The organism is Dyadobacter chenhuakuii, from assembly GCF_023821985.2.
GTDB classification, from domain to species: domain Bacteria; phylum Bacteroidota; class Bacteroidia; order Cytophagales; family Spirosomataceae; genus Dyadobacter; species Dyadobacter chenhuakuii.
This window is the reverse complement of the sequence record NZ_CP098805.1, coordinates 5,132,672-5,248,014: the sequence shown is the minus strand read 5'-3', so window position 1 is coordinate 5,248,014 and position 115,343 is coordinate 5,132,672. Positions and strand designations below refer to the sequence as shown.

Here is a 115,343-nt window from a genome sequence, read left to right as displayed (position 1 = left end):
TGATGGCGCTCATTGCGGCCATATGCAGGATACTCTTTACACTTTTGTCCGCATAAGCAGAGACCCTGGGCTGTCGCCTAACCGATGTTCCAGACTGGTGGTCAAAGGGTACGATTCCACAATAACATGCCATTTTCCTGGGCTCGGTAATCGTTTTGAAGCCTTCGGTTTTAGCTATCATTGTCCAGCAAGTTATCGGGCCAACGCCTGGCACAGACTGTATTTGTTTAGCCTGCTCTTTTAGCGATTCGTCAGACTTGATAATCTTTTCGATCTCGCACTCCAGCGCTTCGATCTGTTCTTGGATGGACTTGATCAAACCCTGGTTCATCTTAGCCAGTTGCTTTTCAAGACCAATTGTATTCATTAATTTATAATCAGCTTGCTGGGCAAGCAGCTGCCTTTTTATTTTAATGCGGCTGGTCCGTTCAGTGAGTAACACTTTCATTTTCTGAATGTTGGTTGCCACTGGCTTCCAGGTCGAACATTCGTCCTGGTTCTTTTGGATGAACTTGCAGATCCTTTCAGCATCTACCTTATCATTTTTTCCTCTGATCAGACCCATGCTCTTTTTTAAATGCAGAGCTGAGATCACATACACCTCAAAATTGAATTTGGGCAAAACTTCGTAGAGTTGCCAGTTGTAACGTCCAGTGTTTTCCATAGCTACAACTACTTCTTCCTTGGCCAGTTTCTTGAAAAAACCATTGATTGCTTTTACATCATTAGCAATCGTAACAAAACTGGTTTTCCCTTCTTTTTGCAGGCAGATATCAAGAGTTTTACTGCTGATATCAATGCCAATAATGATCTTTTTCATAAATTGGTCTTGGAAAAAGTGAAATGAGAAATTCATCAATTGACTCAACTCCTTGATAATGGGCTCTAAGCCCGAATTTCTATATGAGCAGTTGATGATGGGGAGGTAAAGTCTAAATCAGGCTGTGAGTTACGAGCTCAGAGCGTATGTCATAGTTTACTTTACTTCCCTTCTCATTTTATTAATTTACCTACACCAATCTTAATTCCCTAATACATTGCTAATCTAAAGGAGCGGAGTCGAAGGGCGGTACTGCTTGGTTGTACCGCCCTTCGGCTCCGCTCAGGGTGACAGGGGTGGAGGCTACCTTTGGGGTGACAGGGGCGGTGGCTTATAGGGATCAACTTGCCCTCAAATCACCTCCAACTCCGGGTCGTAGAAGCCTTTCCAAACCTCAATCGTCTCTTCTAATGTTTCCGGTGGGGCGGCCAGGTAGGCTTTGATCTTGGCGAGATTTTCGGAATGGGCGTCTTTGGCGGTGTATTTGATGAGGTCGACGAGCAGGGCGTCGATTTTGGATGTGTCGTTGCGCCAGTTTTTACTGTATTTGGTATACCATTCTTCATTTAAAAATACAACGCCCGAATAACGATAAACGTCAGAAAACCCGAATGCATCGATAACAACTGGTTCTGTCGGCCATTCTTCATCCAGAGCCTTGTCGCTGAAACGCTCACGCCCGTCGCCCAGCAATGCAATAAATCGATATGTTTTTACTGTCATAAGTTTCTTATTTGATGTTTTTTTAAAGCGTCCCAAATTTGCACAATTACTGAACACCACCGAAAATATTATTCCCGACCGAAGAAGCCCGAAAGAATTACATGTCCAATTTTAGCCAAAAAGTGGGCATAAGGTGATAATGTGTCCAGAAAATGAACAGATATTTACATTATGATACGCATCTCAACACTCCCTCTCATTGAAACTACCGCGCAATTTGATGCAGCGACGCTAATTTTGCTTGTTGATGTCCTTTTTGTGGGGGATACGCCACGGAAAATGCGAGAGCACATTAAGGCCAACCATGGTGGGTTTATTTATGATAAGAAAACATTCATTCCCATTACATTAACAGGCACGCCGGGAAGCCTTATAGCCAATGCCGGCACGCCTATTGTTTTCAAATTCGACCACGGTTTCCAGAATGACTATCATTTTAACGGCAACCTGGATGCGGCTATTTTTCACAAAAAACTATACGACATTTCGCATCTGGCCGGCGAGCCTTCGATTCAGTTTGTGAAAGAGGAAGATTTTATCATTGAGCGTTATTTATCCGGAGCACGTGAATATACTGAACCTGAAAAAGAGGCTAAACTCCTTGCGCCTGTCGCGAAAATGCCCGCTATCGGCCAGAAAGCGATGAAAGGTCTGACCCCGGTTAGGAAGTAACACAACCGTTACTTCACCAAAGCTTTCGTTAATTCAGAGAGACTTACCACGAAAGGAACGCTGGAAGCCCTGTTTGGTTTGTATCCGGCCAGTTTTGTAATATCCCATCTTTGGTTCTCGAATTCCGGTTCTACTTTCAAATCAATGCGATAAACGAGGTAGAGTATTCCTTTTGGCTTGGGATAATTCTTTTTGATTAAATCTTCTTTTGAAAAAATCCTGGGGCCGGCATCTTTGAGCTTGCATAAGCGGGCCGAAATGGTTTCGCCGGGGCCGTGCAGAAGCAAATATTTTGCATTGGCCTGCTTTGCGCCGAGTGGCAGCGAGCCGCTGTCGGTGCCCGTCCTGAAATTGTAAAGCTTATTTTTCCTGATCCAGCTGAGCTGCTCGGCACTTTTATAATAGCCAATGATCACAAATGTCTCGTCCGGAATAAGCCCGCGGTTTGCGCCAAGCGTTTCGGGCAAAGGTTCGGTGACAGTTTCTGTGCTTTGCGTTTTATGAATGTCATAATGATGGAAAGCCGCTTTTTCACGTTGCGATGCCCTGTTCAGGAAATGGCGCGTGACGTCTTTCAAAAAATTTCGCAACGCATTGATGCCATTATTTGTCCTGGATGGTCGCACAGCAAAAGCGCCCAGACCGGGAATAAGTTCGTTGAATCCTTTCCATTTGAACGGCTTCTCGCCATCGCCCGGATATAGCACATAAGCACCTGCGGATCTGCGGATTGCATCTTTGTATGAATGCATTTTCAAAAGATCATCGCGCTTATATTCCGTGAAAGACTCGACGCGATATTTTGCATCGAAATGAATGTGAACGATCAACTCCTCTTTTTCGGCTTGTGCCTGGCTTATCCCAACCGGCCAAACCGTCAATGTAAAATCCGGTCGCATCCCGGCTGTCCAGCTGCCAGGATTGGGATAGTCATTTTTGCCCGAGAATGACCTGTTATAGCTGAATTCCACATTTAACTTCCGGGAAGGGCCATTGAATATGCCCTGAACTGCGACGTGTTTTCCCTGTTTGAGCTGCAACCCCAGTCCGTCCGCAGTTGGCTTTATCAAGTCTTCAATGCTGGTAGGTGTAATTTCAAAAATCTCCCTTACCAGGTCCAGCAACTGGAAAAACAGCCAATACTCATAAAGCGTGGCAACATCTTTTTTACCGGCTTCATACACATCATCCCCACCGTGCCAAATCAGCTTCGCTGCCAGATCAAACATCAGCCAAACCCGCAAAACCTCTTTATAACCTGCTTTTCGCTGTAAAACCGGGCTGTTCAGCGAAAGCATAACAGGTTTACCGATGGCTTCGAAAAACGGATGTGTCAACAGCACATGCAGCTCATTTTCCAGCACAATGGCTTCTTCAAAAAGCCGGCTCCCAGCAATTGCATGTGTCCTGAAATCACTGACCAATGCTGAAAAAGCATTCAGCGCATGTTTCACAAAACGATTTTCCAGCGTATCCGCTGATTCAACTTTTGAAGTTGTGACGATGTGGATGGGAACAGAGCCAAGCCGCTTGTGCAGCGAATGCGTTTCAGGAAGCCCTACCCGATTGCCCGGGGCTGACAGTTGACGCAAGATTCCGCCGTTTAACTTTCCAATCCTTCTGATATCTATAACTTGCTCATAATCCGCCCACTTTAAAACCGGCACAGCCGTTATTTTATGGACTGCATTCAGGAAATCCTCGGATTGCAAAATAGATCTGATGAAAGCAAAACGCTGGTATAATGTCCGCGCATCCTGATGAAAATCCGTTGTAAAATTGTGGGTAACCGGCGAACGATATGCCAACAGCAACTCAGTGCACTTTTCCGTAATATCCTCCAACATTAACCTGTAATCCTGCCGGTAACTCGCCTTTTTCGAGCGAACTTCCAGTTTAATGTCCGCACATTTAAGCCTCGTTTTGGGTTCCAAAAGTTCCAGGGACGCAGTTCCTGTATAAATGTTGGGTGCCAGACGTCCCGCAGAAGCGCTTAATTTGGATGGAATAACAATTTCCGAAGCCTTTAAACTGTAACTGCCGGACAAGCTATATTCATAAAAATGACCTTCTATCAACTGTATCTGCGCTTCGCCATTTTCCTGCGCCTCCAATAAATCAATGTAAAAGATGGTCTCTTGTCCATTGTCTTCACCCACGATTTTCAGCTCCACATGCTCACTGCCCGCTTCGATGATGATTGTTAATCCGTTGTCCATCGCCTCCATTAAGCCTCAGCAAAGCTGGTGAACCCGTTGTCGACCAGGCTTCTGTACATTCTCCCGAGCTTTTCCAAGGTTACGGGATAATACACTTCTTCCAGATCGGAGAATGGAATTTTAGCATTGAAATAGTCATCCATTTTGCCCCCGTCTTTCGCACATAATGTTCCTATTGCACGCAATACAGGTTCCAATTTTCTCCGGGAACCGTGCACTTTGGGCAATAATTTTTGAATGATGGCAGCGTCAATGATTTCGTTGACAGGCCATTGCGGGGATATCTTACTGGCAATGGCTGCAAACCGTAAAATCTCCGCCGCACTGCGATATCCGAATTCCGCACCTGCATGCTGAAGCGACTCGAAGAATGACATCAATACATTGACAATGAAAGGCTTATGCTTGGATTCGGTCACATTCATCAGCGCGATCTCCATAAAATCACCCGCCATAACCGCGCCGGAGCCTGCCAGGGTATCCAGGCTTAATGTGCAATCCAGACTCAGAAAATGTTCCATTTCCTCTTTGATCACCCGAAACTCAATCACATTGGCACGGTCCAAAACCTTGGGACTGAACATGTAAGTGGTTTCATCAATGTTCACAGTGCCAATAATGAACAGGTTTTTCGGCAGCTTAATCTTCGCCGGAACGCCATCAAGCATGTCCGACTGCCCCGAATGCAGCCGAATGTGCTCGCCTGATTCCATAGCACTCAGAAAATCAGCAAAATAGCGCTCGACGTGACTCAGGTTCATTTCATCGAGAATGAGGAAATAAGGTTTCCTGGGATTTTTACCGGCCATCAATAGGAGGTCCAGCACACCGCTGTCGGGCTTCACATATTTACCCTGTTCCAGCGCATTGGGGTAACCCAGCAACGGCTCACGATTGGTCCAGTCTGCACCGACCGCCACCAGACAAATCTGATTTTCGCTTTCGCAAAGCCATTTGGAGAATGCCAGCGCCAGTTTTGTCTTCCCGGAACCAGACAGTCCCGTCAGTATCACGAACGGTTTGGCCAGCAAAGACGTAATAAAGCGTAATGTAAAGTTGGGGTTAATGTGCAGGTTGCAGCTGGTAATGCTTTTTTGGAATGCTTTATAATCGAATGCAACTTTCGTATTGATTTTCCTTTTTGTTGGAACAGGCTTTTGGCCAACGGCCTGCCTATAAATAAGGATGATCTCCGCCAGATCGCCTTCAACTTCTGTCCTATCCAGTTTCGCAGGGTCGTATACTTTAAACACCAGCGAAGCGCCGTAACGGGCGGGTTTGCCCAGATCTTTTTTCTTGAAATAGGTGCTAATTTTCACCTGATCCGCCGATTTCCAGCTTATCGCGGGCGGAATGGTTTCGCTTAATCCGTAAGCGAGAATAAGGATATTTTGCTTTTTGTAGTAAAGATAAAATGGATAAATGCCGTTGGTGATCGTTTGCCCTTCTGCCAGAAAAGCGATCCAGGTAACCCTTGCCGGATTGCCTTTTCCAAAGCTTAGCTTTACTTTCAGCCCCTCGAATTGATCGGCGAAATGCGCAGTTTTAAGACTGTCAGTCTGCGACTGTTCCAGAAACCTGGAAAGTTCATTGAAGTAATCCATCAAATAGTGTGTTCAGAGGTCTTTAAAATTCATCCCCGTTGAGGGTTTAAAGATGCTGAATTTTTATTTCTATTCAATCAAAACTTACAACGAAAACTCTTTTTGCGCTTACAATTCTTGTCCCAGAGCCAGCTTAATATGCGCCAAATGATGCTGTAAATGCCAAACCGACATAGCAAGCGCCGCTTTTTGATTAATCCATATTTGCCGGATACTATGGAAATAAGCCTTTGATAAAGCTTCCTCATCCAAGGCGGCGGCAAAAAAGACATAGCGCTGGTTCGTACCGTCCAGGATGTTGAGCGAATCCGCAATGGGCATTTGAAGCGAATCGGAAGTTGCTGCCCAGGCGTCCATATTTATCAACGTAGGCGCGTCGTAATCAGGCTCGGTAACGGCCTTTTTCATCCGAAAATAATGCAGAATAGCAATGTCACCCACATGGTGGATGAGCTGGCGAATGTTCCAGCTTCCTTCCCGGTAGGTTTTGGCCAGATCATCGTCTCCAAGGCCTTCTACCAACTTTCTATATTCAGATGCGCTGGTGGCTATGATCTGCAGAAACTGCGCGACGTCTTCTGTTGTATAATTTTCTTTCAGGACAAATGGCCCTATGGGATATTTGCGGTCTGTCATGGCTATGCGTTTTTCTCTTTTTTGGTTTGTACAAAAATGGCCCCGGCGATCAATGCGACCAATAATATCGAGCTAATCAGGTCAATTTTACTTCCAATAGCAACAGAAACGGGCTCGAAACTGAATTTGATCGTATGCTTTCCGGCAGGGACCCTTAACGCCCGCAGAATGTAATTTGCACGCAACATATCGGCCGGTTTGTCATCGATAGTAACCTTCCATTCGTCACGGACATTGTAATATATCTCTGAAAATACAGCTAAACCTTCTGCTTTTGAGTTGCTTTCGTAGGTCAGTTCATTGGGCTTGTAGCTGGTCAGGACGATCTTATCCGTCGAGTCGGGTTGTAAAGTAAGGCCCGCGAGCTTGGCAGCGAATTTTTGGTCAAGAACTGCTTCTTCTTTTGGTTTTAATGAATCCAATGCGGCCATTTCTGCATCTGCATTAGGCACAACCTTATAACTTTTCACAAACCACGCATTGCCAAGAGCATCGGGGTTAGTTTGGGCCACTTTATTGCCTTGCTGATCCGGGAAAAGGATGTACTTGGTGTTCAACATATTAATAATGTTGGCATTAGGCTTTTGCGTAGCGAGTTGCCGCTCAAACAATTCCTGATAGCGACGCAGTTTTGCGCCGTGATAACCACCCAGTGATTTGTGAAAATACGAAGCGTCAGCGCTGTTGGTTGGTCCTTGCCGCGATGAAAGATCGTAAACACGGTAATTCGGATCCGGATCGCGCAAAATTTGCTCGTCAGCCGGAGATGGCGTGGTTACGCTCTGAGCCGCATAACTGCTCAGAAAGTCTTCATCATTCAGATATCTTTTGTCAATACCAAAAAGGTCGAAAATCACAAGTATCAGCAGCGTTCCGTAGAACAGGACGGGTTTTACCTTATCCTTCATGGCAAACCAAACCAGCCCGGCGGCCAGCAAAAGGAATATCAGGCTTCGGATCGCATCGTTTTTCATCAAACTGGCACGATCCTGAACAATGGAATTCATGAATTGCTGGGCAAATGCCTTATCCTGCATCTGCGGCATTAGATATTGTTCAACATATTGCGGATCGCTTGCTGCCTGGAAATCGAAAAATACGCCCGGCATAAGCGCCAGAATAAGCGTAACACCCCCAGTTATGCCCAATGTCATGAGGAAAGATTTCTGAAATTCTTTCCATTCTACACGTTTTTGAACGATCTCGATCAACGCAAGCACGCCTACCAGCACCATTAAAAGCTGCGCAAGCGACACGACCATGGTCATCGCCCTGAACTTGTTGAACATAGGAAAATAGTCAAAAAACAGGTAATTGACCCCTGCAAAAGTTTTACCCAAAGCCCATATAATGTAGAGCAGGATAACGCCCCCAGCCCAGTATTTGATCGGATTTTTTACAATAAATAAACCTAAAACAAAAAGAAAGAAGACGATAATGCCAACATAGTTCGGCCCGCCCATAATCGGCTGATCGCCCCAGTAAAGCGGCATTTGCTGGATCACACTCAATGCAGACGCAGGATCTACTCCTCTTGCAACTAATGTCTTATAGGATTCGGAACTGTTGGTAAGCGGGCCGTAGGATGTGCCGCCATAAGCGTTGGGAATAACCAGCGTCAGCAATTCGCCGAAGCCATAACTATATGTAAAAGCATATTGTTTGTCCAGGCCGTTCCCGTTTGCCTCGGCCGTTGCCGCACCGCCCGGCGTTGCCCGCGGCGTAAGCTCGGATTTTCCGCGGATGGTTTCTTTTGTATAATCAAATGCATTCCAAAGGCGTGTCGTATGCGTACCCACAGCCACAACAGCGGCGAAAGCAAGACCAGCCAAAACCAATGTAAGATCTTTAACTAACCCCTTTTTGATATAGGAAACACTCTCTATAATAACCAATATAATGATCCCGATCCCAAGATAATAGGTGATCTGAACGTGGTTAGCGTAAAGCTCCAGGGATAGAAAAAGGCCTGTTAATGCGGCTCCCGCCAGCCAGTTTTTCCTGAAAGCCAGGATCACACCTGCCAGAACACCCGGCGCGTACATGATCGCGATCACCTGAGAAACGTGCCCCGCTTCGAGATTAATAACATTGAATGCTGAAAAAGCGAAAGCAACGCCACCGATTGCGGCCAGCCAGCTCCCGGCCCCCAGCACCAGAAAAAGAATATATGCACTCACCATGCCAATAAGGAAATAATTGGCTGGCGCGGGCAGAAGCCGGTTAATAGCCTGCCCGAGCTTGGTGGAAACGCTCGTGGGATAATCGGCGGCAACGAGGTAAGCAGGCATTCCTGAGAACATCCCGTTGGTCCAGCCAGACCATACGCCGGTTTGTTTTTTATAATCCAAAACTTCCCGTGCAGCTCCCTTGGCCTGGACATCATCCTGCGCAGTGAGTTTTTTGCCCTGTAAAACAGGAGAAACGTACGCGATGGAAAGAATCATAAATCCAACAACCGCTACAAGATGCGGCCAGGCACGCTGCCATGAAATCAAATTTTTCATTCGTTAATGCATATTAAATTTCTATTAACAGCCGCAAATATATAAGTAATGATATATGTTTGAGGTGTAAAATTCGAATCTTCATCCGGCATTTTTTTAACAGAATTCGGAATCAGGTCGTATATTTTAAGAAAATACCGGATAAATTTGCGGAAATTGTGCCTTTAAGATTTTAAAGGAGCTGAACAGAGAACGAAAGAAGTAACCCGAAATTAAATGAAAAGAATTGGAGTATTTACCTCAGGAGGAGATGCCCCGGGTATGAACGCCTGCATTAGGGCGGTGGTGCGCGGAGCTTGCTACCATGGGATCGAAGTTTATGGAATAAGACGAGGATATAGCGGAATGATTGCCGGTGATCTCTATAAAATGGAGTCCCACTCGGTTAGCAATATAGTACAAAGAGGAGGAACGATCCTCAAATCGGCGAGAAGCAAGGAGTTCATGACGCCGGAAGGACGGAAAACTGCATATGATAACCTTCAGGCAGCTGGCATCGAAGGACTGGTTGCGATCGGCGGAAACGGAACATTCACGGGTGCGATGATCTTTGGCAACGAATACGGCATTCCAACCGTGGGCGCGCCGGGAACGATCGACAACGACTTGTACGGAACCGACTATACGATTGGATTCGATACGGCTGTAAATACGGCATTAGACGCGATCGACAGGATACGCGACACAGCGAGCTCGCACGACCGGATATTTTTTATTGAAGTAATGGGCCGCGACTCAGGTTACATTGCCGTGCAGTCCGGAATTGCAGGCGGTGCGGAACTGGTAATGGTGCCGGAAGTCCTTACGCCGATCTCCGAAGTGGTCGAAACTTTAAAACAAGGTTGGAGCCGTTCTAAATCTTCTTCAATCATTATTGTAGCGGAAGGTGACGACGAAGGAAGCGCACAGGAAGTGGCAGAAAAGATCAAAGGCCAGGTGGATGAGAATGCGGATATCCGCGTAACCACATTGGGTCACACGCAACGCGGAGGTCCTCCATCTGCTTATGACCGTATTTTGGCGAGCCGTCTGGGCCTTGGCGCTCTGGAAGGTTTGATTGGCGGACAAAAGAATGTAATGGCAGGGATTATCAACAATGACCTGGTTTACACGCCTTTTGAAGACACAATCCGCCTTCCCAAGCCTATTAATGAAGATTTGTTGAGAATGGTAAAAATATTGAGTGTGTAACTGAGATGGCAGATCAGGTGTAACCCACCAATTTGTAAACAACATTCCCTATCCATTCATGCCAAAGCATGCTGAAAGCGGCGATCGCGCCGGGATCAGGGATCAGGAAATCCTGCAACCTTAGTTGATAATACACACCATAGAAGTCGGCCGGAAAAGTGGCAGCCTGAATGCCTACTTTATTAAAACATCCGGCCGACCGGCGCATATGGAATGCTGAGGTGATCAGCACATATTTACCGGAAGGAAATTTTTGTTTTAAAATTGAAGCTGAAAACTTCGCATTCTCTCGCGTATTTCGGGCCTTTTCTTCAAATATAATGTCTTCGACCGGCACGCCCCATTTCACCATTAATCTGGCAGCAAGCCTGGTTTCCCCTTTTCCTAAAAATATCCGCTGATCCGAGCTTGTTCCGGTGATCAGGATTTTTTTGATTTTACCTGTCTTATAAAGCAGAAAGGTCTGCAAAACCCGGTCGCCCCGCTTCCCCAGAACGGGATGGTCCTCATCCGGGTGATTGGAATCCATCAAACCGCCCGAAAGTAAAACCCCTACATCATAGACTTCATGGATATCGCGCAAGTTAACCTGCCTGGGTTCCCACCAGTTCAGCGCGGCGTTAACCAGAAAAGTATTTGAGATGAGATACAGCACCACAAAAGCAGATATAGCGGCTGTTTTTCTTGCCTTGCGTCGGCTGGTAAACAAGCTGTAAAGCAGCAAAAAGAACACAATGCTTAGCGGCATTGCCACAAAATCTATTGCTTTGGACAGAAAATAAAACATTTGGATAAGATGCTGATAGAAGTTATCGTTTTGAAGTTAATTTTGTGGCCTGCGCAGAATTTGATCCAGCCAAATATAACATTCATAAGCTAACAACTTTTACCTTGATGAAAAAATACAACCGCACTTTACTTCTTATCCTGGTGCTTTTTGCAGCTTCCCAAACGGCTTTTTCACAAGGCTATCGCATTCAGGCAACCATTAAAGGACTTGCGGATTCGTCACTGGTAATCGGGCATTACAGCCGGAACAACACCACTTTCGTCCCAAAAGACACAGCGAAGGCTGATGCGACGGGAAAAGTAGTTTTTGAAGGAAAAACAGATCTTCCGGGAGGCTTATACGTTATCCTTTTCCCCGGTAACCGCAGCTGGGTGGAACTGGTGTATTCCGGAAAGGAGCGCAATTTCTCAATCGAAACTGATACAGTTGACGCCATTGGCAATATGAAGGTGACAGGCTCAGCAGAAAACGAGCTTTTTTATACTTATCAAAAGAAATTAAAAGCTGGCGCGCTGGAAATTGAAGCATTGAAGAAAAGCGGCAGCGCGGATGCGGGAACCAAGATCAAGGCTTTACAAGACAGCTTTAATGCATCTCGTTTAATAATGCTGGCTGACAACGCAGACGCATTTACAGTAAAATTGCTTAAAATGTCTGCCGACCCGGAGATTCCTGCTGCGCCGAAACTGGCGAGCGGCAAACCGGATTCGATCTGGGTTTTTAATTATTACAAAGCACATTACTGGGACAACTTCGACTTCTCCGACGCCAGGATCATCAACACACCTTTTCTCGAACCAAAACTCGACCGCTATATCAAGAATCTGGTCGTTCAGAGACCGGATTCACTGATTAAGGATGCGGATATGCTGGCGAAAAAGGCATCGGCAAATAAGGATGTGAAGTCGCAGGTTGTTTTATACATTACCAACCAATACGAAAATCCCAAAACGGTTGGTACGGAGGCCGTTTGGGTGCATATGGCGCAGAAATACTATCTGTCCGGCGAAATGGGCACTTCGGAGGACGTCAAAAAACGCATTGCCGAAAAGGTAAATACATTGAAAGATCTGCTGGTCGATAAAACCTTCCCAGCGCTGACACTGACTGATCCGGCAGGCAAAAAGATCAGCGTTCAGGACCTGGACGCCAATTACAGCGTCATTTTCTTCTACTCGCCGACCTGCGGGCACTGCAAGGAAGCCACCCCGAAACTGAAAGCTTTTTATGACAAGAATAAGGCCAAGGGGATCAAGATCATGACCGTTTCCACCGACCATAACATGGAAGAATGGAAAACATTCATCAAGACATTCCACCTGGAAGAAGTCCCGAACGGCTTTGACGCATTGAACCAGATCGATTTCATCAAGAAATTCGACGTGGTAACAACGCCGATGATCTATATTCTGGATAAAAATAAAAAGATCATCGCCCGCAAAATGCCAGTGGAACAACTGGAAGACTTTCTGAATTATTACCAGAACAAACTGGCAAGAAAGTTATAAGAAAGCCACGCAAATTGGCGCCTTCACGCCAATGCTCTCCTGCCGGAAGCTGAATTTCCCGGTAGCAGCATCGACATCGTAAATTACCAGATTATCAGTAGATTGATTAGCAACGATCATAAACTTTCCGCTAGGATCAATGTTAAAATCGCGCGGAATAGCGATTGACTTCGTCTGCTGATCCACCATTTCCAACGCACCGTTAGCACCGATTTTAAATGCGCTGATGGAGTTGTGCCCACGATTGGACACATAGACAAACTTGCCGTTGGGATGCAAATGAATCGCCGAGCTGGTGTTGGTAGGCCCTGCATAATCTGCCGGGATCGTCGGATAGGTGTTTAGCGCTTTAATCACCCCATTTTTATCAATGGTGCACGAAGTGAGCGTTGCTTCCAGCTCATTCAGCAGGAAAAGTGATTTTCCCGAAGGATGAATGATCAAATGCCGCGGTCCTGCGCCTGGCTTGCCTGAGAAAAATGGCTGCGCCGCATTAGGTTTTAACGCTCCTTTGCTATCCGCCACGTAATTCATGATTTTGTCTGATCCCAGGTCCGTTACATACACATATTTCCCATCCGGCGACGCGGTTGCAAAATGCGCGTGTGCTTTATCCTGGCGCTTTTCGTTCGGGCCTGTTCCTGAATATTGTTCTTTAAGAACTGCCGCCGAAACCTTGCCATCAGGCTGCAAATCATAAGCGGAAAAGCTTCCACCTCCATAATTGGATACATATGCGGCCTTACCGGAAGGATGCACAGAAACGTGGCAAGGACCAGCACCAGCCGATGATTCGCTGTTCAGGTAAGTCAGTTTTTTATCTCCTCCGATTGCAAAAGCCACAATTTTATCGCCCCCCACGGCATACAGATTTTTCTTATTAGGTGAAATCGCCACATAGCCGGGACCGACGCAATTATTGAATGTATCGATCACGGTAACCTGTCCCGTAGACATGTTCAACTCGCAAAGGGAAACAGAAGAATTCGCACCTTTGTCCGCAGTTCCGATATAGAATGCCACCGTTTTATCCTGGAATGAAATGCTTACCAAACCGGCCAGCAACAAGGCAAAGACTGTGAATAGCTTTTTCATAATTTTTTGATTTTGTAAAGGCAACTTGAAAGGGAAAGCAGCGCAAAAGGCATTTTTAATGTTATTTTGAATAATATAAAAACAGATTGCTTCACAAAAACGCAGCATATGGACACGATCACCTGGCAGGATTTTGAAAATGTAGACCTCAGGGCAGGAACCATTATTCAGGTTGATGATTTCCCAAAAGCACGGAAACCAGCATTCAAACTCAAAATCGACCTTGGTCCGGAGATCGGGATCAAAAACAGTTCGGCCCAGATCACCAAACGTTACACCAAAGAGCAGCTTCTCGGCAAGCAGGTTTTGTGCGTCACAAACTTTCCCGTCAAACAAATAGCAGACTTCAAATCCGAAGTCCTGACCACCGGCTTCATCCTCCCCGACGGCGAAGTAATCCTATCCAGCCCCGACTTCGATGTCCCGAATGGTACAAGGCTGGCATAAAAAAGATCAAAGAAATAAATCCCGGAGGGATGAAATATCGGTAGCAAGAGGCAATCGCAAACAATGTAAAATCCCGGAGGGATGAAATATCGGTAACAAGAGGCAATCGCAAACAACATAAATCCCGGAGGGATGAAATATTGGTAACAAAAAACAATCGCAAACAATGTAAAATCCCGGAGGGATAAAATATCGGTAGCAAGAGCCAATCGCAAACAATGTAAAATCCCGGAGGGATGAAATATCGGTAACAAAAGGCGATCGCAAACAATGTAAAATCCCGGAGGGATGAAATATCGGTAGCAAGAGGCAATCGCAAACAATGTAAAATCCCGGAGGGATGAAATATCGGTAGCAAGAGGCAATCGAAAACAATGTAAAATCCCGGAGGGATGCAACAAGATGCATGATGTTTCATCCCTCCGGGATTTAAAACATTATCCGGGAATTTCGTGGCTACCAATATTTCATCCCTCCGGGATTTAAAAATCATCCGGCGCATTTCGTTGCTACCAATATTTCATCCCTCCGGGATTAAAAATTATCCGGCGCATTTCGTGGCTACCAACATTTCATCCCTCCGGGATTTAGAAATCATCCGGCGCATTTCGTTGCTACCTACGTCTCATCCCTCCGGGATTGTTTGCGATTGCCATTTAATCATTCATCCCGGCCTAAGGAACATTGGATTGGCCGATCCGGATGCTATTTCACTTTCTTCATTAACCCAACTTCCGCAAAACGCATCGGTCATTTAATCCCGACTTATGCTTCGTTGCGCCAAAAAAGTTGCCGTATTAGTCCACGCTTGTGACAGATATCAGTTTCTGTATAAAGGTTTTGAATATTTCTTTTCCAAATATTGGGACTTTGCTATTGAATGTAATTACTATTTCGCGACTGAGATTTTAACTGCCAATATTGACGGATTTCAGAACATTAAGTCCGGGGAAGGAGCTTGGTCAGACAGATTGGCCTACTTGCTGACGACTGAGATAGAAGAGGATTATATTCTTTATTTTCAGGAAGATATGTGGCTGGATAAAAAGGTTGACAAAGCGTTTTTCCATGAGTTATTTGAGCTTGCACCGAGTAAGGAATGGAAACAGGTTAAACTTCACAGCGCAAAAATTTACCATACCGAAGCGACCGGACATTATATTCAAAACCTGAATGTGGCGAGGGTGGACAAGACAGTGTCAGATTACCTGATGTCGCATCAGATCACGCTTTAACGGCTCCGCTGAAATAAATAGAAACAAGCCTCAGGCGGAGAGAAGTCGCTACTATACCGTTTCTATCAATGGCATATTGAATGCGCACATCGAAAGTTTCGCCTGTGAGCTGATGCAAGGCAACGTAGCGGAGAAGGTTTATGCAAAACGGCTTTTATTCAACTTTGCCAATCAATTGACTCATGACGGGCAACCCAAGCCCAGAAAAGTGGATTTTTTCAAAAAAATCAAATTATGGCTTAAACGGCAGGCCATTTTTGCAAAACCAAAAACTCTGTAATTCATTTTTGTAATTCTGTAACAACTTCGGAGCGGGTTGGGGCGATATTTGCAGGACAAAATTTGAAAAACACTGAATTGATTGATGATGGAGACGCTGAAATTTAAGACTAATATAAAATGCGGGGCTTGCGTGGCGACGGTTACGCCTTTTTTGAATGAGGATAACGCGGTTGAAAACTGGAATGTGGATTTACAAAGTCCCGAGCGGATTTTGAAGGTTGAAACCAGCAAATCTCCCCAGGAAATCGCCGAACTCATGAAAAAGGCGGGTTATAATGCAGAAGAAATAGCCTGATAATTAATATCTTTGAGTTATATGAAAAGCAACTTACACCGATCGATCACTGTTTTCATGGCCTTCCTGGTCCTGATGAGCAGTACGGGATTTGCCTTTATCGAGCATCAGTGCTTGGTCCGGGGCAAGTCGGTGCAGGTTGTGAAGGAGCTCAACACGGATTCTTCCGTGAGTATGGCCGGCTCTTCCTGCTGCGCCAAAAGCAAAAAATTAAAAGAAGCAAAAGGAATATTTTTCAAAAAAACCGATTGCTGTAAGGAAAGCCAGAAGTTCGAAAAGCTGCAAGTCACCACTTCCACAACTCACGAGCTGGCGAAATTGCTGAAATCCTGGAACGGAGAGCCGTTATTTCTAGTACAAACCGGCTTTTTATCCATCATTGAACAGGAAACAGGCGACAATGCGCCACCCATTCCTGATATATCCTTCTCCTCCCGGTTGCATGGGAAAAGTATGCGCTATGCAATCCAGTCCCTGCTGATTTGATACATTGATTTCAATAGTTTACGTGCCAAAATTCGCCTCGCGAAGGACCGCACCGCTTTTCTTTTGTTTCAATGAATTAAATGAACCATGCTTAAATATCTGACGGGAGGATTCTTCTTTCTTCTTTCTTCCGCGCTATTCGCGCAACGTATAACCGGCTCAGTCAATGAGCAGGTGCCCGGTAGCAAAGCGCTCAAACCTATTACCGGAGCGAATGTTTACTGGTCCGGAACAACCCAGGCCACGGCTACGGACACCATTGGCCATTTCAATATTCCGCGATCGGCGCAGTCCAACTTACTGGTGATCAGTTTCGTTGGATTCCGGAATGATACAGTTAAAATAGGCGCAGAAAACGATTTGCAGGTGGTTTTGCAAAACGACCAGACCTTGAATGAGGTTGTGGTTCGTGGCAACACGTCAACGATCGACAGGCTTTCGCCGCACCAGACCGAGATTATTACCACCCGTGCACTGGCCAAAGCGGCCTGCTGTAATTTGTCCGAAAGTTTTGAAACCAATGCTTCGGTTTCTGTTTCTTATGCCGACGCTGTTACCGGCTCCAAGCAAATCCAGATGCTGGGATTGAACGGAACTTACATTCAGACCAACATTGAAAACATTCCTTCTATCCGTGGGCTGGCTTCCACTTTCGGGCTCAATTTTGTGCCGGGAACCTGGATTCAGTCAATTGATGTGGGTAAAGGCGCGGGTTCTGTTGTGAATGGTTATGAATCCATGACGGGCCAGATCAATGTTGAAATGCAGAAACCGGACAGCCGCGAAAAGCTTTATTTAAACACTTATATCAATAACTTCGGTCGCGCGGAAGTGAACCTGAACCTGGCAACACAACTAAACGAAAAGTGGAGCACGGGACTGCTGACGCACGCCAGCACATTGCGCAACCGGGTGGATAATAATAAGGATGGATTCCTTGATATGCCGCTTTATACACAATATAATGTGGTAAACCGCTGGAAATATCAGAGCGAAAGAGTGATGGCGCAGTTCGGTGTAAAAGCTTTGCTTGAAGATCGTTTGGGTGGTGAGAATGGTTTTGAAAAAGAGATGAAAGGCTCCGGTAATGTTTACGGTTTTGGCGCCAAAGTGAACCGTTACGAGTTCTTTTCCAAAATCGCACGGTTGTTTCCCGATAAGCCTTACAAAGGATTGGGTTTCATCATGAATGCCTCTCTGCATGATTCAAAGTCATTTTTTGGAATGAATAATTATGACGGAACACAAAAAACGCTGTACGGAAATCTGATCTATCAATCGATCATTGGCAACACCAATCATTCTTATAAAACCGGTCTGAGTTATCTGCTGGATAACTACAACGAACTTTACAAGGACATCCGGCTAGCCAGAAACGAGTCGGTTCCAGGGGCGTTTTTCGAGTATACTTACAATAACCTGGATAAGTTTGTACTCGTTGCGGGCGGCCGAGTTGATTTCCATAACCTTTACGGCACGCAATGGACGCCGCGCATGCATTTGAAATACAACCTGACGGACCAAACCACGCTTCGGGCCTCGGCAGGAAAAGGGTTCAGGGTTGCCAATCCGCTGGCAGAATATTACGGCAACCTGGTGAGTTCGCGCACTGTACAGTTCCGCGAAAGCATTCGTCCCGAAGTTTCCTGGAATTACGGAGCAAGTGTTACGCAGGAGTTCAAGATGGGTAATATGAGCGGGAATTTTATCATGGATTTTTATAGGACAAACTTTGAAAACCAGCTTGTAGCCGATATGGAAGATCCGCGTTACATCCGGTTTTATAATCTGGAAGGCGATGCTTACGCCAATAGTTTCCAGGCAGAGGCGAACTTGACACCCATTAAACGCCTTGAATTCAAGCTTGCTTACCGGCTTTTTGATGTAAAACAAACCATTCGGAATGTATACGACGAAAATGTGTTGCTGCCGAGAATGATGGTAAGCCGCGATCGGGTGCTTTTCAATGCCGGATATGCGCTGCCTTATGACAAATGGAAGTTTGATGCAACTATGCAATGGAATGGAAAACGGCGGATCCCGTACATGGGCCACGTTGACGAGCACCACGTTCCCGACAACCTGACATCGACAATGTCGCCGTCATTTTACAACTTCAATGCACAGGTTACGCGTACATTTCCCAAATGGGACATTTACCTTGGCGGAGAAAACCTGGCCAATTTCCGTCAGAAAAACCCGATTATGGGCGCTAATGATCCCTTCGGACAGAATTTTGACGCGGGAATGGCCTGGGGGCCTGTGGTAGGACGAATGATTTATGCGGGAATACGTTATAAAATAGTGAGATAATTGAGCGCGTTATGAAACTGCATATAAAAAACATGGTTTGTGATCGTTGCAAACGGGTAGTCCGGGAAGATCTGGAAAATCTGGGCATTGCATTGCAATCCGTTGAGCTGGGCGAAGTTGAAACCGCCACGGACATTGATAATCAACTGCTTACTAAGGTAAAATCCACATTAGAAGCGAGCGGATTTGAATTACTCGACGACCGCAGGCTGGCCATTGTGGAGCACATTAAGACCCTGATCATTGAGGAAGTGCAGTATTTAAAAGGCCATAAACCTGAGCAGCAGAACTTTTCGGATTATTTGTCTGAAAAAATCGGTTATGAATATTCTTATCTGAGCAACCTTTTTTCCTCCGAAACCGGGCAGACCATTGAACAATACATTATCGCCCAGAAAACGGAAAAAGTGAAAGAATGGCTTTCTTATAATGAGCTGACATTGAGCGAAATGGCGTGGCGACTGTCATATAGCAGCCCGGCGCATTTAAGTAATCAGTTCAAAAAGGTGACCGGGATGACGCCCGGAGCGTTCAAGAAAAGCACTTTGGGGAGAATCACGCTGGACAAAGTAGGACATTAGAACAAACATTAAATAAACCTTCAATGATCATGAAAAATATCCTTTTTGCCTCGCTATTATTCCTTTTTGCCGCTTGCGGAGCAAACAACGAACAGACCGGGAAAGCGGAAACTGAGTCAATGGCCACAGCTGAGAAAAAATACGCATGCCCTATGCAATGCGAGGGAGAAAAAACCTACGCGGAAGCTGGAAAATGTCCGGTTTGCAAAATGGATTTACAAGAAGTAGCGATGGCAGAAACAGATTCTACTGAACACAATCATTGATCACTAAAACATTCAAAATCATGAAAACTACCATTCTATCCTTATTAATAGCACTTTTTGCCAATATAACATTGGCTCAGGCCGACGGCGATAAGCAGATCAAGATCAAGACTTCTGCGATTTGTGAAATGTGTAAAGAACGCATCGAGCGCAATCTGGGGCTTTCCAAAGGAGTAAAAGAGTCCAATCTGGACCTGAAAGACAAAGTGGTTACGGTGAAATACAACCCGAATAAAACCACCCCGGAAGCCATTAAAGCGACCATTATCAACACGGGTTATGACGCCGATACGCAGGTTGCAAACCAAAAAGCACACGATAAACTGCCAAGCTGCTGCCGAAAAACGGCTGCTGCACACTAATCAAAACCACTTCGTCATGAGCAATAACAAATTGAAAATGCTGGCAATAGCCGGCATAATGGGCACCGCCTTCCCTGTGCTCGCGCAGCACGAGCATCATCAGGAGCCCAAAAAAGATTCGGCGCAGCATGCCGGGCATGATATGAAGGGCATGGATCGCAAAACCATGAAGCACGACACTGTGGATCACAGTAAGATGGATCACAGCAAAATGGATCATGGCGATATGCAGCATAACTCCGGGCATATGACGCACAGTTTTTCACTCAGTCTTCCTATGACGCGGAATGGCTCGGGAACAGGCTGGCAACCCGATGCAACCCCGATGTACGCTTATATGAAGCACTCGGATAAGTGGAATTACATGTTGCATGGAAGTGTCTTTCTCCGCTACACGGCTCAGAATTTCAATAATGATGGCTTGAAAGGGTCAAAATCGAAGGTTAGCGTGCCAAACTGGTTCATGGGCATGGCGCAACGGCAGGTTGGCAAGAATGGCCTGCTAAATATCCGCGCGATGGTGTCACTGGACAGGTTGTTTGACGGAGCTGCTGGTTATCCGCTTTTGTTTCAATCCGGTGAGACCTGGAAAGGCGAGCCGCTGATCGACAAGCAACATCCGCACGACCTTATTTCCGAACTTTCCGTTGCTTACACGCAAAGGCTGAATGAAAACATTGACCTGACGCTTTACGCGGGCTATCCGGGCGAACCAGCATTGGGGCCAACCGCATTTATGCACAGAATGTCGGCTTTCAATAATCCTGATGCCGTTTTGGGGCACCACTGGCAGGATGCAACGCACATTACATTTGGAGTTGTAACGGCAGGAATCCGGCTCTGGAAATTCAAGCTGGAAGGCTCGTCCTTCACCGGTCGTGAGCCGAATGAGAACCGGTTTGACTTCGATAAGCCACGTTTTGATTCGTACAGTTACCGGTTAATGTTTAATCCTTCCGCAAACTGGGCCATGCAGGTGAGCAGGGGTTTTATCAAAAATCCTGAACCATTGCACGGCGGTGAAAACGTGGACCGGACAACGGCTTCGGTGCAGCATTCGACTAATTTGAGTGGAAAAAACAGATGGATTTCTACTTCCGCGGTTTGGGGGTTGAATGAAGCTGGCGGTCATCATAAGGAGCATGCTATTTTGCTGGAATCGAATCTGCAACTGGACAAATGGGCTGTTTATAGTCGTTATGAACGGGTTGAGAAGAACATTAGTGAACTGGGGATCACCAGATATGATGACATTGGAAAAGAGAAATTTCCAGTTTCCCTGTTTTCACTTGGAATTAACCGCCAGATTGCTTCCTTCCAAAATACCATTTTACAAGCAGGAGCACAAATGGGAATTTACTCCATTGAAAATTCGCTGAAATCCGTTTACGGCAACACGCCGCTGTCCGGACAAGTTTACCTGCGTATAACGCCAGGCCTCATGCGTATGTAATGTTCCGCGCTATCTATATTTTAGAAAGCTGTCAGTCATCCTGGCAGCTTTTCGTAGTTTTGCGCTTCAAAATTAAAGAACGCTCCCGTGGCTTGGTATCACAATTATTTCAAAGGACTTCCGCAACGCGCCTGGAAACTGCATCAGGATGAAGAATACACCGATTATGAAGTCGATTTTTTGCGGGATGTGCTTGAAATAACGAAAGGAAGCAAGGTTCTGGACATGCTAGCGGGTTACGGACGTCATGCTGTTCCCTTGGCTGAGGAAGGTTGCGCAATGACGTGCGTTGACATTTCCAGTGAATATTGCGATGAATTGAAGGCCGTGGCCAAAAAGCAAAAACTGCCTTTGACGGTTATTTGTGACGATGTGCTGCAATGTGATATTGAGGCAAATGCATTTGATGCAGCTTATTGCATTGGAAATAGTTTCAGTTTCTTCCCAAGGGCTGAAATGCAGCAATTTATTTCGAAAATGGCAAATGCTGTCATATCCGGCGGCCACATTGCCATTCACACCGAAAATCTCGCAGAAAGCATTCTGCCCAACTTCCAGACGCGTAACTGGATGCCCGTGAAAGAAGACATTATCTATCTGGCCGAAAACGATTACCGGCCCGAAGAAGGTTACATCGCCGCCGAGCAAACATTTATCTCCGGTTCCGAAAAAATAACGCACACAGTCCGTCAACACATTTTCACCCTGTCAGAAATCATCTACATGTTCGAAACCGCCGGTTTACAAGTCGTAGGAACATTCGGAAACCTGGAAGCCGATCCATTCACATTAGGCGACGAACAGCTCTATCTGGTTGCCAGGAAGCTTTGAGGGGAATTCGCTTAGGACAAAGCTGAGCGATTAAAGCTTTTTCGGATTAATTACTTTCAACTTTGTTATATGCTCAAAGTCCTTCTCGTTATCGGTAACGAGTGTTAGGTTATTGGCAATTGCAGTCGCTGCAATAATTGCATCAGGAGTTTTGATTTTCCTGCTTTTGCGAATACTTACGCAGATTGCTACAACTTCGGGAGTAATGTTGAAAATTAAACTGTCATTTATAAAATCACTAATCTGACTGCTTTTCAATGTTTTCCAAGAAAGGAGTTCGATTTGACTTATTACCGACAAGTTGGGAGTCGCATTGATGACGTCATCCATGAAATCGATGCCCGGTTGCGTCAGCATCGCTGATAAATAGTGTGAGACTGCGTTCGTATCAATTAAATATTGCTCCATTCATTACGCATTTGACTGATATGGCGGGTAAGGTCCTGGCTTTCTTCTTTGGAAAGAATGCCCTTGTATTTTTCAGATAATTTAGGCTTTGGGACGTCGGTATTATCGTGCAACTTAATGATTTCCATTGCTTCCAGATCCCTCAGCAACTGCAAAGCCCGCTTGTGCGTCAACTCAACGATCATTGTTTCCATAGTGCATCATTTTTGACCATAATATACAAATAACCAGCATCAAAAATTTAAACCCCTTGCAAAACCGGCACGTTTGTCTTTTCTACTGCGCCGAAGCCTCCTTCGATGTTGATGACGTGATCGATGCCGCGTGATTTTAGGATGGAGGCGGCTATCATGGAGCGGTAACCTCCTGCGCAATGTATGTAAAGCGTGTTGTTTTTGGGAAATTCGGCCATGAGGTCGTTAATGTAGTCTAACGGCAGATTTTTGGCCCCGTCTATGTGCCCGGCTTCGAATTCAGCTGGCTTTCGCACATCGATCACTTCGGGACTTTCATCATGATAAACCTTTTGGAAAGCATCAGCAGAAACATTTTCAACAGAATCAACCTCTTTTCCAGCCTGGACCCAGGTCTCAAAACCACCATTTAAAAAACCGATGGTATGATCATAACCAACTCTTGCCAGGCGTGTTACCACTTCCTCTTCCATTCCCGGCTCCGTTACGATCAATAGAATTTGCTTCAAATCCGGAATTAATGCGCCTACCCACGGAGCAAAACCGCCCTGAATACCAATGTTGATAGAATTTGGAATAAATCCTTTGGAGAAATCCTCCGGCTTCCGCGTATCCAGAATGAGCGCACCCGTGTTATTAGCCTTAGCTTCAAACGCTTCCGCAGATAATGCCTGATCGCCGCGTTCGAGCACGTCGTCAATGCTTTCGTAGCCGTCCCGGTTCATTTTTACATTCTCAGGGAAATACTTCGGAGGTTCGGGCAAACCTGCGGTCACTTCTGCGACGAACTCCTCTTTGGTCATGTCCGCCCTTAATGCATAATTGAACCGCTTTTGGTTGCCTAACGTGTCGGAAGTTTCCTTGCTCATATTCTTTCCACAAGCGGAACCTGCTCCATGTGCGGGATAAACGATGATATCATCAGGCAATGTCATGATCTTCGTTCGCAGACTTTCAAACAGCATTCCTGCAAGGTCGTCCATATTCAGGTCACCTTTTTGTACAAGATCCGGACGTCCGACATCGCCGATAAACAATGTATCGCCACTAAAAAGCGCAGTTGGCTTTTGATTTTCATCGAACAGCAGATAACTCGTCGATTCCAGCGTGTGACCCGGCGTATGCAATGCCTTGATAGTAATGTCACCTAATTTAAACTCTTCATTATCAGCGGCGATGTGTGCCTTAAATGCAGGATTTGCATTCGGTCCGTAAACGATTTCCGCTCCCGTCTTTTCAGCCAAATCCAGATGTCCCGAAACGAAATCGGCATGAAAATGCGTCTCAAATACATACTTGATTTTCGCACCGATTTTATTGGCCTTTTGAATGTAAGGCTCCACTTCGCGCAAAGGGTCAATAACCGCCGCTTCGCCGTTTGAAACAATAAAATAAGCGCCCTGAGCCAGGCATCCGGTATATATCTGTTCTATTTTCATGAAGGATAATTTCAGTTTATCGATACGAAGTTAACCAAAAGGCAGTTGTTTTCGTTTCTGAGCGGGGATCGAATGCACCATCCCCGCTCAGTATTTCAGACTTTAACCAACTTCCATTTACCCAGCCTGAACCGCCAGATCCCCAGCAATGCCAGAATGGATTCCGCAAATGGAACCGAGGCAAAAACGCCGATCGGACCGAAATTCATCATAACGGCAAGCACATACGCAACCGGAATTTCAATCGCCCAAAAACAGATCAGGTTCAGGACAGTCGGTGTTTTCGTATCCCCTGCCCCATTCAGCGACTGAATGACGACCATTCCATAAGCATAGGCAGCATAACCCAGGCATAACACGCGCAATGCCATTTTGCCTGTGGCAATAACCTGTGGATTAGGACTGAACAAACCAATAAGTTGCTCCGCGCCAATGAACATTAAAACGGCCAGGCCCAGCAGGAAAATAAAGTTATAAGACGCACACTTCCAGACCGATTTCTCCGCCCTATCCGGCTTCCCGGCCCCCAAATTCTGCCCCACAAGCGTCGCAGCAGCGTTAGAAAGCCCCCAGGCAGGCAATAATGTGAACATAATGACGCGAATGGCAATGGTGTAACCGGCCACCACGTCACTGCCGAATTCGGACAAGATACGCGTCAGGAAAATCCAGCTTGCGGAACCGATCAGAAACTGGACGGTGCCGCCCGTTGCCACTTTTACAATCGTCGCGATGGTCTTGGGATCAGGACGCAGATCGGCCCATAGCAAGCCGAGCGATTTTTGTGCTTTTGTTAACGAAAATAACTGATAACCAACGCCTATCGACCGTCCTAATGCCGTGGCGAGGGCCGCGCCTGTTACGCCGAGTTCAGGAAATGGCCCAAGTCCGAATATCAGCACCGGCCCCAGAATCATGTTAAAGCAATTGGCAACGATCAGTGACCGCATGGCGGTTGCTGCGGCACCGGCGCCACGCAATGCTCCGCTCAGAGAATAAAGCAAAATGACGACAGGGCTGCTCAGAAACTGAATTCTTGCAAAATCTGTCCCGAGCTCGATCACCTTTGCATCGGCACCCATGATCCGCAGAATATCGCCCGCAAACCATGTTCCGACCGTCGCAGTAACTGCCGAAATAGCCAAAGAGATCACAATAACCTGCCCCACCGCATGCCTGGCGCCATTTGTATTGCCTTCCCCAACGCGACGTGCAATGGTGGCCGTTGCAGCCGTACTCAAACCAATGGCCACAGAATAAACCAGCGTAATCACAGATTCAGTAAGCCCGACAACCGCCACGGCTTCTGTACTCACTTTTGAAACGAAAAAAATGTCAACAACGGCGAAAAGCGACTCCATGACCATTTCAAGGATCATTGGGACGGATAGTAGAAATATAGCACGGTTGATGCTTCCTTCGGTAAAACTTTCTTCGGAGCCACGAATAGCCTTACGAAGCAGTTGAAACCACTTTTTCATGGATGAAATAAGATTGAAATAAAATAAGAATTGAAAGTGACTAGCAAAAGTCACAGAGAACAGTCTGGCCGGCAGTCCGGCGGCCGGCGGTCCGGTGGGAGAATGTCCGCAGACGGACCAGGAAAAGACTTGTGGTTATTGTAAACCGGGGATGATCACCAACATATTTCGCAGAATTTGGGCAAATATACAAAAGTGCTTTTCTATTATTCATACAAAATAATGGATTAATTCAGATGTAAGTGTAATTTCACGGCCTGGACGGGGTGAACTTTTGCTTTCGCCAAACCGTTGCCTTTCTACTCTTTCCTGCAAATTTTGGTATAAAAATTGAAGCATCGGGCAGGAAAGGAAATACCATTAAACAACTCTTCATGATTGATAAAAAGAAGTTATACTCAACAGCCGAAAAGCCGGAAACCGCTGTGCTTGTGGCTGTTAGTACACAAAAACAACCGGCTGAAAAGACAAAGGAGTACCTGGACGAGCTTGCTTTTCTGGCGACAACATTGGGTGTGGAAACGGTTAAGACATTTACACAAAATCTGGAACGAGCTGATATCCGCACCTACACCGGAAAAGGAAAATTGGAAGAAATTCTGATTTATGTGACTGCGAACCCCGTGGACATGATCCTTTATGATGATGACCTTACGCCGTCGCAGGTGCGAAATCTGGAAGCTGTTTTCAAAGACATTAAAGTGATTGACAGGAGTTTACTGATCCTGGATATTTTCGCGATGCGGGCTCAAACTGCACAGTCGAAATTACAGGTTGAGCTGGCCCAGTATCAGTATATGTATCCGCGATTGACTCGCCTGTGGACTCACTTAAGCCGCCAGTCTGGGGTTGGTGTGGGTATGCGCGGGCCTGGTGAAACGGAATTGGAAACGGATAGACGTCTGGTGAAAGACCGGATCGCTTTCCTGAAAGAAAAACTGGAAAAGGTTGATCGTCAGAGCACTACGCGCCGGAAGGAAAGAGACCGGCTGGTGCGCGTTGCCATTGTGGGTTATACCAATGTTGGAAAATCAACATTGATGCGCGGGCTTTCGAAAGCAGATGTTTTTGCAGAAAATAAGCTGTTTGCAACCGTTGATTCGACTGTGAGAAAGGTGAATATGGAGAACATCCCATTTTTGCTGACTGACACCGTTGGTTTCATACGCAAATTGCCTACGCTGCTCATTGAATCATTTAAATCGACTTTGGATGAGGTTAGGGAAGCGGATATTTTGCTGCACGTGGTAGACATTTCGCACGCTTCATTCGAGGAACATTTGGATGTGGTAAACAAGACATTGGAAGATATTGGCGCTGCCAACAAGCCCACTATTCTTGTTTTCAATAAAATTGACCTTTATAACCCGACATTCAACGCGGATAATGATGAGGGCCAGGAAATTGAGCAGACAGAAAGTGTTCTGGACCAATTGAAAAAGAGCTATATAGCCGATAAGGCGGATCATGTTGTGTTTATTTCGGCTGAAAAGAAGGAAAATATTGACGAGTTGAGAAACACATTATTTTCCATGGTGAAGGAAAAACACTTCTCAATTTATCCAAACTGGCTCGATTTGGGATACACAGCAGTAAAAGCGGAGGAATAATCATTTGTAATTCAAATGATTTTTTGCCAGTTTTGCACCCCAATTCGACTGCGTAGTTCAACGGATAGAATAGGAGTTTGTCGAATGCGACTCCAACTAAACTCTAGATATGGCCGGGTTCGCGCTCGAATTCGATTCCCGTCGCGGTCACAACTAGTAGCAATGCAAGACTGCGTAGTTCAACGGATAGAATAGGAGTTTCCTAAACTCTAGATATGGGTTCGATTCCCGTCGCGGTCACTGAGGTCAGGCTAATGCCTGACCTTTTTTACGCCCGATAAGTCACCGCTTGTTGTTACTAAAATTCCCCAGGGTCCGAGTGGCCAATGCTATTTTGCGTAGAAAAACATAACTTAAATCTTCAAATCGTAGGACTTTTTAAAGTTCATGGAGATGTGAATTCTTAGCATGGCAATTGCATAGAAGCCTTTAACTAAATTACAACACAATGCAAATGCTCTCTGGCTTGGGCCGCACCCGTTATATCCCTCTATTGATTTTATTTACGCTTGCCATCCTGCAATCTTGCAAAAAGAATCCCAAGGAAATGTCCCGGGAGCAGCTGGAAAAGGAATTGAGCGACAAAAAACATTACGAAAAACTGCTGGAATTCGGCAAAAGTGCCGGAATCAATGTTGAAAAATTCGCTGCTACCGGTGAGCAAGCGCCTGTTTTTGCCTTGCTGGAAGAAGCCGGATTTGGGCATAAACCAAACCTGCGCTATACAGAAAAGAAAGTTAAGGCAGACACATCACTCCTTCGTGAAGCTGCGGAAGCACTGGTGAAAGGCGAGTCGGTGGACAAAGTGATGAAAGGATTAGAGCCGGTTTATCCTGTTTATAACAATCTTAAAATACACTACGCTAGGCTATTAAAGGAAAACAAGCAAGATAGCGCGGCCGTTGTTGCTGAGACGCTGAATGCTTATCGCTGGATAAAGCGGCAGTCCAAAGGCGCTCCGCGGTTCGTTATGGTGAACATTCGCGGTGCCTATCTGGCCGCCATGGATTCAGCCGGACAGAATGTGCTGCGTATGCGTACGGTGGTAGGTAAAAGCGACACGCCGACGCCTACGATGGACACTTATGCAACGAGCATCGTGACACACCCATACTGGAATGTGCCAAAAAGCATTGCTATCAAGGAAATGTTTCCCAAAGCGGCAAGTGATCCGGAATACTTGTCCCGAAATCGAATTCAAATAATTGATAATAAAGGCCAGGCGGTAAATCCGGAAGAGATTGATTGGGAAGAACTTACAGCTGAAAAATTCCCCTACCGCTTTCGTCAGGAAACCGGTGAAGACAATTCACTAGGTTTGCTGAAAGTGGAGATTAAAAATCCACTGGCGATTTATCTGCACGACACGAACGCAAGATATTTGTTCAAAAGTAATTCGAGATGGAGAAGCCATGGCTGTGTACGCGTGCAGCAACCGACCGATTTGGCCAACTATATGGCTGGCACCAAACTGCTTGACAACGATTTCATGACCGAGCCTGACACGGTGTCGACCCCGCCGAAGTGGCACAAATTAAAAGCAAGAATTCCAGTATTCCTGCTTTATCTGGGTGCCGATTGCAATGAAAAAGGGGATTTGCTTTACTTTGAAGACGTGTATAAAAGAGGATTGCCAAAGGTGTGATCCAGCTTATCCAATTTCAGGCCTGATAATAGAGGTGAAGCCTTAACATATTGCTGGTCAGCAGAATATATAAATAGTCCTGCGCCATTGCAAAGCATGCTGATTAGTTTTTTAGAATCCAGAATAGATACAGCAGGACATCCAAGGCTTCGGCCCAGGCGACCTGTGTTTTTGATAAAAGACTCACTTACATAATCTGCCCCGTGCATAACGATCGCCCTTTCCAATGCGCGGTCGTTAATGCCTTTTTCAACCCCTTCCAGCCTCAGCGAAAGCCCGTGCTTACCCGTGTAAGTCCCTAATGTTTTATAAAAACCCAGGCTGGATTGATATGATGAATTATCATTCGAAAAACGCTTTGCAAACTCATCACCGGAATTTCTGCCGTGCGCAACGTATGTGTTAAGCAACACTTTTCTCTTTATCAAATCAATTACATAAAGTCTCTTATTACGAGAAGACTGGCTAAAATCGGCAATCGCAAGGATCGGATTAGCCAGATTCATTTTCTGAAAACCATACCATGCGTAATAAAATGCAGCCTCTGAAAGGCCTTGTTTTTTCAAGCCCAGCGAATCGTAAAGACTTGCCCATTGCGGCTTCGCAAGGGAATCTGGCTTAATTTTTATGGAATCGGAAGTCGTGGAATCGTTAAGTGTATCAAATTTTTGGAACCCGAAGGAAACACCAAGCGCAATCATTACTGCTACTAATACTGCCTGAGCTTTTGTCATTTCTAATCGTTTTATTGAAAAATCTAATTATTATCGATTGAGAGAGGAGGTAAAGATACCCTTTGAAAGGTGCATGTTTAACAGCCCGGCGCGTATTAATGGTTCCTAAAAAACAAAAAACATCCTGCAATAGGCTGTTTTTCAATAAGTTATAAATCTGATATTTCTTATTTTTTCTCAATTCCGGCTAAAACTCGTCTGATGTCATTTGCCTTGCTCATGAAGTCCAGACTTGTTTCCAGATCGTGCTGATCAATAGCATCCTTGAATTTTTTCAGCAGCTCAATGTAGTCTCCCAATGCTTTTGACACATTGGTTTTGTTCTGATCAAAAATAGGAGCCCACATTTGCGGTGAGCTTTTAGCAAGCCTGACCGTTGAAGAAAATCCAGTGCTCGCCATAGCAAAAATCGCTTTTTCGTCCTTTTCTTTGTCCAAAACCGTCAATCCGAGCGCAAAAGAGCTGATATGGCTCAAATGTGACACGTAAGCCAAGTGCAAATCATGTTCAGTCGGCTGCATATAATAAATCTTCATGCCGACGTCGCGCAGGAAAGTTTCAACCAGGCCAAGTGATTCAGCATTGCTTTTTTCCTTATCACAAATAATGACGTATTTATCTGTGAGCAACTCTTTAAATGCAGCACCAGGTCCTGAATTCTCGGTTCCCGCCATTGGATGTACGGCAACGAATTGCGCACGTTTTGCATGCGCATCCGCAATCTGGCAAATCGCCTCTTTTGTAGAGCCAAGATCCATGATAGTCCGTCCTTCCGGCAGATGATCCAGCATATAAGGCAAAAGCTTATTAATGGCGTCAACAGGCGTTGCCAGCACATTCAGCTCAGAAATTTGCAGCGCAACGTCAAGTGTAACGATCTCATCAACAATGCCTTTGGCCAAAGCAATTTTTTGATTTACCAAAGAATTATCAACGCCTACAAACTTAACATTCGGATATTTTTCGCGCAGGCTCAAAGCGAAAGAACCGCCCAGCAAGCCCACTCCTATTATACTAAGTATCATTTCGATTCAAAATAAATAAACACCAATAAATTGAGGATTAAGCCTTTATTCGTTCCACTGCTTGCCAAATACGCTCCTTCGGCAAGCAAAGCGATAAGCGGATGTAACGCTGTCCTTTCGGCCCGAAGATAAAGCCAGGCGCAATGAACACATGTTTTTCAACCAAAAGAGCATTCACCAGCACCTCTGCGGACTCGACAGAATCCGGCAATTTGCCCCATAGGAACATGCCTTCCTGCTTACGATCCCAGGTGCAACCAATTGTTTCCAAAATAGCCTCAGCAGCTTCTAACCGGCCTTGATATACCGCATTGCGCTCCTGATGCCACTCGTCCGAATTATGCAAGGCCGCAACAGCCGCTTCCTGCATGGCCCAGAACATGCCTGAATCCACATTACTTTTAATGGTAAGCACAGCATTAATGTAAGGCTTAGCCGCTGATAACCAGCCCATTCGCCATCCCGCCATATTGTGCGACTTGCTCATGGAGTTAAGCTCAATGGCAACCTCTTTCGCTCCTTCAATAGATAACAGGCTGATCGGCGTTTTTTTATTTAAAACCAGGCTGTAAGGATTATCATGGCAAAGCAGAATCTTATGCTTTGTCGCGAATGCCACCGCTTCTTCAAACAACGCTTGCGTTGCAGGCGCTCCCGTAGGCATATGTGGATAGTTGAGCCACATGATCTTGGTTTTGGGCGTTACCAATGCTTCTATCGCGGTCCAATCCGGCTGCCAGCCGAAATCTTCGCGTAACGGATATTCCTTTACAACCGCACCCACCATTTGACTAACAGCACGGTACGCCGGGTAACCCAGCTCAGGAACCAGCACTTCATCGCCTGGATCAAGGAATGTCAGAGAAATGTGCGTGATGCCTTCTTTTGAACCGATTAATGGCAATATTTCTGTTGCAGGATCGAGTTTAACGCCGTAAGTATGATAATAGAAATCTGCGATTGCGTTCCGATATGCAGGCGTGCCCACATAAGGCTGATAACCATGCGCTTGCGACTTCTGAGCCGCCTCAGACAAGGCTGTTATCGTTTCAGACGAAGGCATCATGTCCGGGTTTCCAATCCCCAGGTTAATGACATCATGACCTTCTGCAATCATTTTGCGAACCTCCGCGAGCTTCACCGAAAAGTAGTATTCGGAAGTCTGCTTGGTGCGCTGGGCAGTATCTATAATCATTACATTGTTATTAATTACACTTTAAGGAAGCCGGTTTCCCAGCTGTGATTTCAGAGCCTGCGCTCGAAATGGCGCGCAATTTACGATTTTTAACGCAATGGGAAGCAATGATCATTTGGGGTTTATCCATTAAATTGCAACATGAATATTCAGCGTTTTTTTCTGCTTTTTTCGGTTTTCCTGGCGGGTTGTTCCAAACCTTCGGAGAAAATTATTGTGGCTACCGCCGCCAACGTGCAATATGTAATGAAGGAAATTAAGGCGGAATTTGAAAAAGAAGCCGGGAAGGAAATTGACATTGTGGTTGGTTCTTCCGGCAAGCTCACCACCCAGATCCGCGAAGGCGCACCGTTTGATGTTTTCGTTTCGGCCGATACAAAATATCCCGAGGAGATTTTCAAAAACGGCGGATCGGCAGAAAAGCCCAAAGTCTATGCCTTAGGGTCATTGGTTTTATGGTCTAAAAACATCCCAAAATCTGATCTAAACATTGATTCACTAGCAAACGATAAAATCAAGAAAATTGCCGTCCCTAACCCGGAAACGGCACCTTATGGAGAGGCCGCTATTCAGATTTTAAAGTCAAAAAATTTGTTTGATAAAATAGAGAAAAGGCTCGTTTTTGGCGAAAGTATCGCCCAAACTGCCCAATACATTACGTCCGGCAATGTTGAAGCAGGTTTCAATGCATTATCCATCGTCCTTTCACCCGAAATGAAAGATAAGGGCAACTACATTATCCTGGATTCGACCGATTATAAACCCATAGAACAAGCAGCCATCCTCCTCAATCACAGCCAGGATTCTCCCAAAAAAGCAACCAGCGAACAATTCTATAAATTTCTATATTCCAAAAAAGCGAAAGCAATCTTTCAAAAATACGGCTACAAATAGAGAACAGCCATTCACTCATTCACTCATTCGCTCATTCACTCATTTACTCATTCACTCATTCAAAATTGAACCCCGAACCCCTCTGGCTAACCTTCAAACTCGCAACGATCACTTCGCTGATCCTGCTGGTGCTTGCATTGCCATTGGCGTACTGGCTGGCGTTTGGGAAGTTCAAAGGGCGTGGGATCATTGAATCGCTAATTGGCATGCCACTCGTTTTGCCGCCGTCTGTGATTGGATTTTACCTGCTTCTGGCGTTCAGTCCCTCCTACTGGTTCGGTGCCTGGATTGAAAGTATTTTTGGGTTGAGGCTTGTTTTCAGCTTTCCGGGCCTTGTTATTGCCTCCGTGCTTTATAGTTTACCATTTATGGTTTATCCCATACGCGCAGGCCTACAGTCGCTTCCCGCCTCATTGCGCGAAGCATCTTATACATTAGGTAAAAATGAGTGGGAAACATTCTTCAAAGTACTTTTACCAAATTGCAAACCTGCCATATTAACTGCATTTGTTATCACATTTGCACATACCGTCGGCGAATTCGGGGTTGTGCTCATGATCGGCGGCAACATTCCAGGCGTTACCAAAGTCGCTTCTGTGGCCATTTATAACGAAGTGGAAGCGCTGAATTATGGCGCCGCGAACGATTATGCGATCGTGCTTTTTGCAATTACATTCGTTATTTTGCTGTTGGTCTATTCCATTAACAACCGCCTGCTCCGTGTCCGACAGCCTTCTTGACGTCCATATCAAGCACACTTTGCAAACTGTCCACGGCAAAATGCCGATGGAAATTGCATTATCACTTCCAAAAGGACGGATTTTAGCCATTACAGGACCATCAGGTGCAGGTAAAACAACATTATTAAGGCAAATCGCCGGATTACTAACCCCTGAAACAGGCAAAATCACATTTGGCAACCAAGTTTGGCTTGATAGCGCAGCGCAAGGATCTGTTGCTCCACAACTCAGGAATATTGGTTTTGTTTTTCAGGACTATGCCTTGTTCCCACACCTTACGGTTGAGGAAAACCTCCTTTTTGGTTTACCAAAAGGCAGTGATCGCAGCATTGTCGATGACCTGCTGAATGCCACAGAACTCTCCAATCTGGCAATACGAAAACCCAACCAGCTTTCTGGCGGTCAGCAGCAACGCGTAGCATTGGCCCGGGCACTGGTGCGGAAGCCGGATTTATTGTTGCTGGACGAACCCTTTGCGGCTCTGGATTATGATATGCGGTATCATTTGCAGGATATGCTGTTGAAATTTCATCGCCAGCACAATCTCACCATGATCCTTGTCACCCACGACATTGGTGAAATATTCCGTCTGGCAGATCAGGTGGCCATTATTGAGAACGGTAAAATTTTCCGCCAAGGAACTCCCGCCGAGGTTTACGCAAACGAGCAGTCAAAAACGGAGGATTTTGTGATCTTTGGAGAAGTGCTTAGTTGTATAAAACAAGCGGATCAGCTGCTGGTAAGCGCGCTGGTTGAAAACAAAGTCCGTCAACTGACATTGCCGCTGAATCTGGCGCCGGAAATGATTCCCGGCAATACATTTACATTGCATTACCCGATGGATGTGGCACGCGTGACGTTGATCAGGCATTGAAGAATCCAAATGTCGCCAAGGGTAATTTTAAAAGCTGGCAGTCTTTTTTCCAAAAACCATTTTTATCCATTCTATATGCGGGTCATTTTTAAATTTTTGCAGGTTGCCATTTTCATTCTGCCCCTGATTGCAATGCGTCAGGACAAGCCACTTCGCGTGATATTTTTCGGAGATTCCATCACACAAGCCGGCGTAGGGCCGACGGGTTACATTACTAAAATGAGTGAAATGCTCAAATCAAAGGGTCAGGACAGCCAGTATGAGCTCATGGGCGCCGGAATCGGCGGGAACAAAGTATATGACCTGTATCTGAGACTGGAAGACGATGTGCTTTCCAAAAAGCCCGATGTAGTCTTCATTTACGTAGGAATTAACGACGTATGGCACAAAACATCATCAGGAACCGGAACTGATCCCGACAAATACGTGAAGTTTTATGAAGCATTGATCAAAAAAATGAAAGCGCAGAACATTCGCGTGATCGTATGTACGCCCACAGTAATCGGCGAAAGAAATGACGCTTCCAACCCCCAGGACGGCGACCTGAACCAATATTCCAAACTAATCCGCGAAATCGCCACCCGCAACAGCCTGCAACTTTGCGATTTGAGAAAATCTTTCCAGGATTATCTAGTTCAAAACAACCCTGAGAATAAGGAAAAAGGGATTTTAACTTCGGATAGGGTGCATTTAACGGATGAAGGAAACAAGTTTCTGGCGGAGCGGATGATGGAGGCGTTGGTGCAGAAGTGATAGCTTAGCTTCTTTATTCCCATAAAAAGACCTCGGATGAGGTCTTTTTTGCTACTTGACAAAACCTTAAACCCTATTATGAAGTCGTTACTGTTTCATAATAAGCCGCCCACTGAAATGGCTATCGTCACTATTAGTTCCTATTGAAATTTCATCGTCTCCAAAGTATTCTCCTTCAATGTGAATCATGTCACCCTGAAGGAGTTGTAGATCTATGGACGAGCTTATAGTTCCATCTTTGCCACTTTGGAAGAGTATACTTGAAACTGGTACTTTTAATCCACCTCTCGTTCTGATAAATCTAGTTCTAGTCCCATATTCGTGATAAGAAGAAATGTTCCACAGCAATGTTAAATCAAAGTGATAGATTCCGTTGAGCGGGGCAATAAAAGTGCTGTGCGGAGAACCTTGAACATCATTATAGTTTGATCCTAAATCATAGTCCTGAATTGCGAATGCAACTTTTGAGACACTTCCGGGTGCAATTTTTTCACTTCCATTCTCCGGAATTCCACTTGCTCTGAACGCCACGTTCCCTAGGACATTATCCCATGTAGCATTTCCATTCGCATCGGAAGTAAGCACTTTTCCGGCTCCCGGAGATTGTCCCGGACCATGGATCTTTATTGGTCCGCTAACTTCTAACGCAGTCCCGTTAGTATTAGCTGCCGCAGCAAGAACCCCTCTACCACTTGAACTGGTGTTCCCAACAACACCAGTGCCATTTACAGTAGCACCTCTCATGGCAATAGCATTAACAGCAATCCCACTTATAGCAATAGAAGAAGAGTTTCCATCATTGTTATTAATAAGAAACAATGGGCCGTTGTGGGTGACTACCTGGGAAAATGGCAACGCTAAATTTGCAACTCCTCCGCCTACTATACTCCACGCCGGACTTGCAGCTGTTCCCGCATTATAATAAAATCCCGTTTTGCCGAGGCCTGCATTCGTATTATAAACGAGCAATGCAGTTGCCGGATTTGGAACAGTCGCATTATCAGAAACAGATTGTAACGAAACACGAGGAATCAAAAGTCCTTTATCTGAGCTCACAATATCGAGCGCAGCACTTGGATCAGGTGTAAGCGTATTGATACCGACGCCTTGGGCAAGAGCGATTTTACTGGTAAGGAATAATAGCGTTGAAAGTATCGCAAGAAAGCGATGAGAAGGGCGCTTATGTTGTTTTGGTAAGTGTGAAGTGATACTCATGTCAATTATGGGTGAATTGTTTAACAGTTTGAGGACCCAATGTTGTTATGAGAAATGAATGTTCACAAAAGCGATGAGCCTCCGGTGGGAAAGCGTTAGTTTACGGTAAAACAAAAAAGGAGCCGTTTTTGAGACGACTCCTTTCATTATTCAATGATCTACTTTTACTCCCAAAGCTTCTCCGGATAAACCCCTGCCTCATGCAGCGCATTCAGCGAAGCCTGAACCGTTGGCTTGTCTTCCGGGTAAGTTACTCCAAACCAGTCGGAGGCGATGCGGAAGACGCGGCAGTCGCCCAAGCCGTTTTTGATGATGTGCGTCATGACGGTTGGGATGTAAAATTCAGCTTTTGGCGTGTTAATATTCTCCCTTGCGTAGGTTTCAAATAAGTCTTTCGTGATTGGAAACATGCCGGGTTTGAAACCCCAGAAGTTCATGGAAACGGGGGTTTCCGGCGCCACTTCTGTTTTGATGTCATTTTCTTCGAAATAGATTTTTCCGCCTTCTTCGAAAATTTTGGTGCGTTCCACAACCGATTCGAGGTTATGATCGGCTCGTTCCACGCAAATGCCGCGGGAAACGGTGCCGTTTTCTGATAATGTGCGTTTCAGCTCGTAACCGATCATCGCGTGCTGCTTATCATTGGTGTCGTTGGTCAGGAAATCGGACATGGTGGCGAAAGCGTCGCGACCATAAAAATCATCTGCATTGATTACTGCAAAGGGTGTTTCGGTCTGCGGCCAGGCGCACAATGTGGCATGCCCGGTTCCCCATGGCTTTACACGTTCCACCGTTCCCAAATCCTCAGGAACATAGGACTGAATGCCTTGAATGGCGAAGTCGTAATCAATTTTACCTTTCAGTTTCGGCGCAAAAATCGCTTCTGCACTGTCTTTAATTTCCTGACGAACGATAAAAACTACTTTACCAAAACCGCTGCGAATCGCGTCGTATAGTGAATAATCGATGATTGTCTCCCCATTTGGGCCAAACTGGTCTAGCTGCTTGATGCCTCCGTAACGACTACCGATGCCGGCAGCTAAAATCAAAAGAGTTGGTTTCATTCAAATTGTTTTAATGTGTATGTCTGCTACTTGAAGCGGCAAATTAAGGCCATTCAGGACTATAAAAAAAACGCGTCCGAGGATTTCAGAACGCGTTTGAAAAATAAAATATTTTAAGAATATCGTTAAACTGCAAAGCTTTCACCGCACCCGCAAGTACGGGTTGCATTGGGGTTTACAAATTGAAAGCCTTTACCATTTAAGCCATCCGAGAAATCAAGTATCGTTCCGGCCAGGTAAAGAATGCTCTTTTTATCAACAATAATTTTGACCCCTTTATCCTCAAAAACCATGTCCGTAGGCTTCGTTTCAGAGTTAAACTCCAAATTATAAGTCAAGCCCGAACAGCCGCCTCCCAGCACACCAACGCGGATCTGGTAATCCTCAATATGTCCGTCCGCATTGCGGAGTTCAACAATTTTATCTTTGGCGCTATCACTTACAGTAACCATGCTATTTCTAAGTTTTGTATTCGTAAATATTTAACGTCTGAAACAAATAATAAAGTTCACCAGTCCGTTAGAGTTCTTTCCATTTTTCGCAATGTGCCTCTCATCCGATTTTCGGAAAGCATTATAATATGGATGCACCGTTTTTATTGATGGCAGAAACATGCATACTGGCTTCAATTCCGGCGTCCGCAAATTTCAGTTGCATAGCCCGACCTGCACTTTCCGCATTAGCCTTTCCCTTGCTCAATGCAAACATAGAGGGCCCTGAGCCCGAAATGCTGCATCCCAATGCTCCGTTTGCAATGGCTGCTTTCTTAACTTCGTTAAATTCAGGGATCAAAATGGACCTTACCGGCTCAATGATAACGTCAACCATGGACCTGCCGATCAACTCATAATCTGATTTCATCAAACCCGCCACCAGTCCGGCAACATTGCCCATTTGAGCAATCGTGTTTTTGAGCGACACTTCGCTGCGCAGGATAAAGCGCGCATCTTTTGTATTAATCTCAATATCAGGGTGAACCAATGTACAATACAAATCATCCGGCACAGGAATCGTAAAGATATCCAACGGATTGTAGCTCCTGATCACCACAAAACCACCCAAAAGCGACGGTCCAACATTATCTGCATGCGCCGATCCCGAAGCGATTTTTTCACCTTCCATTGCAAAAGGCAGTAATTCCTGACGGGTCAGCGGGTTACCCAGCAGCTCGTTCATCGCAACAACTCCTGCCACTGCACTCGCCGCGCTGGAACCCATTCCGCTTCCTAGTGGCATATTTTTATTTAAAATAACTTCTGCGCCGAAGTCTTTGATGCCCAAATGCTTCAATAAATGCAACATAACAACGGTCACTGCATTTTTTTCAGCATTACGCGGCAACCGGCCTTCATCTCCTGTAATTTCTGTTATAACAACGCCAGGCTCGTCCCGTTTTTTAATCTCCACCACATCTCCCGGCGCCTCAATAGCAAACCCGAAGATATCAAAACCACACGCAACATTAGCCACCGTAGCCGGCGCAAAAGCTTTTATTGAATTCACTTTAAATGGTTGTTTTGCTTTAAGTATTGGACGATGCTATGAACAAAATATTCAGCTTCGTTAAAGGAATTAATGGCAGTTTGTTCAGGCGTCTCATCATACTCGTGATCAGCTCGCTGACTTTTTCTAAATGTTTTTTTCAAAATCACACCAAGCTCCTGAGGTAATTCGCCAGTAAGTATTAACTCTCGGTGAAAAGCGTTATGTACTTTTTGGCGTGACTTATTTCGAATGTTTTTAATAAAAAGCAGTGCTTGAATACTATGATACATTGTAAAATACGCTCGATTTATAACGAAATCCAATTGTCTTTTTTCAAGCATCTGCTGTGCAACTGTTAAACATTCGAGTGCCTTTGCTACGATGTCATCAATAATTATTTTTTTCATTTTGCTCCATTTGTTGATTCATAAATGATCGATAATGGAACGTGAGCACTTGAACTATAATCAGATATGCTTATTGCAAGACCCGCTAACCCAAATAACTACTAATACTCATGATATCCGCGAAGACGCCGGAGGCGGTAACTTCGGCGCCGGCCCCGGGGCCTTTGATGACGAGTGGGCGGTCTTTGTAACGTTCTGTCGTGAAGGAAACGATGTTGTCGCTTCCGGATAATGTATAAAACGGATGCTGGGCGTCGACAGTTTTAAGCTCAATGCTGGCTTTTCCATTTTCAAGCGTGGCAATGTAACGCAGCTTTTCATGCTTAGCTTCCGCTTCTGCCTGCATGCTTGCGAAGAAACCGTCAGAAATTTCAAGCTCCTGGAAAAAAGCATCAACTGTGGGCGCATTCAGGCAGTTTCCTGGCAAAATGGCTTTGATCGTAATTTCCTCGGCTTCCAAAGGCACACCTACTTCACGTGCAAGAATCAATATTTTGCGGCCTACATCGGCTCCGCTCAAATCCTCCCGCGGATCGGGTTCTGTAAAACCTTTCACCTTGGCTTCACGCACCACATCTGCAAAACGAATCCCGGGACCGAAATTGTTGAAAATGTAAGATAACGTTCCCGAAAGGATTGCTTCAATTTTGAGAAATTTATCACCGCTCGCCATTAATCCCTGAATGGTGTTAATGATCGGCAGACCGGCACCTACATTGGTCTCATACAGGAACTTAACCCCGCGCTGCAATGCGGTCCGCTGTAACGAAACGTATTCTGAGTAAGTGCCGGAATTGGCAACCTTATTAGGCGTTACCACAGAAATGCTGGCATCCAGCAACATATGATAATACTGCACAATGTCCTTATCCGAAGTGCAATCCACAAAAACGCTGTTGGGCAAGTTGAGCTCGATCATGCGCTGCACGAATGCTGGCAGGCTCGTTTTCACACCCTCATCCATTACGCGGTCACGCCAGTTTTCCGGGCTGATGCCGTCGGGATCGAGGAGCATTTTTTTGGTGTTGGTCAAACCTGCGATGTTGAGGTTCAGCAGCTTTTCTTCTCTTAAATAGGTTGTCTGATTCTTGATCTGGTTCAGTAACGTGCCTCCAATCAGGCCCATTCCTACAATAAACAGGTTGAGCGAGCGCGTTTCAGATTGAAAAAACACGCCGTGGATGGCATTAAGCGCCTTGGAAAGGTCACTTTTGGCAATTACCACAGATATATTAAGCTCGGAAGAACCCTGCGCCGTGGCCACAACATTAATCCCATTTTTGCCCAAAACAGAAAACAGCTTACCGGAAACACCCGTGCTTTTTTTCATTCCTTCACCCACGATCGCGATGATAGAAAGGCTTTTTTCAATGGCAATGCTGTCAATATGGCCCAAGGCGATCTCCGTAGCAAATTCTTTTTCAAGAACTTCCGTCGCGCGCTGGGCATTTTTTGGATCAATAGAGAAACAGATCGAATGTTCGGACGAAGCTTGTGAAATCAGGATAACGCTGATCGCATTGTTGGAAAGTGCGGTGAATAGCCGGCCGGAAATCCCTGCCACGCCAATCATCCCGCTTCCCTGAATGTTCACCAAAGCGATCTCATCAATGGAAGAAATCCCGGTTATCGCATAATCTTTCCCATTAGCGGCTTTTTGCACGTAAGTCCCTTCAAAATCAACATTGAATGTGTTGAGCACTTTCAATGTGATATTCTTGGCAAATGCAGGCTGCAGACTCGGGGGATAGATCACTTTCGCGCCAAAGTGGGAAAGCTCCATCGCTTCCGAATAAGAAATGGAAGGGATTGTAAATGCATTGGCAACCTTACGCGGATCGGCGGTCATCATACCGTCAACGTCTGTCCATATTTCAATGGAATCGGCATCCAATGCTGCGGCAATAATGGAGGCTGTATAATCGGAACCTCCGCGGCCTAATGTGGTTGTTACGCCTTCTGCTGTGGAAGCAATGAAGCCCGTAACACATTGTAAAGCAGCTGCTTTGGCAAAATATTCGAGGATCTGGCGGTTTGTGATCTCAAAGTTCACATCGCCCATTCCGTAAGTTGCATTGGTATGAATAATCTGCCTGGCGTCGCAGAATTCGGCGGTTACGCCTTTGCTTTTCAGGATTTCGGTAATAACCAGTGTGGATAGACGTTCGCCAAAGCTCATGATCAGGTCCAGCGTTCGCTCTGAAAGCTCCTTGATCCAGGAAACGCCCCTTAATATGTCTTCCAGTTCGTTAAAAAGCCCTCTTACCGCGGCAAATGTGCTGCTTTGGTTCTTTACCGGAATCAGGCCGCGCACAACTGCAAAGTGCCTTTCCTCAACCACTTTCAGGAATTCCATGTACTCAGGATTTCCCGCAGCAGCCATTTTACCGATCTCGATCAACCGGTTGGTAACACCGCCCATGGCAGAAAAAACGACCGCAATACGCTCCCCTTCCGCCAGGTTTTTTTCAAGGATACTGATTACTGTTTTAATGCTGTCTACCGAACCGACAGAGGTGCCGCCAAATTTAAGAACCTTCATTTAAAGCTATATTCGAATACGCAGATGATCAATAGTTCGCTGCCACCGGGTTTGAACCGATGCAAATATAACAATTCAGATATACGTTAGCGATTTAAAACGCTATCCCAAATCCAGCTCCTACATTCACGACGCCTATAAAGCGTTTTTCACTCACCTTTTCAGAAAAATCAAATGAACCGCGAACAGCGCGAATGGTAACATCATTGATCTCTGCCTCTGCGCCGATCACATCCGCATTGAGCTGAAAAAACAACGCTCCCGACAACGGCAGTCGTAAGCTTGCACCGCCGGCAAGCCCGAAAGCAGTAGTTGATGCTTTTTTGAGATTAACCGTAATAGGCTCGCCACCGGTTTCCGATGTCCCTATCAAATCGACGGTTGGAGAATTTGCCCAGATTTTACCCGCTTGTGCATGCAGTTCAAGCTGCACCCTATTCATGTTAATGTACAATGCCGGACCGATCATTAATGCATTCAGCTTCCAGTTTGACACATTACTTTGCCAGGTATATCGCTCATTCAGGAATTGTGCATAGCTATTGGCTTTGTCCAAAATCGGCTGAGAATTTGTCTTATTAATGTTCATGCTTCCCGAAGCTCGCAACCCGATCCATCGTGCGACCCGGAAATCATAATTAGCCTGTCCAAAAATGCCGGAACCTGTCAATCCTGCAAATGGATCGTCCAGTTTTTCGCGGGCCAATTCCCCAACCGGTAAGCTATATCCCCCCGAAACTGAGAAAAAACTGCGGGTGTCCTGCGCCCGGCTTTCGATGTTACATAATAGGAAAAGTACAATCAGGGCAGGAAGGTAACTGAGGGAAATTTTCATAAATCAGGCTGAGTATTGTAATAAGTTCTTTGTCGAAGTTTCTATTTTTCATCTAAACTAACATCAAACATACCAGTTTTATTACATTTTTAACGAATGACTTTGTTTGGGGAAATTTTATCAACACAATGTTATATAAATGGCTGTAAAATCCATTTTACGCGGGTTGGTACAACTTTGGTACTAACATTTTCAAACTAAATCATTGAACCATGGACAGGCGAGAAACTGATGACCAAGCCAGAGCTACGAAGAATACCAAGAATGTTTGGAAGTGGATATTAGGTGTGGGTATTGTATTAATGGCAATTGCATTTTGGGGTGGATTTTTCAACCACAACGAAAATTTTACCGAAGCTGAAACACCATCGGAGCAAGGCTCTGGCGCCACAGGAGCAGCGGGAGCAGCTGCGGCTGATAGCGTAGCATCGGATACAATCATGGAAAATGTTCGTAAGACGGAGTAAGTCACTTATCGATAAGTGCATCCCATAAAATTTCGGCAGGATGTTGTGAACGACGTCCTGTTCCGTCTTTTATCTGATGCCTGCAGCTGGTTCCGGCAGCGGCCACCAACACATCTTCGGGCTGCTGGCGTACTGTCGGAAACAACACCAGCTCTCCTATCTGCATGGAAACGGCATAATGTTCCTCTTCATAACCGAAAGACCCGGCCATGCCGCAACACCCCGAGGGAATGAGCTGAACATGATAATTTTCGGGAAGTGATAGCGCTTTTTTAGACGCAGATAATGTGGATAAAGCTTTTTGATGACAATGCCCGTGCAACTTAATCAGTTGCTTTTTTTGTGTAAATACACTTTTATTAATTCTTTTCGCGTCTATTTCGCGGGCAATGAATTCTTCAAAAAGCAATGCATGCTCGGAAATTCTGACAGCATCCACTCGCTGTTCTGCAGGAACAAGATCGATATATTCATCACGAAATGAGAGAATTGCGGACGGTTCGATGCCGATCAGCGGTGTATCGTAAGTGATGAGATCTTTAAGGTAAGCCACATTTTTAATGGCCAGTTGTTGGGCTTCTTTTACAAATCCTTTTGACAAATAGGAACGGCCGGATTCCTCATGCTTTGGAATAAAGACTTCATAACCAATTCTTTCCAGCAACTTAACGGCTTTCTTGCCAACCTCAACATCATTATAATTCGTAAACTCATCACAAAACAAATAGACCTTCCGGGCATTTGAATGTTCTGGTTTTTGTCTTTTTTTCCACCACTTTTCCAATGTCTCCGAATGCAGATGCGGCATGGAACGATCCGGGTGAAAACCGACCATTTTATTAGCTATTTTCCGAAGTGAAGTTGTGCCAAAAACACCATTAAAAGCCCAGGGAGCGATAGAAGCCAGCTTCATCTGTTTAGAGAAATTTGCGATCAGCTTGCTCCGCATAGGAACCCCATGCGTTTCATAATATTGCTGCGTAAATTCCGCCTTCATCTTGCCCACATCCACACTGGAAGGACATTCCGACTTACAGCCTTTGCACGAAAGACAAAGATCCAGCACTTCTTTCACCATTTCCTGGGTAGCGGCGATTGGTGCGCTGCCTGTTTGCTTTTGGCTAACCGGCGTTAAATATTGTCTGAGAATGTTCGCGCGTGCCCGTGTGGTGTCCCGCTCCCGGCGCGTGGCCATGTAACTCGGGCACATGGTTCCGCCCGTAAGCTCTGTTTTTCTGCAATCCCCTGATCCACTGCACTTTTCAGCCAGACGGAGCATTCCTTCCTGTTTGGAAAAATCAAAAATTGTTTTGATTTCGGGCTGCGGTTTGTCCTGCTCATAGCGCAGGAATTCATTCATAGGCGGCGTATCGACGATTTTATTTGCATTAAAAATCCCATCAGGATCCCAGATGCGTTTTACCTGCCGGAACATTTCATAAACTTCACTGCCCATCATATAAGGAATAAATTCACCCCTTAACCGGCCATCGCCATGCTCGCCCGACAGCGAACCATTGTATTTTTTGACCAATGCAGCCGTATCCGCCAGCACTTGCCTGAAAAGCTGCTTACCCGCTTCGGTTTTGAGGTTGATCATCGGCTCCACGTGCAATTCGCCAGCACCGGCATGCGCATAATATGAAGCGTGCAGACCGTGATTTTGTAAAAGGATTTCCAACTCGGCAATGTATTCAGGCAAATCCTCCACCGCCACGGCACAATCTTCGATGAGGTTAACGGGCTGTGTATCACCCGGCAAATTCCGGATTAACCCCAAACCTGCCTTTCTGATGTCCCAGGCCTTGTTTGCCTCTTCTCCAAACAAAAGCGGATAGGCATAACCCAGGTTTTCTGCCTTCAAGGCAGTAATCAGATTTGCCGCTTGCAGCTCAACCTCCTGAATATTATTTCCCCAGAATTCAACCAGCAACAATGCCGCCGGATCACCCTGCATGAAGAACCTGTTTTGGGAATAAACCGTGTGATCTTTGGTAAAGTCCATGATGTAGCGGTCCACAAGCTCGGAAGCTTTTGGATCAAATTGCATAGCAACGCGGTTTGCATGCAGTGATTCAGCCAGCGAGTTGGCATGCACGCAAACCACACCGACAGACGCGGGCGGCGCATCTACCAAAGCTAGTTTCGCCTCGGTAACAAAGCACAATGTCCCTTCCGAGCCTGCAATCAGATTGCAGAGATTTATTTCATTTTTTTCAAAACCCCTTACCAATGCATCCAGCGCATAGCCTGAATTTCTGCGTGTTACGGTTGGTTTGGCAAATTGTTTTTTGATCAACTCCTGATCCACCGGATTCGAAACCAATCCCATCATGCCAGCCAGAATGGACTGCTCTCTTTTGCTATTGGCCTTTTTACCTATAACCGTGTTTGTAAATTCCGAAACAGACTGGTTATTAAATGTCGTTTCCGAACCATCCGACAGCAATACTTTTACTTCCAGCAAATGATCCCGCGTAGCGCCCCAGGTGATCGAATGCAAGCCGCAGGAATTATTCCCGATCATTCCCCCGATCATAGCGCGGCTCGCCGTAGAAGTTTCCGGCCCGAAAAGCAGGCCGTATTGGGCTAAATGCTTGTTCAGATCATCCCGGATCACGCCTGGCTGCACGCGAACCCACTTTTCGGCCACATTAACCTCGATGATTTTTCCAAAATGCTTTGAAATGTCAACCACAATCCCGCTTCCCACTACCTGCCCCGCCAGCGATGTGCCGGCAGCACGCGGAATGAGTGTCACTTTATTTTTGGCAGCGAATTCAATTAGTCTGCGAATATCTTCCACCGTTCGCGGGAGCGACACTGCGAGAGGCATTTCCTGATAAACGGAAGCGTCCGTTGCATAGATGGACTTTTGAGCCGCATGCAATGTTGAGTTATCAAAATAAAGCTCCCCTTCAAAGCGGGAACGGAGGTCATTGAATTGTAGGATTGAAACGCGGCTCATTCGGAGAATCAGGAATTAAGAGGCTAAGTTAAAAGAAGTACGGGGCAAATGCCGCACGATCTTACGTATATTGGCACACTTTTTACACTTGAAAAGTGACCTCAAAATCTTATTATACACAAAATGAAAAAAGTAACGCTACTGATACTATTATTTACCAGCGTATTGGTAAAAGCCCAAAATACTGCAACTATAACGCTCACTAACCCAAAACAAGCTCCTGTAACCGTAACTTTGGTTCAGGAAGATGTTCACTTCCACCCCAATCTGGGCATAGGCCTTGCCGATGTAAAACTGGAACCCGTCGCCTCCACTGATTTTAAAGACAAAACAACCGAAAAAGCCGTCATTCAATTGCCGGAGCCACGTATGATGCGCCTGCAATATGGCGGTGGAAGCATTAACAAAACCTGGATGCTATTCATCCAGCCAGGCGATGACCTTACCATTGCATTCGCCGATAACGGAGATGTGACTTTCTCCGGAAAGAACGCTAATTATCAGACTTTTCTGAAAAATTATTTCCTTGAAAACCAATTCCAGTATTTGCCGGTATTTGGCTACAAACCGTCGCAGATTGAGAATAAAAGTGTAGTACAACAAAGCGACAGCCTGGAAAAAGCACGCCTGGATGGTTTTGCGAAATTTAAAGCGGCAAATCCTGTTGTGCCTGGTTTTGAGGCTTATGTGTTGGCTACCACGGCTACAGAGCCATCTTTAATGAGACGCTTGATCCAGGAAAAGATCATGCGCGGCAACCGGGTCATGAAGTTGGACGATGCGCAACGCAAAGAGCTCGAAGAAGTTACGTTGGCCGATTTCAAAATCATGTCAGACGAAGCATTGCTAAGCCAGTCGTATCGCGATGAACTGCGCAACTGGGCTTTGATCCCGTCTACAAGGAAATTCCCGCTGGCGTCTGAATCAAGATATGAAATCAGCCCGGAAGCATTGAAAGATGTTTATGCTTTTAGTAAGGAAAAACTAGCAGCCTATCCGAAACAGAAAGAATATCTGCTCACATACTGGCTAAATTACGCCGCCACGGCTATTCCGGGCATTGAAACCAGCAAAGCACTTTTGGAAGATTACAAAACAACATTCCCGCAATCCCCGAATGCCGAATATATAGCGAAGCTGATTGCAACAAAAGAAACATTGCAGCCCGGCGCAGCATTGGCAGATATTACATTGCTGAATGTGGATAGCACGGCTGTAACGGTTTCGTCACTTACCGGAAAGCCCGTATGCATGGTATTTTCGTTCAGTATAGGCCAGCACGAGCCAGGTATGAAGGCGTTGGAAGATAAGTTGGGCGATAAAGCAACATTCGTTTATGTATCCGTCGCTCCCGGCATTCCGTTCGGCACCTGGAAGCAATATGCAAAGGACAGGCCGAATGCAAAGCATTTTTGGGCTTCGGATGAGAACATTGAAATTTTGAAGGAGAAATATGCGATTGATATCCGCTATCCTTTCCTGGTTACGGATGCATCCGGAAAAATCGTAAACCGCTGGATCCCGCAGGAATTTCCTGACAATAAAATGTTGACAGCTGAACTGGAAAAAGCATCCAGGTAACAGGAACAGTTAAAGCAAAAAAATAGGACGTATCAGCGAATCCCGGAGGGATGAAACATCGGTAGCAAAGAAAATAGGCCATCAGCGAATCCCAGAGGGATGAGATATCGGCAGCAAAAAAATGGCGGTCAGCAAATCCCGGAGGGATAAAATATCGGTAGCATAAAAAAATGGCCATATCAGCGAATCCCAGAGGGATAAAATATCGGTAGCATAAAATAGGGCGTCAGCGAATCCCAGAGGGATGAAATATCGGTAGCAAAGAAAAATGGCCACATTTGCGAATCCCAGAGGGATAAAATATCGGTAGCACCATAAGGTCAATCCAAGATAAAAATCCCGGAGGGATGAAACAATGTGTAGGCTGTTTCATCCCTCCGGGATTTTTCGTCATTAATGATCATTTTTTTGCTACCAAGATGTCATCCCTCCGGGATTTTCCGTCATTAATGATCATTTTTTTGCTACCGATATGTCATCCCTCCGGGATTTTCCTTCATTAATGATCATTGTTTTGCTACCGATATGTCATCCCTCTGGGGTTTTTCGTCATTAATGATCATTTTTTTGCTACCGATATGTCATCCCTCCGGGATTTTCCTTCATTAATGATCATTTTTTTGCTACCAATATTTTATCCCTCTGGATTCGCTGACGGCTATTTTTTTTGCCGATATGTTATCCATTCGGGATTTGCTGACCGCCATTTCTTTTGCTGCCGATATGCTATCCATCCGGGATTTCTTTATTGGGATTCTATGCGGATTTTGTGGATTGATTCTTGATTTTGATAGGTGACTTTTAAATTATAATTATCACAAATCTGCTTCACGATTGCCAAGCCCAATCCCACCGATTCGCTGCCGGAGGATTCCTTTTTGAAGCGGTCAAACAAGCTTTCAGGGTCAGTTTTTAATGCATTACCGGTGTTGCTTACCTGCAAATGATGGTTTCCGGATCTGATCTCTAATGTTCCGTTCACGTAATTATGGCGGATAGCATTGTTGATCAGGTTAACGATCATGATTTCTGCCAATGCGGGAGACATTAATGTGATAAATTCTCCCTCAGCATCAATATCCACGCGGAGTTGTTTATGTGAAATGATGTCTTCAAAATCGCCGAGTTTCGCTTTTAGCAAATCGGTCAGATTGGTGTTTTCCTGCTCTGTAAACTGCTGATTTTCAATCTTTGCTAATAATAGCAAGCCTTGATTAATCCGGGAAATTCTGCGGGAAGCGTGATAAATCTCTTCAATCCAGTAAGTATGATCTTTGTCCAGATCACCCGTTTGGATAAACTGCTCCACGCGTGCATTAATAAGCGCGAGCGGCGTTTGCATCTCGTGGGACGCATTCTCGGTAAATTCTTTGAGGCTCTTGTAATCGTGCTGCATTTTGGAGGCCATTTTTACCATCACATCTTCCAGCTCATTGAACTCCGTAATTTCACTTTTCGGAAGCTCCAACTTTTTACTTTTGGTCCAATCAAAATCCTTAATGTTGGCCAGCGATTCGTAAAACGGTTGCCAGATTTTTCCCGAAAGCCGTCGCTGGAAAAAGAACATTCCTACCATCAGCACGCCCAGAAAAGCAATCATAATCGCCGAAATAGCCTCAATAAGCTTGTAAGACTGGATCATCGACTTCCTGATCACAACCCGGTGCGGCTCACCGTCTATGGAGGCGTAGAAAGTCAGCTGCCTAAACGGATCAAGGGTTCCTTCATATCGGTTCAGAATCAATGTGTCTTTAAAAATCACCTCGTCAGAAATGCTGCCGCGCGTGGGGCTGACTTCGATTTTATTTTCTACAAAATACGCATCCTCCAACCACTCGTCGTGCTCCTCCACATAAGCCTCAAAATCGCGTTTCTCAACTTTGAGCCGATTTTCCACCTCGTCGTAAATCATATATTTGATACTCCAGAAAAACGCGATGCCCACCGCAATGTAGATAGCCAGCGATGCGAAAAGGTAAATTCTACTTGTTTTCTGAAGTAATTTCAAGGTGCTGTGAATTTATAACCGATGCCGTAAATGGACTGAATGTAGTCCTTCCCTCCCCTTTCCAAAATCTTTTTCCGGAGGTTTTTGATGTGCGAATAAACCATATCCAGCGAATCATAGGAATCCATATGATCACCCCAGAGATGTTCTGCGATGGATTCTTTGGTCAGGGCCACGTCCGTATTAGCCAAAAAATACAGCAAAAGGTCGTATTCTTTTTTAGACAAAATCGCCTCCTTTTCCCCAATAAAAACCTTTCTGGATTGTAGCTGCACGCGGATTTCTTTCCAGATCATATCATTGTTCCCGCCAAAACTCCGCCTCCTGATCAGCGATTTAACCCTAGCATTCAATTCAGAAAGGTGGAATGGCTTGGTCATGTAATCGTCCGAGCCGATTTCCAGCCCTTTGATCTTGTCTTCCAGCGTGTTACGAGCCGATATAATGATAATGCCGGTGGCTGCTGCTATCTTTTTTAGTGTTTGCACAATGTCAAAGCCGTCGCCGTCGGGCAATGTCAGGTCTACAATCGTGCAATCATATTGGTACAAACTGATTTTCTCATCGGCTTGCCAGAATGTATTGGCCACTTCACAAATAAATCCTTCGCGCGTCAAGTATTCAACAATGCTTTCCGCCAGGCCCTTTTCATCTTCTACTACTAATACTTTCATGGATCGGCTGTAAGATAACGGACAAAGGTAAAATGCGATTCTGGAAAAATTTAGGAGATAATATTTTGTCCTCAAATGGCTTAAAACAGCCATTTCTCCCAAATGTTTCCAGAATTGGCTCCTAGTTTCGTCCCAAAATATTGTTGGATTAACCCGTTATATCATGTTCATTCCTAGTTCAAAAAGGCTTTTTCAAGAAAAGCGGAAAACACCCGGCCTGGTTTTCCTGCTCGCCTTACTGATGTCAAGCGCCATATGCCATGCACAGCAAGTGAATTTACAGGAAATATTGCAGGAAGGCACTCAAAACTATCCTTTCCTGAAATCCAAACAGGCCGAAGTGCGCGGTGCAGAAATGCGGATTAAATCTGTCAAAACGGATTATCTCCCCACTTTTGTCGTTCAGGACCAGTATACATTTTCGACCAATAACAGTGTTGCAGGCTCATTCTGGGGCAATGAAGGGAGCGTCATTTCTCCTTCGGGCGGCATTCGTCCGGAAAACATTTATACGGGCACATTCGGCAGTTTCACCAGCGCACTTATAGACTGGCGTGTTTTTAATTTTGGAAAGGTTAAGGCCAATGTAAAAACCGCCAAAGCGGAGTTATCACGCAGCCAGGCCGATTATGAAAATGAGATTTTTCAGCATCAGGTCCGGATCGTGGACGCTTATCTGGTGCTGCTCATTAACCAGAAACTGGTGGAAGCGCAGCAGCAAAATCTCGAAAGAGCATTGGTTTTCAAGCAGGTTACGGATGCTGCGGTCGGCTCGGGCATGCGTCCCGGCGTAGACAGCTCGCTGGCCAGCGCCGAATTTGCCAAAGCTCAATTATTGTTATTAGAAAGTCAGCGTTCTAAAAAAGCGCAAGCACTTCGACTGGCGGAACTCACAGGCCAGCTGCGCGACAGCATTCAGGTCGATAGCATGGCCTTTTACTCCCAATTACCCGCCGCCAATTCCGAAACAGACTTTCTCAAAAACCCCGCTCTGCGTTTTTCTCAAAGCCAGATCGATGCTTCCCTTGCCAGGAGCAACGCCGTCCGCAAATCATTCCTTCCATCAATCTCGATTTTAGGATCGGGTTGGGCTCGTGGTTCGGGTGTTTCCAACAAGGATGATTCTTTCAAAACGGATTTTGGAAGCGGGGTAAATTACCAGGTTTACAATTATCTGTTTGGCGTTTCCACGCGCTGGAACCTCACCAACATTTTGCGGGTGCGTAACGATTACAAAAACGAACAGTTTCAGGTTGAGCGTTTTAAAGAACTTTATCAAACCCAGAAACTGCAACTCGACCGGCAATCGCGCGATGCGGAAATGCAGTTCCGGCTCGCTTTGGATCAGGCGCGTCTCACACCCGTCCAGCTAAATGCAGCGCAAGGCGCTTTTAATCAGGCACAAGCACGCTACGAAAGCGGCCTAACCGACTTATTTACATTGGCGCAAAGTGTAAATGCGCTTAACCGCGCCGAAGTGGACAAATTCGTCACGAATGGAAACGCCTGGCGGGCGCTGCTGATGCAGGCCGCCGCCGCCGGAGACCTGTCCATTTTCCTTAATCAGATCGCCCAATAAATCAATAATTCACTATGTATCAACTCATTCGAACCGCATTGCGGCAGCCTATATCCATTGTGGTGGTGGTGATCGGAATTTTGTTTTTCTCCATTCTCTCCATCCGCAGCATTCCCGTCGATATTTTTCCAAACCTGGATTTGCCCACCATTTACGTGGTGCAGCCTTACGGCGGCATGGCGCCCGACCAGATGGACGGCTTTATCGCTACGCGTTACCAGGATCACTTTCTGTACGTTTCCGGCATCCGGGATGTGGATGTGAAAACGATTCAGGGGCTTTCTCTGATCAAATTATCATTCTATCCGGGCACGGATATGGCGCAGGCGGCGGCGGAAGTTGCCAACAATGTTTCGCGGGCAAAAGCATACATGCCCGAAGGAACCGTTCCCCCGCAAGTCGTGCGTTTTGACGCCAGTTCTGTCCCCATCGGACAAATGGTTTTCGAAAGCTCATCCCGCTCATTGAACGAAATACAGGATTTTGCCTCGTCCCGGGTGCGGCCCATGTTCAGCCGCATTGAAGGCGTTTCCAGCCCGCCGCCATTTGGCGGAAACCAGCGCACGATCGTAATCCGCGTTGATCCTGAGCGCATTCGGAGTTATCATTTAACGCCGGAAGAGATTATTAAATCCATTGTCACTAATAACCAACCTTCTCCTGCGGGTAACATCCGCATGGGCGACAAAACATTGATGACGCCGGTCAACTCGCTCATTAAGCAACCCGAGGACTTCCTGAACATTCCCATCCGCATCGGCGCCGGACCGACCGTTTTCGTGCGCGACGTAGGAACCGTAGAAGATGGCGCCGATGTGACGGTAAGTTATGCATTGATCAATGGCCGCCGTGCGGTCTATATCCCGGTTGTAAAAAAATCGGATGCTTCAACATTGGATGTGGTGAACAACATTCGCGCCGCTTTGCCGCAATTACGCAATGCGGTTCCCGAGGACGTGAAGATTTCCTATGAATTTGACCAATCCGTTTATGTGACCAATTCTTTGAAAAGCTTGATTACCGAAGGGATTTTAGGTGCCTTACTGACGGGTCTGATGGTGCTTTTATTCCTGAGGGACTGGCGGAGTGTGATCATCGTAATTGTCACGATCCCCATCTCGATTTTGTCCGCTGTGATTTTGATGAATCTGTTTGGTCAAACAATCAACATTATGACATTGAGCGGGTTAGCATTGGCGATCGGCGTCTTGGTGGATCAGGCAACGGTGACGATTGAGAACATTCACCAGCACCAGGAAATGGGTAAGCCCAAGGAACAGGCGATTTGGGATGCTTGTAAGGAGATTGCTTTTCCTGAATTCCTCATTCTGTTAGCTATTCTGGCCGTTTTTGCTCCGTCGTTTGTCATGAGCGGCATTCCGAGATCCATGTTTTTGCCGCTTTCGCTCGCAGTTGGTTTTGCGATGATCGCTTCATTTTTGTTATCCCAAACATTGGTTCCGGTCTTGGCCAACTGGCTTTTGAAAGATCACCCGCATCATGAAGCGCCTACATTGGCTCTTGATCAAAAAGAAATTGACGATGTGATCGAAGAAGGTGCGCATCCATCGTTGCCGCCAAAAGGTTTTGAAAAATTTAAATTGAAATACATTGATTTCCTCAGCGGCATCATGCGCAAAGGAAAGCTGGTGGTTCCCGTTTATCTGATCGGAGCAGTGGCATTGATCGTCGGCGGATTTTTCCTGATCGGGACGGATATCTTACCAAAAGCAAACAGCCATCAATTCCAGATGCGCCTGCGCATTGCAGACGGAACGCGCGTGGAGCGCACCGAGCAGGCGACATTGAAGGTTTTGAATTTAATCAAATCGGAAGTGGGCAAAGAGCATGTGGAGATTTCCTCGGCATATGTCGGCACGGTCCCTTCCAGCTATGGAACTTCCAACATTTTTGTGTTCAACAGCGGGCCGCACGAGGCCGTTTTGCAGGTATCGCTGCGGGAAGATTTTCCTGTTAAAATGGATGCATTGAAGGAAAAACTGCGTGAACGCATTGGAAAAGAAATCCCTGCATTGAAAATTTCATTCGAACCCATTGAGCTTGTCGACAAGATCATGAGCCAGGGAGCCTCGACGCCGATTGAGGTTAGCGTTGCTGCGAAGGACGTTGAAGAAGCAGGAAGATTTGCCAAGAAAATTCAAAAGGAAATGCAACACATTGCATTCCTGAGGGACGTTGAAATTGCTCAGCCACTCGAATATCCGGTGCTGAATGTGGAAATCAACCGTGAAAGAGCGGGTCAGCTGGGCATAACCTCCACCCAGGTCGCCAGATCCATGGTTGCAGCCACCTCATCCAGCCGTTTTACAGACAAAAATCTGTGGCTGGACGATGCAAAGGGATTGGCTTATCAAGTCCAGGTTCAAATCCCTGAATATCAGATGACCTCTGTTGAAGACATTGGAACAATCCCTTTGAAAACCGGCGTCAGCAACCCCCTATTAGCAGACGTTGCCACTTTTTCAGAAAAAACAGCCCCCGGCGAATACGACCGCGCCGGCCCGAACCGTCTGGTAACGGTCACAGCGAACATTCACAAAAAAGATTTGGGCGCGGCCACAAAAGCAGTGCAAACGGCCATTAAGAATGCGGGAGAGCCTCCGCGTGGTGTTTTGGTTGAACTAAAAGGACAATCTAACCTGCTCACCGAGACATTAGGCAGCTTGCAAGTGGGCCTTGTCATCGCGATTGTGATCATGTTCCTGTTGCTTTCGGCAACTTACCAATCCTTCAAATTATCATTAGTCGTGCTTTCAACGATCCCTGCGGTAGTTGTTGGGTCCATTGGGCTGCTGCTCATCACCGGCGCCACATTGAATCTCCAATCTTATATGGGCTTGATTATGTCTGTCGGCGTCTCCGTGGCGAATGCAATTTTAATGGTGACCAATGCCGAAAACCTGCGTTTGCAGCTCAATGACTCGCATAAGGCAGTGATTTTAGCTGCCGGAAGCAGGATACGGCCCATTCTGATGACCAGCATCGCGATGATCGCCGGAATGATCCCGATGGCCTCCGGCATGGGCGAAGGCGGCGACCAGATCGCACCGCTCGGACAAGCTGTAATCGGAGGACTTATCGCATCTACATTGGCATCGCTGCTCATTCTTCCGGCCGTTTTCACAATGGTCCAGAAAAAAGCATCCATTCAATCATTATCACTCGATCCGGAAGATCCGGAAAGCAATTTTTTCCGCAAACAACTTCAAACTTCCCTTTCTATGAACACCTTGAAATCGTTTTTAATTATTGGAATGCTGTCTTTTAGCATTATGTCGTGCAGTTCGGAGGCCGAAACGACGGAGCATAAAGAGCAAAAAGCAGAGAAGGAACCTGCGGTGGAAATGGCCGCCGTGCAAAGCCTGAAACCCGCTAAACACCTGACATTACCCGGCGAATTGAAGCCCTGGAACAAGGTCAGCATTCATCCGAAAGTAAAGGGTTTTGTAAAAACGGTTCATGTGGATCGCGGAACAATGGTGCTTAAAGGGCAGATCCTGGCAACGCTCGAAGCGCCGGAAGTGTTGTCGGAACTAAGCCAGGCCAAAGCGCAGCTGCTCGCTTCCGAAGCGGCGTTACACGAAAGTCAGACCAAATTCCAGACCAGTTCCATGACCTATAACCGCCTTTTGCGCACCAACAAAACCCAGGGCGCCGTTTCACTCAACGAACTGGATGTTGCCAAAGCACGCTCCATCACCGACAGCTCGGCAGTGGCTATGGCCCAGGGAAATGTGCAAGCCGCGCGCTCTTATATGGAAACAAAATCACAACTAGCTAAATATCTGACCGTTACAGCGCCCTTCGACGGCATCATTACAGAGCGGAACATCAGCCCGGGTGCATTGGTAGGACCAGGCGAAAGCGGCGCAAAACCGTTATTCATCCTGGAAGACAACACAAAATTGCGCTTAACCCTGGCGATCCCTGAAAACCTGTCGAATGCAATCCCTTCCAAAGGCGAGATCGCCTTCACCGTTTCAGCAAGCCCTGAAAAGCAATACAAAGGCATTTACGCCAGAAGTTCGCGAACATTATCCGAAGAAAACCGCTCCATGATGACCGAATTTGACGTCGATAACCGCTCCAACGAACTCAAAGCCGGCATGTACGCCCAGGTTTCACTCAATTCAGCCCGCACCACCAACACCCTATTTGTCCCGACCTCCGCCGTAGTCTATTCCAGCGAACAAGTCTTCGTCATCCGCGAAAAAGACAAAAAAGCAGAATGGGTTCCTGTGAAGCGCGGAACCGTCGTGGATTCTCTGGTAGAAGTGTTTGGTGACCTCCATGCAGGCGATCCGATTGTGAAGAAGGCCTCGGAAGAGTTTCGGAATGGGGAGGCTTTGTAAAAACCTAAAATGAATAAATATAGGATCAAGAGTTGCCACTATGACAACTTTTGATCCTATATTTGTGTTTCAACGATACACACAAGATGAATGTTATCAGTTTCAAGATATTAAGAGAATTCTATACCACGCACTCCGATTCCAAAACTTATTTGACATCATGGTTCAAGACGGTCAGAAAAGCGGATTGGAAAGACTTCAATGCAGTTAAAAATGATTTCAGAAGCGTTGACCTAATAGCAGACAACAGATTGATATTTAATATTAAAGGCAATCATTACCGCCTGATCGCCAGGATCAACTTCGAGCATCAACGGATTATGATCAAATGGATCGGCACACATGCTGATTACGACAAGATAAACGCGGGAACGATATGAAGCACATGGAATTAAAATTGATTGAAACGGAGAAAGAATACAACAATGCAATCGCACGCATTGATGAACTCTTTGATGCTCCCCAAGCCAGTAAGGAAGCGAAGGAATTGGATCTGCTGGTGCTGTTGGTCAACAAATATGAGCAGGAAAATTTTCCCATTGAGGAGCCGGATCCCATTGAATATATAAAAATCCGAATGGAGGAAATGGGTTTGAAAGCAACTGATCTTGTGCCTTATATGGGGAATAAGGGCAATGTATCCCGGGTGCTGAATCGCAAACGAGGCTTGTCAATTGAAATGATTCGTAATCTGCACAAAGGCCTAGGATTTCCGCTCGACGTCCTGATCTCCGAACCAAAACTTACACCGGCATAAAACGAAAAGAGCAGCGATCGCTGCTCTTTTCGTTTTCACACCCAAGAATGATTATTAATTCCTGCTATACGTATCTGACGTAGCCTGCGGGAAAGTCCTCAGAATGTCCGTCATGGTGTTTTTTACCATTGTTTCTCGGTCTTCTTTTTTGGTAGGGGCTTTCACTTTTCCGGATGCCCAGCCTTGCCAAACCATACGGTCGCTGTTTTTCTGATAAATGTTCAGGATAAAACGGCTTTCCTGATAGTTGTAGGTCGAAATGTTGTTTCCGCCTCCGTACCACCACATATAAGGTGAATACATGTTATTGGAACGCACTTGCTGACGGTCTTTTACGTCCGTCATAAACCTTACAATGATGTCGGGATTTTTGGTGTCCATTTTATATCCTTTGGCCTCCATCACTTCCACAACCGCATCTCCAAGCCTTCTTCTGTTCAATTCACTTCCCAAAAGCGGGTCCGTTTCCATGTTGTGTTCGGCCTCCACTTTAAAGGTTTTAAATTGTTTTAAATTAACAGACGAATCGTAATCGTAACTTGTCTGCAGCGCCTGGCTGCATCCCATCATTAAGAGCCCCGCAACGACCACCGCAGCGGTGGACTTCATCAACTTCACTATGGTTTTCATGTTTGTTTGAACGTTTAGTTATTGTATTAATCTGACAGTCTCCGAGGGCAAAAGTTTAATTGTTCGGATAACAATATCATATAAACTATAAACAAATTCTTTTGGTATATAAGTTTAAAAAAATCATTTTTTCATACTAAAAAAAGTGCCTTAGGAGTGCACAGAAAGCGATGCAAACGTTTGCACAACCTCCCTACTAAACGTAAGACTCGCACGCATTAAAAATGGTTGTAAAACAAAAAAGCGCCCGGGTTGAGCCGGACGCGATGCACTGGGAATTTATAGGGACCACAAACTTTTATTGCAGGGCTAAACTTTCTTATAATCCGGATGCTTGTACGGATCCCGATACGGGCGGGCCAAAAGCGCATTCGCTTCCCTATCCCCTACAATTTCGCGTTTTACCGGATCATAAACAATGGGTCGCCCGGTTTTCATGGAAAGATTTGCGAGAATGCAGCTGGCAGTTGAAATATGTCCCTCTTCAATGTCGGCAACGGGCTTACTGCTGTTGTCGATCGCACTCAAAAAGTCGAGCATATGGAGCCTTGTAGCGGGTGCTGCATTAAGCTCAATGGCCTTTTCCGTCACATCTTCCGGGTATTTCTCTTTTTCAAAAACCACATCTTTATGAATTTTCTCACCTTTGCCGTTGGGAATGAAATCATAGGCCATTGTACTTGCCCATAATGTTCCTTTTTCGCCATATAAAGTGAATGACCACGGATAATCGGGATTATTAGGCGTTCCCCAGGTGCGGTGCTGCCATACGCAATTCAGCTCATCATATTCAAAAATCGCCGATTGCGTATCTGAAATATTGGATTTCCCTTCTTTTTGGACATAAATGCCGCCCGTCGAGCTGATTTTTTTAGGCCAACCTAGTTTGAGCATCCAGCGCACCGTGTCAAACATATGCACGCACATATCTCCCGTAATGCCATTTCCATATTCCATAAATGTCCTCCACCAGCGCACGTGCGGCAGGCCATCATAAGGCCTCAGCGGAGCCGGGCCCGTCCATTTCTCATAATCCAGAAAATCAGGCACAGCCTCCACCGGCGGATTGCCATTATTCCGCATATGGAAATAACAGCACATTTCAACGTGTGAGATTTTACCCAGCAGCCCAGCGTCCACAATGTTCTTTTTCGCGTCGATCAAATGCGGCGTGCTTTTCCGCTGCGTCCCCACCTGAACCACTTTTTTATACTTTCTTGCCGCAGCGACCATCGCCTCCCCCTCCATCACATCTACACTAATCGGCTTCTGCACATACACGTGCGCGCCTGCTTTCACGGCATCGATCATCTGCAACGCATGCCAATGATCCGGCGTGCCGATCAGCACAATGTCCATTTCATTTTCGGCCAGCATTTTCTGGTAATCGGCATAAAGCTTCGGCGTCTTCTTTGATTTCTGCCGCTGACTCACCAGTTTCCCCGCTTCATTTAACTGGTTTTTATCCACATCACAAAGCGCCAGCACCTCCACCGGAGCCACCTGAATCAACCGGAACAAATCACTTTTTCCATACCACCCCGTCCCGATAAGCCCCACCCGAAGCGTTTTGGCAGGATTAATAAGATCCATCCCCCTCGCCCCAAATGTAGAAAGCGCCAGCGCCGCCGTAGCGCCATGCAGAAAATGTCGGCGATTGATATTGAAATTATTCATTGAAAGAATGATTGGTTACGGTCTGGTTTAGTTAGGAGTAAAAGAGATTTTCAGGGTGGGTTTACTTTCAGCAAAATTTTTTATTTGAATCGCGTGACCTCTGAAATGCTTCGCCGTATCAAGGAAAAGTAAATTGAAGCACATGAATTCAGAATATTACCAGACTGAGGCTAGTGAAGACAGATTGGAATTTCTGTTTGACAGCGTGAGCGAAAAAAAGACAATTCCAAAAATTATTACATTCACACGTTACGCGGATGGCATCGATTTGTTTAACCTGGCTTTTGGAGATTTAAAAGAGGATGCAAGGCTTGATGATTTGGCGGTCAGCAACAATGCAGATATGGAAAAGGTAATGGCAACCGTCATTCAAAGTATTTTTCTGTTTTTCCAGGAAAATCCAAAAGCAGTGCTTTATATTGAAGGAAGTACTATGCAAAGAACCCGCCTGTACAGGATAATTATAAGCAGAGAGTTAAGTGCGTTTCAGAAAGACTTTGATATCTTTGGAAGGATCAAATCGGAGAGTGAGCCATTCGTCTTGAACCGGCCCTATGACGGATTTGTTGTAAAAGTGAAAAACTAAATCACATCACTATGGAAAGCAAAATTAAAACAGTCCGCTCTATTGCGAAAAACGAAAAGGAACGTGCAGCGATTGATGCGTTCTCTCAAAGGAAATTAGAACAGGCTAAAAAAAGTCTGGATAAGATGGATTTTAGTGTATTTTTCGATAAAAAAGAATAGTAAGCAAGTCTACTTCAAATACTCCCCAACATTCTCCTTCGTCACCAACTGAAACGGAATCAAAACCTCCCTTTCAAACTGTTCCTTCTTAGCAGCTTTCACAGCTATCTCAATGGCTTTACTGCCTTGCTGCTGAGCATGTTGGAAGATTGTAGCATTCAAAGCTCCCTTTTTAACAGACTGCAAAGCGTCAGGAATTGCATCTACGCTGACAACGATTACTTTGTCTTTCAACCCAGCAGCTTCAAGGGCTTTAACAGCTCCCATGCCCATTTCGTCGTTGTGAGCGAAGACGGCGTTGATTTTTGAGCCGTAAGATTGTATCCAGTTTTCCATTAATGACATTGCTTTTGCGCGGTCCCATTCGCCGGTTTGCTCGGCAAGAAGCTTCATGCCTGGATTGGCTTTCAATATTTCTTTCGCGCCATTGTCGCGTTTGATTTGTGCGGCCTGACCCATGAAGCCATGCATAATGAGCACGTTTCCTTTTCCACCCAATTTCTCAGTAAGATATTTCATGGCTATCCTTGCAGACTCTGTGTCGTCGGAACCGACAAACGCAGTTGGTTTTGCAGATGTTTCAGAGTTGACATTGATAATGGGAATTTTTGCATCCGTAGCAAGCTTTACAGCCGGTGAACTGGCTTCCACTTCGCAAGGGTTCATAATGATCGCGTCTACGCCCTGGGCTATGAAACTTTCGACTTGTTCTACTTGCTTCAATGCGGAGCGTTCGGCGTCTACGGTGATGAGTTCTACGCCCAGCGCTTTCGCCCTCGCTTCCATTTCGTCGCTAACATTGACGATGAATTCGTTTTGCATGCTTAGCATGGTTGCGCCGACGACAAACTTTTTGTCGGAACCGGTTTCGCCTCCTTCGCTTTTTCCGGATTGGTTGCAGCTGGCAATGGTAAGTGCTAATGCTGCCAGCAGGACGTATTTTGTAGTTTTGATCATTGTATTTTAATTCAAACTAAACCTTCGATTTAACTGTAAATACTCGGATTTGACTAAATAGTGCGCTTCTTGCTAGCGATCCTTCTTACCCATGCTATCCAGCACCACAGCGCCTATGATGATAATTCCCATCACAACCTGCTGATAATAAGACGTCACATTCAGCAAATCCAGACTATTACTAATCACACCGATCAGCAATGCGCCGATTAATGTGCCCGTCATGGTGCCGGTGCCGCCGGATGTGCTCGTGCCGCCAATGATGGCTGCGGCAATGGCATCGAGTTCAAAACCTGCTCCGGCATTTGGCTGGCCGGTTGTAATCCGGGAAGTGAGTAGGATGCCGCCCACAGCAGAAAGCAGGCCGCAAAGCGTATATACCCACATTTTGACATTGGTAACGTCGATGCCCGATGCCCGCGCTGCTGGCTCATTCCCGCCTACTGCGTACATGTAGCGACCGAGGACGGTTTTATTTAAAATAATGGAGCAGATGATGAAGGCGATGATCAGGATAATGATCGGGAACGGAATGCCATAAAGATTACCGCCGCCTATGAAGTTGAAGGAATCGGATAAATTGGATATCGGCCTTCCTTTACTTAAAATCAATGCTAAACCACGGCCTATGGTCATGGTGCCGAGGGTCACGATGAAGGGCGGCACTTTGCTTTTTGTAATGACAAAACCATTAAATGCCCCGAAAAAGAGACCTGCGCCTAAGCCCGCCAGCAAAGGCACAAGCAAAGGATAAGTGTCCGGATGTGCAAACATGGCTGCGCTAACGCCCGCAACGGCGACCATGGAGCCGAGCGAAAGGTCGATGCCGCCGGTAATAATGACGAATGTGACGCCAAAAGCAAGCAATGCGTTGATCGAAACCTGCGTTCCGATGATCATGAGATTGGAAACGGTAAAAAATCTTGGTGTGCTGAATGCCAGTGCGAGGCATATCAATGTAAAGGCCAGGAAAATGCCGTATTGACTGAATTTATTAAGGCGGGTTGGGAGAATGTTCATGTTTACTTCGGTGATCGGCTTTCGGCCATCGCTGTTTTTAATGTTTGTCGGTAATCAAAAGCCTATGCAACCGCGTATTTCATAATTAATTCCTGTGTCGCCTCTTCCCTTGAAAGAATGGCCGTTTGTTTGCCTTTTGATAAAACCAGAATCCGGTCACTCATTCCCAGTATTTCGGGTAGTTCGGAGGAGATCATGATGATGGCAATTCCCTTGTCGGCGAGATTTCGGATGAGTTTGTATATTTCAAATTTCGCTCCCACGTCCACACCACGAGTCGGTTCGTCTAGAATGATGATCTCGGGAGAAGCCAGTAACACCTTTCCTATGACGACTTTTTGCTGATTGCCGCCGCTCAGGTAAGTGACTTTCTGGTTCATATCAGCGGTTTTAATGCGCAGATCAGCGATCATTTGTTCGGTGGATGCTTTCTCGCTGTTTGTATTGATGAAAATCCCATTTCGGTGCCGGTTCATGCTGGCTAATGTGGTGTTGTCTTTCACCGACATGCCCGGAATAAAACCCAGGCCCTTGCGATCTTCGCTTACATAGCCAATGCCGTTTTCAATGGCCTGCCGCGGGTTTTTGTTGACGACTAATTTGTTCTTAATGATAATTTCGCCCCCATCCTGTTTATCCAAACCAAAAATCACCCTTGCAATTTCGGTTCGCCCGGAGCCCATTAGTCCTGCAAACCCCAATATTTCTCCTGCATGAACTTCAAAATTGATATCTGTAAACTGTTCCTTTTTGCTCAAACCCTTCACTGAAATCGCCAGATCACCTTTTGCATGATTGGACTCCGGAAACATATGCTTGATTTCCCTCCCGACCATCATCGAAATAAGCGACTGCTTATCCAACTCGGAAGCGTTTTTAGTGGCAATGTATTTTCCGTCTCGCAAGACGGTTATGGTGTCCGAAATCTGGAAGATCTCGTCCATCTTGTGTGAGATGTAAATAATGGCGACTCCCTTTGCTTTCAGGTCTTTAATGATCTTGAAAAGTGTATCAACTTCCTTGTCGGAAATCGCCGATGTGGGCTCGTCCATAATGATCACTTTTGCATTATTTGAAATCGCTTTTGCAATCTCGACCATCTGCATTTGCGCTACGCTCAGATGCTTCATTTTGGCTTTGGGATCAATGTTGACGCCCATTTCGGTCAGCAGGCTTGCCGCTTTTCTGTCAATGGAAGTGTCATTCAACCAGCCGGATGTCCAGCCTTTTCTTGCTGAAATTTCCTTTTCTCTCCCTAAAAAAAGATTTTGTGCAACAGTCAGTTCGGGAATGATCAGAATCTCCTGGTGGATCATTGAAATGCCCTTTTTCAATGTGTCGCTGACTTTGCTGTTCTTTAAATTTTGTCCTTCAAAAATAATTTCCCCTGAATCCGGCGCCAGCAAGCCGATCAGGATTTTCATAAAAGTAGATTTCCCAGCTCCGTTCTCACCCATCAAAGCATGCACTTCGCCCCTTTTCAGCTCGAAATGAATATTATCCAGTGCTTTTACACCGGAAAATGATTTTGAGAGATTTGAGACTTTGAGGATTGATTCCATCATTCTTTTTTAATCCCCCGGTTGAAACCGGGGGCAATATTTTTGTTTTGGGATTCTTTGTAGATAATAAAGAAGTCAAGAGCACATACTGGATGCAAGACCCTCAAAAACAAAACATTGCCCGGGGTTTCAACCCCGGGCTTTATGATAATGGAAAATAAATTTAGTAGGACAGAATGAAATCTGATTTTAATTAGCCTTCCCAAGTCACATTAGTGTCTTTCCAGCTCTTTGATGCTGCTGAATCCAGCACTGCTTCGCAGACTTTCTGGGTTTCATAAGCATCTTTGAATGTTGGGCGGCACGGCTCATCGGATTCCAGGCTTTCGAAAAAGTCGGCGGCCTGGTGGATGAATGAATGCTCGTAACCAATGCTTGTTCCGGGGATCCACCAGCGCTTCATGTAAGGCTGGTCGCTATCTGTTACCAAAATTGATCTCCAACCTCTGACGATGGATTCGTCGCTGTGATCGAAGAATTCCAGACGGTTTAGATCGTGCAAATCCCAACGAATGGATGCATGCTCACCATTGATTTCAAATGTATAAAGTGCCTTATGGCCACGTGCGTAACGCGTTGATTCAAAAAGGCCTAATGAACCGTTATCAAAATGGCAGTGGAAAATACAGGCGTCATCTATGCCCACTTTTTTCACTTCGCCGCTCGCTGAATGCACGCGTTCTTTAATAAATGTCTCAGTAACAGCCGAAACGTCCTTGATGCCGCCGTTAATCCACATCGCTGTGTCGATGCAATGTGCCAGCAAGTCGCCGGTAACGCCGGAACCGGCTGCGTCCACATCCAGTCGCCAGGTTGCAGCGCCTCCTTGTGGAACATCCGGATTGATGGTCCAGTCTTGCAGGAAATTGGCCCGATAATGGAAAATACGGCCCAGTTTGCCTGAATCGACGATTTGCTTGGCTAATGTTACTGCAGGAACGCGGCGGTAATTATACCAAACTGTGTTTTTAACACCCGCTTTTTCAATGGCGTCCACCATGGTTTTGGCTTCTTCCAATGTTCTTGCCAATGGTTTTTCGCAAAGGATCATTTTGCCCGCTGCTGCCGCCGCAATCGCGATTTCAGCATGCGTGTCATTGGGTGTGCAAATGTCGATTGCATCAATATCGTCACGCTCGATGATCTTTCTCCAATCCGTTTCGATGGATTCGTAACCCCACTGTTCAGCGAATGCACGCACTTTTTCTTCGTTGCGTGAGCAAACTGCCTTTAAAACGGGACGATATTCCAGCTCAGGGAAAAAGTCACCGATTCTTTTATATCCATTGGAATGCGTGCGGCCCATTAACCCGGTGCCGATCAACGCGATCCTGATTTCTTTTTTATTTGACATATTCCTGAATTCAAATCGGATTAAACGATGGGAGAAACAACACTATCTTCCTGATACCAGCCATGCGCCTGACGCACTTTTATCAGCGCAGCAAGAATGTCATTCCAGGTTTGCTGGTTGGTCATCACCTCGTTCGGGAACATGCAGCCATCCCAGCAAATGTGACGGAATGCCTTGGTAATGTTGCCATTTTCGTCACGCATCCAATATCCGGCGTCTTTTGTAATGTCCAATCTGCCGTTTGGATCGGTTGCCAGACAGTGACGGCCCGTTTTATCGTGCGAACCGGTTCCGTGAACCGTTCCGTCGTTTTGTGCAACGTGGAAATCGAATGTATAAGGACGCAATTCAGCAGTCATTTTTTTCAACCCTCCCTCTAATGCAAAGCGGTCACCCCACTGGAAATCAACTGGCAAAATGCGGTGTTCAGGTGCATTGTAACCCAACAAATAAAGGAATGTATGCGACATATCAGCCTGGAAACCCATATTCGGACGGTCCACAGCGTGCAATGTGTCAAGCATCGCCCGCCAGCTGTGCATTCCACCCCAGCAGATCTCACCTTCGGCAGCGATTTTTTCACCAAAATCGGCAGCCACGTCACAAGCGCGTCGGAATGTTTCAGCGATTTGCTTTGTATTGGCAGCAGGATCAACCGCCCAAACTTCCGGAGAAGCAGCTGAGTCAACGCGGATTACTCCGCCTTCGCGAAGCCCGAGGTCACGCAGTTTTTTTCCAAAAATACAAGCCTGGCGCACCTGCTCTACGAATGTGTCTTTTGCCTCCTTAGTCCCCATCGCAGAACCTGCCCAGACGTTCGCAACAAGGCTTCCCACTTCGAGGTTAAGGCGGTTTAGCTTTTCAGCCAGACGTTCCGCGCCGCCGTCCTGGTTCATATAAATACCAACATGCGGGTCAAAAAGACCTAAGTCAACGCCGTCAAAACGGACGCCATCCACTTCCGCGGAGGCCGTTTTTTCAAGCATTGTATCAAAAGAAATAATCGGCTCTTCATCAGAACCTTTCCCCACAATCCCAGGCCATGTGGCATTGTGAAGCTTAGGATAATTATTTTCTGGCATGGTTTAAGAATTTATTGGTTAAAGAACTAAGTCAGGATTTCCCGGACCGAAGTGTTTCAGAATTACAATTGGATCTGTTTTGGAAGGATTGCTGATCACAACGCCTTCTGTTGCAGCTTTTTCAGTTACAAAAAACTCATCATTTGTCAATTGCCCGTAGCGGATCAATGCGGGTGTTTCAATGTCCCATTCACCAAACTTACCGTGGCCCTGCATCACGATCATTCCGTATGCGCCACCGTCTTTAATAGTTACGGTTTGCCCAGGGAATACAGTCAATTCTTTGGCACTGTAAGCTTCGTTCTTGTAGCAAATCCAGTTTTCGCTATATCCTTCCGCTTCCATTTCGGCAACATCTTTCACCGGTTTCGGACGCATGAAATGTTTCTCCATCAAATTAGGATTGACATTCAAATCCCAGTCGATTACTTCCATCAACAAGTCGTAATCGCCAATTCTGTCTTGCGGGGTGCCTTTCCAAAGCAACTCCTCGGGAATAACGGCCTCGTTCACAAGCGATTGATACATTGCGAAAATATCCGATGCTTTCTGTGGCTCATACGTGCACAAGCTACCCGGCGCGTGCAGCATGCCGGGAGGCACATCCCAGCCCGTACCCGGTTCCAGACGAAATGCCTGAGAGTAATTCGTGATTTTATTGTCACCCTTGGTGAAGTTCATCAGACACTCCTTGATCTGCTCTTTGGTAGTTCCGGGAGCAATTCCAATGAATGTATAAGGAAAATCGCCACCGTGATTATTGAGTTGCGGCGGGAAATAGTAAGCTTCCGGCTTTCCGTTCTGGCCCACCATTGCGGCGTGCTCGTCTCTGTGGTGGATATGGTGCGGAAGCGGGCCCATATTGTCAAAAAACTTGGAATACATTGGCCAGCTTTTGTATTGATCCCAAAGTCTGTCACCAATAATTTCACCTTTCAGCTCTTCCACCGCATCCCGCAATGTAACTTTCTGAACGCCTGACTCATCTTCCAAAACAATTTGGCTCAAACCTTCATTTTCGCCTGTCAGCGGCCCGTTCTCCGCGGGAGTAGTAGAAGATAACCAGCGCTCATCGATACCGCCACGCTCTCCACCCAGTACATAATAATCGTCCGGATGTAATTTGATCCTGCGGCCGGGAACGCAAAATGAACGCGGCACCCAGGTCGGCGCCAAACGCAAAATCCCTTTTCCCTGCTCTAACGCCTTTTCAGCTATACTCGAAAGTCCCATTGTGGTTAATAAATTGGTTTAGTAATTAATAATAATATCAGTCTTTGTCAGTCTGTGACTCGCCTCTGTCAGCCTGTAACTTGCCTCTGTCAGCCTGAGCGGAGTCGAAGGCACTAGCGAGACGCCTTCGTTAGTAGCGCGCCTTCGACTCCGCTCAGGCTGACAGAGCTTCGCTAGGCAACATTCACATTTAAGATAAACTCATCAATTGCCTCTTTCTCCGTCATCACATTCAATTCCAGATCATAAACCTTCGTCTCCTCAGGCCCAATAAATATCAACGTCTTATCCTCCCTCGCCTTCGCCTGACCCGACAACGGATGCGTGCTTGGTTCGAGGCCGGTGACGTATTCGCCTTTGCCCCAATGTTGCCAGTTAGCCATCCAGGGGAGTTGTTCTTTTTTGAATTTTAATCCAACAGCCAGACCGATCTTTTCATTGTAAAGTCCGCAAACGCTGTCGCCGAAAATATCTGCTTCAATGTCCACCAAAGCAACTTCTTCACCGCTTCCGAGGTGATCGTCCAATGGCGCAGGACACTTTTTGAAATCGTTTCCTTCTTTAAAAATCTTGGCATTTTCTTCTCCGTGCCTTGGATGCCATTTGCCCCGCCAGAGAATGTTCGTTCCTTCATCAGCCAGTGGCCAGCCGAAATTGAAATGATATAAAAGCATATGCGGAGACGGCGTGTTGCCTTTATTGGTAACCTCGTCATGAATGCGGATTCCGGGTTGTCCTAATGTTGCTGAAATGGTTCTGCGCAGTTCCAGACTTGGGCCAAATGGTTTGGTTTCCCTGATAATGCCGGTAATGCTCATATCCAACTTCCCAGCTCGTGGCTCGGGCTGAATGATCGACACAATTTCTGCGGGTGAATTGCTGATCAGTCCGTGCAAACCTCTGTCCCCAAACTTGTCCGATTCCGGCCCGCCTACGTGGGTAAGGCCGCAAGTTGTAAGCAAGCCTCCACCGAATGTTCTTAACCAATCAATCCCTTTATCGGAAAAAGGCTGCGGATAAGTGATGCCGCCGTGACTCAGCCAGGCCAGACTATGCTGATTGTAAAATGCCTCGGCAATGTCCATCGCCCTGTCAATGACCACTTTAAAGCGTAAACCTGCGCCGGTGTTGATCCAGGCAATGCGTGTTCCTCTTCCCGCGCCATTGTCCAGAACGGATGTTTCAATTCCGCCTATCTGCGCGTGATTGGATACTTTGTCTGTCCAGTCCTGATCTATATGCTCCGCACTTTCCATTTTGTATTAGGTCAATTCAAAAATAAAAAAGGCGCTCATCACCTCGTTTTAATGTGTTTTTGAGAGAAAATCCCTCACTCTCTGGTTGAAATCATCCGTGTTTTCGAAGTGAAAAGCATGTCCGAGCTTGTCGTAAAGGAAAAGCTCAGCGTTCGGGATGCCATTTGCGACTTCCTCTGCCATCCAAACGGGCGTGAAAATGTCTTCCCGGCCTCCTATTACAAATGTTGGTTGATTTATTTTTGCCAAATCGTTCAGCGCATTGTGGTTAATGCAAGCGGCCGCCTGGCCTTCCAAGCCGTGTAAAGGCTGTGGATAAGGATTTACTGCATCCTGTTTTCTGCCCAATTCAAGCTCTTCATGCTTTCTGGGATCGTCCCAGGATGATTTGGAAAAAATCAGTAATTGAATGTATAGGCTAAATTCCTCGGGTCTGAACCGCGCTTTGCTGTTCCTAATGTGCTGGAATAAACCTTTCGCATATGCGTCGCAGCGCGCCCAGGGACACATTAACACCAATGATTTGACCTTTTTGGGATGTCTTATGGCGAGTTGCTGTGCAATGGTGCTGCCCATGGAACAGCCCACAACATTTACATTCTCCAATTCCAGTGAATCCAGCAGACCGGCGTAGTCATCGGCCATTTGTTCGCTGGTGTATGCGCCTGCGGGTTTGTCGGTTTGTCCTACGCCCCTGTTATCGCCGATGATGCAGCGAAAATGGTGTTTCCAATCGGCCACATGCACATTCCAGACTGACCCGGGCGCGGTAATGCCCATGATCAGCAAAAGCGGCTCGCCGGAGCCCCTTTCCTCGTAATACATGTTTATTCCGTTGGTTTTTATCGTTGGCATAATGCTATCTTAATGCTGGGATCAGGTCGTTTTGGATCCAGTTGCCGTCGTGGGTGGTCACGAAATCTGGATCTTCCAATGCTTCTTTTCCTTCGTCTTCACAAATGATCCAGCCGCTGTACTTGATGTCTTTGAGCCATTGCGTGACGCCTAGCAAATCGACTTTTCCCTTACCCATTAAGGTAAATTCAGGATTTCCGTCCCAATCTTTATAATGAACGTGGTTAATGAGCGACTGATATTCTTTCATTTTCGAAAGCGGGTCCATGTCGCCGTTGATAATGTGGCCCACATCCGGCGTCCAGCCCGTAACCGTCGAATCCAGCGATTCCAGCACGATCTTGTAATCCTCGGCCGTGCGGATAATGGATGTATGGGGTGAATTGGGATGGTAACTGCATGGAACACCTTTATCCGCTGCACGTCGTGAAACTGTGTTTACAATGTTGACAAGACGCTTTTGGCGTTCAGCAAGATCGTGACGACCTGTGGGGATTTGTACTGTATTTAAAACCGCACCTGGAAAACGTTGCAAAACTTTGATTGCATGATCCGCCACTTCGCGTTCGCGCTCCGTTTCTTCTGACTCATTCCAGTCTAATGCCAATGCCAATGCCGCCAGCTCAATGCCTTGTTCGTCCAACTTTGCTTCTAGCTTATCCGGATCGATCAAATCGCCCATCCAGGTGAAAATGGGTTGAATTCCCGTAAACCTAGCTTTTGAAATGACTTCAATCATGTGACCCAGCCGGCCTTGATGCGTTTGACCGTTGTTGCTCATAAACCAGGTGTAAACCTCTGATCCGAAGCGAAATGGAAGTGTTTGAGACATTAAATGCTTTTTATTTTTATATAAATCAAAAAATTACTTTGTCTTCTTTTTGATGATCTCGCCGGGCATAATGAGCGAGTCCCAACCCGCTAAGTCCTTTGGTTTTACGTTGGCCTTATAACCGGTAAAATTGAATGTCGTAGGCTTGTAAGGTCCTACGAAAGCAATGTCATTGGAAGGCTTGATGCCCTTTTCCATGCCCATCGCCCAGAATGTTGCATTGAGCACCATACGGCGGAAGCCTTCATTCAGCAAATCTTCGGAAGCGCCGTGCGTAGTTGTGAACGAGCGGCCTTTTTTGCCACCTTCAACCTGATATTCCTTGATCCAGGCAACTGGAAGCAGTTCTTTGGTTTTGTCGGGCTCGGAAGTGGGCGTCATGCCGTTGAGCACCTGTCCTCTGGCGAGCACTGTTCCTTTCGGCTCGGCCGTGTAGCCGCCGGATTGCACCCATATATCCCGCACAGCAGTCATGATCGGGTGTGCTTCCTGGCCTTTTTCAATAATGATTTTGGAAGATTGCTTGTGGTTGGTGCCATAGTGGGAAACCCAGGTTTCACCGAGCACATATTCGCCGAAACCATCTTTCCAATTGGCCTTATCGCCTTTATAATCCCAGCTATAATGTGCCCATTTCGGATTATTTTTAATTTCAAAAGCGTGGGTGGAAGTCCGGAATGCTACGATCGGGCCGCCGCGCTTGACGTAATCGTCAATGTGTTGCATTTCCTTATCCGGAAAGCTGGCGAAGCGCATGAACATGACGAGCAGATCGGCTTTTTCCAGAACATTAAGGCCCTTAATGTTGGAGCCGCCCGGGAAAATGTTGCCTGCGGAATCGAGCGCGTAAACAACCGTGCAGGTGAAGCCGTAATTTTTAGCGAGTATTTTTGCTAATGCAGGCAGTGATTCTTCGCCGCGATATTCATGATCCGTCGCTATAAAAACAATGTTCTTTCCAGCGCCAGGCCCCTTATCGCCTTTGTAAACGACCCGATACATTTCCGCATCAAAATCTTGTGCACGCACATTGGCTGTTTTCAAACAGAAAATAAAAGCGACAATGCTGGTCAGCAGCAAGGATTGAAGGACTTTATGCATGGTTCAGGAATATTTTTGTTTGGATCAAAGACCGTGTTTCAGGCTCATTTCGCGGATAAATTTGTAGCCATTCTCGGCAATGTCCCAAGGATCTGAAAACTCGCGCCATACGCCGATGGCATTGGCGAAATCCGGGTCGTTCCTTGAAAAAGCCTCAATCGTGAGCCAGCCTTGATATTTGATTGCTGCCAGGGAAGAAAATGCATCGTCCCAAAGCACTTGTCCGTCGCCAGGCGTTCCGCGGTCATTTTCGCTGATGTGCACGTGCGCCAGAACGGGCGCGATGGTTTGAAGCGCAGTTGCGTATTTTTTCTCCTCAATATTGGAATGGTGCGTATCGAACATGGCGCGCACATTCGGGTGATCGGCTGCTTTCACCAGTTTGAGCAGTTGCTCCATGGTGTTGCACAGATAGCATTCAAAACGGTTCAGCGCTTCCAGTGCGAATGTAATGTTGGCCTGAGCCGCATAATCAGCAGCGGCATGCAAAACTTCGCCAGCCAATGCATATTCCTGATCCTGAGCAGGTCGGTTCACAAAAACAGTATGCGCCGAGTGAAAGGGACCACAAATGATCCTGGCATTCAGGTCATGCGCCCGGTCTACCGCCCATTTGATTTTATCCAAAGCCCTTTGTCGAACCTCCACCGACTCGCTTACCGGATTTTCATCCGCGCCAAGCGTCATTACCGCACTGGTTTCAAGGCCAATGTCTTTGGTGTAATTTCCAACACGCTGATAAGCAGCTGATTCCTGCGGGCCCAGATAAAATTCTGCTCCGTCGTAACCAATGCCTTTCAACCGGTCGAGTATGGGAAAAAGATCATCAGAAACCGCCGCCGTCCAGGCTAGCACATTAAATCCTATTTTATTCATTTTACTGTCATTCCGGCCATTGCTGGCCATGTACGCTATTGTTTGATTCGCAAATCTTTGTATTCCACTTTCATCGGCGGGCCCACGTGAACCTGCACGCCAAGCAAGCCTTTCATTTTGCCATTAACCGTGTCATTATCCGTTACATCGCTCATTAGCACACCATTAATGTAATGTTGCAGACGGTTTCCCTTAGCCACAATGTGAAACTCGTTCCAATCTTCACTTTTGATCAATGTCTTTAAAGAATCAGACTTTCCTAATGAACCGGTCACTTCCAGGCCTGTCCATGCATTGCCTTTTACGCCGGCACGAACGGCTTCTGGCGTGTTCTCGCCTGTATAAGGCTTGATTGTCGTTTTCTGGCCGCGATAAGCGAGCGTTGTTCGTTTGCGCTCTTCGTAATTCTGGCCTGTATAATTGTTTTTTCCGTCGATATCGGCCTGGTAACCTTTCAATGCAAAAGGAACATCTGTTAACTGTTCACTTCTGTAATTAATGCCTGAATTACCGGCTGTTGCGATCTTCACCGAACCTTTTAATTCAAAGTCTGCGGGCTCGCCGCCTTTCCAGATAATGAATGAATTTGTTTTTAAAAGGGTCTCTGGCGTGATTTCTCCTACAAGATTCCCGTTTTCCACTCTCCAGTATTTCGGATCACCGTCCCAGCCTTTTAATGATTTGCCATCAAAAATGGATACGAAGCCTTTTTCTTTCTTCTGGGCCACGCATGAAATCTGGCTTCCGATGCTCAATAAAACGGCCAGCATAAGCGCGGCGCTGATAAATCTGGAATTCATTGGGTTTGTATTTATAGGTTTATTGACTTCTGAAAAATAGGCTTCCCTTACAACAACGGGATTTTTTTGTTAACTACTCTTAAAAAAGCAGAAAATAATATCCAAAAATTCCTAAAATTATCCGTCGCACTATCCTGTACTAACCTGCATGGGGCACAAAAAAGGCGGGAAAGCCTAAGCTCTCCCGCCACATCACAACCACTCTACACAACCAAACTCACAAACTCAATTCATTAAGGCATCAAAACTGTGTCAATCACGTGGATCACGCCATTAGATTGATACACGTCTGCGATAGTTACTTTTCCCTTGTTACCTTTTGCGTCAGTAACGATCAGGTCTTTTCCGTCCATGGAAAACGTAAGTTCTGCGCCTTGTGCTGTTTTTGCCATTGCTTTTCCTTTTCCGTCCTTGATCATTTTCGCAACTGATTTAGAATCAACTTTTCCAGGAATAACGTGGTAAGTCAAAACTGAGGTCAACGTTGCTTTGTTTTCTGGTTTCAGAAGATTATCAACCGTTCCTGCTGGCAATGCGTCGAATGCTGCATTAACCGGTGCAAAAACTGTGAATGGGCCTGTTCCTGACAATGTTTCAACCAATCCTGCTGCTTTTACAGCGGCAACCAATGTTGTATGGTCTTTTGAATTGACTGCGTTTTCGATAATGTTTTTGTTTGGATACATTTCTGCTCCACCCACCATTTTAGATTTTTCCTGCGCAAATGCACCAAAAGCAGTCATTAAAGCCACTGCAAGAAAGCTTGTAAATTTCATCGACGTTTTCATAGGTAACAAGTTTGTTTTGTTTTATTACTCATATACGCCTTTACTCTTACAATGGATCGAACGGCAGAAATTAAACATTTGCGAGTGATACTTGCAGCTTTGCAAGCCAGAATAGCATCGCAAATGCCAGAGGCATGAAATATCGGTAGCAACCATGTATTACCGGTTAAGAAAATCCCGGCAGGGATGTAACGGCGTGAACAATGCCTGTCGTTACATCCCTGCCGGGATTTGCCATTTATCCGAAAAATTGTTTTTGCTACCAATATTTCGTCGCGCTGCGACTTGTCTTTACGGAAGCGGATCGCCCGGGGTTTTGGTTTTGGGGTCGTAGACAGCAACTCCTACGCGGGAATCGGCGCAGCCGTAGTATAGGAGCCATTTGTTTTTGAAATAGACCATTCCTTCAATGAAAACGGTTCCCGCAACATACTGTCCGCTTTTTTCAAATGATTCCATGGGCCGAAAGAAAGGAACGTCCAACCTGTCGAGCACTTTGGAAGGGTCATTTTTATCAAATAAAACCTGACCAGCGCAATAACTATTCGGCGTGAAACGCTTGTCGCCGTCTTCGCCTTTGTCGTTTTTACCATTATATAAAAGGACAATCCCTTTTTCAGTAACAATGGCTGGCGGGCCGCATTCCGTTAAGTTGCTGTCGAAAAAGCCTTTGCGCGGTGAAATCAGGTTGACCAGGTTTTCGTTTTTGTCCACCAATGGCGTCCAGTTGATCAAGTCTGTGGAGGAAGCCAGGTTCACATTGGCCTCGCCGAAATAAAGCCAGTATTTGCCATTGATCTTCGCAATCACCTGCTTATCACCGACCAGCTTGGTTACTATGGAGCCTGATTTTGACCAGATTTCATTGAATTTCCCATTGAATGCTTTCGTGAATGCAGGCCCGTGTTTTTCCCATTTCAACAAATCCCGCGAAGTCGCGATGCCGAGCCGCGCTTTGTCCTGGTTCCATTGTGTGTAAATGATCACATATAAGCCGTCTTCGGTCACTGCCACGCGCGGATCTTCGCAGCCGCCCGGCCATTCGTTCTTTTTCTGGTTGTCCTCGGCAGGATATAAAACGGGTTCTTTGCGTCTTTTAAATGTAATCCCATCCTCGCTTTCGGCGTAACCCAGGCGCGAAGTGCGCTTTCCGATGGCTCTTCCGGCTTTATCTTCCGCACGATACAGGACAACGATTTTGCCGTTTTTAATTATCGCGGCGGGGTTGAATGTATCATTGGATTCCCAGTCAACCTGCTTTTTGTTCATGGGGCAGAAGAATGTGGACGTGGAATCGGGGGAAATGACGGGGTTTACGCCGGCCGGGCGCTGGAAACCGCCGAAGGTCCAGTCGGGAAGGTTGTTTTCTTTTTGGGCAAAAGCGTTTCCTGAGAGCAATAGCAAGCTGATGGAAAGCCCGGTAAAAAATCTTTTCATGGATATAGGTTGGTTAAAAAAAAAATCCGGCTCAAATGAATCGAGCCGGATTATACAAACTTTTCTTAAAATTACCTTATCTTATTTGTTCGCCACCAGGTTCACATCCAATGTAAAATCATTGTCGATCGCCTTATCTCCCAGGTTTTCGAAGAAGTTGGAAGATCGGAATTTGATGTCGTATTTCGTACGGTCCACAGTTACTTTCGCAACAGCAGTCACTTTTTTAGCATCTGCCTTCACGGTTGCAGGAAATTTCACATCCTGAGTAATGCCTTTGATGGTCAATTTACCCGTTACATCATAAGCATCACCACCTTTTGGTGTAACAGAAGATATAACCAACTTAGCCTGAGGATGTTTTTCTACTGAGAAGAAATCATCACTTTTCAAGTGGCCGGTTAGTTTCCCGTTCATTTCTTTATCGGTAACATCTGTAACAACCAATGATTTTACGTCGGCTACAAATGTTCCGCCTTTCAGCTTGTTACCATCAACGATCAGCGTTCCGCTTTCTACTGGCACACTGCCTGCATGCGTTCCTGTCACTTTTTTGGCTCCCCAGGTTATTGTGCTGCTTTTTGTGTCAACGGTAAGTGTTTTGTCAGCAGCTTTCTTATCAGGGCCAGCCATTGCAGCGGCATTGAACAGCAAACCGGCAAAAACGAAAACAAACATTTTTTTCATAGTCATTCGATTGTTAAGTGGTAAAATTGATTTGTAAGATAAGAAGATAAAATAAAAATTTATTCAGCAAGTTTAACACCGCTCAGGCTTTCCAGAATTGCCTTACCCTCTTTCCAATCTTCCAGACCTGAAACCGCATTGATATGTCCTTTTTTTCCAATATTCATAAATTCGCTGCCCCAGTTATCCGCAAATGTCTTTGATCTGCCTATGGTTGCGTATATATCATTAGTGCTCGCTACTACGACCGTTTTAAATGCAAAAGGTTTAACGGGGATCGGTGTAAATCCCACAACAAAGTTCAAACGCTTGGACATTTCAGCGTCGGCAGGTGCAACGAGCAGCGCTCCTTCAATGTGAGCCGAGCTGTGCTGCTGCGCCCAGTGTGCAATGGTAATGCATCCCAAACTATGGCCTACGAGGACGGTAGGGCCTGTTAGTTCACTGATTTGTTTATCCAATTGTTTCACCCAATCCTCTTTTACCGGCCAGTCCCAGTTTTCCTGCTGCACGCGGCTGAACCGTTGCGGATATTGCTGTTCCCAGATAGTTTGCCAATGCTGCGGACCCGAGCTGGCCAAACCAGGAACGGTTAGAAAATGCATACTCATGCTTCTGAATCTTGACTGAAAAACTTAAATTTTATCCTTCACACAGCGAAACCCCAGGTTGTTGCTGCCACTGGTGACCTCGCCTTTTCCACGGCTGCCGGCTTTGTAACGAATGCAATAATCATCACTGCAAAGAAAAGAACCGCCGCGCTGCACGCGCTTCACTGCACCCGGCTCCTCGGGATCGTAACTATCCGAAGGGCCTTTGGGGTTATCCTTGGGGCTTTTCTGATAGTAATCGGGTCGGTAAAGATCTTCGCACCATTCCCACACATTGCCATCCATGTCGTACAAACCGTAAGGATTGGCTGGGAATGTCTGCACAGGCGCGGCTGCTATGAAACCATCTTCTTTGGTGTTTTTGTCCGGAAAACTTCCCTGGTAAATGTTCGCCACCCATTTGTTTCCGGGTTTCAGTTCGTCGCCCCAGTAATAGGTGTGGTTCCCTTTGCCTCCTTGTGCTGCAAACTCCCATTCTGCCTCGGTAGGAAGCCGTTTGCCTGCCCATTTGGCATATGCAGCGGCGTCTTCGTAGGAGACATGCGTAACGGGATAATTCTCTCTGCCTTTGATCGAGGATGATGGGCCTTCGGGATGCGCCCAGTTGGCTCCGGGCACGTAATTCCACCATTGCAGCGGGTTATCCAGGGAAACTGCTGTTTTTGTTGGTGTAAAAACGGCGGAGCCCGGAACGAGTTTATCCACCGGGACGCCTGGATAATCCGCTGGATTTAAAGGCCTTTCCGCCACTGTTTTATAATTGGTTGCCTTTACAAAAGCTGCATATTCTGCATTGGTAACCTCATGTTTGTCTATATAAAAACCATTGACAGTAACTTCGTGCATAGGTCTGGAATCGGGAAACTCGTCGGCTCCCATCAGGAATTTACCGCCGTTTATCCACACCATTCCAGTTGTATCTCCCTTTCCCTCAGCAATGTAGCTTGCATTTCTGATCGCCGATGCCCTGGATGGGATCCCATCAGCGATGCAATGCGCGAGGCTGTCTGTTTTCCTTTCTTCCGCAGTCTGCTTTTTATCGCAGCCGGTTATGGAAAGGATTATTATTCCAATAAAAAAACCAATATAAATGGTCTGCAAAAACTTCATATTCCGATTTATTTTACGCGCTCTGTTGTAATGTCATCGATCTTGAAAACATCTTTCAATGCCTGTATGGCTGCGTGATGCCCACACATGCCATGCACGCCACCGCCCGGCGGTGTGGATGATGAACATAAGTAAACGCCCTCAGCGGAAGTGCGATATGGAGAAACCTGTAAAGTAGGCCGTGAATATAACTGCAAAATATCCTGGACGCCTCCGTTAATGTCCCCACCAATGTAGTTGGGATTATAGGCCTCCATTTGTGCGGTGTTCATCGTATGCTTTTCTATGATCGTATCCCGAAAGCCAGGTGCAAAACGCTCTACCTGATCTTCTATAATGGTTGTCATATCCTTATCCGAGCCGTTGGGAACGTGACAATAAGCCCAGGCCGCCTGCTTACCTGCCGGAACGCGTCCCGGATCAAAAAGGCTTTGCTGCGCCAGCAGGACGAACGGCTTATCAACATGCTTCCCCCGGTCCATGCTTTTCTCACCATGCGCAATTTCTTCAAATGTATTGCCCAAATGCACCGTGCCGGCTTTTCTGCAAGCGTCGGCTGTAAAAGGGATAGGCTCATGCAATGCCCAGTCTATTTTAAATACACCCATCCCATGACGATACTTTTCCAACCGTTTGCGATAGGAAGGGCTCAGTCTGTTTCCAGCAATTTTTAAAAGCTGCCTGGGCGTAATGTCCAGCAAAATTGCTTTGGCGTCTGGCAGCTCGTCCAGTGATTTTACTTCAAAACCCGTTTGGATCTGCCCGCCTATGGACAAAAAGTAACCGGCCAGCGCATCCGCGATTGACTGGCTTCCGCCCTTGGGAATTGGCCAGCCTGCCAGGTGCGCGCCGGCCATCAACATGATCCCGAATGCAGATGTGGCTATGTTCTGCAAAGGTTGTATGGCGTGAGCCGCCATGCCTGCCCACAATCCTCTTGCCTCTTTTGTCTTGAAAAGTTTACGTGTCCAGGTTGCGGGCGGAAGCGCCTTAAACCCGAACATGGCCAGGTCGATCGGATGCTTTGGCCATTTCAGCGGTCCGAGCAGATCGGGAAGTAAACCCGGCAACTCCGCCACTAGGGGCTGCATGAAGTCGAGATATGCTTTTTTGTCAATCCCTAACCCTTCCGCAGTTCCCATGACCGACTGGTGCAAAACGGCTGCTTTTCCGTCATCAAACGGATGTGCCGCCGCGAACTCCGGCTGGATCATTTCCACACCAAAATCTTTCAGGGGCAGTTTCTTGAAAAAAGGCGACAAAACCGCCGTAGGATGCACCGCGGAACAAATGTCATGTACAAAACCGGGAAGTGTCAGCTCAGCCGACCGCATGCCGCCGCCAATGGTTGGCTTGGCTTCAACGAGCATTACAGACAGCCCTGCTTCCTGTAATGTGATAGCCGCCGCCAGCCCATTCGGACCGGCCCCTACCACTATTGCGTCGTATCCTTGTTTGTACACAATATTTTAATTAAATGTTTTTGCTTCCGGCTAATATTTTCAGCGCTTCTTCGTCCTTGTATTCTTTCATGAGCGCTTTCAGCTTTTCTTTCAGATCCGCGGTAATCTTCTCCGTGCCTGGCTTTCCGTAAATATTGGAACCTTCTGTGGGATCTTTTTCCAGATCAAACAATTCCCATGAATCTGCTCCGCCGTAGAAATAGGCCAGTTTGTACCGGCTTGTACGCAGCCCGAAATGAGGGTAAACATGGTGCGGCTCGGGGAATTCGTAATAATGGTAATATGCTTCTTTCCGCCAGGGCGTTTTTGCATAGGGTTCGTCTTTTAATAATGGTAAAAACGATTTTCCCTGAATGTCGGACGGGATTTTTGCACCGGCAATGTTCAGCACTGTCGGGGCCCAGTCTACATTTACGATCAGATCTTCTACTTTCCTGCCCGGCTTGATCACACCCGGATAACGAATCACAAAAGGCGTTTTAAGCGATTCCTCATAAATGAAACGCTTGTCAAACCAGCCGTGCTCACCCAGATAAAAACCCTGATCGGAAGCATAAATGACAACCGTGTTTTTTGCCAGGCCTGATTTATCCAGGTAATCCAGCAGCTTTCCAATGTTCCTGTCCAGCGAATTGGCCACTGAGAAATAATCCCTCAGGTAACGCTGATATTTCCACTCGGTTAATGCTTTACCCGTCAGCTTTTTGTCGGTTACTTCCTTTCCGACTTTATCATAATATGCTTTGAAAACCTTTTTTTGTTCGGGCGTGAAGCGATTGTATGCATAATCATTCTCATAATCCACATCCACTTTCAGGTCCTGCTTCAACCGCATCGTTTTTTCAATGCTCATATCCTGCTGCATCGCTGCCGTCCGGCCTTTGTAATCGTCATAAAAATTAGCTGGAAGAGGGAATGTGACATTGTCGTACGCGCCCAGGTCCTGCAAGTCAGGAAGCCATTCACGGTGTGTAGCTTTGTGCCCCACGATCAGGAAAAATGGTTTGGCATTTTCCCGTTTTTCGAGCCAGTCAACGGAAAATTTCGTGATCAGGTCCGACACATAGCCGTTATAACGCGTCGTATCATTAGGCTGTCCGATAAAATCGGGGTTGTAGTAATTCCCCTGATCCGGCAGCACATTCCAATAATCAAATCCGGCCGGAAGACTGTTTAAATGCATTTTTCCGATCCAGGCCGTCTGGTAGCCGCTTTGCTGGAGGGTTTTTGACAGCAAAGTCTGATTTGTATCGAACCTGGTCCGGTCATTCCTTTTATAGCCGTTCGTATGGCTATATTTTCCGGTTAGTAATGTGGCACGACTCGGCCCGCAGATCGAATTTGTTACAATGTTGTTGGTTAGCAATGCTCCTTCTCGTGCTATGCGGTCAATGTTAGGCGTTTTGACCAGCTTATTCCCGTAGGCGCCAATGCCCTGGTAAGCGTGATCATCGGAAAAGATAAATATAATGTTGGGACGGCCCGCTGTTTGAGCAATAGCCGTTTCGCCCGCGCAGAGGATGGCAAGCAGAGATAACAGGTTTAGGAAAAGGGAAAAAGTCTTACGCATTTTTCTAATACTCTATTAATTTGGTAGACAAAATAAGCTGATGCAAAAGGAATTAACAAATGTTTCTTTCCAATGCCGTAAATGAAACCTGTAAAAACGCCATCCTTGGTCACAAATTCAGTATTTCTTTTGATTATTCAATGGTTTGGAAACAAAAAAGCCGGAAACCTAATACGGGTTCCCGGCTCCTCAAACTATACTCAAACGGATATTATTTCATCTTATCCTTGATGCCTTGTGCCATTTCCAAATGGTGTTTCAATGTTGGCACTTTGCCAGCTGCCCAGGCTTTCACCTCCGCATCTTTGGCATCGCTTGCTGCTTCTTCAAACTCGCTGATATCCTCTTTGTGGTCATCCACCATGAAGGAAATGTAGTCTTTATCGAATTCAGCGCCTTTTTTCTTCGACAACTCATCTATTTTTTTCTGCTTGTCGTCGCTTACCGACATTGGCAAGGTAATGTTTTTTTGCTGAGCAAGGGCTTTCAACTCTTCATTGGCTTTTCCATGCTCGGTAGCCATATCCTTACCAAATTTTTTCACGTCTGCGCTAGCTGCATTGGTTTGGGCCAATTCGCCCAGCTGTACTTCCAGCATACCACCGTCAGCAGCAGCAACTGCGAATTCTGAATCATCTTCCAGCTTTGTATCGTCAAGTTTTGCGTCATTTTGCTCTTCAGCAACTTCTTTACTATCCTCAGCCTTATTTGAGTTACATGCAGAAAATGTTGCCAATGCTGCAAACATCATCCCGCTTAATATTATCTTTTTCATAATTCGTTTCATTTTTTTGTGACAATGTATATAAATGTTAAAATACTGTGCCAACCGCAACCGGATAGGGAGATTTTATTCGTTTGCAAAAGTTTATATATTTTTGTAACCCGGAAAGACTTTTGCCTGGATGGAACAATTTTTGACTATTATTAAGCTTTATAAGAATTTCTATTTCCGTTTATGAATGAAGTGCCTAGTTTTCATTCCGATCAGGAGTCTTTTATTCAAAGTCTGAGAAAACAAACTGCGGTCAGCCACCAAAAATTAGAAGAGAATCATTTATCCAAAATGATTCTTGCTGAGAAGGTCAGCCTTACGGATTATCAAAATTATTTGTCTGCCATGTATGGGGTTACCGTGGGCTGCGAAGACTTTGTATTTACGCAGATCAAAGACGTTTTTCCCGATCTGGATGCGCGCAGACGGTCACACCTCATTATAAAGGACTTGCAGGCTACGGGTTTTTCCCAATCACAAATAGATGCATTGCCCGTTTACAGGTTCTCTTTTTCTTCTCTTGCTGAAAACGCAGGCGCTATGTATGTGCTTGAAGGCTCGACATTAGGAGGCCGAATGTTATACAAACACATTCACAAAACGCTTGGCCTGACCCCTGAAAACGGATGCTCCTACTTCTGGGGATACGGAGACCAAACCGGCACAATGTGGAAATCTTTCATCTCAACATTTGCCCGATTCGCACAAGAGACGGGGCAAAGTGCGGAAATTATACAAGGTGCTGAAAACACATTTACAATCATAGACAATTGGCTTGACGAAGCAGTAATTGAAAAGTAAGAATGAACATCAAAGACATCGTGAACCGCGATCTTGTCAATTTGACAAACTGCGAAAGTGAACCCATCCATATACCAGGAAGCATTCAACCGCACGGCTTTATGCTGGGCGTCAATAGCCAAACATATCTGATTGATTTTTGCAGCGAAAACAGTGGATCTTATATCGAGCTGGCCCCGCAGGCGATTTTGGGAAAGACATTGTCAGACATTTTCCCTGAACAGGAAGCCGAGGATTTTAAGAACTATGCTTCCAAAGCCATAGATTCGGCAAAACCATTCGTTTTTTCCTTTAACGAGGTGCCGTATAACACTACTGTTCATAAGAGCAATGAAACGCTTGTCCTTGAATTAGAGCCGTTTCCGGACGGGACGATTAATTTACCAAACCTTTACAATCAAACACGGACTTTCGTGTCGATTATGGAAAAGACGAGCTATCTGCACGATCTTTGCCAGGAAATAGCCGCCGAAACACGCGCTATCACGGGATACGATCGCGTGATGATTTATAAGTTCGATGCTGAATATAACGGTGATGTGATTGCGGAAAGCAAACGGGAGGATCTCGTTTCTTTTGCAGGACAAAAATATCCGCATACCGACATTCCCGCACAGGCAAGGGAGCTTTATATCCGTAACCCATTGCGGATGATCGCCGACATCAATTACACACCCGTCCCCATCCTGACCCTGGACGATGCAAGCGAGAAGACCAATAAATCGTTGGATCTGAGCCTATCTATCCTGAGAAGCGTTTCCCCTATACACATTGAATATCTGAAAAACATGGGCGTCGGCGCGACGTTGACCATTTCCCTGTTACAAAACCAGAAACTTTGGGGGTTAGTAGCTTGCCATCATTATTCAGCAAAGACATTACCACATTATACAAGGCTTTCTGCATTGCTGCAGGGGCATTTTCTTACTTCACAAATTTCGGTGAGAGAAGTCGCCGAAGAATTTGAGGTAACACAGAATGTGGACAGATCGCTGACAGAAATGCTCGCGAACCTGCACGAGAACAACCAGTTTTTTGAAGAATATCATAGTTCGGATGCGCTGCTAAAACTCGCTAATGCATCGGGTGCTGCTATTTTTTATAATAATAAACTGTATAAAAACGGCATTACGCCTGTAGATGAGCAGCTGGTTAATCTGTTCCATTTTCTTGCCGACAAATACAAATCCCAGGGCCTGGCAACCCACAGCCTGAGCGATCAATATCCGGATGCCCATGCCATTTCGCAACAAGCGGCCGGAATCGTATATCATGCATTGCCAGGAAATGCCGATGGCATTATCTGGATGCGGCAGGAGAAAGTTGAAACCATCAACTGGGCTGGAAACCCGGATAAGGCGGTGCTGCCCAACGAGGAAGGATTGCGCCTTTCGCCCCGGAAATCTTTTGAACGCTGGATGGAAGTGGTGAAAAATCAGAGTGCGCCATGGCGTAAATCGGAGCTCCATGCGGCGTCGGGATTTGCCTATGCATTACAAAAGCACATTAATTACCGCGTAATCCAAACCCAGGAGGATGCGAACCGTGCGCTGAACGAAGAACTGAAAACGGCTAACCAGGAACTGGCTAACCTCAACTGGATCAGTACGCACGATTTAAAGGAACCACTCAGAAAGATCCAGATATTTGCCTCGAAGGTGCTTGACCGGGAAGATCCGGATCTGTCTGCACAAGTGAAAGATTCGGTTGAGCGCATGCGTGTCGCAGCCGAGAAAATGCAGAATCTGATAGAAGATATCCTCGCCTACTCCAAGGCTGGTAATTCGGAGAAGGTTTTTGAAGAAATTGACTTAAATGCTGTCCTCAACAACGTGCTGCGGGAACTGCGCGAAAACATTGAAGAGCGTAATGCATCGATCGAGACACAAGAATTGCCCACATTAAAGGTGATCCCGTTTCAAATCCACCAGCTCTTCCTGAACCTGATCAGTAATGCGATCAAATTTACGGAAAGCGGCAAAAACCCGGAGATCAGCGTTAAACTGAGTGTTGTTAAAGGCAGCGATATTAACGACATCATTTCGCCGCAAAAAGACTTTTACAGCATTGCATTTGAAGATAACGGAATCGGCTTTGAAAAGGAATATGAGCACCGGATCTTCGATGTTTTCCAAAGGCTTCATCCCGCGCATAAATATCCGGGAACGGGCATTGGTCTGGCCATTTGCAAGAAGATTGCCGAAAACCACAAAGGATTTATTACCGCGCATTCAGAGCTGGGTAAAGGTTCGGTGTTTACACTTTTCCTGCCCGTAACCCGCTAAGTTTTGAATGAAATATTTCAAATGAGTATAATGTTCCTCATTGTAAACTGAAAATCGGCTCCGTTCAGACTGGTATTACTTTAATATAATCGGACACACAGTCTAAAGTACACTATATGTCGGTAGCCGTAGCAGTTGGGACGTTGACGGAAGCTCCCGTCATCACTGCAAAACAAATTAAAAAATTAAGAAAAGATCCTGCCCTTACAGCCGCTGCGGCAGGGTTAAATTATATTCAGTCTGGCAATGCGCCCGGTTTTCTGCGAAAAGGGAAATCCCCGCGTTTTTATTATGTAGATAAAAACGGTAACAGGGCAAAGGACAAAGAACAGATCAAAAGGATCAAATCGCTGGTGTTGCCACCGGCATGGCGGGAAGTGTGGATCAGTGAAGACCCGGAAGCGCATCTTCAGGCGACGGGCATTGATGAAGCTGGCCGCAAGCAATACCGCTATCATCCGCATTGGAACCTGATCCGGAATCAAACCAAATACTATCGCCTGCTGACATTCTCGGAAGCACTTCCTTTGCTCAGGGAACAGGTGGAACACGATCTTCGCAAGCATAATTTTGACCTGAACAAGTCCATCGCCCTGGTCATCAAGCTTATGGACAAAACCTGTATGCGGGTGGGTAACCAGCGTTATAAGTTGAAGCACGGTTCTTCGGGCATCACAACACTTGACGCGCGATGCGCAACGGTGAAAGGCAGCACAATCCGGTTTATGTTTACAGGAAAAAAAGGCGTTAAGCAAGACATTACACTGAGGGACACGCAACTGGCAAGACTGGTAAAACAATACAAGGAAATGCCCGGAAAACGGCTCTTTCAATACACCCAGGAAAATGGCGGTCGCTGCTCGCTTAATGCAGGCCAGGTGAATGACTACATTCGAAAATACACGGGTTCTAATTTCTCCGCAAAAGATTTCAGGACCTGGATGGGCACCGTCACTGCATTCGAGTATCTGAGCCATCAGGAAAAATCCGAAACCCAGCGGCAGCTTACCAGGACATTAAACACTTGTCTGGACGTGGTGGCGGCACATTTGGGAAATACCCGGACGGTATGTAAAAAATATTACGTCCATCCGGCGGTTTTCCGGGCTTATGAAAACGGAAAAATCCAAAGGTTCCTTAACAAGCAGGTGGAGGAAATGAAGCTCTTCACCCCGAGTGAGCAACACGTAAAGTCGTTGCTGGCGCATCAGGTCTAAATGCACAGCGATAGCGTATATGAGGCATGATGCGATATTTCAAAATATTTATTCTTGCCTCTTTTTTTATTCCAAAACCCGGCTCAGCCCAGCGCATTGATCAAACGGCCTCGTTCCGGAATGTAGCAGGCGATAAATACGTCCGGCTGCATTATGACAATGATTTCTTTGCCAAAAGCGATTATTATTACACGCAGGGTTACAGCTTTGAAGTTGTCACACCAGGGTTAAGCAAGAATCCACTCAACAAACTTTTACTTCAAAAAGGCCGGTCCACACATTATGGGCTGGCTTTTGAACATTATGGCTTTACGCCAACAAGCATTTCGAGCGATGCAATTTTATACAATGACCGTCCGTTTGCAGGAGCAATAATGCTCAAATCTTTCCGCATCTCAGTAGACACCGCCAGTAAAACGCGTATGGTGGCTATTCTTAGTACGGGGATGATCGGGCCAGCAGCCTTTGCAGGAAAAATGCAGCAGAAAATACATTCATGGACAGGTGACCGCGATCCCAAAGGCTGGCAATATCAGATCAAAAACGATATGGTGCTTAATTACGAGATTCAGTTTCAAAAGCAGGTATTTAATTTCAAAAACGCCGTTGCTTTGAATACGGAAACGCAAGTGCAGATCGGGACATTAAATAATAAAGCGCAGGCCGGATTCACTTTGCGACTTGGAAAATTCGACTCACCATTCAAAGACGCGCCTGTGCAATTGGCCCGGAACTTGCAATTTTACATTTACAATCAGCCATTGATCGGCTTCAATGCCTATGACGCAACATTGCAGGGCGGCTTGTTCTCTTCGCACAACCCCTATACATTAAAAGGTTCGCAAATGAACCGCGTGACTTTTCAGGATAATTTTGGCTTAGTAATCCAATGCTGGCGCATTTACCTTGAATACTATCAATCATTCCTGACCAAGGAATTTCAAACAGGAATGGACCATCGCTGGGGAGGGATCAAGGTGGGCTTTTTACTCTGACTCGTGCAAAAAGGGCTACATATACGTTTTTTGATTCCCTGTCATATACAGGTTAAGCGCATTTATAGTATACAACGGATACATGGCACAGCATTTTTAAGGTTCGTTTCAAATACGGAAAGATACTTATCACAAACTTAAAATAGCTTAGTTATGGAAACCAATGAAAATCTTGTTGAAGTACTGAACGACCTGATAAAAATTAACAACGACCGTATCGACGGTTACGAAAAAGCAGTTGACGAAGTTGAGGACATCGACCTTGACCTGAGAGGGATATTTCAAAAGATGGCGAACGAAAGCCGTCAGAATATAGATGAGCTGAGTGCCGAGATCAGATCGCTGGGCGGGGAAGTGGCAACAGGCACCACAAATTCAGGAAAAATATACAGAGTATGGATGGATATCAAAGCAACATTCACAGGCCATGACCGGACTTCGGTTCTTGAAAGCTGCGAGTATGGCGAAGATGCTGCCCAGGAAGCATATGACGACGCATTAGCAACAGACACGGATCTGCCCGTAAATATCAGACAGATCATTGCCAACCAGAAAGCGGAGTTGCTGGAGTCACACAACCTGATCAAAAAATACAGAGATTTGCATCAGGCTGTTAACTGATAATCAGTGCACAATTTGCTTATAAATGAAAAAGGCGGCGGAATCAAATGATTCCGCCGCCTTGCTTTGTAGTATTGACAAACTTATCTTAAATCGACAACTTCGACTCCGGGATATTGTTTTGCATTAAATGCGAAATAACTGTCGGCAACTGTCACGTCCGGCTTGAAATCATTCAATGTATAAGTGACTTCCTGACCATTTTTCTGGAAAATCGTCCAGCTGCTGATAGACTTATCTGCCTTATTTACTGCAATCTGCACCTTATTCACCTGGCTTTCTGTCTTGGTAGGGGTTAATTCCACCACTTCCAGCGTTTTGGCGCCTGCTTTTTGTTCTTTCAAGAAAGCATATTTAAATCCCTTTTTATATGCCGTGTAAATTTTAGTCGGATCCAGGTCGCCGGTGGCTGTCGGATCAAAATCCTGAAGATTCACTTCATTGGTTTCTTTAATGTAAGTGGCCATCAGCTTTCCATCATTGAAAATCTCCTGGCCAGCCATTTTCAATCTGAACTTTGTCCCTTTCACCGTCGCTTCCCCTTTCAGCGGCTTGCCACCTTCCGGTGTGTAAGTGAACATTGCTTTGAAGGATTTGATCTTCTGATATTTACTGCTCATTGCTTCCAGAATGGCCGACGATTTTTTGTCTCCCTGTGCATTTGCCGATGTTGCTGACAAGCCCGAGATAACCATTGCTGCAAAGAAATAAGCGCTTATTCTGAAACTTTTCATATTAAAAGGTTTGGTTCTTAGTATGTTAAATAAAATGGTGTAAAACAGTCCTGTTACAAATTTTAGACCAATTGCAATGAGGATGGTTTAACGGGCTAGAGTAAGCCTCTCACACGAAGATGTTCTTCCAGGCCGCTCAGATCGTGGAACATGACGTCGCGCGCCTTGCTTCCGGTGAACGGACCGACTACACCCAGTAATTCGAGCTGGTCCATGATCCTGCCTGCGCGGTTGTAGCCGAGCTTCATTTTGCGCTGGATCAACGACGTGCTCCCCTGCTGGTGTGTGACAATAAGCCTGGCGGCGTCTGGCAGTAATCCGTCAAAATCGTCGGGATTAAGGTCGGCTTTGCCTTCGGCTGCATCTTCGCCTTCATATTCCGGCAATGCATAAGCATCATCGTAGCCTCGCTGTGCGCCGATAAATTCGCAGACGTCTTCAATTTCCCTCGTATCGATAAACGGACATTGTAAACGGATCACTTCCGAGTTGATCGCCAGCAGCATATCACCCTGTCCCACGAGCTGTTCGGCGCCACCCATATCAAGAATGGTGCGGGAGTCGATGCTGGACGTTACGCGGAATGATAAACGTGCGGGGAAGTTGGCCTTAATCAGACCGGTAATAACCTTAACAGAAGGACGTTGCGTAGCAACAACCAGGTGAATTCCCACCGCACGGGCAAGCTGTGCAAGTCGGGCAATCGGCGTTTCTACCTCCTTACCAGCTGTCATCATCAAGTCGGCAAGCTCATCGATAACCAGGACAATGTAAGGCAGGAAGCGATGGCCTTTTTCAGGATTTAAACGCCTTTGGGCAAATTTTGCATTGTATTCTTTGAGGTTACGAACAGATGCTTCTTTGAGCAGATCGTAACGCGAATCCATTTCTATACATAATGAATTCAATGTAAAAATAACCTTTTTGGTATCGGTAATGATCGCTTCTTCCGCATTAGGCAGCTTTGCCAGGAAATGTCTTTCCAGCTTGTTGAATAATGTTAATTCAACCTTCTTGGGATCCACAAGCACAAATTTCAACTCGGCAGGATGCTTTTTATAAATCAGCGAAGCAAGGATCACATTCAATCCCACAGACTTTCCTTGTCCGGTTGCTCCGGCCATCAGTAAGTGAGGCATTTTCGCCAGATCGACGATGTGGATATCGTTGGAAATGGTTTTACCCAGCACAATCGGCAAATCGTAATTCGCCTTCATGAATTTGTCGCTGGACAAGACCGAACGGATAAAAACAGTCTCCCTGTTCTTGTTAGGCACTTCAATCCCAATGGTTCCCCGGCCGGGCATAGGAGCAATGATCCTGATCCCAAGCGCCGCAAGGCTCAAAGCAATGTCGCCTTCCAGGTTCTTGATTTTAGAAATCCTGACCCCGGCTTCCGGAATGATTTCGTATAATGTTACAGTCGGCCCAATTGTAGCTTTAATCTTCGAAATGTTGATCCCGTAACTTCCTAGCGTATCAACAATCCTCGTTTTATTACTTTCCAGCTCTTCCTGACTTACTTTTTCATGCTGGTTATCCACCGCATCATTCAGCAATCCTATGCTTGGAAACTGATAAGTCGGCAGATCGAGCATCGGATCATACTGACCGAATTCGCGCAGAACCGTCGCATTAATGTCCTCATCTTCAAACGCTTCCTCTGCCTGTCCATTGGAATGATCCGTCGTGTCTTCCACTTCAAGTTCGAGTTTCAGCGGAGCAACCGGCGCCGGCGCCACAGGAGCGACAGGCGCAACCGGAATGATAATGGGGGCAACATCAGGAACAACCTCGACTTTTGAAACCGTTTCCAACTCAACCGTCTCTTTTACAGGCTCTTTTTCCTCAAATTCTTCATCGTCATATGTATCATTGACAACGGAAGTAAAAGTTCTTTCTTCAGCCACAACCTTTTCCTCCGATCCGGGTGCTACATTATTTTCTTTCGCCTCGGGCACAATGTCCGGTCTTGCATTTTTCAACTGCCAGGCTTCATAGGCTGATTTCGCATCGTAAAAGAAAACAGCGAAAACGAACATGGCGAAAATGATCGGGATAACACTTCCCCATTTCAGCCAGTCGAAGAGCACGACGTTAATTGTGTAACCTATGCCGCCCGAAACAAAGCTTAATGTGTTTTCCTTATCGCTCATCAGCACCACATAGCCCATCATGACACTCAGCCATAATGTAAAGAAAATCACTTCCTTAGTGGTTCGGGTCAATGATAAAAGTTCCTTTCCAAAAGCCATTTTCCAGCCTGCAATGAATGGCACAAGCGGAAGCAAAAGTGCGCCTACGCCAAACCATCTGTACACGAAAAAATGAGAGACAACTGCTCCAAGCACGCCAAAAAAGTTGCGCGTCTGGCGCCCTGCGTCGCGGATGGATTCATGGCCGAGGCCATCGATCACGCTCTGGTCCGAAAGGCCGGTGATAATGTATGAAAGGAAAGAAATTTCCATGATCAGCCCCAGCACGATGAAAAAGGTGCCCCAGGCCAAAATATTCTTTGGATTGGAAAAAATATGGTTCCAATCTAACGATATGCGAAAGCCTGGACTGGATGTTTCTTCTGTTGTTTTCGGGCGCTGAGTATTTCCCCTTAGCTTATTTACTGACATTTATCTTCAATTCTTGGGATGCGTGTATCAACTCTTATCTTCTGACCAGCGATTTGCAAATGCTTTTCACCAAACCGGGCCCTTCATAAATAAAGCCTGTGTAAAGCTGCAACAGGCTTGCCCCTGCATTTTTCTTATCGATGGCGTCCTGCGCCGAGCCGATCCCTCCTACCCCAATAACCGGAAATGCGTGATTCGACTTATCACAAATGTAACGAATTACTTCCGTCGCACGGTGTGCAAGCGGCGCTCCGCTTAACCCGCCTGCTCCTGCATTTGCAATTTCCGCCTGACTTGTGCGCAGGTCCGCACGGCTGATCGTGGTGTTGGTAGCGATAACGCCCGCGATGCCGGTTTCTTTTACAATGTCAATAATATCATCGAGCTGGCTAAACGTCAGGTCAGGTGCAATCTTTAAAAATATAGGTTTGGGATTAAATTTTTCAGTGTTCTTTTTTTGGAGTTCGCGGAGCAGCTCAGTAAGCGGCCCCTTTTCCTGCAAGTCGCGGAGCCCTGGCGTATTGGGCGAGCTTACATTGACTACAAAATAGTCTACCACATCAAACAATTGTCTGAAACAGATCAGGTAATCATCCAGCGCCTGCTCGTTCGGGGTATCTTTATTTTTTCCGATATTTCCTCCTACCAGGATCTTTGATTTGCGGTTTGCGAGCTTGGCAGCAGCAACTGCGGCACCTTTGTTATTGAAACCCATCCTGTTAATGAGCGCTTTATCTTTTTTTAGCCTGAATAATCTTGGCTTCTCATTTCCAGGCTGAGGCCGCGGCGTAACCGTTCCGATTTCAATAAAACCAAAGCCTAATGCTTCCAGCTCGTCGACCATTTCCGCGTTTTTGTCAAAACCGGCCGCTAATCCCACCGGGTTACGAAATTTCAGTCCGGCCACTTCCTGAATCAGGTCGGGGTGATCGAAAGTATAAAGTGATCTTAAAATTTGGGGTCCAAAAGGGATTCTAAAAGCGAACCGCAGCAGTTCGCAGACAAAATAATGGATGCGTTCAGCATCGAACAGGAAAAGTATAGGGGAAATAAGAATTTTATACATCCTGCAAAAATATGATCTTTCAGAAGAAGCCTCAGTCGGTTGCAGGATTTTTATTTATGAACTAAATCCATTCGGGTTTTTTTATTGTGAGTGTGCGGGGAGCTCCTTTGGGTTTGACCAATCCTAAAAACTCATCCATTTTTGTTTTATTTTCAAAAAAAGTTACAAACCGCTGTGCCGGACTCTCTTTCATACCATCAAGCATCGCCTGGAAATAAGGTTCGCTTTTATCATTATAGAAAGTGATTACTCTTTTCTTTTCCATCTGTCCTATAGTAAATAGTGATATCATAGCACAAGTAATTCCTTTAACAGCTGTTTCACGTAAGCGTCCGTTACATTTTCTTTTTCGGATTTGTCGAAGATAGTCAGTAAGTAGATGCGCTGACTGGTAATTTTAACGTAAGTAATCAGTCTCCCGCCTCCGCTTTTTCCCTTCCCTTTGCTCTTGATGGCGAAACGGAGCTTGTAACAATTCTTGAAAACCTCATTGCCTGCTGTTGGATTGCTAAGAAGCGTTTCTGATAACGCTACGATGTCAGACTGTATCGAAGGGTACTTTTTTAACAGTTTTTTGAAATCCTTTTGAAAATGTGGGGTTGCAATGATCTCATAGCCCATTGAGGAATTCATCTAATGTTGTGGCTTTCAATTTGCCATTCTCGATTTGCTTTGCCTCTTCAAATCCAGTTTTAATGCTAGAGGCTATTTCAAAAGCTTCAAGCTTGCGCTCAACCTCTTGCCAGTCCTTCAGTGGTAGCTGGACAGCGGTGACCTTACCTTTCGAGTTTGATACAAATTGTACGTTCATAGTGCTGATGTTGAATTTGATTAGGTAAAGATCGAAACATTAATTTCTATAACAAACTAGCAATAGCCAACTCTCAAACGCCGAACCTATAGTATTCTTAATTTTTTTATAATTTTATGTAATTAATCAGATAAGGCGCGCGTTACAAATGTTCCTGCCTGGATGGACCGGTTAACTTTTCGTGAACCCGGTTTTATCCAAAACACACGCCTCGTTGACCTTTTAAATAACTTAACTCCTAATAAAAATCTAAAACCTATACCCGTGAAAAGAACTCCGTTTCTTCATTTCCTCGCTCTGTTATTAATAAATCTTTCCCCCTTTACTTCGGCTAATGTCACTGCGAATCCTATTATTGGTTCAAAAAACGTGTACGTAGACGGTGGCAAACTGGTGGGGAAAATTATCGAATCCCCAAGCAATGCGGGCGTCAGCTTTGCGACGGTTGCGCTGCTTATGTCGAAAGACTCGGCGCTGGTCGGCGGGAGCGTTGCGGATGAAAACGGCGTTTTTACAATCGCTAATGTGACACCTGGGAAATATGTTTTGCGGGTGACCAATATGGGTTACCAAACACTATTTGTCCCCAATATCAACGTTTCGGCAGAAGCTAACCTGCTCGACCTGGGTAATGTAACCATTCTGCCGGCTGCACAAAAGCTGAATGAGGTGATTGTGAAAGGGGAAAAGAGCATGATCGTGGATGACATCGACAAGAAGATCGTCAACATTGGCAAGGATATGCTGGCAACCAGCAACAATGTAAGTGACCTGCTCGAAAAAGTGCCTGCGGTTTCACTGGACGAAAACGGAAATCCGCAAGTACGGGGTAAAGGAAATGTGGTGGTGCTGATCGACGGCAAACCTTCAAACCTATATGGCAGCGACCTTCCTACCATTCTGCAATCTTTCCCGGCAAACCTCATCGAACGCATTGACGTAATGACAACGCCATCCGCAAAATACGAGGGCGAAGGCGCGTCTGGAGTTATTGATATTATTACAAAAAAGACAAAAATAAGGGGCACAAATGGCGGCTTGCGCGCAAGCCTTGGCAATAGAAACAACAATAATGCATCCGGTAACCTGAGCTATCGCCTGGGGAAACTTGGCTTAAATGCATCATTAAGCGGACAAACCAGGAATATGACCTGGAAAAGAAACCTGAGCCGCGATAACTTCATCTCCGACAACACTTCGCATCTTGAACAAACAGGAACAGGCCGTAACAAGGGTAAAAATGCATTTGGCCGCATTGGTGTGAATTATGATTTCAATGATAAAAATTCCATGGAGCTGGGCGTGAATTACTCCCGCGACCAGAGCCGTAATAGCAGCAATTTGCTAAACGAAACAACTTTTTCGTCGGGTAATGCAGCGGAAGTTTTCAAACGCCTGAACAACAGCAAAGGAAATGGCGAAAATTTGAATTTCAGTTTCGACTACCGCAAGAAGTTCGATGAAAAGGATCATCAGCTGACATTCACAACCAGCTATTCGCTGGGAGAATCGGACGGGGAATCGTATTACAATCAGGAAAGTGATATCGATAGTTTAATGCGTAATCAGCAGAACCTTCGTGACAACAAACGTCATTCATTGTTCCTGAACTCGGATTACACCTGGCCAATTACCAAAAAGGCAACATTGGAAGTGGGTTTGCGGTCAAGGATGAGCGCGAACGACAACACCAATTCCTTTTACAATATGTCAAAGGAAACGGGAAGCTTCGTTTTTGATCCCAACATCAGCAACGTGTTTGGCTACAAGGACGCGACTTACACAGGTTTTATGACCTTTTCACAAAAAACAGATCTTTGGGGCATGCGCGCCGGACTGCGGGTGACGGATTACAACCAGGACATCAACCAAATCAGCATTAACCGTGCATTCAGCGTCCATTTCCTGACACTTGTACCAAGTCTCGCACTAACAAGAAAGCTTGGCGAATCGGCGCAGTTGAAGCTGAATTACAGCCGTCGCGTACAGCGTCCGGAAGCAGATTGGCTTAATCCTTACACGGACGTTTCGGATCCAAGAAACATTCAATCTGGTAACCCGGCGTTGAAACCTGAGTTTACGCATAAAGCAGAAATGGGTTATTCCAATTACGAAGCAACTGGCGGCTGGGGACCTTCGCTGTTCATGGATTATTCCAACAATGCGATCACCCGCATCAGGACCATTGACGAGACCGGCATTTCTCTGACGCAATTTGGCAATGTAGGCCGCGAGCTTTCTTACGGGCTGGAAACTGATTTTTCTCAAACCATTTTTGAAATCCTGAAAATCAATGGCAGCGGCAGGATATACCGCAGCGAAGTCGTTTCCCAGGTCGCGCAAATTGACAACAGAACTTGGAGTTACTCGGGCAACCTGAACGCATTCGTGACGCTTCCGGCAGATCTCCGCGCATCGGCTTACATTAATTATGAAGGACCACGAGCAATTGCGCAAGGAACGCGTGAAGGTGTATTTGTCGCCAACATGGGTATTCGCAAGGAGCTTTTGGAAAAAAAGGCAACAATTTCATTTAATGTACAGGACATATTTTTGTCAAGAGCTTACAAAAGCCAGCTTAACACCGCCACGTATTCACAAAACTCGCTCTGGCAGCAAACCAACCGCCTCGTTAACCTGACTTTCCAATACAGGTTTGGTAAAATTTCTGCAAACGGAGGCGATGACGCCTGATTAACATGATAACCAGATAGCAAAAAGGGAAGAGCGGGCAACTCTTCCCTTTTTGCATTTTATGCCTGAGTTGTTAGATGAAATGGTTATTCTCTCAACAAATGACATTGATCCGTTGTAATTGCTGAGAATGGAATGGTTTTTGCAAATAACCCGGTGCAGTAGTGAAATAAATTCCTTTAATTAAACCCCGGACGCTTTACCTGATCTAACATAACGAAAAGCATATTGTTTTTCCCAAGTCGGACTTGTGACACGTTATTCATACAAAACAAACATTGACATGAAAAAATCATTGAACATGCTATCTGCACTGCTGCTGATCTCCTTCCTATCCTTTGGACAGCAGGTGCCCGCCGATTCCGTTTTTTCCAAGTTTTATAAAGCCACCGGCGGGAAAGCCCTGTGGGACGGTGTGAAGACACTCAATCTGAAAAGAAGCTATACTGCAGCCTCAGCGGCTCCCTATGATGCGAATGTGACAGTTTCTATTCCGGACCAGTCTATCAGCAAATCAAAAACCATCATGAAACGCAGCTTCGTTTATACTGTAAAGGGGAATGAAGGCTGGATCAAGGTGCCGATCGGACAAAGAACGGATGTAAAAGACCTTAGCCAGGCGGAACAGCAAAACATGCGCTGGGAAATGTATGAACTGCTTGCGCCATTTGTAGATTATAAAAACAGAGGCCTGATCGCCACAACTGTGGGCATTGAAACATTGAACAGCATTCCGGTTACACAAGTGGAATTGCAGGGTAAAGGTGTGAAATATAATCTATATTTTGATTCGAAAACAGGGCTTTTGCAACGTGTGCGGAAAAACCTGGCGGGTGTGGAAACAACCACTGATTTGTCCAATTATTCCAAATCGGCTTACGGGATCTCTTATCCTACAAAACTGGTCGAAATCAACAGTTTAGACAAAAAGCCGGTCACTATCGTTTCATCTGCCACCATTAATGGACAGGTTAGCCCGGAATTATTTAGACGATAACCCTGGTGCTGGCTTGAATTTTATAGCACACCGTTACTTAGCTCACCCGGGCCCGATATGGGCCGGGCATAACAGAAGAGAATGAAGAAAGCACTAAAAGTATTTGCAATTGTTATTCTGGCGATATTGATCCTGGTTGGTGTTTTGATTTGGGGTATTCAAACGCCTTTTGGACAAAACTTCCTAACAAATCAGGCCAACTCATATCTTCGGAAGAAGCTCAAAACAAAGGTTAATATTGAAAAAGTGCGCTTCGACGTCCCGGATTGGATCCTGTTAGAGGGCGTTTACTTTGAAGATAAACAAGGCGATACATTGGTTGCCGGTAAAAGACTTTATGTTGATCTCGACATGTACAGCCTCATTAAGGGCAATGTCGGGATCAATAAAGTTGAGCTTGAAGGGATTAATGCGAACATTACCAGGGTTCTACCCGACACCGTTTTCAACTTCCAGTTTATTGTTGATGCATTTGCCAGCGCCGATACAACGGTCGTGGAGGATACAACTTCCAGTCCTCTGGAAATGAGGCTAGACCAGATTTCACTGAAAAATGTGCGCCTTTCCTACCGCGACGCAGTTACCGGAACGGACGCATTGGCCAATATTGATTCAGCGCACGTCCGTTTTGACAAATTCAATCCTACCCTTTCCCAATATCATCCCGCCAAACTTGCATTGCTGGGCAGTGAAGTGAAGCTGAGAATGTATCAACCTTTAAAAACCGAGACTACGCCCGAAACTGTTCCCGATCCGGCTGATTCCCTGGACATTAAGGTCGGGGACATTGATATAAGAGAATTCAAATGGCTTTTTGAGGATGAGGTAGGCGGCCTGAAAAACGGCGTTACGGTCGGCAAGCTGGACGGACATGTGAACAACATTTACATGGGAAGCCAATATGTGGATGTCCGCAACCTGAATCTGGAAAAAATGTCGTTATATGCTGAGTTTGCTAAAAAGGCAAAAGCAGAGGCAAAAAAAGATACAACCACAGAAGAACCGGCAACGCCTGGTTGGAATGTTAAAGTAGGCGACATAAAGCTTGTTAATAACGACCTGCGTTACGACGATTTCAACACACCTGCGCAACCAAAAGGACTGGATTTTGCGCATTTGGATGTAAAAAACCTGAATATAGATTTACAAAATTTCATTTTCTCTCCTGAAAACATTGCGGGTTCGCTTAAATCGGGTTCTTTCCAGGAAAAAAGTGGATTTAAGTTGCAGGAATTCAGGACCAATTTCAAATATGGCGCTCAGGAAACTTACCTGCGCAATTTGTATGTAAAAACACCTAATACGCTCCTCAGGGACGAATTAAGCCTTCGATATAAAAACCTTGACGAACTGGCGAAAGACATTGCCAATGTAAAAATTAAATTACGGCTCACCGACAGCCGCGTTGCTTTCGCGGATATCTTATTGCTGGTGCCCGATCTTGCCAAAACACCGCCATTCAGCAAAGAACCAAACGGAATGCTGAAAGGATCTGGTCTGGTAACCGGGTCTGTGGATGATATGCTTATTTCAAAAGCGCGTTTCAGTATGCTGGATGGAACTGTTCTGGCACTTGACGGGCGCATTAAGGGCTTGCCCGATGCGAACAAGCTGGCGATGGACATGACGATCAATGAGCTTTCTTCTACAAAAAGTGACTTGATGAAAATGCTGCCGGATAGCGCAGTGCCAGCCAGCATCGAACTTCCCGAAGACATCAAGATCACCGGGAAAGTAAAAGGTTCGATGGAGGACATTACGATGACAACCACCATCAACACTTCTTTCGGAACGGGAACATTCTCCGGTAACCTTAAAAACATTACAGACAGCATCAGGGCGCAGTATAACGGCACGCTGGCGTTCAATGATTTTGATCTGGGCAAAATGATGAAGCAGCCGCCCCAGGAAATGGGCAAGCTGACGCTCAGGACAGATCTGGCAGGTGTGGGTTATGCACCCAAAACCATGAAGGCGCAGCTGGACGGAACTGTGGCCAGCGCAGACATTAAGGGATACGTTTACAACAACCTGACATTAAAAGGTGATGTCGACAACGGCATGGCGAATGTGAAGGCATCGATGAACGATCAGAACATTGATGTGGACCTTACCGCACAAGCTGACCTTTCCAAAGAATATCCTTCCGTTAAGGCGGATGTGTCCATTGATAAGCTTGATTTGACAGCTTTGAACCTTTACGCCGATTCGCTGCAGATCAAGGGAGATATTAAAGTGGATATGCCATCCACAAATCCCGAAAATCCTTTGGGAACCATTGATATCAATGATTTTACGTTCACACATCACCGCAGGCCGATTACTCTGGATTCCGTTAATGTACAATTGACCGATTCATCCGGACAGCGCCAGGCTACAATTCAATCTCCTTTTCTGAAAGCAGAAATGAAGGGTGATTTTGTATACACCGAAATTGCGGATGCATTGCTGACCGAAGTTGGCAAACATTTCAAAGCGCCAAACATTACTTACAATCCGGTTACCAAGCCGGTTAATTTCACGCTTGACGCAACATTGCGGAATCACCCGCTGATCACCACATTTGTTCCGGCACTGAAGGAAATGAATGACATTCAGTTTAAAGCCAAACTGGATAACCAGCAGGATTCTTCCATCGTGGCTCGGCTGACGATTCCAATGGTGAACTACGACAGCATTCAGACAGAGCGGGTTTCTGTTGATTTTAGTAATACCAATGAAAATGCAGCTTTGAATGCCAATGTTGGGTTGGTTAACACCGGAAGTTTAAGGATCCAGAATGCATCATTAGAAAGCAAAATCGTTGATAATAATGTCAAATTCGACTTCATAGTAAGGGATTCGGTAAATACGGAACGCCATGCGATCCTTGGTGACCTGGCTATTGCGGATAACCGTTACAGACTTAACCTGCGTGAAGGTTTGCTTTTGAATTATTTAAAATGGGAAACGGACACTGCCGGATATATTTCTTACGCGCCGGATAGTTTGTATATCAAAAACTTTGTCATCAAAAGCAAAGATCAATCCCTAACCATTAACTCCACATCCGAAGCACCAAACAGTCCGCTGGACATTGCGCTGGCAAACATTTCTATCGGTCCGATGATCGGCATCGCAACGCGCGACTCAACATTGGCGACAGGGATACTGAATGGGAAAATCCTTTTGAGTGATTATATGAAGGCGCCGGTTTACACAGGCGAACTGACCATCGACAGCCTTGCTGTAACGCAAATCCCGGTTGGTAACCTCGCATTAAAATCGACAAACGAGACTGAAAACCTGATCCGGGTGGATATGTCGCTTACTAACGGGCAGAATAACATGACCCTGGACGGAAGCTATAATCTGAAATCGGAAAGCCCGATGGATTTCAAGCTCGACCTGAAACAACTCAGCGCCCAGACGATCGAAGCATTCAGTTTTGGTGAATTGAAAAAAGCAACCGGAAATTTGACCGGGAATATTGCCATCACAGGCGCCACGGACAGCCCTAAGCTGAACGGAGCGATAAACTTCAATGATGTAGCTTTCAATGCAACGCAACTGGGCTCGCGATATTCGCTTGCCAACCAAAAAATCCTGTTTAACGGGCAAAACATCAACTTTAATAACTTCACTATTGCTGATTCAACCAACCAGCAAATGAAGATCAACGGGAACGTGAACATTGCCAACATTCCGGACGTGGGTTACAACCTGAATATTGATGCAAAGAATTTCAATGTTTTGAATTCTACGCAGAAACAGAATGAACTGTTTTTCGGGAAAGCAAATATTGATGCGGATTTAAGCGTAAAGGGAACAGGCACCAAGTCTGTTATAGATGGCAGCATAAAAGTGGATCCGGGCAGCGACATTACGTTTGTCCTTCCAAATGAAGCCACAGAGGCAGGGGATGCGTCAAAAGGCATCATTGAGTTTGTGGATATGAGCGATTCCACCCAGGTTGCAGTTGCCGATTCAGCTGCCGCTAAAATGACGACCGTTGATTTCGCGTCCCAAATTTCCCTGGATATCGACGTTGATGACAAGTCGGAATTTACGGTTGTGATTGATGAGTTGAATGGTGATAACATCCGGTTAAAAGGAAATGCCCAGCTCAACACGGGTATTGCGCCAAACGGGCAGCTTTTCATGCTCGGTTCTTATGATGTGACCGAAGGTTCCTATGACCTGACATTGCAGATTCTGAAACGGAAATTTGAGATAATCAAAGGCAGTAACCTGTTGTGGACAGGAGATGTAATGAACGCTCAATTGAACATTACGGCGGGTTACACAGTGGAGGTCGATCCGGGCTCAATCAGTTCGAAATTCCAGGGTGCCAGCAAAGTCCCTATTCAGGTCCAGGTGGTCATTACAGGAAACCTGACCACACCAAACATCACGTTTAACATTGTGCCCGATGAAACGATTGACAAGCAAGTAACAAACGAACTTACCAGTCAGGTTTTTTGGGAAGAAATGAAGAACAATCCGTCTGAAATGAATAAGCAGGCGTTTGCGCTTTTGATCACCAATAAATTTATCACAGACCAATCGTCACCTGGTTTTAATCTTGGGTCGAGCGCCGAAGCGGTGGCCCGCCAGAGCGTAAGCCAGCTTTTGAGCGATCAGCTAAACAACTTAGCCTCCGATCTGGTAAAAGGCGTGGACTTGGATATCGGCGTGAACTCAACGGCTGACCAGACAACCGGCGCACGCACCGACCTAAACCTCGGTTTGAGCAAAGCATTCCTAAATGACCGCCTTAAAATTTCAGTTGGTAAAAACTTTGAAATTGAAAGCCAGAGCAATTCCGCTGCTTCCAATGAGGTTTTCGACAACATTGCGCTCGATTATGCGATCACGAGAGACGGCCGCTACTTATTCCGGGCGTTCCGAAAAAACCAATATCAATCCATTTTGGAAGGTTTCATTATTGAAACGGGGGTTAGTTTTATTGTAACGGCAGATTACGACCTGCTGCGTGAATTTTTCCAAAGGCAAAAAAATGAGAAATAGTGTATTAGGCATATTGGTTCTTCTGGTGACACTGAGCAGCTGTTCAGTGAATAAGTACATTCCCGAAGGCCAAAGTCTCTATGTAGGTAGTAAAGTGAAGGTGCAAGCGGATACCATCACTAAACCCAGTGTTATGGGGATAGCATCAGAGCTGGAAGCAATTGTGAAACCGCCGCCTAATAAAACGCTATTGGGTTTCCCTTGGAAAGTGTGGTGGTGGTATTTTATCGGTGAACCGAAAGATGAAGGTGGCTTACGCAGCTGGTTTCGCAACAAACTTGGAGAGCAGCCCAAATTTGCTACGCAGCGCGTTGCCGACATTAATGCAGCCAATATGGTTTCTCACCTGGATAATGAAGCCTACTATCGCTCCAAGGCAACCGGCAAGCTGGTGCCAAGCAAGAAAGAAAAACGCAGGACGGCCATTTACGAGTTTGACGCTTATGTGATGCCTCGTTATGTAATGAATGAGATCAATTATGTGGTCCGGGACAGTTCGCTGTTCAACCGTGATCTTATCATCGCCAAACAAAAAACCCTTTTGAAAAAAGGCGAACCGCCTCGTTTGGAGGTGATCTCCACAGAAAGAAGCCGGATTGACCTGGAATTAAAAGGAAAGGGCTATTATTTCTTCAACCCGGATTATCTGATCATCAAGGTTGATTCCACCATTGGAAAAAGGGATTCTACACTGGCACCGCAGCAGGTTAACATCTTCCTGGAAGTAAAACCGCAAACAGCGCAGACGTCGTTGAAACAATATTTTATAAACAAAATTTATGTTAACACAGGAAGCCAGGAAAGTCTCCTCGCTGACACAACAGCCGCTCCTGAACCTCGTCGCCGCGGGCTAAACATCAAAGACCCGGGGAATTTATACAAAAAACGAATCTTTTATGACGCCATCGGTTTCCGGAGAGGGAATATGTATACCAATACAATGCATAATGTATCCCTGCAACGATTGGTCAACCTGCAAAACTTCAAATTTGTAAAAAACCAATTCGACCTTGTCCCCAGATCCGATTCAGCATTGCTGGATGTGCGTTATGATTTGGAACCATTGAAGAAAAAGGCATTGCAAACGACCATTAGCGCCAGTACGAAGTCGAACAACCTGGGCGGTTCCCAGCTGGATGTGGCCTGGCGGAATAGAAATACATTCAAAGGAGCGGAAATGTTGGCTATAAAGGCATTTTTCGGATTTGACGTGCAACTGGGAGGAAACCGGGAAGCAAATCCTAACCGGATTGGCAATGAATACGTTCGCTACGGTATAGGTGCAGACTTATCGTTCCCACGATTTATTATTCCTTTCGTTAGAATACGGCCGGAGAAAAGCCAAGCGTTACCTAAAACTGTGCTTTCAGTAAATTATGAAAACCGGGTACAACGCGGACTTTATACAACCACCTCTATTCGTGGTGACTGGTCATACATTTGGAGCAAAAATTCAGAGGTTGTACACACATTAACCCCGATTTCGATTAACTATATTCAACCCAGGAAGGTTAATTCTGAAAAGTTGGCAGCCATCGGCTTTAGTCCCAACACAAATCCGATTGATTTCGAAAGGTTAATGAACTTGGTCGAACAAAAGTATTTTATTGCAGGATCTAATTATACCATATCTTATCGCCCGCAACCTAAACCCTTCGGAAGAAATCAATTCGCATTTACAGGTGGGATTGATTACGGTGGTAACCTGCTAAGCCTTTTAGCTAAACATTCAAAGGATGATACGGCGAAAATATATGCGAAAGAATTCTTGAAAGTTCCTGTCTTTCAATATGTCAAGCTGGATGGTGACATCAGGTACTATCGCACCATAACACCTGGAATCAAGTGGGCTAACCGGCTTTTGTTAGGAGCAATTAAACCGTATGGCAATTCCAAAGATATGGCTACGCCGCAATTCAAACAGTATTTTGGCGGTGGTAGCACAGGTATAAGGGCTTTCCGTGCACGTGCGCTCGGGCCAGGCGCTTATACACCTGATACAGCAACAATTGCTTTAATTGGTTACCAGAATTTTGCAGATATAAGAATGGAGTTCAACTCCGAGCTTCGGCTGAAATTTACCAACATCATCAATGGAGCAGTGTTTATGGACGCAGGTAATATCTGGTCATTCGGTAGTCCTGAAAGAGCAAGATACGATTCCAGCGCGCTTATCAGCAGCGACTTCTTGAAACAAATCGCCGTTGGCGGCGGGATTGGTTTACGACTCGATTTCTCTTATCTGATTTTCAGATTAGACATTGCTACGCCATTCAGAAAGCCTTGGTATACCAAAGAAATTGCCTCTCAAACACCGGAAGGCGAAGTTACCTATAAAAATCCCTGGGTTTTCAACGAGGTTAATTTCCGAAGCAAAGCGTGGAGACGGGAAAACCTGATCCTGAATATTGCCGTCGGGCTGCCGTTCTAATGTAACGGATCAGGGCTTGATTTCCTGGCAAAGCTCGATCAGCATGCCATTTGTAGTTTTAGGATGTAAAAAACATACGAGCTTATTATCTGCTCCGGGTTTGGGGGTTTCGCTTAACAAGGCGAAACCCTCTTTTTTTAGCCGCTCCATTTCCAAAACAATGTCGTCAACTTCGAACGCGACGTGATGAACGCCTTCTCCTTTCTTTTCTATAAACCGCGCAATTACGCCTTCGGGATCTGTGGATTGCAGGAGCTCTATTTTGGTTTGATTAACCTGGAAGAAAGAAGTCAGAACACCTTCGGAAGCGACAGTTTCGCGCTTGTAGGGCTGGGCATTTAGCAAACTCGAAAACAATCTTTCGGCAGCTTCCAGCTCCTCGACCGCAATGCCAATGTGCTCGACATTTTTCATATTACTTTCGGTTATCCTGCCCACCCACCATGCTTAAATAACTTTCGTATCGGCTAATAGCGATGCGGCCTTCCGAAACTGCATCTTTCACTGCACATCCGGGCTCGTTGATATGCTGACAATTGTTAAACCGGCATTGGTTCAGCAGTTCGCGCATTTCCGGAAAGTAATGACTGATTTCCTCCGCCTTCATATCCGAAAGCCCCAGTTCCTTAATTCCGGGTGAATCAATGATAAATGTGCCGGGTTCCAGCTCGAACATTTCGGCGAAAGTTGTCGTATGAACGCCCTTATTCGCAAAGGTCGAAACCTCCTGCGTTTTGATGTCCAGGTCCGGCGCTATTGCATTGACCAATGTGGATTTGCCCACGCCCGAATGACCCGAAAGCAGCGAAACCTTTCCGCCTAATAACGCGGCAAATTCTTCCAGTCCTTCCTCGCTTACCGCTGTGGTGGCCATGCAAGTATATCCGAGGCTTTCGTAAAGTTCCATCAGCTCGGCCTGAAATTCCTTCATATCATCATTCAGAAGATCCTGCTTGTTGAAAATTAATACGCCGGGAATCCGGAACGACTCAATAGCAACGAGAAAGCGATCTATAAATCCCAGAGAAGTTCTTGGAAAAACCAATGTGGCTATTAAAATCGCCTGATCAACATTCGCAGCGATCAAATGCGCATGTGCTGTTTTGTGCACGGAGCGTCGTACCACGTAATTTTCACGGGGCATGATCTCGTGGATGATGCCAAAATTCTGCGTTTCATCTTCCTCCTCAAACCGCACATTATCGCCAACAGCGATCGGATTGGTCACTTTCAATCCAAGCGCTTTAAACTTTCCTTTCAACCTGCATTGCCAGATATGACCGTCGCGACTGTCCCGCACATCATACCACGAACCAGTTGACCGCAAAACCAAACCTTTAACTAATTCCATTCCGTCTTTTTTTGCAAATAGCGAATTTAATCTGAGTTTCACATAATACCGTCAGACACGGCAAAATCGCCAAATAAATTTAAGTAGTTTTTTGGTCGACCCGGTTTTTTATTTGCCGCCTGTCATTATGGATAATAATATTTTTTAATATTTCGCCTCTTTTAGCGGTTTTTGCATACATTAGTAACCGTTAATCATAAAAAATTTAAGAATCCTTATACAAAATACCTTTACACTCCGCATAATGGACTTAGTTGTAGAAGAACCGAATTCGGTTATTGATATTCGTAAAAACCGTATCAGAAGTAACTTGTTGCTTCATTTGTATCAATCCGGTGACACTTCGATCAACAAAATGGCACGTTTGTTCCATGCCAGCATTCCCTCGGCAACCGGCATCGTGAATGAGCTCATCCGTGAAGGTTGGATTATTGAAACCGGAACAGGTCCGGCACGCGCAGGCAGGCCGCCGGTATTATACGGACTGAATTCGAAAAAATATCTGACGCTTATTATGGACATTAACCGCCATGATACGCAACTCGTTATTTTCGACTTACATAACCAACTTATTTTAAAGCGAAAAGTTGATATCCGCCTCGACGATTCTTCTACCTTCCTCGAACAACTTTTTGAAGCAAGCGACGATTTTCTTAAATCCAACAATATCAATGTCAGCAAGTTATGGGGCATAGGCGTTTCCATGCCAGGCCTTATCAATTCCTCCCAGGGAATCAACCTGACTTATCTTAACCTGACGCCTCCCGGGGTTCCGCTGGTTTCCCATCTGAAGAAACATTTCAAGCTGCCGGTCTGCCTTTTTAATGATACAAAAGCAACCACGATCGGAGAGCACCGCTTTGGTTTTGCAAGAGAAAAATCTCAGGTCCTGACCATCAACATTGACTGGGGTGTGGGATTGGGCATTATCATCAACGGCGAAGTTTTCAACGGCGCATCCGGTTTCGCTGGCGAGCTGGGCCACATTCAGGTAAAACCCGACGGACTTTTATGTCATTGCGGAAAAATCGGCTGCCTGGATACAATCACATCCGCGATTGCATTAATCAGAAGAGCCAAGGACGGCATTAATGGTGGAAAAGCGACTATTCTATCACAGATCGTCAATAACAACCTCGATCTGCTGGACACTTCCCACATCATTGAAGCCGTGCATGCGGGCGACGAATTTTCGATTGACTTGCTTAGCACGGTAGGCACCGAGCTGGGCAAAGGTTTGGCAACAGCCGTTCACCTTTTCAATCCCGAAGTCATTATAGTAGGAGGATTGCTGGCAGAAGCAGGACCGTTTATTTCAAACCCGATTGAGCAGGCGATCAATAAATATTGCCTTTCTGATTTCAAAAACTCGCTTTCGATCCACATTTCTAAATTGGGAGCAAAAGCCAGGTTGCTGGGCACGCAGGCGCATTTGTTTGAGCATCTGATTGCTAAGGAGTTTTCCTGAAATAATATAAAGGGCTGGTTTAATGCTTACTATGCATGGAATCAGCCTTTCATTTTTTTCACTTCATTCAGGATGATATCGGTGGATCCTACGCCTTCCGCAATGTAATTTTTATTGACACTTCCAGCTTGCTTCCGGATTTCCTGCGCCTTAACCCATTGATCAATAATGCCGATCAGTTCCTCTTTATCTGCAACGGCAACAGCACCTTTCCTGCTGATCAGGTCAACCGCCTCCTGAAACTTGTGATATTTTTTGTTTCCAAAAACAATAGGAACGCCGAAAGTGGCCGCTTCCAGGATATTGTGCAACCCTGAACCAAACGCCCCGCCAATGTAGGCCATATCTCCATATTGGTATAATGAAGATAACATTCCAATATTATTAATCACCAGATAATCATATTCTTTGGCATTGACGTTTGGAGAAAGCTCGGAGTACAATATTGTCTTACCGCTCATTTCCTTACGCCACTGCCCGATCTCGTCCGCATGGATTTCGTGCGGTGCTATGATTGCTTTTAAAACTCCTTTAAAGTGATTTAAAACAGGGATAAGCACCTGCATATCAGCAGCCCATGCAGATCCTACAATCAAGCAAGGCCTATTATCACGAAAGACAGCAACTTCGGGAAGATCTTTAACATGAGCTGCAATCGCGGACACCCGGTCAAAGCGCGTATCTCCTGCCAGGCTGCATTGTTGCACGCCTATGCCATGCAGCAATGTGAGCGATTGTTTATTTTGTACAAAAATGTGATCAAAATAACCGAGCATCTTTTTGAAAAAGCCGCCTTGTCTTTTGAAGAAAATCTGATCCGGCCGGAAGATTGTTGAGAAGGAAATAATGCGTGCGCCGCTTTTTTTCAGTTCGCGGAGATAGTTATACCAAAATTCATATTTGATAAAAAACGCAAAGCCGGGCTGCACAATTTTCACAAAACGTTTTGCATTCGCCGCCGTATCCCAGGGCAGGTAACATATATAATCTGCCCCGTTATAGTTTTTTCTCACTTCATAACCCGACGGAGAGAAGAATGTCAGCAAAATGAAATGGTCGGGAAACTGTGCTTTAAATGCTTCGATAACGGGTCGGCCTTGTTCAAATTCACCCAGCGAAGCCGCGTGAAACCATGCAACGGAGCGCCCGTTCACCTGCTTTTGAAACGAATTTTCAAGCTCATCCAGCAACCCGTCACGTCCGGCAACACCAAGCTTGATTTTTTGATTAAATAAAGCCGCAACACGCATCAAAGAGGCGACGATGCTGATTGCGCTTTGATAGATAACTTCGGACAAAAGGCTCTGATTAAAAGAAGATTAACAAAAAATTAGTTCCTGCAAATCCCGGAAGCGCGGGAAGGCTGGCAGGCTTTTTTATTTCTTTTCCGGTTTAAAGAACATAAATGTACAAAAAACCGTTAATGTGGAGGCGATATTCCGCGGCTTTACACTATAATTTTGTACTTTCACTGTTCATACAACACTTCAATTGTAACAGCGATCTAGATCTAAATATATGATGCGTGTAAAATTTTTACTATCAGTATCTATTCTGTTTGCACTTTCAACAGATATATATGCGCAACGGCGGGCAAAGGTAGAGGACAGTGAGGAGAGCTATAAATCTTTTACATCTTTTGGGATCACTACCAACACCAACTCCGGCATTTTGGGCGGTGCGGTTTTCAGGCAGTCATCGGCCCTGGGTTCCAAGTTATTCGGCAAAAATCAATACAGATATCTTGCAGTTGAGCTCGTGAATGTAAAGCATCCCAAAGAGCTTTCTCAGCAGGATTTTGTGACCGGCGCAAGACTGGTTTATGGTAAGCAGAACTATTTATTTGTATTAAGACCGGAATACGGACGGGAGCTGACATTGTTCAGCAGGCAAGACGATGAAGGTATTTCAATCAGCGGGATCGTTGCAGCAGGACCGTCACTCGGGTTGGAAAAGCCTTATATGGTCCAGTTTCAGAGTTCCGACGGACGTGTTGTTACGGAGCCTTTTGATCCTGTGAAACATGCCGGAAGCACGCAAACGACCGGGATTGTGGGAGCAGGAAGCTTCTTTCAGGGTTTTGGTCAAACTAAAATTGTCCCCGGATTACACGTAAAAACCGCAATGAGCTTTGAATTAAGCGCTTTTCGCGAAAATGTGACCGGCGTTGAAATTGGTTTCATCGCGGAAGCATTTACCAGAAAAGTGCAGATCATGGCATTTGCCGAGAATAGAAGCTTCTTCACTTCGGGTTACCTGACCCTTTATTTCGGAAGCAAAAAACGATAATATATTAGCAATTGATGGTTTTGGTTTTCACAAACCGGGTTGTCAGAGATTACGATTAAATATGATTGAATTACCTGTTATTCCCTCAGAGCGCAAGAAAAGACCAGATTGGTTGAGGGTGAAGCTGCCAGCCGGACCTGAATTCAGGAAAGTAAGGCAACTGGTTGATAATTATAAACTACATACGATCTGCGAAAGCGGAAGCTGCCCGAATATGGGCGAATGCTGGGGCGCCGGAACGGCGACCTTTATGATCCTGGGTAATGTTTGTACGAGAAGCTGCAGTTTTTGCGCCGTAGCAACTGGCCGGCCTAACGAATATGATACGGACGAGCCAAGACGCGTGGCAGAAGCCATAAAGCTGATGCAGGTTAAACACGCGGTGCTTACTTCTGTAAACCGTGACGAATTAAAAGACCGGGGCGCAGAAATCTGGTATCAGACGGTAAGACAGGTGAAAGAAAATACGCCCGAAACGACCATTGAAACATTGATTCCCGACGTAAAAAACAATTGGGATGCGTTGATCCACATGATTGAGGCAGGCCAGGAAGTGGTTTCGCACAATATGGAAACGGTGGAACGTTTATACCGTGCGGTACGCCCGCAGGCCAAGTATGTAAGAAGCCTGGAACAGATCAGACGAACCAAAGCCTTCGGTCAGCGCACAAAATCAGGCATAATGCTTGGGCTTGGCGAAACACAGGACGAAGTACACAAAGCCATGGACGATCTGGCTGCAAACGGCCTGGATATCCTTACTTTGGGACAATATCTGCAACCTACCAAAATGCACCATGAAGTGATCGAATGGATCACTCCTGAAATGTTCGATAATTATAGAGAAGAGGGACTGAGACGTGGACTTAAATACGTAGAGTCCGGCCCGCTGGTAAGATCCAGTTACCACGCGGAACGCCATGTGAATGTTCCGATTTGAGAAATAACACTAAAATGAAAAGCCTGCTTTCTGACGGAAGCGGGCTTTTCATTTTATAAATGCCTTTCCTTACTACGCGAATCCGTGCATTCTGGATGGTTTTTAACTCCCATTTATTTGGTTAATATCCCAAAAAAATTCAATTTTGTTTTCTAATCCATACACTAGCTGCTCATTTTTTTGCTGAATTAACATTTTCAATTTATGCCATACTTATTCACCTCGGAGTCCGTATCTGAAGGACATCCTGACAAGGTCGCCGATCAAATATCAGATGCTTTAATTGACAACTTTTTAGCCTGGGACACCAATAGTAAGGTTGCCTGTGAAACGCTGGTTACAACCGGACAGGTGGTTTTGGCAGGAGAAGTGAAGACGAATACTTATCTGGATGTTCAGAAAATAACCCGTGAGGTTATCAGAAAGATCGGATACACGAAAAGTGAATACATGTTTGAAGCCAATTCCTGCGGTATTTTATCTGCTATCCACGATCAGAGCGCAGACATTAACCAGGGCGTTGACCGTGCGGTTGCTTCCGAAAGCTTCGAAGAAAAAGCAAATGCACAGGGCGCTGGTGACCAGGGAATGATGTTTGGTTACGCCACACGCGAAACTGAAAACTACATGCCGTTGGCATTGGACCTTGCTCACAAGATCCTGCAAGAAATGTCGGCGATCAGAAATAATGAATCAAGCCTGATCCCATATCTTCGCCCGGATGCAAAATCGCAGGTGACGATCGAATATAGCGATGACAATGTGCCTTTGCGCATCGATACCATTGTTGTTTCCACACAACACGATGATTTTGACGCAGAAGCAGCAATGCTTGCGAAGATCAAAGAAGATGTGATCAACATCGTAATCCCACGCGTAAAAGGCAAGCTTACTCCTGAATTGCAGCAACTGTTCACAGGAGACATTACTTTCCATATCAATCCAACCGGCAAGTTCGTCATTGGTGGACCGCACGGGGACACAGGACTTACAGGACGTAAAATTATCGTGGATACTTATGGTGGAAAAGGAGCACACGGCGGTGGTGCATTTTCTGGAAAAGATCCTTCCAAAGTGGACCGTTCTGCTGCTTATGCAACGCGTCACATTGCAAAGAACATGGTTGCGTCGGGCCTTTGCGACGAGGTGCTTGTGCAGGTTTCCTACGCCATCGGTGTGGCTGAGCCTTGCGGATTGTATATTAATACTTACGGAACTTCAAAAGTTTCGGTTAACGACGGCGAGATTGCTTTGAAGATCAGCGAGATTTTTGACCTTCGTCCTTACGCAATTGAGCAGAGATTGAAATTGAGAAACCCGATTTATTCCGAAACTGCTGCTTATGGACACATGGGCCGCAAGAATGAAGTTGTTAAAAAATCATTCAAAGGAGCAAACGGAGAAGAAAAAGAAGTGGAAGTGGAATTGTTCACTTGGGAAAAGCTTGACTTCGTCGACGCAATCAAAGAGAAGTTCGCATTGTAAGCATATAATTTATCAGTTTTTATAAGGTCGGCTTATAACCGGCCTTATTTTTTTGCCTTTCGCATTCATATAATTTTGAAATTTCCGTTATTGCGCAATTTTTGACTGAAAGGGTAATAAACAATTGTGATAAGCTAATAATCACAGACTATTTACGTTCCCAAGGAAAGTATAATTATACTGAACTGATTACCAAATACTGATTACTTTTTATGCAATATCAAAAGATCAAATTTACAAACGCTGCCAAAAGCACTTTTTTTCCTACGTTACGACAGCGGGTTGATCAGTATTTCTCTGCCAATAATATATGCAAATCCGGAGGTAAGCAGATTATTTATAAGGCCTTTTTCATGCTTAGCCTTTATCTGATTCCTTATACTCTGATCCTGACTGGCGCTTTTTCTAACTTAACCATGTTTGCGCTGGCCATCGTGATGGGATTTGGTGTTGCAGGCGTTGGCATGTCGGTCATGCATGATGCGATCCATGGTTCATTGGCTAATTCCAATGTGCTTAACAAAATTTTCGGGGCGTCCATTTATCTGCTGGGCGGCAACGCTTACAACTGGGAAGTGCAGCATAACAGGCTCCATCACACATTTACCAACATTCACGAAGTAGACGAAGACATTACCGGGAAATTTTTACTGCGCTTGTCATTTCAGGAAAAGCAAAAGCAAATTCACCGTTTCCAGCACATTTACGCCTTCTTTTTATATAGCCTGATGACCTTGTCGTTCCTTTGGAAAGATTTCAAGGAAATTTCTCTTTTCAATAAAATGTCAGAATCGGGCATGACCAAGCCTTTTCCCCGGAAAGAGCTGATTAAGCTGGTTTTTACAAAAGTGGCCTACATTGTTTTCATCTGCGTCATTCCACTTGCATTTACTTCACTCACTTTCGGGCAATGGTTTCTTGGCTTTATGGCCATGCATTGCACGGCAGGAATGATCCTGAGCACAGTTTTCCAAATGGCGCATGTTGTAGAGGGTGTACATCAGCCGGAGCCGGATAATTCGGGTTGCGTAGAGAACGCCTGGGCCGTGCATCAGTTGCAGACCACCTCTAATTTTGCAGGAAGAAACCGCTTCCTGTCCTGGTATATCGGCGGACTTGATTATCAGATCGAGCATCATTTATTTCCATCCATTTCCCACATACATTACCATGCGCTATCGCCTATTGTACAGGCAACGGCACAGGAATTCGGATTGGATTATAATGCCAAAGCCAACTTCGGCAATGCGCTCGGTTCGCATGTAAGAATGCTAAAAAGCATGGGCAGGGCCTGATCACACCGGATCTAATGCTTCACTTTCCCGGGCAACCTGCTCGATCATTTTCATTTTCTTGAAGTCCTTTGGTCTTGAGAAGAATGTGTAAATGGCCGGGATCACGTATAAGGTCAGTACGAGCGAGAACAACAGCCCTCCCATAATCACAATCCCCATTGACATCCGGCTTTTGCCTGCTGAGCCAAGTGCCATCGCAATCGGCAATGCACCCAGGATCGTGGCCAGACTGGTCATTAAGATCGGCCTGAAACGCAATGTGGCTGCTTCGAGAACGGCTTCCTGTATCCCAAGGCCCTTTTCCCTTAGCTGATTCGCAAACTCTACAATCAGAATCCCGTTCTTGGTAACCAATCCAATTAACATGATCATTCCGATCTGGCTGAAAATGTTTAATGTCTGGTCGAAAAACCATAGCGAGAACACTGCGCCTCCGATGGCGAGCGGCACCGTAAACATAATAATAAGCGGATCTACAAAGCTTTCAAACTGCCCCGCCAGAATGAAATAGATCAATATCAGCGCGAGGAAGAAGGAGAACATGGTGTTCGACGAGCTTTCGGCATAATCCCTGGACGATCCGCTCAATGATGTTTGAATGGCCTCATCTTTCAATTTATCCCTGATCCTGTCCATGGCCGCAATGCCGTCACCAATCGTTTTGCCGGGTGCCAAGGCAGCCTGTACGGTTGCACTCATATAACGGTTGTAATGAAAAAGCTGCGGAGGACTGCTTTCCTCTTCTGCCTTTACAATGTTGTCCAGCTGCACCATGCTTCCGTTTGCCGTTTTTACAAACATGCTTTTGAGATCCAATGGCTCATCCCGGTTCTCACGGTCATATTGCCCTATCACCTGATACTGACGACCGTTCATCGTAAAATAGCCAAAGCGCTGACCTGCAAAAGCCAGCTGCATTGTCTGCGCCACGTCCTGAACCGTCACACCCAGCGATTTCGCCTTTTCGCGGTCGATGACAATCTGGATTTCGGGTTTACTGAATTTTAGGTTAACATCTGTAATCGCGAATGTCGGGTCGTTTGAAGCTTCTTCCATGAACTTGGGAAGATACTCTCGCAACTTTTCGAAATCCGGCGCCTGAATTACGTATTGAATCGGCAAGCCGCCCCGCGAATCCACGGAAATAGTCTGCTGCTGCACCACAAACGACTTGGCGTCGGGCATTGATTTCAATTTCTGGTTGATATAATCCGCAATTTCCTGCTGTGATTCTTTGCGCTCTTTTTTATCAACCAATGCAATCCTGCCACTACCCGTATTAGCTGCGCCTAAGCCCGAGTTACCCGGGGACGTGATGAGCATCAAGCCTTTTCTGCCCGGCATGGAGTCCATGAGCATGTTGCTAACTTCCTGTACATAGCGGTCCGTAAATTCAAAGGAAGATCCCTCCGGCGTTGTCATGTTGATCCTGAACCAGTTACGGTCATCCAACGGAGCCAGTTCCGATTGCAGGCCTTTTCCAAAAAACCAGATCATACCCACTGTAACCGCCACAATAGGAATAGCAACCCAGCGCATTTTCAGAAACCGGGCCAGAGCATTGCCGTAACTATTAGTAATGTTCTCAAAAAACGGCTCCGTCTTCTCGTAGAACCAGCTCTTCTTGTGCGTTTTACGAACCAGGTAAGCATTCAGCATGGGTGTGAGCGTCAGCGAAACGAATGCAGAGATCAAAACCGCCGCAGAGATCACGATACCAAACTCCCGGAAAAGCTTCCCTACGAAACCTTCCATGAAAATAACCGGCAGGAACACCGATGCCAGCGTGATAGAAGTGGATAAAACCGCAAAAATGATCTCGTTAGCCCCTTTAATGGCCGCCTCAATCGGACCCATCCCTTGTTCTATCTTCTTGAAAATGTTCTCCGTGACGACAATCCCGTCATCCACTACAAGTCCGGTTGCCAGCACGATAGCCAGCAGCGTTAGGACATTGATGGAAAAACCCATAATGTACATAACAAAAAACGTCCCGATCAGCGAAACCGGAATGTCGATCAGAGGCCGGAATGCAATGAGCCAATCCCTGAAAAAGAGATAGATAATGATCACAACGAGTACAATGGCGATCAGCAGCGTTTCTCCCACTTCTTCGATCGAACGCTCCACGAAAATCGTATTATCGATCAGCGTATCAAGCTGATAGTCTTTTGGAAGCTCCCGCTTGATGTCCGCCATCCGCTTGTTGACTTCCTCCGCAATGTTGAGATAATTAGCTCCCGGCATGGGTGAAATGGCGAGGCCGATCATCGGAACATTGTCCAGTCTTAAAATCGTCTCCTCATTTTCCGGGCCCAGTATTGCATGGCCAATGTCCTTCAAATGGATGGTTTGTGTAGCGGAGTTTTTAACAATCATCTCATTAAAATCCTCCTCAGTTCTGAACCTTCCGATTGTTTTTACAGTCAGCTCCGTATTATTTCCAGCCAGTTTACCACTGGGCAGCTCTACATTTTCCTTATCCAGTGCAATCTTCACATCCTGCGTGGTAATGCCGAGCGAGGCCATCTTAATCGGGT

98 protein-coding genes and 2 tRNA genes (2 of these 100 running past the window's edge) are annotated in these 115,343 nt (G+C 45.8%); 43 read left to right on the top strand and 57 right to left on the bottom strand.

Annotated elements, in window-relative coordinates:
- Both NFI80_RS21935 and NFI80_RS21930 read right to left on the bottom strand, forming a co-directional pair.
- On the bottom strand, nt 1–820 hold the 5' portion of the coding sequence (locus NFI80_RS21935) for an IS110 family RNA-guided transposase (RefSeq protein WP_235166484.1). Its footprint begins 158 nt before the window's first position; 820 of the gene's 978 nt are visible here — the first part of the coding sequence; it begins with the start codon at nt 818–820; the stop codon falls past the left edge of the window.
- 351 nt (nt 821–1,171) lie between these two features.
- A complete protein-coding gene (locus NFI80_RS21930) occupies nt 1,172–1,543 on the bottom strand; it encodes a hypothetical protein (RefSeq protein ID WP_235166341.1) in 372 nt (123 codons plus the stop codon).
- A gap of 171 nt (nt 1,544–1,714) precedes the next feature.
- Between NFI80_RS21930 and NFI80_RS21925 the strand changes: the two genes are divergently transcribed.
- Nucleotides 1,715–2,215 (top strand): hypothetical protein, encoded by a 501-nt coding sequence (locus tag NFI80_RS21925; protein ID WP_235160482.1) that lies wholly within the window; start codon nt 1,715–1,717, stop codon nt 2,213–2,215.
- An 8-nt stretch (nt 2,216–2,223) separates the two neighbouring features.
- Here the strand turns inward: NFI80_RS21925 and NFI80_RS21920 are convergent, their stop codons facing one another.
- The 4 genes from NFI80_RS21920 to NFI80_RS21905 all read right to left on the bottom strand — a co-directional run bounded on the left by NFI80_RS21920 (nt 2,224) and on the right by NFI80_RS21905 (nt 9,181).
- The gene (locus NFI80_RS21920; RefSeq protein WP_235166340.1) at nt 2,224–4,434 is read right to left on the bottom strand and encodes a DUF2357 domain-containing protein; all 2,211 of its coding nucleotides are present in this window, start codon (nt 4,432–4,434) and stop codon (nt 2,224–2,226) included.
- 8 nt (nt 4,435–4,442) lie between these two features.
- Nucleotides 4,443–6,038, bottom strand: a complete 1,596-nt coding sequence (locus NFI80_RS21915; RefSeq protein WP_235166339.1) for an MrcB family domain-containing protein — start codon at nt 6,036–6,038, stop codon at nt 4,443–4,445.
- Between the two features lie 108 nt (nt 6,039–6,146).
- Complete coding sequence (locus tag NFI80_RS21910) at nt 6,147–6,674, bottom strand: DinB family protein (RefSeq protein ID WP_235166338.1); 528 nt, start codon at nt 6,672–6,674, stop codon at nt 6,147–6,149.
- Nucleotides 6,675–6,676: 2 nt separating this feature from the next.
- Complete coding sequence (locus tag NFI80_RS21905) at nt 6,677–9,181, bottom strand: YfhO family protein (protein ID WP_235166337.1); 2,505 nt, start codon at nt 9,179–9,181, stop codon at nt 6,677–6,679.
- 216 nt (nt 9,182–9,397) lie between these two features.
- On the opposite strand from NFI80_RS21905, the gene pfkA reads away from it, so the two are divergent.
- Nucleotides 9,398–10,372, top strand: coding sequence for a 6-phosphofructokinase (pfkA, locus tag NFI80_RS21900; protein ID WP_026628635.1), 975 nt, complete (start codon nt 9,398–9,400; stop codon nt 10,370–10,372).
- A gap of 13 nt (nt 10,373–10,385) precedes the next feature.
- Here pfkA and NFI80_RS21895 read toward each other — a convergent pair whose 3' ends face one another.
- Nucleotides 10,386–11,159 carry a YdcF family protein gene (locus tag NFI80_RS21895; RefSeq protein WP_235166336.1) on the bottom strand — a complete coding sequence of 258 codons (774 nt, stop codon included), beginning with the start codon at nt 11,157–11,159 and terminating at the stop codon, nt 10,386–10,388.
- 107 nt (nt 11,160–11,266) lie between these two features.
- Here NFI80_RS21895 and NFI80_RS21890 point away from each other — a divergent pair, with 107 nt between their 5' ends.
- The gene (locus tag NFI80_RS21890; protein ID WP_235166335.1) at nt 11,267–12,670 is read left to right on the top strand and encodes a TlpA family protein disulfide reductase; all 1,404 of its coding nucleotides are present in this window, start codon (nt 11,267–11,269) and stop codon (nt 12,668–12,670) included.
- Here the strand turns inward: NFI80_RS21890 and NFI80_RS21885 are convergent.
- Nucleotides 12,665–13,765 (bottom strand): lactonase family protein, encoded by a 1,101-nt coding sequence (locus NFI80_RS21885; RefSeq protein ID WP_235166334.1) that lies wholly within the window; start codon nt 13,763–13,765, stop codon nt 12,665–12,667. The two genes, NFI80_RS21890 and NFI80_RS21885, sit on opposite strands and share 6 nt — an antisense overlap.
- Before the next feature lie 108 nt (nt 13,766–13,873).
- Between NFI80_RS21885 and NFI80_RS21880 the strand changes: the two genes are divergently transcribed.
- From NFI80_RS21880 to NFI80_RS21835, 10 genes are all read left to right on the top strand, one after another.
- Nucleotides 13,874–14,212 carry a tRNA-binding protein gene (locus NFI80_RS21880; RefSeq protein WP_235160490.1) on the top strand — a complete coding sequence of 113 codons (339 nt, stop codon included), beginning with the start codon at nt 13,874–13,876 and terminating at the stop codon, nt 14,210–14,212.
- A 767-nt stretch (nt 14,213–14,979) separates the two neighbouring features.
- Complete coding sequence (locus NFI80_RS21875; RefSeq protein WP_235166333.1) at nt 14,980–15,447, top strand: hypothetical protein; 468 nt, start codon at nt 14,980–14,982, stop codon at nt 15,445–15,447.
- Nucleotides 15,448–15,811: 364 nt separating this feature from the next.
- Nucleotides 15,812–16,024 carry a heavy-metal-associated domain-containing protein gene (locus NFI80_RS21870; protein WP_374759235.1) on the top strand — a complete coding sequence of 71 codons (213 nt, stop codon included), beginning with the start codon at nt 15,812–15,814 and terminating at the stop codon, nt 16,022–16,024.
- Between the two features lie 21 nt (nt 16,025–16,045).
- Entirely contained in the window at nt 16,046–16,510 is a 465-nt protein-coding gene (locus NFI80_RS21865; protein ID WP_235166332.1) for an HYC_CC_PP family protein, read from the top strand.
- Nucleotides 16,511–16,597: 87 nt separating this feature from the next.
- A complete protein-coding gene (locus NFI80_RS21860; protein WP_235166331.1) occupies nt 16,598–18,823 on the top strand; it encodes a TonB-dependent receptor in 2,226 nt (741 codons plus the stop codon).
- 11 nt (nt 18,824–18,834) lie between these two features.
- Nucleotides 18,835–19,404, top strand: a complete 570-nt coding sequence (locus NFI80_RS21855; protein ID WP_235166330.1) for a helix-turn-helix transcriptional regulator — start codon at nt 18,835–18,837, stop codon at nt 19,402–19,404.
- 29 nt (nt 19,405–19,433) lie between these two features.
- Nucleotides 19,434–19,670 carry a heavy metal-binding domain-containing protein gene (locus NFI80_RS21850; protein ID WP_235166329.1) on the top strand — a complete coding sequence of 79 codons (237 nt, stop codon included), beginning with the start codon at nt 19,434–19,436 and terminating at the stop codon, nt 19,668–19,670.
- A 20-nt stretch (nt 19,671–19,690) separates the two neighbouring features.
- Nucleotides 19,691–20,032, top strand: a complete 342-nt coding sequence (locus NFI80_RS21845; protein WP_233797469.1) for a heavy-metal-associated domain-containing protein — start codon at nt 19,691–19,693, stop codon at nt 20,030–20,032.
- Nucleotides 20,033–20,048: 16 nt separating this feature from the next.
- The gene (locus tag NFI80_RS21840) at nt 20,049–21,485 is read left to right on the top strand and encodes a hypothetical protein (protein WP_235166328.1); all 1,437 of its coding nucleotides are present in this window, start codon (nt 20,049–20,051) and stop codon (nt 21,483–21,485) included.
- An 87-nt stretch (nt 21,486–21,572) separates the two neighbouring features.
- Nucleotides 21,573–22,316, top strand: a complete 744-nt coding sequence (locus tag NFI80_RS21835; protein WP_235166327.1) for a class I SAM-dependent methyltransferase — start codon at nt 21,573–21,575, stop codon at nt 22,314–22,316.
- A gap of 30 nt (nt 22,317–22,346) precedes the next feature.
- On the opposite strand, the gene NFI80_RS21830 is transcribed toward NFI80_RS21835, so the two are convergent.
- The 4 genes from NFI80_RS21830 to NFI80_RS21815 all read right to left on the bottom strand — a co-directional run bounded on the left by NFI80_RS21830 (nt 22,347) and on the right by NFI80_RS21815 (nt 25,838).
- The gene (locus tag NFI80_RS21830) at nt 22,347–22,724 is read right to left on the bottom strand and encodes a type II toxin-antitoxin system VapC family toxin (RefSeq protein WP_235160497.1); all 378 of its coding nucleotides are present in this window, start codon (nt 22,722–22,724) and stop codon (nt 22,347–22,349) included.
- Nucleotides 22,709–22,918: a hypothetical protein gene (locus tag NFI80_RS21825; protein WP_235160498.1), complete on the bottom strand. Its 210-nt coding sequence runs from the start codon at nt 22,916–22,918 to the stop codon at nt 22,709–22,711. The genes NFI80_RS21830 and NFI80_RS21825 overlap by 16 nt, the downstream gene beginning before the upstream one ends.
- A gap of 47 nt (nt 22,919–22,965) precedes the next feature.
- A complete protein-coding gene (locus NFI80_RS21820; RefSeq protein ID WP_235166326.1) occupies nt 22,966–24,357 on the bottom strand; it encodes an MBL fold metallo-hydrolase in 1,392 nt (463 codons plus the stop codon).
- Between the two features lie 95 nt (nt 24,358–24,452).
- On the bottom strand, nt 24,453–25,838 hold the full coding sequence (locus NFI80_RS21815; protein WP_235166325.1) for an MATE family efflux transporter: 1,386 nt from the start codon (nt 25,836–25,838) through the stop codon (nt 24,453–24,455).
- A gap of 374 nt (nt 25,839–26,212) precedes the next feature.
- On the opposite strand from NFI80_RS21815, the gene hflX reads away from it, so the two are divergent.
- From hflX to NFI80_RS21795, 4 genes are all read left to right on the top strand, one after another.
- Nucleotides 26,213–27,448, top strand: coding sequence for a GTPase HflX (hflX, locus tag NFI80_RS21810; protein WP_235166324.1), 1,236 nt, complete (start codon nt 26,213–26,215; stop codon nt 27,446–27,448).
- 46 nt (nt 27,449–27,494) lie between these two features.
- Nucleotides 27,495–27,598, top strand: a tRNA-OTHER gene (locus tag NFI80_RS21805).
- Nucleotides 27,599–27,616: 18 nt separating this feature from the next.
- A tRNA-Arg gene (locus NFI80_RS21800) sits at nt 27,617–27,688 on the top strand.
- A gap of 208 nt (nt 27,689–27,896) precedes the next feature.
- On the top strand, nt 27,897–29,093 hold the full coding sequence (locus NFI80_RS21795; RefSeq protein ID WP_235160501.1) for a L,D-transpeptidase family protein: 1,197 nt from the start codon (nt 27,897–27,899) through the stop codon (nt 29,091–29,093).
- Here NFI80_RS21795 and NFI80_RS21790 read toward each other — a convergent pair.
- The 3 genes from NFI80_RS21790 to NFI80_RS21780 all read right to left on the bottom strand — a co-directional run bounded on the left by NFI80_RS21790 (nt 29,051) and on the right by NFI80_RS21780 (nt 32,047).
- Nucleotides 29,051–29,827, bottom strand: a complete 777-nt coding sequence (locus NFI80_RS21790) for a murein L,D-transpeptidase catalytic domain family protein (protein WP_233797476.1) — start codon at nt 29,825–29,827, stop codon at nt 29,051–29,053. The genes NFI80_RS21795 and NFI80_RS21790 overlap by 43 nt on opposite strands.
- Nucleotides 29,828–29,994: 167 nt before the next feature.
- Nucleotides 29,995–30,852, bottom strand: a complete 858-nt coding sequence (locus tag NFI80_RS21785; protein ID WP_233797477.1) for a prephenate dehydrogenase — start codon at nt 30,850–30,852, stop codon at nt 29,995–29,997.
- 37 nt (nt 30,853–30,889) lie between these two features.
- Complete coding sequence (locus tag NFI80_RS21780; protein WP_235166323.1) at nt 30,890–32,047, bottom strand: pyridoxal phosphate-dependent aminotransferase; 1,158 nt, start codon at nt 32,045–32,047, stop codon at nt 30,890–30,892.
- Nucleotides 32,048–32,188: 141 nt separating this feature from the next.
- On the opposite strand from NFI80_RS21780, the gene modA reads away from it, so the two are divergent.
- From modA to NFI80_RS21760, 4 genes are all read left to right on the top strand, one after another.
- Entirely contained in the window at nt 32,189–32,941 is a 753-nt protein-coding gene (gene modA / locus NFI80_RS21775) for a molybdate ABC transporter substrate-binding protein (RefSeq protein WP_235166322.1), read from the top strand.
- A gap of 65 nt (nt 32,942–33,006) precedes the next feature.
- Nucleotides 33,007–33,681 (top strand): molybdate ABC transporter permease subunit, encoded by a 675-nt coding sequence (modB, locus tag NFI80_RS21770; RefSeq protein ID WP_233797480.1) that lies wholly within the window; start codon nt 33,007–33,009, stop codon nt 33,679–33,681.
- Nucleotides 33,662–34,555 (top strand): ABC transporter ATP-binding protein, encoded by an 894-nt coding sequence (locus NFI80_RS21765; protein ID WP_235166321.1) that lies wholly within the window; start codon nt 33,662–33,664, stop codon nt 34,553–34,555. Before modB ends, NFI80_RS21765 begins: the two co-directional genes overlap by 20 nt.
- 75 nt (nt 34,556–34,630) lie before the next feature.
- The gene (locus NFI80_RS21760) at nt 34,631–35,308 is read left to right on the top strand and encodes an SGNH/GDSL hydrolase family protein (RefSeq protein WP_235166320.1); all 678 of its coding nucleotides are present in this window, start codon (nt 34,631–34,633) and stop codon (nt 35,306–35,308) included.
- 87 nt (nt 35,309–35,395) lie between these two features.
- Here NFI80_RS21760 and NFI80_RS21755 read toward each other — a convergent pair whose 3' ends face one another.
- From NFI80_RS21755 to NFI80_RS21725, 7 genes are all read right to left on the bottom strand, one after another.
- A complete protein-coding gene (locus NFI80_RS21755; protein WP_235166319.1) occupies nt 35,396–36,523 on the bottom strand; it encodes a phage tail-like protein in 1,128 nt (375 codons plus the stop codon).
- A 164-nt stretch (nt 36,524–36,687) separates the two neighbouring features.
- Nucleotides 36,688–37,587: a nucleotidyltransferase family protein gene (locus tag NFI80_RS21750; RefSeq protein WP_235166318.1), complete on the bottom strand. Its 900-nt coding sequence runs from the start codon at nt 37,585–37,587 to the stop codon at nt 36,688–36,690.
- Nucleotides 37,588–37,712: 125 nt separating this feature from the next.
- Nucleotides 37,713–38,039 carry a HesB/IscA family protein gene (locus NFI80_RS21745; protein ID WP_233797485.1) on the bottom strand — a complete coding sequence of 109 codons (327 nt, stop codon included), beginning with the start codon at nt 38,037–38,039 and terminating at the stop codon, nt 37,713–37,715.
- A gap of 121 nt (nt 38,040–38,160) precedes the next feature.
- Nucleotides 38,161–39,090 (bottom strand): homoserine kinase, encoded by a 930-nt coding sequence (locus NFI80_RS21740; protein WP_235160510.1) that lies wholly within the window; start codon nt 39,088–39,090, stop codon nt 38,161–38,163.
- Entirely contained in the window at nt 39,087–39,479 is a 393-nt protein-coding gene (locus tag NFI80_RS21735; RefSeq protein ID WP_235166317.1) for a HEPN domain-containing protein, read from the bottom strand. Before NFI80_RS21735 ends, NFI80_RS21740 begins: the two co-directional genes overlap by 4 nt.
- Before the next feature lie 85 nt (nt 39,480–39,564).
- Complete coding sequence (thrA, locus tag NFI80_RS21730; RefSeq protein ID WP_235160513.1) at nt 39,565–42,021, bottom strand: bifunctional aspartate kinase/homoserine dehydrogenase I; 2,457 nt, start codon at nt 42,019–42,021, stop codon at nt 39,565–39,567.
- A 94-nt stretch (nt 42,022–42,115) separates the two neighbouring features.
- Nucleotides 42,116–42,856 (bottom strand): hypothetical protein, encoded by a 741-nt coding sequence (locus tag NFI80_RS21725; protein ID WP_233797490.1) that lies wholly within the window; start codon nt 42,854–42,856, stop codon nt 42,116–42,118.
- A gap of 212 nt (nt 42,857–43,068) precedes the next feature.
- Between NFI80_RS21725 and NFI80_RS21720 the strand changes: the two genes are divergently transcribed.
- The gene (locus NFI80_RS21720; protein WP_233797491.1) at nt 43,069–43,323 is read left to right on the top strand and encodes a YrdB family protein; all 255 of its coding nucleotides are present in this window, start codon (nt 43,069–43,071) and stop codon (nt 43,321–43,323) included.
- Between the two features lies 1 nt (nt 43,324).
- Here NFI80_RS21720 and NFI80_RS21715 read toward each other — a convergent pair whose 3' ends face one another.
- A complete protein-coding gene (locus tag NFI80_RS21715; protein WP_235166316.1) occupies nt 43,325–46,291 on the bottom strand; it encodes an FAD-binding and (Fe-S)-binding domain-containing protein in 2,967 nt (988 codons plus the stop codon).
- A 123-nt stretch (nt 46,292–46,414) separates the two neighbouring features.
- Between NFI80_RS21715 and NFI80_RS21710 the strand changes: the two genes are divergently transcribed.
- Nucleotides 46,415–47,872, top strand: coding sequence for a thioredoxin domain-containing protein (locus NFI80_RS21710; protein ID WP_235160515.1), 1,458 nt, complete (start codon nt 46,415–46,417; stop codon nt 47,870–47,872).
- A 745-nt stretch (nt 47,873–48,617) separates the two neighbouring features.
- On the opposite strand, the gene NFI80_RS21705 is transcribed toward NFI80_RS21710, so the two are convergent.
- A complete protein-coding gene (locus tag NFI80_RS21705; RefSeq protein WP_235160516.1) occupies nt 48,618–49,880 on the bottom strand; it encodes a sensor histidine kinase in 1,263 nt (420 codons plus the stop codon).
- Nucleotides 49,877–50,554 (bottom strand): response regulator transcription factor, encoded by a 678-nt coding sequence (locus NFI80_RS21700; protein ID WP_233797495.1) that lies wholly within the window; start codon nt 50,552–50,554, stop codon nt 49,877–49,879. The genes NFI80_RS21705 and NFI80_RS21700 overlap by 4 nt, the downstream gene beginning before the upstream one ends.
- Nucleotides 50,555–50,717: 163 nt before the next feature.
- On the opposite strand from NFI80_RS21700, the gene NFI80_RS21695 reads away from it, so the two are divergent.
- The 4 genes from NFI80_RS21695 to NFI80_RS21680 all read left to right on the top strand — a co-directional run bounded on the left by NFI80_RS21695 (nt 50,718) and on the right by NFI80_RS21680 (nt 57,263).
- Nucleotides 50,718–52,133: a TolC family protein gene (locus tag NFI80_RS21695; RefSeq protein ID WP_235160517.1), complete on the top strand. Its 1,416-nt coding sequence runs from the start codon at nt 50,718–50,720 to the stop codon at nt 52,131–52,133.
- A gap of 14 nt (nt 52,134–52,147) precedes the next feature.
- Nucleotides 52,148–56,506, top strand: a complete 4,359-nt coding sequence (locus NFI80_RS21690) for an efflux RND transporter permease subunit (RefSeq protein WP_235160518.1) — start codon at nt 52,148–52,150, stop codon at nt 56,504–56,506.
- 86 nt (nt 56,507–56,592) lie between these two features.
- On the top strand, nt 56,593–56,886 hold the full coding sequence (locus NFI80_RS21685) for a type II toxin-antitoxin system HigB family toxin (RefSeq protein WP_235160519.1): 294 nt from the start codon (nt 56,593–56,595) through the stop codon (nt 56,884–56,886).
- Complete coding sequence (locus tag NFI80_RS21680; RefSeq protein WP_310587953.1) at nt 56,883–57,263, top strand: helix-turn-helix domain-containing protein; 381 nt, start codon at nt 56,883–56,885, stop codon at nt 57,261–57,263. The genes NFI80_RS21685 and NFI80_RS21680 overlap by 4 nt, the downstream gene beginning before the upstream one ends.
- Before the next feature lie 54 nt (nt 57,264–57,317).
- Here NFI80_RS21680 and NFI80_RS21675 read toward each other — a convergent pair whose 3' ends face one another.
- A complete protein-coding gene (locus NFI80_RS21675; protein WP_235160520.1) occupies nt 57,318–57,893 on the bottom strand; it encodes a DUF4136 domain-containing protein in 576 nt (191 codons plus the stop codon).
- A gap of 309 nt (nt 57,894–58,202) precedes the next feature.
- Nucleotides 58,203–59,570, bottom strand: coding sequence for a Gfo/Idh/MocA family protein (locus tag NFI80_RS21670; RefSeq protein ID WP_235166315.1), 1,368 nt, complete (start codon nt 59,568–59,570; stop codon nt 58,203–58,205).
- 142 nt (nt 59,571–59,712) lie between these two features.
- Between NFI80_RS21670 and NFI80_RS21665 the strand changes: the two genes are divergently transcribed.
- Nucleotides 59,713–60,156 carry a DUF6934 family protein gene (locus NFI80_RS21665; protein ID WP_235166314.1) on the top strand — a complete coding sequence of 148 codons (444 nt, stop codon included), beginning with the start codon at nt 59,713–59,715 and terminating at the stop codon, nt 60,154–60,156.
- A gap of 11 nt (nt 60,157–60,167) precedes the next feature.
- Entirely contained in the window at nt 60,168–60,317 is a 150-nt protein-coding gene (locus tag NFI80_RS21660) for a hypothetical protein (RefSeq protein ID WP_235166313.1), read from the top strand.
- A 9-nt stretch (nt 60,318–60,326) separates the two neighbouring features.
- Here the strand turns inward: NFI80_RS21660 and NFI80_RS21655 are convergent, their stop codons facing one another.
- The 20 genes from NFI80_RS21655 to NFI80_RS21560 form a co-directional block, all read right to left on the bottom strand.
- Nucleotides 60,327–61,274 carry a sugar ABC transporter substrate-binding protein gene (locus NFI80_RS21655; protein WP_235166312.1) on the bottom strand — a complete coding sequence of 316 codons (948 nt, stop codon included), beginning with the start codon at nt 61,272–61,274 and terminating at the stop codon, nt 60,327–60,329.
- Between the two features lie 72 nt (nt 61,275–61,346).
- Complete coding sequence (locus tag NFI80_RS21650) at nt 61,347–62,294, bottom strand: ABC transporter permease (RefSeq protein WP_235166311.1); 948 nt, start codon at nt 62,292–62,294, stop codon at nt 61,347–61,349.
- 62 nt (nt 62,295–62,356) lie between these two features.
- Complete coding sequence (locus NFI80_RS21645; RefSeq protein ID WP_235166310.1) at nt 62,357–63,859, bottom strand: sugar ABC transporter ATP-binding protein; 1,503 nt, start codon at nt 63,857–63,859, stop codon at nt 62,357–62,359.
- 190 nt (nt 63,860–64,049) lie between these two features.
- Nucleotides 64,050–65,210 carry a Gfo/Idh/MocA family protein gene (locus NFI80_RS21640; protein ID WP_235166309.1) on the bottom strand — a complete coding sequence of 387 codons (1,161 nt, stop codon included), beginning with the start codon at nt 65,208–65,210 and terminating at the stop codon, nt 64,050–64,052.
- A gap of 20 nt (nt 65,211–65,230) precedes the next feature.
- Nucleotides 65,231–66,292, bottom strand: coding sequence for a sugar phosphate isomerase/epimerase family protein (locus tag NFI80_RS21635; protein ID WP_235166308.1), 1,062 nt, complete (start codon nt 66,290–66,292; stop codon nt 65,231–65,233).
- Nucleotides 66,293–66,310: 18 nt separating this feature from the next.
- Nucleotides 66,311–67,525, bottom strand: coding sequence for a class I mannose-6-phosphate isomerase (locus NFI80_RS21630; RefSeq protein WP_233797507.1), 1,215 nt, complete (start codon nt 67,523–67,525; stop codon nt 66,311–66,313).
- Between the two features lie 173 nt (nt 67,526–67,698).
- The gene (locus NFI80_RS21625; RefSeq protein ID WP_235166307.1) at nt 67,699–68,781 is read right to left on the bottom strand and encodes an aldose 1-epimerase family protein; all 1,083 of its coding nucleotides are present in this window, start codon (nt 68,779–68,781) and stop codon (nt 67,699–67,701) included.
- Nucleotides 68,782–68,829: 48 nt separating this feature from the next.
- A complete protein-coding gene (locus NFI80_RS21620; protein ID WP_235166306.1) occupies nt 68,830–69,636 on the bottom strand; it encodes an alpha/beta fold hydrolase in 807 nt (268 codons plus the stop codon).
- 4 nt (nt 69,637–69,640) lie between these two features.
- Complete coding sequence (locus NFI80_RS21615) at nt 69,641–70,468, bottom strand: sugar phosphate isomerase/epimerase family protein (protein ID WP_235166305.1); 828 nt, start codon at nt 70,466–70,468, stop codon at nt 69,641–69,643.
- Nucleotides 70,469–70,501: 33 nt separating this feature from the next.
- Nucleotides 70,502–71,569 (bottom strand): ThuA domain-containing protein, encoded by a 1,068-nt coding sequence (locus NFI80_RS21610; RefSeq protein WP_235166304.1) that lies wholly within the window; start codon nt 71,567–71,569, stop codon nt 70,502–70,504.
- Between the two features lie 24 nt (nt 71,570–71,593).
- Complete coding sequence (locus NFI80_RS21605; protein WP_235166343.1) at nt 71,594–72,445, bottom strand: sugar phosphate isomerase/epimerase family protein; 852 nt, start codon at nt 72,443–72,445, stop codon at nt 71,594–71,596.
- Between the two features lie 35 nt (nt 72,446–72,480).
- Nucleotides 72,481–73,245, bottom strand: coding sequence for a 3-keto-disaccharide hydrolase (locus NFI80_RS21600; RefSeq protein ID WP_235166303.1), 765 nt, complete (start codon nt 73,243–73,245; stop codon nt 72,481–72,483).
- A 233-nt stretch (nt 73,246–73,478) separates the two neighbouring features.
- Nucleotides 73,479–74,033, bottom strand: coding sequence for a fasciclin domain-containing protein (locus NFI80_RS21595; protein WP_233797513.1), 555 nt, complete (start codon nt 74,031–74,033; stop codon nt 73,479–73,481).
- A gap of 291 nt (nt 74,034–74,324) precedes the next feature.
- The gene (locus tag NFI80_RS21590) at nt 74,325–75,470 is read right to left on the bottom strand and encodes a beta-1,2-mannosidase (protein ID WP_235166302.1); all 1,146 of its coding nucleotides are present in this window, start codon (nt 75,468–75,470) and stop codon (nt 74,325–74,327) included.
- Between the two features lie 81 nt (nt 75,471–75,551).
- Nucleotides 75,552–76,148, bottom strand: a complete 597-nt coding sequence (locus NFI80_RS21585) for a YceI family protein (RefSeq protein WP_026628689.1) — start codon at nt 76,146–76,148, stop codon at nt 75,552–75,554.
- A 68-nt stretch (nt 76,149–76,216) separates the two neighbouring features.
- Nucleotides 76,217–76,768 (bottom strand): RBBP9/YdeN family alpha/beta hydrolase, encoded by a 552-nt coding sequence (locus NFI80_RS21580; protein ID WP_235166301.1) that lies wholly within the window; start codon nt 76,766–76,768, stop codon nt 76,217–76,219.
- A gap of 24 nt (nt 76,769–76,792) precedes the next feature.
- On the bottom strand, nt 76,793–77,878 hold the full coding sequence (locus NFI80_RS21575) for a formylglycine-generating enzyme family protein (protein WP_235166300.1): 1,086 nt from the start codon (nt 77,876–77,878) through the stop codon (nt 76,793–76,795).
- An 8-nt stretch (nt 77,879–77,886) separates the two neighbouring features.
- Nucleotides 77,887–79,341: a phytoene desaturase family protein gene (locus NFI80_RS21570; RefSeq protein ID WP_235166299.1), complete on the bottom strand. Its 1,455-nt coding sequence runs from the start codon at nt 79,339–79,341 to the stop codon at nt 77,887–77,889.
- A gap of 10 nt (nt 79,342–79,351) precedes the next feature.
- Complete coding sequence (locus tag NFI80_RS21565; RefSeq protein WP_235166298.1) at nt 79,352–80,911, bottom strand: sulfatase family protein; 1,560 nt, start codon at nt 80,909–80,911, stop codon at nt 79,352–79,354.
- 211 nt (nt 80,912–81,122) lie between these two features.
- Nucleotides 81,123–81,686, bottom strand: coding sequence for a DUF4142 domain-containing protein (locus NFI80_RS21560; RefSeq protein WP_235160539.1), 564 nt, complete (start codon nt 81,684–81,686; stop codon nt 81,123–81,125).
- A gap of 183 nt (nt 81,687–81,869) precedes the next feature.
- Here NFI80_RS21560 and NFI80_RS21555 point away from each other — a divergent pair, with 183 nt between their 5' ends.
- The 5 genes from NFI80_RS21555 to NFI80_RS21535 all read left to right on the top strand — a co-directional run bounded on the left by NFI80_RS21555 (nt 81,870) and on the right by NFI80_RS21535 (nt 87,605).
- Nucleotides 81,870–82,487: a biliverdin-producing heme oxygenase gene (locus NFI80_RS21555; RefSeq protein ID WP_235166297.1), complete on the top strand. Its 618-nt coding sequence runs from the start codon at nt 81,870–81,872 to the stop codon at nt 82,485–82,487.
- A 2-nt stretch (nt 82,488–82,489) separates the two neighbouring features.
- Complete coding sequence (locus NFI80_RS21550; RefSeq protein ID WP_235166296.1) at nt 82,490–84,772, top strand: ATP-binding protein; 2,283 nt, start codon at nt 82,490–82,492, stop codon at nt 84,770–84,772.
- 116 nt (nt 84,773–84,888) lie between these two features.
- Nucleotides 84,889–85,989, top strand: coding sequence for a DNA topoisomerase IB (locus NFI80_RS21545; RefSeq protein ID WP_235166295.1), 1,101 nt, complete (start codon nt 84,889–84,891; stop codon nt 85,987–85,989).
- 26 nt (nt 85,990–86,015) lie between these two features.
- Nucleotides 86,016–86,984: a lipid A deacylase LpxR family protein gene (locus NFI80_RS21540; RefSeq protein ID WP_235166294.1), complete on the top strand. Its 969-nt coding sequence runs from the start codon at nt 86,016–86,018 to the stop codon at nt 86,982–86,984.
- A gap of 153 nt (nt 86,985–87,137) precedes the next feature.
- Nucleotides 87,138–87,605, top strand: a complete 468-nt coding sequence (locus NFI80_RS21535) for a ferritin-like domain-containing protein (protein WP_233797525.1) — start codon at nt 87,138–87,140, stop codon at nt 87,603–87,605.
- An 83-nt stretch (nt 87,606–87,688) separates the two neighbouring features.
- On the opposite strand, the gene lolA1 is transcribed toward NFI80_RS21535, so the two are convergent.
- The 6 genes from lolA1 to NFI80_RS21505 form a co-directional block, all read right to left on the bottom strand.
- Nucleotides 87,689–88,339 (bottom strand): outer membrane lipoprotein periplasmic chaperone LolA1, encoded by a 651-nt coding sequence (gene lolA1 / locus NFI80_RS21530; protein WP_310587951.1) that lies wholly within the window; start codon nt 88,337–88,339, stop codon nt 87,689–87,691.
- A 95-nt stretch (nt 88,340–88,434) separates the two neighbouring features.
- A complete protein-coding gene (locus NFI80_RS21525) occupies nt 88,435–90,966 on the bottom strand; it encodes an FtsK/SpoIIIE family DNA translocase (RefSeq protein ID WP_235166293.1) in 2,532 nt (843 codons plus the stop codon).
- Between the two features lie 34 nt (nt 90,967–91,000).
- Entirely contained in the window at nt 91,001–92,032 is a 1,032-nt protein-coding gene (locus NFI80_RS21520) for a quinone-dependent dihydroorotate dehydrogenase (RefSeq protein ID WP_235166292.1), read from the bottom strand.
- A gap of 61 nt (nt 92,033–92,093) precedes the next feature.
- Entirely contained in the window at nt 92,094–92,297 is a 204-nt protein-coding gene (locus NFI80_RS21515; protein ID WP_233797528.1) for a hypothetical protein, read from the bottom strand.
- A gap of 23 nt (nt 92,298–92,320) precedes the next feature.
- Nucleotides 92,321–92,665 (bottom strand): type II toxin-antitoxin system RelE family toxin, encoded by a 345-nt coding sequence (locus tag NFI80_RS21510; RefSeq protein ID WP_235166291.1) that lies wholly within the window; start codon nt 92,663–92,665, stop codon nt 92,321–92,323.
- Nucleotides 92,643–92,843, bottom strand: coding sequence for a hypothetical protein (locus NFI80_RS21505; RefSeq protein ID WP_233797530.1), 201 nt, complete (start codon nt 92,841–92,843; stop codon nt 92,643–92,645). The genes NFI80_RS21510 and NFI80_RS21505 overlap by 23 nt, the downstream gene beginning before the upstream one ends.
- A gap of 264 nt (nt 92,844–93,107) precedes the next feature.
- On the opposite strand from NFI80_RS21505, the gene NFI80_RS21500 reads away from it, so the two are divergent.
- The 4 genes from NFI80_RS21500 (at nt 93,108) to tamL (ending at nt 103,975) form a co-directional block, all read left to right on the top strand.
- Nucleotides 93,108–95,537, top strand: a complete 2,430-nt coding sequence (locus tag NFI80_RS21500; protein WP_235166290.1) for a TonB-dependent receptor — start codon at nt 93,108–93,110, stop codon at nt 95,535–95,537.
- A 283-nt stretch (nt 95,538–95,820) separates the two neighbouring features.
- Complete coding sequence (locus tag NFI80_RS21495; protein WP_235166289.1) at nt 95,821–96,534, top strand: hypothetical protein; 714 nt, start codon at nt 95,821–95,823, stop codon at nt 96,532–96,534.
- Between the two features lie 81 nt (nt 96,535–96,615).
- Entirely contained in the window at nt 96,616–101,544 is a 4,929-nt protein-coding gene (locus NFI80_RS21490) for a translocation/assembly module TamB domain-containing protein (RefSeq protein WP_235166288.1), read from the top strand.
- Nucleotides 101,534–103,975 carry a translocation and assembly module lipoprotein TamL gene (gene tamL / locus NFI80_RS21485; RefSeq protein ID WP_233797534.1) on the top strand — a complete coding sequence of 814 codons (2,442 nt, stop codon included), beginning with the start codon at nt 101,534–101,536 and terminating at the stop codon, nt 103,973–103,975. Before NFI80_RS21490 ends, tamL begins: the two co-directional genes overlap by 11 nt.
- Before the next feature lie 9 nt (nt 103,976–103,984).
- Here the strand turns inward: tamL and mce are convergent, their stop codons facing one another.
- On the bottom strand, nt 103,985–104,389 hold the full coding sequence (mce, locus tag NFI80_RS21480) for a methylmalonyl-CoA epimerase (RefSeq protein WP_235166287.1): 405 nt from the start codon (nt 104,387–104,389) through the stop codon (nt 103,985–103,987).
- Between the two features lies 1 nt (nt 104,390).
- Nucleotides 104,391–105,326: a ribosome small subunit-dependent GTPase A gene (gene rsgA / locus NFI80_RS21475; protein ID WP_026628708.1), complete on the bottom strand. Its 936-nt coding sequence runs from the start codon at nt 105,324–105,326 to the stop codon at nt 104,391–104,393.
- A gap of 244 nt (nt 105,327–105,570) precedes the next feature.
- On the opposite strand from rsgA, the gene NFI80_RS21470 reads away from it, so the two are divergent.
- Complete coding sequence (locus tag NFI80_RS21470; protein ID WP_233797536.1) at nt 105,571–106,794, top strand: ROK family transcriptional regulator; 1,224 nt, start codon at nt 105,571–105,573, stop codon at nt 106,792–106,794.
- A 41-nt stretch (nt 106,795–106,835) separates the two neighbouring features.
- Here NFI80_RS21470 and NFI80_RS21465 read toward each other — a convergent pair whose 3' ends face one another.
- Nucleotides 106,836–108,092 carry a 3-deoxy-D-manno-octulosonic acid transferase gene (locus tag NFI80_RS21465; protein ID WP_235166286.1) on the bottom strand — a complete coding sequence of 419 codons (1,257 nt, stop codon included), beginning with the start codon at nt 108,090–108,092 and terminating at the stop codon, nt 106,836–106,838.
- Between the two features lie 220 nt (nt 108,093–108,312).
- Between NFI80_RS21465 and NFI80_RS21460 the strand changes: the two genes are divergently transcribed.
- The 4 genes from NFI80_RS21460 to NFI80_RS21445 all read left to right on the top strand — a co-directional run bounded on the left by NFI80_RS21460 (nt 108,313) and on the right by NFI80_RS21445 (nt 112,803).
- Nucleotides 108,313–109,083, top strand: coding sequence for a hypothetical protein (locus NFI80_RS21460; RefSeq protein ID WP_026628711.1), 771 nt, complete (start codon nt 108,313–108,315; stop codon nt 109,081–109,083).
- A 61-nt stretch (nt 109,084–109,144) separates the two neighbouring features.
- Entirely contained in the window at nt 109,145–110,023 is an 879-nt protein-coding gene (gene lipA, locus NFI80_RS21455; protein ID WP_235166285.1) for a lipoyl synthase, read from the top strand.
- Nucleotides 110,024–110,227: 204 nt separating this feature from the next.
- Nucleotides 110,228–111,508 carry a methionine adenosyltransferase gene (gene metK, locus NFI80_RS21450; RefSeq protein ID WP_235160554.1) on the top strand — a complete coding sequence of 427 codons (1,281 nt, stop codon included), beginning with the start codon at nt 110,228–110,230 and terminating at the stop codon, nt 111,506–111,508.
- A gap of 353 nt (nt 111,509–111,861) precedes the next feature.
- Nucleotides 111,862–112,803: a fatty acid desaturase family protein gene (locus tag NFI80_RS21445; protein ID WP_235166284.1), complete on the top strand. Its 942-nt coding sequence runs from the start codon at nt 111,862–111,864 to the stop codon at nt 112,801–112,803.
- Here NFI80_RS21445 and NFI80_RS21440 read toward each other — a convergent pair whose 3' ends face one another.
- Nucleotides 112,804–115,343: the 3' portion of an efflux RND transporter permease subunit gene (locus NFI80_RS21440; RefSeq protein ID WP_235166283.1), read on the bottom strand. The gene runs 568 nt beyond the window's last position; the window shows 2,540 of its 3,108 coding nt (coding positions 569–3,108); the start codon falls outside the window, past its right edge; the stop codon is at nt 112,804–112,806.

What these genes read in the sequence shown, in the direction of transcription:
- NFI80_RS21930 (WP_235166341.1), bottom strand. Translation starts at nt 1,543, where the DNA reads ATGACAGTAAAAACATATCGATTTATTGCATTGCTGGGCGACGGGCGT.
- NFI80_RS21925 (WP_235160482.1), top strand. Translation starts at nt 1,715, where the DNA reads ATGATACGCATCTCAACACTCCCTCTCATTGAAACTACCGCGCAATTT.
- NFI80_RS21920 (WP_235166340.1), bottom strand. Translation starts at nt 4,434, where the DNA reads ATGGACAACGGATTAACAATCATCATCGAAGCGGGCAGTGAGCATGTG.
- NFI80_RS21915 (WP_235166339.1), bottom strand. Translation starts at nt 6,038, where the DNA reads ATGGATTACTTCAATGAACTTTCCAGGTTTCTGGAACAGTCGCAGACT.
- NFI80_RS21910 (WP_235166338.1), bottom strand. Translation starts at nt 6,674, where the DNA reads ATGACAGACCGCAAATATCCCATAGGGCCATTTGTCCTGAAAGAAAAT.
- NFI80_RS21905 (WP_235166337.1), bottom strand. Translation starts at nt 9,181, where the DNA reads ATGAAAAATTTGATTTCATGGCAGCGTGCCTGGCCGCATCTTGTAGCG.
- pfkA (WP_026628635.1), top strand. Translation starts at nt 9,398, where the DNA reads ATGAAAAGAATTGGAGTATTTACCTCAGGAGGAGATGCCCCGGGTATG.
- NFI80_RS21895 (WP_235166336.1), bottom strand. Translation starts at nt 11,159, where the DNA reads ATGTTTTATTTTCTGTCCAAAGCAATAGATTTTGTGGCAATGCCGCTA.
- NFI80_RS21890 (WP_235166335.1), top strand. Translation starts at nt 11,267, where the DNA reads ATGAAAAAATACAACCGCACTTTACTTCTTATCCTGGTGCTTTTTGCA.
- NFI80_RS21885 (WP_235166334.1), bottom strand. Translation starts at nt 13,765, where the DNA reads ATGAAAAAGCTATTCACAGTCTTTGCCTTGTTGCTGGCCGGTTTGGTA.
- NFI80_RS21880 (WP_235160490.1), top strand. Translation starts at nt 13,874, where the DNA reads ATGGACACGATCACCTGGCAGGATTTTGAAAATGTAGACCTCAGGGCA.
- NFI80_RS21875 (WP_235166333.1), top strand. Translation starts at nt 14,980, where the DNA reads ATGCTTCGTTGCGCCAAAAAAGTTGCCGTATTAGTCCACGCTTGTGAC.
- NFI80_RS21870 (WP_374759235.1), top strand. Translation starts at nt 15,812, where the DNA reads ATGATGGAGACGCTGAAATTTAAGACTAATATAAAATGCGGGGCTTGC.
- NFI80_RS21865 (WP_235166332.1), top strand. Translation starts at nt 16,046, where the DNA reads ATGAAAAGCAACTTACACCGATCGATCACTGTTTTCATGGCCTTCCTG.
- NFI80_RS21860 (WP_235166331.1), top strand. Translation starts at nt 16,598, where the DNA reads ATGCTTAAATATCTGACGGGAGGATTCTTCTTTCTTCTTTCTTCCGCG.
- NFI80_RS21855 (WP_235166330.1), top strand. Translation starts at nt 18,835, where the DNA reads ATGAAACTGCATATAAAAAACATGGTTTGTGATCGTTGCAAACGGGTA.
- NFI80_RS21850 (WP_235166329.1), top strand. Translation starts at nt 19,434, where the DNA reads ATGAAAAATATCCTTTTTGCCTCGCTATTATTCCTTTTTGCCGCTTGC.
- NFI80_RS21845 (WP_233797469.1), top strand. Translation starts at nt 19,691, where the DNA reads ATGAAAACTACCATTCTATCCTTATTAATAGCACTTTTTGCCAATATA.
- NFI80_RS21840 (WP_235166328.1), top strand. Translation starts at nt 20,049, where the DNA reads ATGAGCAATAACAAATTGAAAATGCTGGCAATAGCCGGCATAATGGGC.
- NFI80_RS21830 (WP_235160497.1), bottom strand. Translation starts at nt 22,724, where the DNA reads ATGGAGCAATATTTAATTGATACGAACGCAGTCTCACACTATTTATCA.
- NFI80_RS21825 (WP_235160498.1), bottom strand. Translation starts at nt 22,918, where the DNA reads ATGGAAACAATGATCGTTGAGTTGACGCACAAGCGGGCTTTGCAGTTG.
- NFI80_RS21820 (WP_235166326.1), bottom strand. Translation starts at nt 24,357, where the DNA reads ATGAAAATAGAACAGATATATACCGGATGCCTGGCTCAGGGCGCTTAT.
- NFI80_RS21815 (WP_235166325.1), bottom strand. Translation starts at nt 25,838, where the DNA reads ATGAAAAAGTGGTTTCAACTGCTTCGTAAGGCTATTCGTGGCTCCGAA.
- hflX (WP_235166324.1), top strand. Translation starts at nt 26,213, where the DNA reads ATGATTGATAAAAAGAAGTTATACTCAACAGCCGAAAAGCCGGAAACC.
- NFI80_RS21795 (WP_235160501.1), top strand. Translation starts at nt 27,897, where the DNA reads ATGCAAATGCTCTCTGGCTTGGGCCGCACCCGTTATATCCCTCTATTG.
- NFI80_RS21790 (WP_233797476.1), bottom strand. Translation starts at nt 29,827, where the DNA reads ATGACAAAAGCTCAGGCAGTATTAGTAGCAGTAATGATTGCGCTTGGT.
- NFI80_RS21785 (WP_233797477.1), bottom strand. Translation starts at nt 30,852, where the DNA reads ATGATACTTAGTATAATAGGAGTGGGCTTGCTGGGCGGTTCTTTCGCT.
- NFI80_RS21780 (WP_235166323.1), bottom strand. Translation starts at nt 32,047, where the DNA reads ATGATTATAGATACTGCCCAGCGCACCAAGCAGACTTCCGAATACTAC.
- modA (WP_235166322.1), top strand. Translation starts at nt 32,189, where the DNA reads ATGAATATTCAGCGTTTTTTTCTGCTTTTTTCGGTTTTCCTGGCGGGT.
- NFI80_RS21760 (WP_235166320.1), top strand. Translation starts at nt 34,631, where the DNA reads ATGCGGGTCATTTTTAAATTTTTGCAGGTTGCCATTTTCATTCTGCCC.
- NFI80_RS21755 (WP_235166319.1), bottom strand. Translation starts at nt 36,523, where the DNA reads ATGAGTATCACTTCACACTTACCAAAACAACATAAGCGCCCTTCTCAT.
- NFI80_RS21750 (WP_235166318.1), bottom strand. Translation starts at nt 37,587, where the DNA reads ATGAAACCAACTCTTTTGATTTTAGCTGCCGGCATCGGTAGTCGTTAC.
- NFI80_RS21745 (WP_233797485.1), bottom strand. Translation starts at nt 38,039, where the DNA reads ATGGTTACTGTAAGTGATAGCGCCAAAGATAAAATTGTTGAACTCCGC.
- NFI80_RS21735 (WP_235166317.1), bottom strand. Translation starts at nt 39,479, where the DNA reads ATGAAAAAAATAATTATTGATGACATCGTAGCAAAGGCACTCGAATGT.
- thrA (WP_235160513.1), bottom strand. Translation starts at nt 42,021, where the DNA reads ATGAAGGTTCTTAAATTTGGCGGCACCTCTGTCGGTTCGGTAGACAGC.
- NFI80_RS21725 (WP_233797490.1), bottom strand. Translation starts at nt 42,856, where the DNA reads ATGAAAATTTCCCTCAGTTACCTTCCTGCCCTGATTGTACTTTTCCTA.
- NFI80_RS21720 (WP_233797491.1), top strand. Translation starts at nt 43,069, where the DNA reads ATGGACAGGCGAGAAACTGATGACCAAGCCAGAGCTACGAAGAATACC.
- NFI80_RS21715 (WP_235166316.1), bottom strand. Translation starts at nt 46,291, where the DNA reads ATGAGCCGCGTTTCAATCCTACAATTCAATGACCTCCGTTCCCGCTTT.
- NFI80_RS21710 (WP_235160515.1), top strand. Translation starts at nt 46,415, where the DNA reads ATGAAAAAAGTAACGCTACTGATACTATTATTTACCAGCGTATTGGTA.
- NFI80_RS21700 (WP_233797495.1), bottom strand. Translation starts at nt 50,554, where the DNA reads ATGAAAGTATTAGTAGTAGAAGATGAAAAGGGCCTGGCGGAAAGCATT.
- NFI80_RS21695 (WP_235160517.1), top strand. Translation starts at nt 50,718, where the DNA reads ATGTTCATTCCTAGTTCAAAAAGGCTTTTTCAAGAAAAGCGGAAAACA.
- NFI80_RS21690 (WP_235160518.1), top strand. Translation starts at nt 52,148, where the DNA reads ATGTATCAACTCATTCGAACCGCATTGCGGCAGCCTATATCCATTGTG.
- NFI80_RS21685 (WP_235160519.1), top strand. Translation starts at nt 56,593, where the DNA reads ATGAATGTTATCAGTTTCAAGATATTAAGAGAATTCTATACCACGCAC.
- NFI80_RS21680 (WP_310587953.1), top strand. Translation starts at nt 56,883, where the DNA reads ATGAAGCACATGGAATTAAAATTGATTGAAACGGAGAAAGAATACAAC.
- NFI80_RS21675 (WP_235160520.1), bottom strand. Translation starts at nt 57,893, where the DNA reads ATGAAAACCATAGTGAAGTTGATGAAGTCCACCGCTGCGGTGGTCGTT.
- NFI80_RS21670 (WP_235166315.1), bottom strand. Translation starts at nt 59,570, where the DNA reads ATGAATAATTTCAATATCAATCGCCGACATTTTCTGCATGGCGCTACG.
- NFI80_RS21665 (WP_235166314.1), top strand. Translation starts at nt 59,713, where the DNA reads ATGAATTCAGAATATTACCAGACTGAGGCTAGTGAAGACAGATTGGAA.
- NFI80_RS21660 (WP_235166313.1), top strand. Translation starts at nt 60,168, where the DNA reads ATGGAAAGCAAAATTAAAACAGTCCGCTCTATTGCGAAAAACGAAAAG.
- NFI80_RS21655 (WP_235166312.1), bottom strand. Translation starts at nt 61,274, where the DNA reads ATGATCAAAACTACAAAATACGTCCTGCTGGCAGCATTAGCACTTACC.
- NFI80_RS21650 (WP_235166311.1), bottom strand. Translation starts at nt 62,294, where the DNA reads ATGAACATTCTCCCAACCCGCCTTAATAAATTCAGTCAATACGGCATT.
- NFI80_RS21645 (WP_235166310.1), bottom strand. Translation starts at nt 63,859, where the DNA reads ATGATGGAATCAATCCTCAAAGTCTCAAATCTCTCAAAATCATTTTCC.
- NFI80_RS21640 (WP_235166309.1), bottom strand. Translation starts at nt 65,210, where the DNA reads ATGTCAAATAAAAAAGAAATCAGGATCGCGTTGATCGGCACCGGGTTA.
- NFI80_RS21635 (WP_235166308.1), bottom strand. Translation starts at nt 66,292, where the DNA reads ATGCCAGAAAATAATTATCCTAAGCTTCACAATGCCACATGGCCTGGG.
- NFI80_RS21630 (WP_233797507.1), bottom strand. Translation starts at nt 67,525, where the DNA reads ATGGGACTTTCGAGTATAGCTGAAAAGGCGTTAGAGCAGGGAAAAGGG.
- NFI80_RS21625 (WP_235166307.1), bottom strand. Translation starts at nt 68,781, where the DNA reads ATGGAAAGTGCGGAGCATATAGATCAGGACTGGACAGACAAAGTATCC.
- NFI80_RS21620 (WP_235166306.1), bottom strand. Translation starts at nt 69,636, where the DNA reads ATGCCAACGATAAAAACCAACGGAATAAACATGTATTACGAGGAAAGG.
- NFI80_RS21615 (WP_235166305.1), bottom strand. Translation starts at nt 70,468, where the DNA reads ATGTCTCAAACACTTCCATTTCGCTTCGGATCAGAGGTTTACACCTGG.
- NFI80_RS21610 (WP_235166304.1), bottom strand. Translation starts at nt 71,569, where the DNA reads ATGCATAAAGTCCTTCAATCCTTGCTGCTGACCAGCATTGTCGCTTTT.
- NFI80_RS21605 (WP_235166343.1), bottom strand. Translation starts at nt 72,445, where the DNA reads ATGAATAAAATAGGATTTAATGTGCTAGCCTGGACGGCGGCGGTTTCT.
- NFI80_RS21600 (WP_235166303.1), bottom strand. Translation starts at nt 73,245, where the DNA reads ATGAATTCCAGATTTATCAGCGCCGCGCTTATGCTGGCCGTTTTATTG.
- NFI80_RS21595 (WP_233797513.1), bottom strand. Translation starts at nt 74,033, where the DNA reads ATGAAAACGTCGATGAAATTTACAAGCTTTCTTGCAGTGGCTTTAATG.
- NFI80_RS21590 (WP_235166302.1), bottom strand. Translation starts at nt 75,470, where the DNA reads ATGAAAAGATTTTTTACCGGGCTTTCCATCAGCTTGCTATTGCTCTCA.
- NFI80_RS21585 (WP_026628689.1), bottom strand. Translation starts at nt 76,148, where the DNA reads ATGTTTGTTTTCGTTTTTGCCGGTTTGCTGTTCAATGCCGCTGCAATG.
- NFI80_RS21580 (WP_235166301.1), bottom strand. Translation starts at nt 76,768, where the DNA reads ATGAGTATGCATTTTCTAACCGTTCCTGGTTTGGCCAGCTCGGGTCCG.
- NFI80_RS21575 (WP_235166300.1), bottom strand. Translation starts at nt 77,878, where the DNA reads ATGAAGTTTTTGCAGACCATTTATATTGGTTTTTTTATTGGAATAATA.
- NFI80_RS21565 (WP_235166298.1), bottom strand. Translation starts at nt 80,911, where the DNA reads ATGCGTAAGACTTTTTCCCTTTTCCTAAACCTGTTATCTCTGCTTGCC.
- NFI80_RS21560 (WP_235160539.1), bottom strand. Translation starts at nt 81,686, where the DNA reads ATGAAAAAGATAATATTAAGCGGGATGATGTTTGCAGCATTGGCAACA.
- NFI80_RS21555 (WP_235166297.1), top strand. Translation starts at nt 81,870, where the DNA reads ATGAATGAAGTGCCTAGTTTTCATTCCGATCAGGAGTCTTTTATTCAA.
- NFI80_RS21550 (WP_235166296.1), top strand. Translation starts at nt 82,490, where the DNA reads ATGAACATCAAAGACATCGTGAACCGCGATCTTGTCAATTTGACAAAC.
- NFI80_RS21545 (WP_235166295.1), top strand. Translation starts at nt 84,889, where the DNA reads ATGTCGGTAGCCGTAGCAGTTGGGACGTTGACGGAAGCTCCCGTCATC.
- NFI80_RS21540 (WP_235166294.1), top strand. Translation starts at nt 86,016, where the DNA reads ATGATGCGATATTTCAAAATATTTATTCTTGCCTCTTTTTTTATTCCA.
- NFI80_RS21535 (WP_233797525.1), top strand. Translation starts at nt 87,138, where the DNA reads ATGGAAACCAATGAAAATCTTGTTGAAGTACTGAACGACCTGATAAAA.
- lolA1 (WP_310587951.1), bottom strand. Translation starts at nt 88,339, where the DNA reads ATGAAAAGTTTCAGAATAAGCGCTTATTTCTTTGCAGCAATGGTTATC.
- NFI80_RS21525 (WP_235166293.1), bottom strand. Translation starts at nt 90,966, where the DNA reads ATGTCAGTAAATAAGCTAAGGGGAAATACTCAGCGCCCGAAAACAACA.
- NFI80_RS21520 (WP_235166292.1), bottom strand. Translation starts at nt 92,032, where the DNA reads ATGTATAAAATTCTTATTTCCCCTATACTTTTCCTGTTCGATGCTGAA.
- NFI80_RS21515 (WP_233797528.1), bottom strand. Translation starts at nt 92,297, where the DNA reads ATGGAAAAGAAAAGAGTAATCACTTTCTATAATGATAAAAGCGAACCT.
- NFI80_RS21510 (WP_235166291.1), bottom strand. Translation starts at nt 92,665, where the DNA reads ATGAATTCCTCAATGGGCTATGAGATCATTGCAACCCCACATTTTCAA.
- NFI80_RS21505 (WP_233797530.1), bottom strand. Translation starts at nt 92,843, where the DNA reads ATGAACGTACAATTTGTATCAAACTCGAAAGGTAAGGTCACCGCTGTC.
- NFI80_RS21495 (WP_235166289.1), top strand. Translation starts at nt 95,821, where the DNA reads ATGAAAAAATCATTGAACATGCTATCTGCACTGCTGCTGATCTCCTTC.
- NFI80_RS21490 (WP_235166288.1), top strand. Translation starts at nt 96,616, where the DNA reads ATGAAGAAAGCACTAAAAGTATTTGCAATTGTTATTCTGGCGATATTG.
- tamL (WP_233797534.1), top strand. Translation starts at nt 101,534, where the DNA reads ATGAGAAATAGTGTATTAGGCATATTGGTTCTTCTGGTGACACTGAGC.
- mce (WP_235166287.1), bottom strand. Translation starts at nt 104,389, where the DNA reads ATGAAAAATGTCGAGCACATTGGCATTGCGGTCGAGGAGCTGGAAGCT.
- rsgA (WP_026628708.1), bottom strand. Translation starts at nt 105,326, where the DNA reads ATGGAATTAGTTAAAGGTTTGGTTTTGCGGTCAACTGGTTCGTGGTAT.
- NFI80_RS21470 (WP_233797536.1), top strand. Translation starts at nt 105,571, where the DNA reads ATGGACTTAGTTGTAGAAGAACCGAATTCGGTTATTGATATTCGTAAA.
- NFI80_RS21460 (WP_026628711.1), top strand. Translation starts at nt 108,313, where the DNA reads ATGATGCGTGTAAAATTTTTACTATCAGTATCTATTCTGTTTGCACTT.
- lipA (WP_235166285.1), top strand. Translation starts at nt 109,145, where the DNA reads ATGATTGAATTACCTGTTATTCCCTCAGAGCGCAAGAAAAGACCAGAT.
- metK (WP_235160554.1), top strand. Translation starts at nt 110,228, where the DNA reads ATGCCATACTTATTCACCTCGGAGTCCGTATCTGAAGGACATCCTGAC.
- NFI80_RS21445 (WP_235166284.1), top strand. Translation starts at nt 111,862, where the DNA reads ATGCTTAGCCTTTATCTGATTCCTTATACTCTGATCCTGACTGGCGCT.